The 115,343-nt window shown below is 36.3% G+C and carries 120 protein-coding genes and 1 riboswitch (1 of these 121 running past the window's edge); of the genes, 96 read left to right on the top strand and 24 right to left on the bottom strand.

Translation table 11 applies throughout. The annotated features are described in order from the left end of the window. The 5 genes from N178_RS13020 to N178_RS13000 all read left to right on the top strand — a co-directional run. Nucleotides 1–87 carry the 3' portion of a polysaccharide deacetylase family protein gene (locus tag N178_RS13020; protein ID WP_045292684.1) on the top strand. Its footprint begins 624 nt before the window's first position, so the window shows 87 of its 711 coding nt (coding positions 625–711); the start codon falls outside the window, past its left edge; it ends in the stop codon at nucleotides 85–87. A gap of 15 nt (nucleotides 88–102) precedes the next feature. Further along, nucleotides 103–696 carry a DedA family protein gene (locus tag N178_RS13015; RefSeq protein WP_045292683.1) on the top strand — a complete coding sequence of 198 codons (594 nt, stop codon included), beginning with the start codon at nucleotides 103–105 and terminating at the stop codon, nucleotides 694–696. Beyond that, nucleotides 693–1,826, top strand: a complete 1,134-nt coding sequence (locus tag N178_RS13010) for an MGDG synthase family glycosyltransferase (RefSeq protein ID WP_045292682.1) — start codon at nucleotides 693–695, stop codon at nucleotides 1,824–1,826. Before N178_RS13015 ends, N178_RS13010 begins: the two co-directional genes overlap by 4 nt. A 92-nt stretch (nucleotides 1,827–1,918) precedes the next feature. Next, complete coding sequence (nfsA, locus tag N178_RS13005; protein ID WP_045292681.1) at nucleotides 1,919–2,668, top strand: oxygen-insensitive NADPH nitroreductase; 750 nt, start codon at nucleotides 1,919–1,921, stop codon at nucleotides 2,666–2,668. A 315-nt stretch (nucleotides 2,669–2,983) separates the two neighbouring features. Further along, entirely contained in the window at nucleotides 2,984–4,021 is a 1,038-nt protein-coding gene (locus N178_RS13000; RefSeq protein WP_045292680.1) for a 3D domain-containing protein, read from the top strand. 80 nt (nucleotides 4,022–4,101) lie between these two features. Here N178_RS13000 and N178_RS12995 read toward each other — a convergent pair whose 3' ends face one another. Continuing rightward, on the bottom strand, nucleotides 4,102–5,244 hold the full coding sequence (locus tag N178_RS12995) for a C40 family peptidase (RefSeq protein WP_045292679.1): 1,143 nt from the start codon (nucleotides 5,242–5,244) through the stop codon (nucleotides 4,102–4,104). A gap of 194 nt (nucleotides 5,245–5,438) precedes the next feature. Here N178_RS12995 and N178_RS12990 point away from each other — a divergent pair, with 194 nt between their 5' ends. The 8 genes from N178_RS12990 (at nucleotide 5,439) to N178_RS12955 (ending at nucleotide 11,589) form a co-directional block, all read left to right on the top strand. Beyond that, the gene (locus N178_RS12990; RefSeq protein ID WP_045292678.1) at nucleotides 5,439–6,479 is read left to right on the top strand and encodes an anthranilate phosphoribosyltransferase; all 1,041 of its coding nucleotides are present in this window, start codon (nucleotides 5,439–5,441) and stop codon (nucleotides 6,477–6,479) included. 159 nt (nucleotides 6,480–6,638) lie between these two features. Next, nucleotides 6,639–6,941 carry an urease subunit gamma gene (locus N178_RS12985; RefSeq protein ID WP_045292677.1) on the top strand — a complete coding sequence of 101 codons (303 nt, stop codon included), beginning with the start codon at nucleotides 6,639–6,641 and terminating at the stop codon, nucleotides 6,939–6,941. Between the two features lie 14 nt (nucleotides 6,942–6,955). Continuing rightward, nucleotides 6,956–7,282, top strand: coding sequence for an urease subunit beta (locus N178_RS12980; RefSeq protein WP_045292676.1), 327 nt, complete (start codon nucleotides 6,956–6,958; stop codon nucleotides 7,280–7,282). Nucleotide 7,283: 1 nt separating this feature from the next. Next, nucleotides 7,284–8,993, top strand: coding sequence for an urease subunit alpha (gene ureC, locus N178_RS12975; RefSeq protein ID WP_045292674.1), 1,710 nt, complete (start codon nucleotides 7,284–7,286; stop codon nucleotides 8,991–8,993). Between the two features lie 10 nt (nucleotides 8,994–9,003). Next, nucleotides 9,004–9,450, top strand: a complete 447-nt coding sequence (gene ureE, locus N178_RS12970; protein WP_045292672.1) for an urease accessory protein UreE — start codon at nucleotides 9,004–9,006, stop codon at nucleotides 9,448–9,450. After that, entirely contained in the window at nucleotides 9,443–10,129 is a 687-nt protein-coding gene (locus tag N178_RS12965) for an urease accessory protein UreF (RefSeq protein WP_045292671.1), read from the top strand. Before ureE ends, N178_RS12965 begins: the two co-directional genes overlap by 8 nt. A 39-nt stretch (nucleotides 10,130–10,168) precedes the next feature. Further along, the gene (gene ureG / locus N178_RS12960; protein WP_045292669.1) at nucleotides 10,169–10,783 is read left to right on the top strand and encodes an urease accessory protein UreG; all 615 of its coding nucleotides are present in this window, start codon (nucleotides 10,169–10,171) and stop codon (nucleotides 10,781–10,783) included. Beyond that, the gene (locus N178_RS12955) at nucleotides 10,780–11,589 is read left to right on the top strand and encodes an urease accessory protein UreD (protein ID WP_045292667.1); all 810 of its coding nucleotides are present in this window, start codon (nucleotides 10,780–10,782) and stop codon (nucleotides 11,587–11,589) included. Before ureG ends, N178_RS12955 begins: the two co-directional genes overlap by 4 nt. 255 nt (nucleotides 11,590–11,844) lie before the next feature. Here N178_RS12955 and N178_RS12950 read toward each other — a convergent pair whose 3' ends face one another. Then, complete coding sequence (locus N178_RS12950) at nucleotides 11,845–12,483, bottom strand: HoxN/HupN/NixA family nickel/cobalt transporter (RefSeq protein ID WP_033579443.1); 639 nt, start codon at nucleotides 12,481–12,483, stop codon at nucleotides 11,845–11,847. Nucleotides 12,484–12,755: 272 nt separating this feature from the next. Here N178_RS12950 and N178_RS12945 point away from each other — a divergent pair, with 272 nt between their 5' ends. The 17 genes from N178_RS12945 to N178_RS12865 all read left to right on the top strand — a co-directional run bounded on the left by N178_RS12945 (nucleotide 12,756) and on the right by N178_RS12865 (nucleotide 29,831). Then, nucleotides 12,756–13,217 carry a hypothetical protein gene (locus N178_RS12945; RefSeq protein WP_045292665.1) on the top strand — a complete coding sequence of 154 codons (462 nt, stop codon included), beginning with the start codon at nucleotides 12,756–12,758 and terminating at the stop codon, nucleotides 13,215–13,217. A gap of 232 nt (nucleotides 13,218–13,449) precedes the next feature. Continuing rightward, a complete protein-coding gene (locus N178_RS12940) occupies nucleotides 13,450–14,217 on the top strand; it encodes a carotenoid biosynthesis protein (protein WP_045292663.1) in 768 nt (255 codons plus the stop codon). Beyond that, the gene (locus N178_RS12935) at nucleotides 14,214–14,927 is read left to right on the top strand and encodes a lysophospholipid acyltransferase family protein (protein WP_045292661.1); all 714 of its coding nucleotides are present in this window, start codon (nucleotides 14,214–14,216) and stop codon (nucleotides 14,925–14,927) included. The genes N178_RS12940 and N178_RS12935 overlap by 4 nt, the downstream gene beginning before the upstream one ends. After that, nucleotides 14,924–16,030: a glycosyltransferase family 2 protein gene (locus N178_RS12930; protein ID WP_045292659.1), complete on the top strand. Its 1,107-nt coding sequence runs from the start codon at nucleotides 14,924–14,926 to the stop codon at nucleotides 16,028–16,030. The genes N178_RS12935 and N178_RS12930 overlap by 4 nt, the downstream gene beginning before the upstream one ends. Then, complete coding sequence (locus N178_RS12925; RefSeq protein ID WP_045292657.1) at nucleotides 16,027–17,487, top strand: phytoene desaturase family protein; 1,461 nt, start codon at nucleotides 16,027–16,029, stop codon at nucleotides 17,485–17,487. The genes N178_RS12930 and N178_RS12925 overlap by 4 nt, the downstream gene beginning before the upstream one ends. A gap of 132 nt (nucleotides 17,488–17,619) precedes the next feature. After that, on the top strand, nucleotides 17,620–18,348 hold the full coding sequence (locus N178_RS12920) for a hypothetical protein (protein ID WP_045292655.1): 729 nt from the start codon (nucleotides 17,620–17,622) through the stop codon (nucleotides 18,346–18,348). 157 nt (nucleotides 18,349–18,505) lie between these two features. Next, nucleotides 18,506–19,249, top strand: coding sequence for a sugar phosphate isomerase/epimerase family protein (locus tag N178_RS12915; protein WP_045292653.1), 744 nt, complete (start codon nucleotides 18,506–18,508; stop codon nucleotides 19,247–19,249). Then, entirely contained in the window at nucleotides 19,246–20,205 is a 960-nt protein-coding gene (locus N178_RS12910) for a sugar kinase (protein ID WP_045292651.1), read from the top strand. The genes N178_RS12915 and N178_RS12910 overlap by 4 nt, the downstream gene beginning before the upstream one ends. Nucleotides 20,206–20,207: 2 nt before the next feature. Beyond that, complete coding sequence (locus N178_RS12905) at nucleotides 20,208–21,488, top strand: MFS transporter (RefSeq protein WP_045292650.1); 1,281 nt, start codon at nucleotides 20,208–20,210, stop codon at nucleotides 21,486–21,488. 26 nt (nucleotides 21,489–21,514) lie between these two features. Continuing rightward, on the top strand, nucleotides 21,515–22,159 hold the full coding sequence (locus tag N178_RS12900; RefSeq protein ID WP_045292648.1) for a bifunctional 4-hydroxy-2-oxoglutarate aldolase/2-dehydro-3-deoxy-phosphogluconate aldolase: 645 nt from the start codon (nucleotides 21,515–21,517) through the stop codon (nucleotides 22,157–22,159). A gap of 101 nt (nucleotides 22,160–22,260) precedes the next feature. Continuing rightward, entirely contained in the window at nucleotides 22,261–23,271 is a 1,011-nt protein-coding gene (locus N178_RS12895; RefSeq protein WP_034266759.1) for a LacI family DNA-binding transcriptional regulator, read from the top strand. A 102-nt stretch (nucleotides 23,272–23,373) separates the two neighbouring features. Beyond that, nucleotides 23,374–24,009: a 3-hexulose-6-phosphate synthase gene (hxlA, locus tag N178_RS12890; RefSeq protein ID WP_045292645.1), complete on the top strand. Its 636-nt coding sequence runs from the start codon at nucleotides 23,374–23,376 to the stop codon at nucleotides 24,007–24,009. Beyond that, complete coding sequence (hxlB, locus tag N178_RS12885; RefSeq protein WP_045292643.1) at nucleotides 24,009–24,557, top strand: 6-phospho-3-hexuloisomerase; 549 nt, start codon at nucleotides 24,009–24,011, stop codon at nucleotides 24,555–24,557. Before hxlA ends, hxlB begins: the two co-directional genes overlap by 1 nt. A gap of 318 nt (nucleotides 24,558–24,875) precedes the next feature. After that, the gene (locus N178_RS12880; protein ID WP_045292641.1) at nucleotides 24,876–25,847 is read left to right on the top strand and encodes a DHH family phosphoesterase; all 972 of its coding nucleotides are present in this window, start codon (nucleotides 24,876–24,878) and stop codon (nucleotides 25,845–25,847) included. 21 nt (nucleotides 25,848–25,868) lie between these two features. Further along, nucleotides 25,869–26,618 carry an SDR family oxidoreductase gene (locus N178_RS12875; RefSeq protein ID WP_045292639.1) on the top strand — a complete coding sequence of 250 codons (750 nt, stop codon included), beginning with the start codon at nucleotides 25,869–25,871 and terminating at the stop codon, nucleotides 26,616–26,618. A gap of 566 nt (nucleotides 26,619–27,184) precedes the next feature. Next, nucleotides 27,185–27,832 carry a nitroreductase family protein gene (locus N178_RS12870; RefSeq protein WP_045292637.1) on the top strand — a complete coding sequence of 216 codons (648 nt, stop codon included), beginning with the start codon at nucleotides 27,185–27,187 and terminating at the stop codon, nucleotides 27,830–27,832. A 427-nt stretch (nucleotides 27,833–28,259) separates the two neighbouring features. Further along, on the top strand, nucleotides 28,260–29,831 hold the full coding sequence (locus N178_RS12865) for an APC family permease (RefSeq protein ID WP_025751241.1): 1,572 nt from the start codon (nucleotides 28,260–28,262) through the stop codon (nucleotides 29,829–29,831). A gap of 60 nt (nucleotides 29,832–29,891) precedes the next feature. Here the strand turns inward: N178_RS12865 and N178_RS12860 are convergent, their stop codons facing one another. Further along, nucleotides 29,892–30,455, bottom strand: coding sequence for a YdcF family protein (locus N178_RS12860; RefSeq protein WP_045292635.1), 564 nt, complete (start codon nucleotides 30,453–30,455; stop codon nucleotides 29,892–29,894). Nucleotides 30,456–30,602: 147 nt separating this feature from the next. Then, a riboswitch (cobalamin riboswitch) is annotated at nucleotides 30,603–30,782 on the top strand. Between the two features lie 92 nt (nucleotides 30,783–30,874). Between N178_RS12860 and N178_RS12855 the strand changes: the two genes are divergently transcribed. The 3 genes from N178_RS12855 to N178_RS12845 all read left to right on the top strand — a co-directional run bounded on the left by N178_RS12855 (nucleotide 30,875) and on the right by N178_RS12845 (nucleotide 34,948). Next, entirely contained in the window at nucleotides 30,875–32,401 is a 1,527-nt protein-coding gene (locus N178_RS12855) for a cobyric acid synthase (RefSeq protein ID WP_045292633.1), read from the top strand. A gap of 208 nt (nucleotides 32,402–32,609) precedes the next feature. Beyond that, nucleotides 32,610–33,668, top strand: coding sequence for a FecCD family ABC transporter permease (locus N178_RS12850; RefSeq protein WP_045292632.1), 1,059 nt, complete (start codon nucleotides 32,610–32,612; stop codon nucleotides 33,666–33,668). Next, nucleotides 33,665–34,948: an ABC transporter ATP-binding protein gene (locus N178_RS12845; RefSeq protein WP_045292630.1), complete on the top strand. Its 1,284-nt coding sequence runs from the start codon at nucleotides 33,665–33,667 to the stop codon at nucleotides 34,946–34,948. The genes N178_RS12850 and N178_RS12845 overlap by 4 nt, the downstream gene beginning before the upstream one ends. A gap of 17 nt (nucleotides 34,949–34,965) precedes the next feature. Here the strand turns inward: N178_RS12845 and N178_RS12840 are convergent, their stop codons facing one another. The 7 genes from N178_RS12840 to N178_RS12810 form a co-directional block, all read right to left on the bottom strand. Further along, nucleotides 34,966–35,649 (bottom strand): hypothetical protein, encoded by a 684-nt coding sequence (locus N178_RS12840; protein ID WP_237758466.1) that lies wholly within the window; start codon nucleotides 35,647–35,649, stop codon nucleotides 34,966–34,968. A 181-nt stretch (nucleotides 35,650–35,830) separates the two neighbouring features. Continuing rightward, nucleotides 35,831–36,256: an Hsp20/alpha crystallin family protein gene (locus N178_RS12835; protein ID WP_045292628.1), complete on the bottom strand. Its 426-nt coding sequence runs from the start codon at nucleotides 36,254–36,256 to the stop codon at nucleotides 35,831–35,833. Between the two features lie 89 nt (nucleotides 36,257–36,345). Further along, nucleotides 36,346–36,849, bottom strand: a complete 504-nt coding sequence (locus N178_RS12830; protein WP_028412845.1) for an Hsp20/alpha crystallin family protein — start codon at nucleotides 36,847–36,849, stop codon at nucleotides 36,346–36,348. Between the two features lie 51 nt (nucleotides 36,850–36,900). Beyond that, nucleotides 36,901–37,143, bottom strand: a complete 243-nt coding sequence (locus N178_RS12825) for a spore germination protein (protein WP_013057626.1) — start codon at nucleotides 37,141–37,143, stop codon at nucleotides 36,901–36,903. 103 nt (nucleotides 37,144–37,246) lie between these two features. Then, nucleotides 37,247–37,489, bottom strand: coding sequence for a spore germination protein (locus N178_RS12820; protein WP_013057625.1), 243 nt, complete (start codon nucleotides 37,487–37,489; stop codon nucleotides 37,247–37,249). A 143-nt stretch (nucleotides 37,490–37,632) separates the two neighbouring features. Next, nucleotides 37,633–38,412 (bottom strand): STAS domain-containing protein, encoded by a 780-nt coding sequence (locus N178_RS12815; RefSeq protein ID WP_045292626.1) that lies wholly within the window; start codon nucleotides 38,410–38,412, stop codon nucleotides 37,633–37,635. 182 nt (nucleotides 38,413–38,594) lie between these two features. Then, nucleotides 38,595–39,800: a TcaA 3rd/4th domain-containing protein gene (locus N178_RS12810; protein ID WP_045292624.1), complete on the bottom strand. Its 1,206-nt coding sequence runs from the start codon at nucleotides 39,798–39,800 to the stop codon at nucleotides 38,595–38,597. Between the two features lie 198 nt (nucleotides 39,801–39,998). Between N178_RS12810 and N178_RS12805 the strand changes: the two genes are divergently transcribed. From N178_RS12805 to N178_RS12795, 3 genes are all read left to right on the top strand, one after another. Beyond that, on the top strand, nucleotides 39,999–41,144 hold the full coding sequence (locus N178_RS12805; RefSeq protein WP_045292622.1) for an acyl-CoA dehydrogenase family protein: 1,146 nt from the start codon (nucleotides 39,999–40,001) through the stop codon (nucleotides 41,142–41,144). A gap of 103 nt (nucleotides 41,145–41,247) precedes the next feature. Continuing rightward, the gene (locus N178_RS12800) at nucleotides 41,248–41,757 is read left to right on the top strand and encodes a GrpB family protein (RefSeq protein WP_045292620.1); all 510 of its coding nucleotides are present in this window, start codon (nucleotides 41,248–41,250) and stop codon (nucleotides 41,755–41,757) included. A gap of 60 nt (nucleotides 41,758–41,817) precedes the next feature. Next, entirely contained in the window at nucleotides 41,818–42,750 is a 933-nt protein-coding gene (locus N178_RS12795; RefSeq protein WP_045292618.1) for an alpha/beta hydrolase, read from the top strand. 298 nt (nucleotides 42,751–43,048) lie between these two features. On the opposite strand, the gene N178_RS25980 is transcribed toward N178_RS12795, so the two are convergent. Continuing rightward, nucleotides 43,049–43,201: a YflJ family protein gene (locus N178_RS25980; RefSeq protein ID WP_080890183.1), complete on the bottom strand. Its 153-nt coding sequence runs from the start codon at nucleotides 43,199–43,201 to the stop codon at nucleotides 43,049–43,051. Between the two features lie 150 nt (nucleotides 43,202–43,351). On the opposite strand from N178_RS25980, the gene N178_RS12790 reads away from it, so the two are divergent. The 8 genes from N178_RS12790 to N178_RS12755 all read left to right on the top strand — a co-directional run bounded on the left by N178_RS12790 (nucleotide 43,352) and on the right by N178_RS12755 (nucleotide 53,544). After that, entirely contained in the window at nucleotides 43,352–44,215 is an 864-nt protein-coding gene (locus tag N178_RS12790) for an alpha/beta fold hydrolase (RefSeq protein ID WP_045292617.1), read from the top strand. Between the two features lie 432 nt (nucleotides 44,216–44,647). After that, entirely contained in the window at nucleotides 44,648–45,991 is a 1,344-nt protein-coding gene (locus N178_RS12785) for a hypothetical protein (protein WP_045292614.1), read from the top strand. Between the two features lie 106 nt (nucleotides 45,992–46,097). Next, the gene (locus tag N178_RS12780) at nucleotides 46,098–47,060 is read left to right on the top strand and encodes a class F sortase (RefSeq protein WP_045292612.1); all 963 of its coding nucleotides are present in this window, start codon (nucleotides 46,098–46,100) and stop codon (nucleotides 47,058–47,060) included. 232 nt (nucleotides 47,061–47,292) lie between these two features. After that, nucleotides 47,293–48,831, top strand: coding sequence for an AbgT family transporter (locus tag N178_RS12775; protein ID WP_193377157.1), 1,539 nt, complete (start codon nucleotides 47,293–47,295; stop codon nucleotides 48,829–48,831). 264 nt (nucleotides 48,832–49,095) lie between these two features. After that, nucleotides 49,096–50,322, top strand: a complete 1,227-nt coding sequence (locus tag N178_RS12770) for an ammonium transporter (RefSeq protein WP_045292609.1) — start codon at nucleotides 49,096–49,098, stop codon at nucleotides 50,320–50,322. 14 nt (nucleotides 50,323–50,336) lie between these two features. Continuing rightward, complete coding sequence (locus N178_RS12765) at nucleotides 50,337–50,699, top strand: P-II family nitrogen regulator (protein ID WP_013057611.1); 363 nt, start codon at nucleotides 50,337–50,339, stop codon at nucleotides 50,697–50,699. 850 nt (nucleotides 50,700–51,549) lie between these two features. Beyond that, nucleotides 51,550–52,230, top strand: coding sequence for a hypothetical protein (locus tag N178_RS12760; protein WP_237758465.1), 681 nt, complete (start codon nucleotides 51,550–51,552; stop codon nucleotides 52,228–52,230). A 216-nt stretch (nucleotides 52,231–52,446) separates the two neighbouring features. Continuing rightward, nucleotides 52,447–53,544 carry an acyltransferase gene (locus N178_RS12755; RefSeq protein WP_045292605.1) on the top strand — a complete coding sequence of 366 codons (1,098 nt, stop codon included), beginning with the start codon at nucleotides 52,447–52,449 and terminating at the stop codon, nucleotides 53,542–53,544. A 133-nt stretch (nucleotides 53,545–53,677) separates the two neighbouring features. Here N178_RS12755 and N178_RS12750 read toward each other — a convergent pair whose 3' ends face one another. Further along, nucleotides 53,678–53,965: a hypothetical protein gene (locus N178_RS12750; RefSeq protein WP_028412858.1), complete on the bottom strand. Its 288-nt coding sequence runs from the start codon at nucleotides 53,963–53,965 to the stop codon at nucleotides 53,678–53,680. Between the two features lie 221 nt (nucleotides 53,966–54,186). Here N178_RS12750 and N178_RS12745 point away from each other — a divergent pair, with 221 nt between their 5' ends. From N178_RS12745 to N178_RS12735, 3 genes are all read left to right on the top strand, one after another. After that, the gene (locus N178_RS12745) at nucleotides 54,187–54,675 is read left to right on the top strand and encodes a GyrI-like domain-containing protein (RefSeq protein WP_028412859.1); all 489 of its coding nucleotides are present in this window, start codon (nucleotides 54,187–54,189) and stop codon (nucleotides 54,673–54,675) included. 94 nt (nucleotides 54,676–54,769) lie between these two features. Continuing rightward, a complete protein-coding gene (locus N178_RS12740) occupies nucleotides 54,770–55,060 on the top strand; it encodes a hypothetical protein (protein WP_045292601.1) in 291 nt (96 codons plus the stop codon). 324 nt (nucleotides 55,061–55,384) lie between these two features. Further along, nucleotides 55,385–55,843: a hypothetical protein gene (locus N178_RS12735; protein WP_045292600.1), complete on the top strand. Its 459-nt coding sequence runs from the start codon at nucleotides 55,385–55,387 to the stop codon at nucleotides 55,841–55,843. Nucleotides 55,844–55,884: 41 nt separating this feature from the next. On the opposite strand, the gene N178_RS12730 is transcribed toward N178_RS12735, so the two are convergent. Beyond that, nucleotides 55,885–57,105: a DUF418 domain-containing protein gene (locus N178_RS12730; RefSeq protein WP_045292598.1), complete on the bottom strand. Its 1,221-nt coding sequence runs from the start codon at nucleotides 57,103–57,105 to the stop codon at nucleotides 55,885–55,887. Between the two features lie 165 nt (nucleotides 57,106–57,270). Here N178_RS12730 and N178_RS12725 point away from each other — a divergent pair, with 165 nt between their 5' ends. From N178_RS12725 to odhB, 6 genes are all read left to right on the top strand, one after another. Continuing rightward, nucleotides 57,271–58,167 (top strand): NAD-dependent epimerase/dehydratase family protein, encoded by an 897-nt coding sequence (locus N178_RS12725; protein WP_045292596.1) that lies wholly within the window; start codon nucleotides 57,271–57,273, stop codon nucleotides 58,165–58,167. A 121-nt stretch (nucleotides 58,168–58,288) separates the two neighbouring features. Then, nucleotides 58,289–58,735 carry an OsmC family protein gene (locus N178_RS12720; RefSeq protein WP_045292594.1) on the top strand — a complete coding sequence of 149 codons (447 nt, stop codon included), beginning with the start codon at nucleotides 58,289–58,291 and terminating at the stop codon, nucleotides 58,733–58,735. Between the two features lie 139 nt (nucleotides 58,736–58,874). Beyond that, nucleotides 58,875–60,419: an MDR family MFS transporter gene (locus tag N178_RS12715; RefSeq protein ID WP_045292592.1), complete on the top strand. Its 1,545-nt coding sequence runs from the start codon at nucleotides 58,875–58,877 to the stop codon at nucleotides 60,417–60,419. Nucleotides 60,420–60,485: 66 nt separating this feature from the next. Continuing rightward, nucleotides 60,486–61,073, top strand: coding sequence for a PadR family transcriptional regulator (locus tag N178_RS12710; protein ID WP_045292590.1), 588 nt, complete (start codon nucleotides 60,486–60,488; stop codon nucleotides 61,071–61,073). 363 nt (nucleotides 61,074–61,436) lie between these two features. Continuing rightward, nucleotides 61,437–64,298, top strand: coding sequence for a 2-oxoglutarate dehydrogenase E1 component (gene sucA / locus N178_RS12705; RefSeq protein ID WP_025751267.1), 2,862 nt, complete (start codon nucleotides 61,437–61,439; stop codon nucleotides 64,296–64,298). Nucleotides 64,299–64,314: 16 nt separating this feature from the next. After that, a complete protein-coding gene (gene odhB / locus N178_RS12700; RefSeq protein WP_014459542.1) occupies nucleotides 64,315–65,610 on the top strand; it encodes a 2-oxoglutarate dehydrogenase complex dihydrolipoyllysine-residue succinyltransferase in 1,296 nt (431 codons plus the stop codon). Nucleotides 65,611–65,651: 41 nt separating this feature from the next. On the opposite strand, the gene N178_RS12695 is transcribed toward odhB, so the two are convergent. Then, on the bottom strand, nucleotides 65,652–66,260 hold the full coding sequence (locus tag N178_RS12695) for a TetR/AcrR family transcriptional regulator (protein WP_045292587.1): 609 nt from the start codon (nucleotides 66,258–66,260) through the stop codon (nucleotides 65,652–65,654). A 197-nt stretch (nucleotides 66,261–66,457) separates the two neighbouring features. Between N178_RS12695 and N178_RS12690 the strand changes: the two genes are divergently transcribed. The 7 genes from N178_RS12690 (at nucleotide 66,458) to N178_RS12660 (ending at nucleotide 74,271) form a co-directional block, all read left to right on the top strand. After that, a complete protein-coding gene (locus N178_RS12690; RefSeq protein WP_045292586.1) occupies nucleotides 66,458–67,633 on the top strand; it encodes a YhgE/Pip domain-containing protein in 1,176 nt (391 codons plus the stop codon). 32 nt (nucleotides 67,634–67,665) lie between these two features. Continuing rightward, nucleotides 67,666–69,183 carry an FAD-dependent monooxygenase gene (locus N178_RS12685; protein ID WP_045292584.1) on the top strand — a complete coding sequence of 506 codons (1,518 nt, stop codon included), beginning with the start codon at nucleotides 67,666–67,668 and terminating at the stop codon, nucleotides 69,181–69,183. A 132-nt stretch (nucleotides 69,184–69,315) separates the two neighbouring features. Next, entirely contained in the window at nucleotides 69,316–70,008 is a 693-nt protein-coding gene (locus N178_RS12680) for a response regulator transcription factor (protein ID WP_045292703.1), read from the top strand. Next, entirely contained in the window at nucleotides 70,005–71,474 is a 1,470-nt protein-coding gene (locus tag N178_RS12675; RefSeq protein ID WP_045292582.1) for a sensor histidine kinase, read from the top strand. Before N178_RS12680 ends, N178_RS12675 begins: the two co-directional genes overlap by 4 nt. Nucleotides 71,475–71,499: 25 nt before the next feature. Further along, the gene (locus N178_RS12670; RefSeq protein WP_045292581.1) at nucleotides 71,500–72,567 is read left to right on the top strand and encodes a TolB family protein; all 1,068 of its coding nucleotides are present in this window, start codon (nucleotides 71,500–71,502) and stop codon (nucleotides 72,565–72,567) included. A gap of 155 nt (nucleotides 72,568–72,722) precedes the next feature. After that, a complete protein-coding gene (locus N178_RS12665) occupies nucleotides 72,723–73,484 on the top strand; it encodes a M15 family metallopeptidase (RefSeq protein WP_045292579.1) in 762 nt (253 codons plus the stop codon). 115 nt (nucleotides 73,485–73,599) lie between these two features. Beyond that, a complete protein-coding gene (locus N178_RS12660) occupies nucleotides 73,600–74,271 on the top strand; it encodes a DUF421 domain-containing protein (protein WP_045292577.1) in 672 nt (223 codons plus the stop codon). A 28-nt stretch (nucleotides 74,272–74,299) separates the two neighbouring features. On the opposite strand, the gene N178_RS12655 is transcribed toward N178_RS12660, so the two are convergent. Next, on the bottom strand, nucleotides 74,300–75,034 hold the full coding sequence (locus N178_RS12655; protein WP_052942398.1) for a polysaccharide deacetylase family protein: 735 nt from the start codon (nucleotides 75,032–75,034) through the stop codon (nucleotides 74,300–74,302). An 83-nt stretch (nucleotides 75,035–75,117) separates the two neighbouring features. Next, nucleotides 75,118–76,395, bottom strand: coding sequence for a polyamine aminopropyltransferase (locus N178_RS12650; protein ID WP_045292575.1), 1,278 nt, complete (start codon nucleotides 76,393–76,395; stop codon nucleotides 75,118–75,120). Between the two features lie 250 nt (nucleotides 76,396–76,645). Here N178_RS12650 and N178_RS27565 point away from each other — a divergent pair, with 250 nt between their 5' ends. Next, nucleotides 76,646–76,825, top strand: coding sequence for a hypothetical protein (locus tag N178_RS27565; RefSeq protein ID WP_080890185.1), 180 nt, complete (start codon nucleotides 76,646–76,648; stop codon nucleotides 76,823–76,825). An 18-nt stretch (nucleotides 76,826–76,843) separates the two neighbouring features. Here the strand turns inward: N178_RS27565 and corA are convergent, their stop codons facing one another. After that, nucleotides 76,844–77,806, bottom strand: coding sequence for a magnesium/cobalt transporter CorA (corA, locus tag N178_RS12645; protein ID WP_045292573.1), 963 nt, complete (start codon nucleotides 77,804–77,806; stop codon nucleotides 76,844–76,846). A 131-nt stretch (nucleotides 77,807–77,937) separates the two neighbouring features. Here corA and N178_RS12640 point away from each other — a divergent pair, with 131 nt between their 5' ends. The 16 genes from N178_RS12640 (at nucleotide 77,938) to N178_RS12560 (ending at nucleotide 92,376) form a co-directional block, all read left to right on the top strand. Further along, nucleotides 77,938–78,813 (top strand): STAS domain-containing protein, encoded by an 876-nt coding sequence (locus tag N178_RS12640; protein ID WP_080890182.1) that lies wholly within the window; start codon nucleotides 77,938–77,940, stop codon nucleotides 78,811–78,813. Between the two features lie 219 nt (nucleotides 78,814–79,032). Continuing rightward, entirely contained in the window at nucleotides 79,033–80,103 is a 1,071-nt protein-coding gene (gene ssuD / locus N178_RS12635) for an FMNH2-dependent alkanesulfonate monooxygenase (RefSeq protein WP_045292568.1), read from the top strand. A 121-nt stretch (nucleotides 80,104–80,224) separates the two neighbouring features. After that, nucleotides 80,225–80,998 carry an alpha/beta hydrolase gene (locus N178_RS12630; protein ID WP_045292566.1) on the top strand — a complete coding sequence of 258 codons (774 nt, stop codon included), beginning with the start codon at nucleotides 80,225–80,227 and terminating at the stop codon, nucleotides 80,996–80,998. Nucleotides 80,999–81,077: 79 nt separating this feature from the next. Further along, nucleotides 81,078–81,278, top strand: coding sequence for a DUF6501 family protein (locus tag N178_RS12625; protein ID WP_013057578.1), 201 nt, complete (start codon nucleotides 81,078–81,080; stop codon nucleotides 81,276–81,278). Between the two features lie 278 nt (nucleotides 81,279–81,556). Beyond that, nucleotides 81,557–81,796, top strand: coding sequence for a YiaA/YiaB family inner membrane protein (locus tag N178_RS12620; RefSeq protein WP_013057577.1), 240 nt, complete (start codon nucleotides 81,557–81,559; stop codon nucleotides 81,794–81,796). 140 nt (nucleotides 81,797–81,936) lie between these two features. After that, complete coding sequence (locus N178_RS12615) at nucleotides 81,937–82,962, top strand: tyrosine-type recombinase/integrase (RefSeq protein ID WP_045292564.1); 1,026 nt, start codon at nucleotides 81,937–81,939, stop codon at nucleotides 82,960–82,962. A 159-nt stretch (nucleotides 82,963–83,121) separates the two neighbouring features. Continuing rightward, nucleotides 83,122–83,910: a hypothetical protein gene (locus tag N178_RS12610; protein WP_045292562.1), complete on the top strand. Its 789-nt coding sequence runs from the start codon at nucleotides 83,122–83,124 to the stop codon at nucleotides 83,908–83,910. Nucleotides 83,911–83,989: 79 nt separating this feature from the next. After that, the gene (locus N178_RS12605; RefSeq protein ID WP_045292560.1) at nucleotides 83,990–84,541 is read left to right on the top strand and encodes a hypothetical protein; all 552 of its coding nucleotides are present in this window, start codon (nucleotides 83,990–83,992) and stop codon (nucleotides 84,539–84,541) included. Between the two features lie 34 nt (nucleotides 84,542–84,575). After that, complete coding sequence (locus tag N178_RS12600; protein ID WP_045292558.1) at nucleotides 84,576–85,268, top strand: DUF6681 family protein; 693 nt, start codon at nucleotides 84,576–84,578, stop codon at nucleotides 85,266–85,268. A 269-nt stretch (nucleotides 85,269–85,537) separates the two neighbouring features. Then, nucleotides 85,538–85,846, top strand: a complete 309-nt coding sequence (locus tag N178_RS12595) for a hypothetical protein (RefSeq protein ID WP_045292557.1) — start codon at nucleotides 85,538–85,540, stop codon at nucleotides 85,844–85,846. Between the two features lie 180 nt (nucleotides 85,847–86,026). After that, nucleotides 86,027–86,521: a hypothetical protein gene (locus N178_RS12590; RefSeq protein WP_052942397.1), complete on the top strand. Its 495-nt coding sequence runs from the start codon at nucleotides 86,027–86,029 to the stop codon at nucleotides 86,519–86,521. 224 nt (nucleotides 86,522–86,745) lie between these two features. After that, nucleotides 86,746–87,624 (top strand): excalibur calcium-binding domain-containing protein, encoded by an 879-nt coding sequence (locus N178_RS25515; protein ID WP_160297358.1) that lies wholly within the window; start codon nucleotides 86,746–86,748, stop codon nucleotides 87,622–87,624. A 956-nt stretch (nucleotides 87,625–88,580) separates the two neighbouring features. Further along, nucleotides 88,581–88,949: a hypothetical protein gene (locus tag N178_RS12580; RefSeq protein ID WP_045292554.1), complete on the top strand. Its 369-nt coding sequence runs from the start codon at nucleotides 88,581–88,583 to the stop codon at nucleotides 88,947–88,949. Nucleotides 88,950–89,112: 163 nt separating this feature from the next. Further along, nucleotides 89,113–90,261: a hypothetical protein gene (locus N178_RS12575; protein WP_152640848.1), complete on the top strand. Its 1,149-nt coding sequence runs from the start codon at nucleotides 89,113–89,115 to the stop codon at nucleotides 90,259–90,261. A gap of 287 nt (nucleotides 90,262–90,548) precedes the next feature. After that, nucleotides 90,549–90,800 carry a hypothetical protein gene (locus N178_RS12565; protein WP_045292547.1) on the top strand — a complete coding sequence of 84 codons (252 nt, stop codon included), beginning with the start codon at nucleotides 90,549–90,551 and terminating at the stop codon, nucleotides 90,798–90,800. A gap of 790 nt (nucleotides 90,801–91,590) precedes the next feature. Further along, a complete protein-coding gene (locus N178_RS12560; RefSeq protein WP_045292545.1) occupies nucleotides 91,591–92,376 on the top strand; it encodes an ETEC_3214 domain-containing protein in 786 nt (261 codons plus the stop codon). Nucleotides 92,377–93,252: 876 nt separating this feature from the next. Here the strand turns inward: N178_RS12560 and N178_RS12550 are convergent. Both N178_RS12550 and N178_RS25505 read right to left on the bottom strand, forming a co-directional pair. After that, nucleotides 93,253–93,774, bottom strand: coding sequence for a hypothetical protein (locus tag N178_RS12550; protein ID WP_045292543.1), 522 nt, complete (start codon nucleotides 93,772–93,774; stop codon nucleotides 93,253–93,255). Between the two features lie 94 nt (nucleotides 93,775–93,868). Beyond that, nucleotides 93,869–94,774, bottom strand: coding sequence for a hypothetical protein (locus N178_RS25505; protein WP_052942394.1), 906 nt, complete (start codon nucleotides 94,772–94,774; stop codon nucleotides 93,869–93,871). Between the two features lie 492 nt (nucleotides 94,775–95,266). Here N178_RS25505 and N178_RS12540 point away from each other — a divergent pair, with 492 nt between their 5' ends. The 11 genes from N178_RS12540 (at nucleotide 95,267) to N178_RS12485 (ending at nucleotide 106,378) form a co-directional block, all read left to right on the top strand. Further along, the gene (locus tag N178_RS12540; RefSeq protein ID WP_045292540.1) at nucleotides 95,267–96,247 is read left to right on the top strand and encodes an HNH endonuclease; all 981 of its coding nucleotides are present in this window, start codon (nucleotides 95,267–95,269) and stop codon (nucleotides 96,245–96,247) included. A 304-nt stretch (nucleotides 96,248–96,551) separates the two neighbouring features. Then, a complete protein-coding gene (locus N178_RS12535) occupies nucleotides 96,552–96,746 on the top strand; it encodes a hypothetical protein (RefSeq protein WP_045292538.1) in 195 nt (64 codons plus the stop codon). A gap of 245 nt (nucleotides 96,747–96,991) precedes the next feature. Beyond that, the gene (locus N178_RS12530) at nucleotides 96,992–97,585 is read left to right on the top strand and encodes a hypothetical protein (protein ID WP_045292536.1); all 594 of its coding nucleotides are present in this window, start codon (nucleotides 96,992–96,994) and stop codon (nucleotides 97,583–97,585) included. A 473-nt stretch (nucleotides 97,586–98,058) separates the two neighbouring features. Continuing rightward, entirely contained in the window at nucleotides 98,059–98,508 is a 450-nt protein-coding gene (locus N178_RS12525; RefSeq protein WP_045292534.1) for a PH domain-containing protein, read from the top strand. Between the two features lie 530 nt (nucleotides 98,509–99,038). Further along, entirely contained in the window at nucleotides 99,039–99,614 is a 576-nt protein-coding gene (locus tag N178_RS12520; RefSeq protein ID WP_045292532.1) for a recombinase family protein, read from the top strand. 468 nt (nucleotides 99,615–100,082) lie between these two features. After that, nucleotides 100,083–101,291, top strand: coding sequence for an EVE domain-containing protein (locus N178_RS25500; RefSeq protein ID WP_052942393.1), 1,209 nt, complete (start codon nucleotides 100,083–100,085; stop codon nucleotides 101,289–101,291). Nucleotides 101,292–101,509: 218 nt separating this feature from the next. Next, the gene (locus N178_RS12505) at nucleotides 101,510–101,833 is read left to right on the top strand and encodes a nucleoside triphosphate pyrophosphohydrolase (protein WP_045292530.1); all 324 of its coding nucleotides are present in this window, start codon (nucleotides 101,510–101,512) and stop codon (nucleotides 101,831–101,833) included. A gap of 21 nt (nucleotides 101,834–101,854) precedes the next feature. Continuing rightward, nucleotides 101,855–102,907, top strand: a complete 1,053-nt coding sequence (locus N178_RS12500; protein WP_045292529.1) for an HNH endonuclease domain-containing protein — start codon at nucleotides 101,855–101,857, stop codon at nucleotides 102,905–102,907. Nucleotides 102,908–103,472: 565 nt separating this feature from the next. Then, a complete protein-coding gene (locus N178_RS12495; RefSeq protein ID WP_045292527.1) occupies nucleotides 103,473–105,239 on the top strand; it encodes an AIPR family protein in 1,767 nt (588 codons plus the stop codon). Nucleotides 105,240–105,614: 375 nt separating this feature from the next. Further along, entirely contained in the window at nucleotides 105,615–105,941 is a 327-nt protein-coding gene (locus N178_RS12490; protein ID WP_045292525.1) for a hypothetical protein, read from the top strand. 50 nt (nucleotides 105,942–105,991) lie between these two features. Continuing rightward, complete coding sequence (locus N178_RS12485; RefSeq protein ID WP_045292523.1) at nucleotides 105,992–106,378, top strand: phage holin family protein; 387 nt, start codon at nucleotides 105,992–105,994, stop codon at nucleotides 106,376–106,378. Between the two features lie 155 nt (nucleotides 106,379–106,533). Here N178_RS12485 and N178_RS25495 read toward each other — a convergent pair whose 3' ends face one another. Next, nucleotides 106,534–107,946 carry a GIY-YIG nuclease family protein gene (locus N178_RS25495; protein WP_052942391.1) on the bottom strand — a complete coding sequence of 471 codons (1,413 nt, stop codon included), beginning with the start codon at nucleotides 107,944–107,946 and terminating at the stop codon, nucleotides 106,534–106,536. 173 nt (nucleotides 107,947–108,119) lie between these two features. On the opposite strand from N178_RS25495, the gene N178_RS12475 reads away from it, so the two are divergent. From N178_RS12475 to N178_RS12460, 4 genes are all read left to right on the top strand, one after another. After that, a complete protein-coding gene (locus N178_RS12475; protein ID WP_045292521.1) occupies nucleotides 108,120–108,992 on the top strand; it encodes a hypothetical protein in 873 nt (290 codons plus the stop codon). 77 nt (nucleotides 108,993–109,069) lie between these two features. After that, complete coding sequence (locus N178_RS12470; protein WP_045292519.1) at nucleotides 109,070–109,417, top strand: DUF2513 domain-containing protein; 348 nt, start codon at nucleotides 109,070–109,072, stop codon at nucleotides 109,415–109,417. A gap of 492 nt (nucleotides 109,418–109,909) precedes the next feature. After that, nucleotides 109,910–110,431 carry a hypothetical protein gene (locus N178_RS12465; protein ID WP_045292518.1) on the top strand — a complete coding sequence of 174 codons (522 nt, stop codon included), beginning with the start codon at nucleotides 109,910–109,912 and terminating at the stop codon, nucleotides 110,429–110,431. Between the two features lie 109 nt (nucleotides 110,432–110,540). Then, nucleotides 110,541–110,759 carry a spore germination protein gene (locus N178_RS12460; protein ID WP_013083687.1) on the top strand — a complete coding sequence of 73 codons (219 nt, stop codon included), beginning with the start codon at nucleotides 110,541–110,543 and terminating at the stop codon, nucleotides 110,757–110,759. Between the two features lie 49 nt (nucleotides 110,760–110,808). On the opposite strand, the gene N178_RS26740 is transcribed toward N178_RS12460, so the two are convergent. Continuing rightward, nucleotides 110,809–110,946, bottom strand: a complete 138-nt coding sequence (locus N178_RS26740; protein WP_157862162.1) for a hypothetical protein — start codon at nucleotides 110,944–110,946, stop codon at nucleotides 110,809–110,811. A 210-nt stretch (nucleotides 110,947–111,156) separates the two neighbouring features. Between N178_RS26740 and N178_RS12455 the strand changes: the two genes are divergently transcribed. Beyond that, on the top strand, nucleotides 111,157–111,498 hold the full coding sequence (locus N178_RS12455) for a DUF1033 family protein (RefSeq protein ID WP_013057574.1): 342 nt from the start codon (nucleotides 111,157–111,159) through the stop codon (nucleotides 111,496–111,498). A 57-nt stretch (nucleotides 111,499–111,555) separates the two neighbouring features. Here N178_RS12455 and N178_RS12450 read toward each other — a convergent pair whose 3' ends face one another. Together N178_RS12450 and N178_RS28095 are read right to left on the bottom strand one after the other, a co-directional pair. After that, on the bottom strand, nucleotides 111,556–112,359 hold the full coding sequence (locus N178_RS12450; protein ID WP_052942390.1) for a lipid II flippase Amj family protein: 804 nt from the start codon (nucleotides 112,357–112,359) through the stop codon (nucleotides 111,556–111,558). Between the two features lie 56 nt (nucleotides 112,360–112,415). Then, entirely contained in the window at nucleotides 112,416–112,604 is a 189-nt protein-coding gene (locus N178_RS28095; protein ID WP_475264816.1) for a YuzK family famiily protein, read from the bottom strand. 264 nt (nucleotides 112,605–112,868) lie between these two features. Between N178_RS28095 and N178_RS12445 the strand changes: the two genes are divergently transcribed. From N178_RS12445 to N178_RS12435, 3 genes are all read left to right on the top strand, one after another. Then, nucleotides 112,869–113,516: a VC0807 family protein gene (locus tag N178_RS12445; protein WP_045292516.1), complete on the top strand. Its 648-nt coding sequence runs from the start codon at nucleotides 112,869–112,871 to the stop codon at nucleotides 113,514–113,516. A gap of 134 nt (nucleotides 113,517–113,650) precedes the next feature. Beyond that, complete coding sequence (locus tag N178_RS12440; protein WP_237758463.1) at nucleotides 113,651–113,923, top strand: hypothetical protein; 273 nt, start codon at nucleotides 113,651–113,653, stop codon at nucleotides 113,921–113,923. Between the two features lie 84 nt (nucleotides 113,924–114,007). Continuing rightward, complete coding sequence (locus N178_RS12435; protein WP_045292514.1) at nucleotides 114,008–114,271, top strand: autorepressor SdpR family transcription factor; 264 nt, start codon at nucleotides 114,008–114,010, stop codon at nucleotides 114,269–114,271. A 562-nt stretch (nucleotides 114,272–114,833) separates the two neighbouring features. Here N178_RS12435 and N178_RS12430 read toward each other — a convergent pair. Further along, nucleotides 114,834–115,343: helix-turn-helix domain-containing protein (locus N178_RS12430; protein ID WP_237758462.1), on the bottom strand; the 510-nt coding region annotated here is incomplete at its 5' end.

The raw sequence follows: 115,343 nt of genomic DNA, 5'->3' as shown, positions 1-115,343 counted from the left end.
ATTGCGGCGTTAGAAGAATTTTTACCTTACTTAAAACAGCAAGGGTATGAAAGTATAACCATGCAGCAATTGATGAATCAATCGTAAATAGAGGAGCGAGCAGTGGACTTAACAATTATTTCTCAGTATATACATTCCTATGGTTATATTGTTATTTTACTTGTACTTTTTTGTGGGATTGTTGGAATTCCAGCGCCTGAAGAATCATTTTTAATATTATTAGGCATGTTTATTGCCAAACATCAGCTGAACTTATACGAATCATCTCTTTTTGCTTTTTTAGGGGTTATAACTGGAATGCTTACTGCTTACGGGCTAGGAAGGTATGCGGGAACCCCATTTTTTGATAAGTACGGAAAATACGTAGGGTTAACCAAAGAGAAAATTGAAGCGGCAAGCGGCAGCTACCATAAATATGGGATATGGACCATTTTATTTGGTTTATATATTCCAGGCTTGCGTCAAATTAGCCCATATATGGCGGGAATAAGCCGCTATCCGTTTTTGCTTTATTTACTGTTATCGGTGGTAGGCAGTCTAGTATGGGTCCTTTCTTTTCTCATTCTAGGTTACTATGTAGGAGACCGGATTCATATTTCGTATATTATCATGGGCGCTGTAGCTTTTTTTGTCATTTATTTACTTATAAAAAGAAAAAGAAACCGAAAACGTGTTGAGAGGAGGGATGGTCAATGAGGAAGGTTTTATTCTTGCCGCTTTTTCAAATGCCATCTGGTCATCACCAAGTAGCAGACGCCGTTATGGATGCCGTCATGGAACGTTTTTCGCACGTTATTTGTCAAAAAATTGATTGTTTAAGCTACTGGAGCAAACCGCTTGAACAAATGATTTCATCGATATACATGAAATGGATTTCTGTTTTTCCAAAGCAGTTTGAAAAATTTTATTACGGTCATGTATACAAAAAAAACGACCATACGATGGATGATTTTGTCGTGAAAAAGTGGCCGATTATCGAATATCATATGAAGAAATTAATTGATGCAGAGCAGCCGGACGTCATTGTTTGCACACACAGCTTTCCTTCCTGTGTATTAAGCGGCTTAAAAGAAAAAGGAATCATTGATCTTCCTATTATAAATGTATACACCGATTTCTTAGTAAGCGACGTATGGGGTAAAAATGGAATCGAGCTTCACTGCGTCCCTGATCAGGATACGAAAGCATTTCTACAAAACGTTCACGGTGTAAAAGAGTCTTCTATTTATGTAACGGGCATTCCCGTTCATAAAGCGTTTTTAAAAAGACGGATTGACCATCTCATGCCACAGAAGCATATCCTGATTGCCGGAGGAAATTCCGGCCTTGGGAATGTACGCAAAATGCTTCAGCAGCTGCCGCAAAACTGTACGTATATGTATTATGTGCTGTGTGGAAAAAACAAAAAGTTGTATCAAGAACTAGTGAAACTAAACCACCCGAAAGTTAAAGCTGTTCCGTATGTAAAATCAAGAGAGAAAATGAATGATCTATATGAGGGAGCAGATGCCATTGTCACAAAAGCAGGGGGCGTGACAATTAGCGAAGCCCTTCATAAGAGACTACCCATTTTTATTCATTCATCTCTTCCTGGCCAAGAGCAAATTAACATTGAATATTTAAAAGAAAAAGAGCTGCTGATACCGCTTAATGATGGTGAAGCCTTTGAACAGCAGCTTAAAAACATTTTAGAAAATGATGTAAAGCGAAATCGTTTGATAAAACGAATGGACGAATATGTAGACAGCTTAGAAGTAAAAGTAGACCGCGTGCTTGCAGATCATTTTAAGCTGTATCGATATGAGACAAGTCAAAATCAATTTTAAGCAGAACATTGGTTATTTCTTTTTACATTCGATAAACTAACTGTAGAGATAACATCTGTAGAAGGTTAAATGAAGTAAAAGGAGATTATAATATGAACTCAGTTATTGAAACGATTTTAAATCATCGTTCTATTCGCAAATATGAAGACAAACCATTGTCGGAAGAGCAAATTCAAACGATTGTAGAAAGTGCACAGGCAGCTTCCACATCAAGCTATATTCAAGCGTACTCCATTATTGGAGTAAAAGATAAAGAAACGAAGCAAAAGCTTGCTCAATTAGCAGGAAATCAGCCTTATGTAGAAACAAATGGACACTTCTTTGTATTTTGCGCTGACTTTCATCGCCATGATGTCATTGCGGAAATGGAGAAAAAAGATTTATCGACGGCGCTCGAAAGCACAGAGCAATTTATGGTAGCTATTATTGACGTTGCCCTTGCTGCGCAAAATGCAACGCTTGCCGCTGAATCAATGGGACTTGGAGCTTGCTACATCGGCGGTTTGCGTAATGAATTAGAAGAAGTAAGCAAATTGTTAAAACTGCCTCATCATGTAATCCCGTTATTTGGTCTAACCGTTGGACATCCAGCGGGTATTACGGATAAAAAGCCGCGCTTACCATTCAAACATGTGTATCATGAAGAAACATATGAGCCGAACGATGAGCAGACGAAACAAGAATTAACGACGTATAACGAAGAAATTTCTGCTTACTACAACGAACGAACAAATGGCAAACGCCAAGACACATGGACTGGTCAAATGGCTGACATGCTTTCAAATCCTAAACGTATGTATATGAAAGAGTTTGTAGAAAAGCAAGGATTTAATAAGAAATAAAAAAGGAATAAAAACACTTGCCCATGTGGTGAGTGTTTTTTTGTTATGGAAAAGCTTAATTCACCCGTTAAATAGTCAATAAAAAAAGATGAGAACAGCCAGCAATGATAAAAAAATTGGGCTATTTTAGGAAAAGGAACAATAAAAAGCAGTAAAAAGTAGAAACGTTTCATCATATACCCAAATTATCAGAAATATTACGATTAAACGTTCTGTTTTGTTAAGTTTTGTAATAAAAGTAGCATGGCTCTGTAACGGCTGTGAAATGTGAGGATGATATCATTCAATCATTGAGTAAATAAGGAGGTATTCGTAATGAAAAAATTTATATTTACTCTAGGAACAACAGCAATCCTTTCAGCGGGATTTGTAGGTGCAGCTTCTGCTTCTACAAGCGGAACGTACCACGTAGAAAAAGGTGATACGTTATGGAAAGTCGCTCAAAAGCACAGCGTGAGCGTAGACGAGCTAAAAGATGCAAATAACTTAACATCTAATATTATTTATCCAAATCAAGAATTAAACGTAGCTACTATAAAAGAAATGACACACAAAGTTCAGCAAGGAAACACATTATGGTCCATCAGTCAGCAATATGGCGTGACGGTAGATCAAATTAAAGAATGGAACGGACTGACGTCAGATTTAATTTATCCTGGCGAACAATTAAAAATTCAGTCTCCAAACGGGCAAGCTCAGCAATCGAGCCCTTCAGTAGCTCAGGCTGCGCCAGAAGCTCAGCAAGCTCAAGCGCCGGCTGAACAAACTCAAACAGAGCAGCAGCAAGCTCAAGCTGAACAAGCTCAAACAGAGCAGCAGCAAGCTCAAGCTGAACAGGCTCAAAAAGAGCAGCAGCAAGCTCAAGCTGAACAGGCTCAAAAAGAGCAGCAGCAAGCTCAAGCTGAACAAGCTCAAAAAGAGCAGCAGCAAGCTCAAGCTGAACAGGCTCAAAAAGAGCAGCAGCAAGCTCAGGCTGAACAGGCTCAAAAAGAGCAGCAGCAAGCTCAAGCTGAACAAGCTCAAAAACAACAACAACCTGCTGAATCGTCACAACAAGCCAGCGGCAAGTCAATGACAGTTGAAGCGACTGCCTATACGGCTAATTGTGCTGGATGTAGCGGTACAACTGCTACAGGAGTGGATTTAAAAGCAAATCCAAATCAAAAAGTAATCGCTGTTGACCCTAGCGTTATTCCATTAGGTTCGAAAGTTTATGTAGAAGGCTATGGTGAAGCTGTAGCTGCCGATACGGGTGGAGCAATTAAAGGTAATCGAATTGATGTATTCGTTCCTTCTGAAGGTGATGCTCAACAGTTCGGAAGAAAATCTGTTAAAATCACGGTTATGAACTAAGAAGTTTTTTATAAAATTGCTAGTTTAGTATAGAAATACATAGCTAGTAAAGCAAAAGAGGTGCCTTATGGCACCTCTTTTTACTTTATAATACGCTTTGCTCCCGCATAGCTGTTTTTCCAGTACGCTGTTGAAAGTGATTGCGTTTTAACGCCTTTGCTGCTGACATAAATGAATTCTTGTTTATCTAGGTAAATTCCTACAACTGAAACGGATTTGCCGTTTTTAAAGAAAACTAAATCTCCAGCCTGCAGGCTGTTTTGCTTTACGTCCGTGCCGCTTTTATACTGATCTGCTACTGTACGAGGGATAGAAATATTTGAACCCGCGTTTTTATATACATACTGTGTGTACCCTGATACATCAAAACCTTTTGGTGTCGTGCCTCCATATTTATATGGCTTTCCAATCAGTGTTTTGGCATACGATACAATTTGCTGCTGTTTTGCACTAACAGAAGTTTGAGGCGCTGGAGAAGGAGACGGTGCGCTTGCACTTTTCACTTTCAGCACTTGTCCGATTTTTAGCGCATCTGTTTTTAAATTGTTTAATTTTTTTAATTCAGCTACCGTCATGCCGTACTTTTTAGCGACTGCTGTCAGCGTGTCTCCTTTTTTCACCGTGTAGGTGCCATTGCTATCAGCCGGTGTAGATGGAGCTGTTGGTGAAGGTTGAATATCTTCATCAAGCAAATAACTCATATTTGCGTTAAACGCTACTTTTCGCTTTGTTTTATAGCTCTTCGCTTTTTGCTGAAATTGCGTATTGTATGCGTTGATTTCTTTTTCAAAATTTGCAGAGATCTTATTAAATTCCGCGTCACTTACATCTCCATACGCATAGTCTTCAAGATCCACAATGTAATTGTAAAGAGCAATTAAGCTGTCATATAAATACCCTTGAAGCTGATCAGCTTCTGAATTAAGGTGATTCATCGCGTAATTTTTATCAGTCTTTGTTAGAAACTGGTCAATTTGATCCGCAAGCTGATCATATGCCGCTAACGCTTTTTCGTCATCTTTTATTCCTTCAATTTCTTTTAGCTTTTTTTCCACTGTTTTATAAAATGGTGCGTAATAATCTGCTAGCGAATTAACGTCTTTTTGATAAATGCTGACAGAAGAAGCAGCATAAGCAGAGTGACTAAAAACAGGCGTTGTCACTGATGCTCCTACTAAAACCGATGCTGCTATAAATGGTACAAGTAGCTTCTCTTTTTTCATTTGTAAAGTCCCCCAAATATCCAAATAATAGTATAGCAGATAGATTATACTATATTAGGTTATAAAAGAACTAGTACTTTTCCTTTAATTTCATATTTTTTAGCAGTTTGCGTACCTGATAGAAGATAATCTAAGGAACAAAGAAAATATGTGATACAATGTACAAATATTCAGTTAAAAAGGAAGTGTACGATATGCAGCAATTTATCAAAGAAATAGCGCGGGGAAAAAGAGGATCAACTGACTTAACGTATGAACAAGCAAAAGAAGCGGCTCGCTTAATTGCTTCTGGGCAAGCTACGGATGCTCAGATCGCTGCTTTTTTTATCGCCGAACGCATTAAAACTGAAAATGCAGATGAACTGTTAGGGTTCGTTCATGCTTTTCGTGAAAAAACAAAAGAAATACCGCTGTCTCAGCCGTTAAAAGATAAATCAATTGATTTTGCAAGTCCCTATGCAGGGAGAAATTCATTTTTTGCGACCATTCCTGTATCGATTTTATTAGCGGAAAGAGGTGTGCCTGCTTTTTTACACTGTACAGAAGCTCTTCCTCCAAAGTTTGGAACAACGATTGAAGACGTACTTCATTCGTTACAGATTCCTCAAGCTCAAACGATTGAAAACATCGGTCATGTGTTTGAAACGTTAAAAATTGGTTTTGTCAATGCCGAAACAATCTCTTATCCTCTTAGTCGCATCAAACAAATTCGTCATGAAATTGGTGTCAGGACGCTAATTAATACGGTTGAAAAATTATTAAATTTATCGAATGCTTCTTCTTTAATGATGGGTGCTTTTCATCGCACGGCCATTAACAAAATTGTGCCCATTTTTGCTTCGCTTCCTTTCAAACACGTATACGTGGTGCAAGGGATAGAAGGATCTGAAGATGTACCTGTACATAGAAGCAGCTTTGTTTTTACTATCTCAGAAGGAGAGATGGAGTCGTTTATTGTCAATCCAAAAGAGTACGGACTGTTCGTGGAAGAAGAGCATTTTGAAAAGAAGATAAGTGTTGAAAAACAAGCGGAATATGTAACGCGCATTCTAGAAGGTGAAGCTTCTTCCGAACTGACTTACGTCTATAATCAAGTAGTGCTAAATGCCGGCTTGCGCTATTATCTATTTGGCTATGAAGGATCTATTGAAAAAGGAATAGACTATGCAAAACATCAGCTAGCTGAAGGTCTAGGATGGAAACACCTGCAGAAATGGAAAAAACAAGAGATTTGAGAAGTATAAAAGATGAGCAAAAAAGCTCATCTTTTTTTATCGGAAGAGATAAATTCTTTGTATTTTATCAGAAAATTTATTATAATTAGTTATATTTATGTTAGAAAATATAACATTTGATGTGAACTAGAAAATAGATTAGGAGAAAGGAAGCTTCCATTGAAACTTACGCCGCGAGAACAAGAAAAATTAATGATTGTCGTAGCTGCCGACTTGGCAAGACGCCGTCAAACAAGAGGATTAAAGCTTAATTATCCTGAAGCAGTAGCTATTATTACATATGAAATTATGGAAGGAGCCCGTGATGGCAAGACGGTAGCACAGCTAATGCGAGAAGGCACCAAGATTTTAAAACGAGAAGATGTAATGGAAGGTGTTCCGGAAATGATTCATGATATTCAAGTGGAAGCGACCTTTCCAGACGGAACCAAGCTCGTCACTGTTCATGATCCAATTCGTTAAGAGGAGGGAAAGATATGATTCCAGGGGAATACGTCTTAAAAAAAGAACCGATCACATGTAATAACAGAAAAAAATCGATTAGCGTGACTGTAATCAATAGAGGAGACCGCCCTGTTCAAGTAGGGTCCCACTTTCATTTTTTTGAAGTGAATGCGGCACTCGAATTCCCCCGCGAAGCTGCGCTTGGCTATCATTTAAATATTCCGGCTGGTACAGCCGTTCGCTTCGAGCCGGGTGATGCAAAAGAAGTAGAGCTGGTTGCTTTCTCCGGAACAAAAGAAATTTATGGCCTGAACAATAAAACAAACAAATCGCTTTCTGATAGAAAGGAAGATGTATAAGATGAGTTTTCAAATGTCGCGACGTCAGTATGCAGATATGTTTGGACCAACGGTTGGAGATGCTGTTCGTTTAGCAGACACAGAGCTATTTATTGAAATTGAAAAAGATTTCACAACCTACGGAGATGAAGTAAAGTTTGGCGGAGGAAAAGTGATTCGTGACGGAATGGGACAGCATCCTCTTGCAACGCGAAGTGAAGCAGCGGACTTAGTGTTGACAAATGCTATTATCGTTGATTATAGAGGCATATATAAAGCAGATATTGGAATAAAAGATGGACTCATTCAAACTATTGGAAAAGCGGGTAATCCCCTGTTGATGGATGAAGTAGACATCGTCATTGGTGCGAGTACGGAAGTAATTGCAGCTGAAGGGAAAATTGTAACCGCCGGCGGTATTGATGCGCATATTCATTTCATTTGTCCGCAGCAAATTGAAACCGCTCTTGCCTCTGGCGTGACCACAATGATCGGAGGAGGAACCGGACCCGCTACAGGAACAAAAGCTACTACTTGTACACCCGGGGCGTGGCATATTGAACGAATGCTTGAAGCTGCCGAAGCATTTCCAATGAATATTGGCTTTTTAGGAAAAGGAAATGCAAGTGCCAAAGAGCCTTTAATCGAACAAATTGAAGCAGGAGCGATTGGACTAAAGCTTCATGAAGACTGGGGAACCACGGCATCTGCCATCGACACAAGCCTGCAGGTAGCAGATGAGTACGATGTTCAAATTGCGATTCACACAGATACTTTAAATGAAGGCGGTTTTGTTGAAGATACGATTGCAGCAATTGGTGATCGCGTCATTCATACCTATCATACTGAAGGGGCTGGAGGCGGACATGCACCTGATATTATGGAAATGGCAAGCTTTCCAAACGTACTTCCATCATCAACTAATCCAACAAGACCCTATACGGTCAACACGCTTGAAGAACATTTAGATATGCTCATGGTCTGTCATCATCTTGATCCCGCTGTACCAGAAGACATCGCTTTTGCTGATTCCCGTATTCGCAAAGAAACGATTGCAGCTGAAGATATTTTACATGATTTAGGGGTATTCAGTATGATTTCTTCAGATTCTCAAGCAATGGGACGTGTAGGAGAAGTGATTACACGAACGTGGCAAACAGCTGATAAGATGAAAAAGCAGCGAGGAAAACTTGATGGTGACAGCGAAGTAGGCGATAACGCACGTGTCAAACGCTATGTAGCTAAATATACGATTAATCCAGCTATCGCTCATGGAATTTCCGAATACGTAGGATCGGTAGAAACAGGGAAAATAGCTGACTTAGTCCTATGGGAGCCAGCGTTTTTTGGAATAAAGCCTGACTTGATTGTAAAAGGTGGTTTAATTGCTCACAGCTTAATGGGAGACCCTAACGCTTCAATTCCAACCCCGCAGCCGGTTTTATACCGTCCGATGTTTGCTTCTTATGGAAAAGCAAGAGCTAAAACTTCTTTTACGTTTGTGTCAAAAGCAGCGTACGAGAACAAAGTGGGCGAGAAACTTGGGTTACAAAAGCTGCTTAAACCGGTTAAAAATATTCGTCAATTAAAAAAAACAGATATGAAGTTAAATGGGGAAATGCCTAAAATTGAAGTTGATCCCCAAACGTACGAAGTAAAAGTAGATGGACAAATGATTACATGTGAAGCAGCAGAAGTTGTGCCTATGGCGCAGCGATACTTTTTATTTTGAGGTGAAAAAAATGGTAATCGAAAAAATTATCGGAAATATAGCAACATTAGAAAAACGGGCTCCGCATATAGAAAAGGTATATATCGAAAGTGACCGCTTAGTAAAACGCGTTCAGCGCGTTGTAACAGATCACGGTAAGGAACTAGGAATTCGCCTGAAAGAAAATCGCGAGCTCACTGATGGCGACGTGCTGTTTATGGATGAAAGCAATATGATTGTTGTTCAGGTGGTAGCAGACGATATTTTAACCATTCAGCCGATTGATATTCAGCAAATGGGAGAAATTGCTCATCAGCTTGGCAACCGACATTTGCCAGCACAGTTTGAAGGTGGAGACATGCTCGTACAGTACGATTATTTAGTCGAAGAATTGCTTCAGCAACTCGATATTCCCTATAAGCGCGAAAAAAGAAAAGTAAAACAAGCTTTTAAGCATATCGGACATAGTCATGACTAATTCATTGCTTTCGCTGATTCAGCTATGTGATTCAAATTTCCCATCGGGTGCATTTTCGCATTCGTTTGGTTTTGAAACGTATATTCAGCGAAATCAAATTTACAACACAGAGACCTTTCAAGAAGCGCTTCGTACATACCTTGATGTTCAGCTGACGTATACGGACGGCTTAGCATGCAGGCTGGCTTATGAGTATGCTGCTCATGACCAGTTTAACGAAATTATGAGAATTGATCATGAACTATACGCTCTTGCTTTGTCAAAAGAAACAAGAGAAGGGACAAGACGGGTGGGCCAGCGCATGTTAAAGCTTTGCTTAGAGTTATTTCAAGGCTCTTATTTAGAAAAATATATGAGTGAAGTAAAAGCAAAGAAGGCGTACGGACATCCTGCTGTTGTATTTGCATTAGCCAGCCTGCAGTTAAACATTACGAAAGAAGAAGCAATTTTAAGTCACTTATACGCTAGCATCTCTTCTTTAATTCAGAATGCAGTCCGCGGCATACCAATCGGCCAAACGGATGGGCAAAAAACGCTCGTTCTTTTTCAGCCGCTGCTGCAGCACGCGCTTCAGCATATTTTGCAAGCAGATCAAGAGGAATTTGGTGCCGTGACACCGGGGTTAGAAATTGCTCAAATGCAGCATGAACAATTGCATGTCCGATTGTTCATGTCATAAAAAAGGGGGGAAGGCCTTCTAACGATGAAGGCGTAAAAAATGAATGCAATTAAAATTGGAATTGGTGGACCTGTTGGTGCAGGGAAAACAATGTTAGTAGAACGATTAACGCGTGCACTAGAAGGACAGCTCAGTATGGCAGTCGTTACAAACGATATTTATACAAAAGAAGATGCACAGTTTCTAGTAAAAAACAGTATTTTACCGGAAAATCGTATCGTAGGAGTAGAAACAGGAGGATGTCCTCATACGGCTATTCGAGAAGATGCGTCTATGAACTTTGCTGCGATCGATGAGTTAGTGGAACGTCACCCCGATGTTGAACTTATTTTTGTAGAAAGCGGAGGAGATAATTTAGCCGCAACGTTTAGCCCAGAGCTCGTTGATTTTTCGATTTATATCATTGACGTAGCACAAGGGGAAAAAATCCCGCGTAAAGGCGGTCAAGGAATGATTAAATCTGATTTATTCATTATCAACAAAACAGATTTAGCCCCGTATGTAGGAGCCAGTTTAGAAGTAATGAAAAAAGATACAATTCAAGCGAGAGGGCACAAGCCTTTTGTTTTCACCAATTTAAAAGAAGATAAAGGGCTCGACCAAGTGATAGAATGGATTAAAAAAGAGGCCTTTTTAATCGGCCTTGAATCATGAGCTACACGGGTTATTTAGAGCTTCGAGCAGAAAGAAACAGTAAGCGAACCGTTATTAAAGATACGTACCATTACGGTGCTTTCAAAGTTGCCAGACCTATTTACATGACTCCTGAATCACCTTTTGTTTATATGCTTCACGTAGGCGGAGGATACGTGAGCGGAGACAAATATAAAACGATGATAACGGTAGAGAAAAATGCTCAGCTGACGGCTACTACTCAATCTGCGACAAAGGTGTACAAAACACCGAACGAAGCTGTTTTACAAGAAACTTATATAACCCTTGAAGAACAATCCATCATGGAATATATACCAGACCCGCTTATTTTGTATGAAAATGCTGCATTTGTCCAAGAAATAACGGTTCATATGGCAGAAAACGCTGCTTTATTTATGTGCGACAGCATCACCCCGGGGTGGTCGCCGGATGGGCAGCTGTTTCAATATACCTCTATGCGTTCCAAGCTTAAACTGTATGTAAACAAGCAGCTGAAGGTATACGATCACTTATACTTGAATCCAGAAAACCATTTGCGCGGCATGATGAAAATGGAAGGGTATACTCATTTTGGATCGATTATCATTGTTCATCCAAACGCCGACGACGCATTTATAGCGAAAGTACATCAGCTGTGCGAAGAGGCAGTCTGTAAAGCAGGAGCTTCCGCACTTCCGATTTCCGGATGTGCTATTCGAATACTAGCTGCTAGTACACAAAAAGTTGAAGAGATAATCGCCAAAGTATACGGGTTGTTCCGGCAGGAGTTATTAAAAGCTGAAGTATCACTTTTGCGTAAGTATTAAAGTGCCTGTACAAAAGTATAGTAGTTGAAGAAAAATCCGAACGAGCTGGACTCTTGATAGAGAATCAAATTCGTTCGGATTTTTTTATTAGTAGGGTGAACGTAGGTTTCCTGTATGTAGTTCCTTCTAGCCGTTGATTAGAGGACAAAGCGGCGTTTTGCACAGAAATCAACAGCTGTGGAACAAGCAGTCCAGATCATTTATCCTACTTATTCGTCTTTAGATTGAATTGTTTTCATTATGTTTCATTCTCTGTTAAAACCACAGACTAAATAATCCGTCGCTTACACCTAAATTATACATATAATAAAGGCCAAATATAATGCTGACAGCGCCTGTTACCTGCATTAAGCAGCGATTTAACGTCACTTGCTTTTTAGTTGTAACGAATGGAATCCCAATAACCGTTGTAAATAACAGCATGCCAAGACAAGTGCCGATTCCAAAAATGATAATATATAGAGCACCTTGCCATACGTGAGTAACGGTGCTCATCGTTACTACAACCATCGCTGCGCTTCCGGCCAGTCCATGAACAAAGCCAATGCCTAATGACTTTAAGTAAGACGTTTTTTCGTGATGCGTATGCACTTGTTTTTTGTAAGACAGAAACGATGTAAAACCGAGGTAAACGAGCATAATGCCCACTAAAAATTCAAGCGACATGCTCATGCGTTCAGAAATACTGCTTTTTAACACTATTAAAATCATGCCAAAAATAAACAGCGTAAGCGTATGACCAATCCCCCAGTATACTCCTGCAAGCGAAGAGCGCCACAGCTTTTTACTTTTTGAAGCAATGGTTGATACAGCGATAATATGATCTGGTTCTAGAGCATGCTTGATTCCTAAAAAAAACCCTAGTATTAAAATTGAAAAAAAACTTGTTTCCATGTCAGCTTTCTCATCCTTTCGTACGTATAAAACTAGTATATCGCACGCTTTTGTTTTAATAAACAGAAAATTCTAAACAAAGATATCTGATCGAATAGCTAAACCATTTATCAATTTACAATAAGTTACAAATATTAAAGAAGATGTAGTATAAAAATTTTACATTTACAAAAACTATAAGTAAATTATTGTGAGGTTGATAACTATGGACAAAATTTCTACTGATATCATGCTGTGGAGTTCTTTTATAAGTCAAAATGTTAGGATAGAACGTGACTAGACTAGAAGCTCTTTTATGGAGCATTGCGTTGCCGGGCTTTGGACAATTACTAAACAAAAAACATATAAAAGGAATTTTGTTTATTGTACTTGAATTTCTCATTAATATGGGCGCAAATTTTAATGAAGGCATTCGCTTAAGCTTTTTAGGGGAAACAAGACAATCCCTAGAGGTAATGAACATGCAGTGGTTAATGTTTTATCCATGTTTATATTTTTTTGCAATTTGGGATGCTGTTAAAGAAGCAGAAAATGGCGCATCGAGATTTACATTTATTCCTTTTGTCTCCTGTGCTTATTTTGTTACAGTAGGCATTATGTATTCCTCAGTGACAACCATCAACGGTGTTTTTATAGGCCCAATTTGGCTCCCTATGCTGTCTGTTGTACCGGGACTGGTTATTGGACTCATTGCCAAAAAGCTATTAGAAGTGTATATACATAAGAAAAAATAAACGTCATTTCAATCTATTCATCCGTAGATTTTAATGGACGTTTATTTTATTTTTGTTTATAAATAAGTAATAAAGTCTCTTATTTAGGGAACGTACTAACAGTGGCTATTTTTACATAATCTTAAGAGAGTACGTTTTACTCGTAGAAAAGAGCACATTGAAAATGGAGAGAATGTGTACAAGCTTATATAATAGCAACTTAATAAAAAGAAGTTGGAGAGAAGGTGAATCGATGATTACAAATGGTATTTATCGTTTTTTTCTTGTTTGGTACGTATGCGGAGTCGTTTTGCTTTCCTTTGATTTGCTGCCTTCATGGTTAGAATGGGCAAATGCTGTTTTTTTACACTTGAGCAGTCTTCTTGCTCTTATTTATCTAGCTAAGGCCTATGGAGTAAAGCGGGCACTGGTCGTTGCGGTATTTGTGACAGGCGCATCTATTTATGTCGAAAGTCTAGGTGTTAAATATGGATTTTTATTTGGATCCTACGATTATGAAAAAGATTTTGGCGCCAAAATCTTGGGCGTTCCTCTGACCATTGGATCGGCTTGGTTTATGGTCGTAATCACAAGCAGAATATTAGCTCTCGGAATTATGAAGCGTATGGAGCTGCCGTTTATTGTCCATGGAATTGCCTATGCGGTCATTAGTTCGCTATTTGCTGTTATTATGGATTTGGCTATTGATCCCGTTGCCTATGTTGTTAAGCAATATTGGGTGTGGGAAGGGGACAGCTTTTATTATAATATTCCTTTATCCAATTTCTCCGGCTGGTTTTTACTGTCTTTCTTCATTCAGCTGGTCGTATATTTCTTTTTAGCTAAGGTTCCTAAAGAAGAAGAGCCGGTATGGGAAAGAAGAATGGTGTTTTTGTATAGTGCAGTCGTCATGATGTTTGTAATTGTAGCGTTAGTAAATGGCCTGTGGCTTGTGGTATGGCTGACGATGCTTCCTTTTCTTATTCTTTATATTGTGTATAAAAAGGAGACTCGCTTATGATTTATCCGAAGAAAAACTCAATATTTGAGCGCTTTTTTCAACTGTTTGTCACATATCAGCTCAAAAAACAGTTTTATCGTATTCATTTACATATAGAAGAGCTCCCAAAAGATAAAAAAATGTTATTAATTGCTAATCATTCCAGCTGGTGGGACGGTTTAGTGACATTTTATTTAAATAACGCGGTATTAAAAACAGATCTATACGCTATGATGTCTGAACAAGGAATGAAGGATTTTTCTTTTTTTCAACGAATCGGGGCTTTTTCAGTAAATGCAGCGTCTCCGAAGCATATAGTGGAATCGTTAAGGTTTGCCAGCAAGCTGTTAGAAGAGAAAAAAACAGTGCTTATTTTTCCTCAAGGTAAAGAAGAGCATCTTGAGAAAAGGCCGTTAGCTTTTTCTGAAGGGCCTGCTTTTCTTCTAAAAAAGCAACCCGACGTTGAAGTTATTCCCATTACATATTATTATACGTTTTGCCATGATCAGCGACCGGAGCTTTTTATCTGGGTAGGGCAAGCTGTTTTTTACGACTCAGCCAATGTAAGAGAAGATATAACCAAAACGCTAGCCGGTACAGTCACTGCTCAGCTCGACCATCAAAAACAAAAAATCATTCAAAAAAACGACGAGGAATTTACGACTTTATTAAAAGGCCGAAAGACGCTTAGCGAGTGGTTAACGTGGTGGAAAGCGAAGGTGAAAGAATGATTTACTATATGCTTTTATTTATTTTTATGCTGCTTCTAACCATTGTAAATATTCAAGCAATGCCTAAATTAAAAAGATACGAGCCGGATTCTAAAACCCCTCAGCCTCTCATTTCTATTTTGATTCCAATGCGAAACGAAGAACGAAATGTAAAGCGAATCATTTCTTCTATTAAAGGATTAACGTATAGCAATCTAGAATGTGTCATACTAGACGATCAGTCCACAGATGAAACACGAACAGAGCTGTTGAAAGAAATTCACGGCGATCCGAGGTTTACCATCATAGAAGGAAAAGCGCTGAGAGAGGGTTGGGTCGGAAAAGTTCATGCCTGTCACCAGCTGTCGCAAGCTGCAAATGGAGACTATTTATTATTTGTAGATGCCGATGTACAGCTCAAAGAACGCACGCTAGAACATACTTTAGCCACAGCACAAGCGACAAAAGCCGCTCTTTTAACAGGTTTCCCACGTTTTCCCGTAAAAACGTGGTTAGAAGCATTGGTTGTTCCTCTGCAGCATGTTGTTGTTTTTAGTTATTTACCGGTTGTCGTAGCGAACCGTAACAAGATGAGCAAAGCTTCAGCAGCTCACGGTGCTTTTATGTTTATAAAAAAAGAAGCTTATGAGATCGCAGGAGGACATGAAGCTGTTAAATCTTCACTAGTAGAAGATGTGCATCTAGCCCAGCTTTTTAAGCAAAAGAAACAGCGCGTTATTTTGGCCAATATTACGTCTCACGTTAGCTGTCATATGTATGAAACAACTGAAGAAGTATGGAATGGGTTTGCTAAAAATATCTTTGTGGGTCTAGGCCGATCCGCTAAAGCAGTTTGGGTACTGAGCATTTTTTTTACCTGTTACTATGTGCTGCCGCTTCCTTTTTTTATAGCCGGAATATTCACAGGCAACATGCTTTGGATTCTTCCTTTTTGCATTATGCTTTTTCAGCGGTTTTTAATTGACCGGTCAGCTCAGCAAAAAGGGCTTTTGTTTCTTACTATGCCGGCGTCGGCAATTGTGCTGATGCTGCTGATGAACCATTCTATGAAGCGTGAACGAAAAAAGCAGGGATATGAATGGAAAGGAAGGCATTATCAATGAAAAAAGTACTAATTGTCGGGGCAGGATTAGGCGGATTAGCTGCAGGAGTTCTTCTTCAAACAAAAGGGTTCGATGTCACAATCGTGGAAAAAAACGAGCACGTAGGAGGAAAAATGATGCCTGTGCAGCTAGGAGAATATTCTTTTGATTTCGGGCCTAATACCATTACAATGCCAGAAGTTTTTCAGTGGTTATTTGAGCAAGCGGGCGAACGTGCAGAAGACTATATGCCTCTTGTCAAACTAACGCATCATACAAATAATTTTTTTACCGATGGCTCACAATTTTCCATGTCTATCGATGAACGAAAAATGATTCAGCAGCTTGAACGTCTCGATCCCTTTGCTGCGGAGCAATACCCGGCCTATTTAAAAGAAGTAAAAAGAATATACGACATTGCAAAAAGTCAATTTTTCTACCGGACATTTTCATCGTGGAAAGATTACACAAACCCTTCTCTATTAAAAGCATTGCTGCAAGTAAGGCCGTTTGAAACAGTAGATACGTTTCATCAGCGTTTTTTTCGAAACGAAAACATTCGAAATGCATTTAATCGATATGCAACCTATATCGGATCTTCACCTTATACATCGCCCGCTACGTTTTCACTGATTGGACACTTAGAAATGAATGATGGGGTGTACTATGTAAAAGGAGGAAATACTAGAATTGCAAAAGGGCTGGGGCATGTGTTCCAAAAAGCCGGAGGAAAGCTGTATACAAACTGCAGCGTTACTGAAATAGTAGTAAAAAATAAGCGAGCTGTCGGAGTGGAAGTAAATGGAGAAGAAAAGATAGACGCGGATATCGTTATTGTAAACGGAGACTTGCTAAAAGCCTATCCGGCACTCGTAAAAGAGCAGGATAGACCTCATTTTAAAAACAAAAAAGCAGCTGAATTTGAGCCTTCCATATCAGCCTATGTAATTATGGCAGCAGTTAAGAAGCGCTTTTCTCAGCTGATTCATCATCAAGTGTACTTTTCTCAGAATTACAAGCAGGAATTCTATGAGCTATTTCAGCAAAAAACGCTTCCAACTGACCCTACAATTTACGTTTGTAATTCTTCATATACCGATAACAAGGTAGCTCCGGGTGACAATTTATTTATTTTAGTAAATGCCCCTGCTGTAAAAGAAGAGAATCAAGAAGAAATGAAAGCTTACAGAGAAGTTGTCTATCGCAAGCTTTCTCAGTTTGGTTTAGATATTGAGCCCTCGCTTGTACATGAACGAATTGTTACTCCATATCAAATTGAACAAACGTTTGGGGCATTTAAAGGCGCTTTGTATGGAGTAAGTTCAAACCGGAAAATGGATAGTTTTCTTCGCCCAAGCAACGTCTCAAAAGATGTTAAAAACTTATATTTTGTAGGAGGAACGACTCATCCAGGCGGAGGGTCTCCTATGGTCACAATTAGCGGCATCAATGTAGCTACGCTTATTTCCTCTTCCTAATTGATAAATCAGGATTGTCAAAAAGTTTAGTTTTTTGGTACTATAAGAAAGGACAGAGGCTGTTAACCACCTGTTCTTGCGGATGGAAAAACATGTTACATAACGAAGTTGAAAAGGTGATTACATAACTATATGATTGTATTTACGTGTCTTATTATTATCATAAGCATTATTCGTCCGTACTTGGAGAGCGTGACTGTTAAGCGAATTGCTTCAGAAGGCAAAAAAATTCGCTACTACAAAGAACAGTTCTTTTTTTATGTGCTAATTTTACTATTTTATATTGCGGTGATGGTATACCATGCGGTTCCAGTTTCTATGTTAGGGTTGCAGGGAGTATATCTAGATACGATTCACCGGACGGCTCCGTATCCAGCGTGGATTGAATATTTGCTGCTTTTAATCTTTGCAGGCTTTATTATTCTTTCCATTATGCTTCAATGGATGAAAGATCATGGAGAAACGGTTTTTGTGGAACAGGAGATGCCCACGTCAATTGAGGCAACCGTTCCTAAAACAGAAAGAGAGCAAAAGTGGTGGCTTGCATACAGCGGTATTTCCAGCTTCGTAGAAAGCACCGTCTATTTTCCTAGCTTTTATTTATATAGTCACTATGTATTAGCCATTCAAAATACATGGGTGTTGGCTATTTTAATTGGTATTGGTTATTTCCTATCACAGCTAGCTTTTCAGCGTGACCGTTTGAGTGTCCAGACGCTGTTAGTTGGTATCGGGCTAGGCGCTTTATTTATCATGACAAAGTCAGTTGTAATCATGGTCTTGTACTATGGTTTTAGTTTCTTAATCTATGATATTTATCAACAAGATCGCAATTTAGTAAAAAGCACAGAGGATCATTAAGAAACAACACGGCATAACGCTGTGTTGTTTCTTTTTTTTATAATTTATAAAAAAAACTTGAAAAGCGCTTTCAATAGTTTTATAATTTAGATAAATCGATTTACTAAACCGGTTTAGTAAGTGGTTAGCTAGTATAATAAGAAAGGTAGGTCGATTTATGAATCATATCATTATTCCTTTAAATGCATTTGAAACGACAAGCTCTCAGCACACCATGATTGGGAGAATATATGAACAGCAAGTACATGGAGTGGAAATTCGAAGAGAGTTAATGAAAAAAGTAGATCAAGAGATTGAGCTTATTGCCGAAGAATTAAAAAGATATCCGCTTTTTACAGTATATTCGGCTCCAATCGAACTGTGGAAAGAAAAGGGAGAGTTAAACAAACAAGAATTAAAATCTATTCTTGAAGAAGCCGTATCACTTGGCGCTCAGTGGGTAAAAGTTTCTCTTGGTTTTTATCAGCCACAATCACCTATAGGAGAATTGCAGGAGCTATTGCAGGCATTTCCAGCTTTACATCTATTTGTGGAAAACGATCAAACTAGTTATGGAGGCAACATAGCATCTCTGCACGCATTTTTTGATAACGCTTACGAAATTCCTGTTTCCATGACGTTTGATATTGGTAACTGGCTTTATGTACAGGAACGACCTGAGGAAGCAATCAAAAAGCTAAGGTCATTTGTAGGCTATATTCATATTAAACACGTAATAAAAAATAGCGGAAAGCTAGTAACAACCTCTATATCAAACGGTTCAAATGAAATGTGGAAAGATATTTTGAAAGGGTTTTCTCATTCGATTTTTAAAGCTTTAGAGTTTCCAATCGATGAACCGGAACAAATCCCCCGCTTCATTTCATTGGTGCAAGCAGCAGAACAGGAGGAAGTGCAATGAATTCATTAGACGTTATTACCTTCGGAGAAGCAATGGCGATGTTCATGGCAGAACAACCAGGACCGCTGTATGAGATTAAGCATTATACAAAAGAGCTAGCCGGAGCAGAAACAAATGTAGCAATTGGTCTCGCTCGTCTCGGTCTGCGCGCAGGGTGGGTGAGCAAAGTCGGCAACGATCCTTTCGGTACGTTTATTATGAAACGGCTACAAGAGGAGTCGGTCAACACCGATTGTGTACTAGTAGATAGCGAATATTCAACAGGCTTTCAAATTAAATCAAAAGTGGAAGTGGGAGATCCGGAAGTTTGTTACTTCCGAAAAAATTCAGCAGCCAGTCACTTGCACCCAAGCGATTTTAATCGAAACTATTTTTTATCGGCAAAACATATGCATATGACAGGAATACCGCTTGCTGTGTCAGCAAGCATGCGTGAATTTTCTCTACACGCGCTTACCTCGATGAAAGCAGCTGGCAGAACGGTTTCCTTTGACCCGAACCTGCGACCGACTCTTTGGACATCGAAGGAAGAAATGATTTTTACAATCAACGAAGCTGCTAAACAAGCAAACTACGTTCTGCCAGGCATTGAAGAAGGGAAAATTTTAACCGGATACAAAAATCCAGAAGATATCGCTTCTTACTATTTAGATGCAGGCGTAGAGCTTGTCGTTATTAAACTAGGTGAACAAGGAGCCTTCTTTAAGACAGCAAGAGAGCAAGGAATGGTTGAAGGAATAAAAGTGAATCAAATAGTGGATACAGTCGGTGCAGGAGACGGCTTTGCAGTAGGGCTGTTAAGCGGACTTCTTCAAAATGATTCTCTTACTCAATCTGTCATGAGAGCAAATGCTATTGGATCATTAGCTGTACAAAGCCCTGGAGATAATGACGGATATCCAACTGAACAGCAGTTGCAAAAATATATGGAATCCCAAAAACAAGGAGTGAAGTGATAATGAAACAGCAGCTAGCAAAAAAAAGATGGCTTCGGTTAATTCCTATCGTATTTATTACGTATAGCCTTGCATATTTAGACCGTGCAAACTATGGGTTTGGAGCAGCGGCAGGGCTGGCAGAAGATCTTCATATTACGCCAGGTATTTCGTCTTTATTAGGATCGCTCTTTTTCTTAGGTTATTTCTTTTTCCAAATTCCAGGCGCTCACTATGCTGAAAATAAAAGTGCCAAAAAGCTGATTTTTTGGTCTCTGATTTTATGGGGAGCACTCGCTACAGCTACGGGTATGGTAAGCCACGTCGGGTTTTTGTTTGTTATTCGATTTGCTTTAGGGGTAGTTGAAAGTGCCGTTATGCCTGCTATGCTAGTGTTTTTAAGCCACTGGTTTACAAAAGCAGAACGTTCTAGAGCCAACACGTTTTTAATTTTAGGAAACCCGGCAACCGTTCTTTGGATGTCGATTGTTTCTGGATATTTGCTAGAATCGTTTGGCTGGAGATGGATGTTTATTTTAGAAGGTTTTCCAGCTGTTATTTGGGCGTTTTTATGGTGGAAACTGGTAAACGACGAACCAAAAGACGCAGGCTGGCTGTCGAAAAAAGAAAAAGCAGATTTACACGATGCGCTGCAAAAAGAACAAGAAGGAATCAAACCTGTTAAAGGCTATAAAGAAGCTTTCAAAAATCGCACCGTTATTTTATTGAGCATTCAATATGCTTTATGGAGTATTGGCGTCTACGGATTTGTTATGTGGCTGCCGTCTATTATTAAAGCAGCGCCTAACATGAGTATAGTAAAGACCGGCTGGTTAGCATCCGTTCCTTACGTATTAGCAGTCGTACTAATGTTAACGGTTTCATATTTATCAGATAAGTTTTTAAAACGAAGCGTGTTTGTATGGCCGTTCTTATTAGTAGGAGCGCTTGCTTTTTACGGATCTTATTTAGTTGGCACAAGCAACTTCTGGCTTTCTTTTACCTTACTTGTTATCGCCGGGGGAACGATGTATGCTCCGTACGGACCGTTCTTTGCGATTATTCCTGAAATTTTACCGCGTAATGTTGCTGGAGGAGCGATGGCTTTAATCAATAGCATGGGCGCACTTGGTTCATTTGCCGGTTCTTATATTGTAGGATTTTTAAATGGATCAACAGGAGGATTTGGCGCTTCATATATCTTTATGGCTGGATCATTATTCCTTGCGGCAGTTTTAACCATTGTCGCAACGAAAAAGCCAAGAGAAGTTCAAAGTGTAAAGCCAGTTGAAACAACGGCTTAATGTAACGATAGAAAAGGAGAATTAAGATGCATATTGAGAAAATTACAAGTAGCGGTATTGTAGCGGTCATTCGAGGAGCAAGCGCTGAGCGAATTATTCCGCTTGCCTACGCGTTAAAAGAAGGCGGAGTAACAAACCTAGAAATCACAATGGAAAACCCTGCTGCTGTAGAGGTTATTAAAGAATTGAAAAATGAATTTGCCGACTCGATGTTTATTGGAGCAGGAACTGTTCTAGACGAAGAAACAGCGCGAATTGCCATTATGGCAGGAGCATCATTTATTTTTTCTCCTACGGTGAACGAGCGAACAATTAAAACGGCTAAAAGATACGGAGTCATTAGCGTTCCGGGTGCTTTTACACCTACTGAAATACTAACAGCGTATGAATGCGGCGCGGATATAATTAAAGTCTTCCCGGCAAGCGTGGTAGGTCCCGCTTATTTTAAAAATATAGCAGGACCGCTTCCTCACATTCCATTAATGCCAACGGGCGGCGTTACGGCTGAAAATGCGGGCGCTTATATTAAAGCTGGAGCAGCTGCTATTGGGGCAGGAAGCACATTAGTGGATGGAAAGCAGCTTCCAACTCCTGAATACTTACTTCAAGTAACAAGGGAAGCGAAACGTTTTACTCATGAAATTCAAGAAGCTAGGCTTGCGTACGCTTAATAAATAAAGCCTTCTGCTATCAAGAAGGCTTTTCCTTTTTCGTTTTTTTCGTTTACACTAGGAGTAGCATAATTTTAGGGATTGAATGAAAAGGACGGATTATGATGCAAAAAGTTACTATGCTTGATGTCGCAAAAGCAGCAAATGTCTCCAAAAGCACCGTATCACAATACATTAACAAGCGGTATGAATATATGGGCGAAGAAACACGAAAGAAAATTAAAGAAGCGATTGATACACTGGGCTATCAGCCCAACTATCTAGCACGGAGCTTAAAACAAAAGCGAACGTCGATGATCGGGATTATTGTCGCAAATATTATGCACAGATTTTCTACTGAAGTCATTCGTGCCATTGAAGACTATTGCCATTCGCAAGATATACATGCCATCATTTGCAACGCAGATGATGACCCTGATAAAGAAAAGAAATATATTAATATGTTAAAAGCAAAGCAAGTAGATGGCCTTATTTTATTTCCAACGGGTGCCAATACTTCTCTTTATGAGCAGATGATCAAAGAAGAATATCCGGTTGTTATTATGGATCGTAAAATTCATGATGTAAAAGGAAAAATTCCATCCGTAGTGGCGAACAACCAAGAAGCCACAAAACAGGCTATTTTGCATCTGCTCGAGCTTGGACACAAGCATATAGCGATTATTACAGAACCATTAACTATTACACCCCGGATTGAACGTGTAGAAGGGTACAAAGAAGCGTTAACATCAGCCAATATGCCTGTAAATGAATTCATGATTATTAACTGCAAAAAAGCGGACATGCAAAAAGCGCTGGAGAAGCTATTTGCAGCCGATAATCCGCCGACAGCGCTGCTGGCTGGAAACGATTTAGTGTTCATTGAAGTGCAGAAATTTATTAAACAACACGGATTTAATATCCCAAATGATTTATCTTTAATTGTTTATGATAATATTCCTTACGCAGATGTAGCAACGCCTGCCGTTACCACGATTTCGCAGCCTGCTTTTGACATGGGAACAAAAGCAGCAGATTTACTTATTAAACAAATTTTGAAAGAAAAGATAGCTTATGAAGAGTACCAGTATGAGTGTGAATTAATTATTCGAGAAACAACTTTGTCGCATTAAGCTAGAAAGAGCGCCTATGGCGCGCTCTTTTTAGCTCATCAAAATATTAGTTTTTTTTGCGCTGTTACTAAACCGGTTTAGTAGAAAGTGAGGAGAAGAAATATGAAGATACAATTAGCATTAGATCGCGTCACAATTGAAGAAGCTATTATACTTGCCAAGCTGACAGAACCCTATGTTGATTGGATTGAAGTAGGTACATCTCTTATAAAAGAGTATGGAATTGAAAGCATTTATAAAATCAAACAGGCATTTCCGCACAAGATGATTGTAGCAGATATCAAAACGATTGATAACGCAGAGTATGAGTTTACCATGTGCTATCAAGCAGGAGCAGATATAGCAACAGTAATGGGCGTATCACCTTTACCCACGATAGAGACGTGTGCAAATGTAAGCGAAAAATGGAATAAAAAAATGATGATTGATTTATTAAACACGTCAAGCAGCTCGCAAAAGCAAGTAAGTATTTATAGAAACGCTATTTTCTGCCATCATATCAGCAAAGATGAGCAAGAAAAAGAAGGAAAATCGCTGAGTCAAATAAATTTGCGGCAGTATTTTCATTCAGATGCGCAAATAGCAGTAGCAGGAGGAATTAATCCAGCCTCAGCAGCGTCATTACTTCAAATGAAGGCGGACGTTGCGATTATTGGATCAGCGATTACAAAAAGTGCAGATGTGGCAAAGGCATCTGCTGAATTTCAAGACTTATTTATGAGCAGGGGGAACGTATAATGACAAAAACACAAACGATTTTACATGAAATTACGACCGTAATGAATCACATAAAAGAGCCGCAAATAGAAGAAGTAGCGTTTTCACTTTACCAAGCGAAACGAATTTTTGTTATAGGCGAAGGTCGCTCTGGGTTAATGGGCAAATCATTTGCGATGAGACTGATGCATTTAGGTGCGACAGTATACGTTGTAGGAGAGACCATTACTCCTTCGATTGCAGCGGGTGACGTATTGGTGGCTGTATCTGGTTCAGGAAAAACACAGCAAGTGGTGAGCGTAGCTAAAAAAGCCAAAGAAGTAGGATGTTCAGTTATCGGCATTTCAGCTAGTACAGAATCACCATTAACTGCTCATACTGATGAGCTGCTGCACATTCCCGCTGCAACCAAATACCGAAGCGAAAATGAAGCAGCTTCTATTCAGCCGCTTGGTTCATTGTTTGATCAATGTGCTCACGTTGTGTTTGATACAATTTGCTTGGAATACGGGAATTTGAATCACACGGATCATGAACAGGCGTTTAAGCAGCACAGCAATTTAGAGTAAGTTAAGTGGAAAGAGGCTAGAACAAAAGTAGGTTATTTAAAAGAAAATCCGAACGATGAATCGAGATTCTTGATAAAGAATCACATTCGTTCGGATTTTTTCATTGGTATTGGTGAGCGTAGGTTTCATGTGTGTAGTTGCTTCTAGCTGTTGATTGAATCGATGTAGTTATGTCCCACTCTCTTTTGATACAGGTAAGTCTAAGTCTGAACGTTGACTTCACTTCAAAGTAAATAACAGCATTTTTATGCTGAAATTGCTATAATATACAAGCCGGTACATATACTAAGGCGACTGAAAATAAAGGAGTTTTGATTAATGACAAAAATAAAATTAATTTCACATAACGATTTAGACGGGGTAAGTCCAGCACTATTAGGGCGGTTAGCGTTTGGCGACGACAACTTTGATTACAGCACGGTAAGTATTGGCCGCATCAATGACACAGTGACGCATTTTATTGAAGAAGAAAACGATGGAGACACAGCTTTATACATAACAGATATTAGCGTAAATGAGGAAGTAGCTGAAAAATTAAATGAACTGGTAAAAAAAGGCCAGCAAATCACTCTTATTGACCATCATATCTCTGCTCTTCCACTAGCTGAGAAATACGATTGGGTTCATGTTATTGCAGAAGACGAAAACGGTAAAAAGACGGCAGCTACATCTCTTTTCTACGACTACTTAGTGCGCAACAACATGCTCCAAAAAACGGCGTTGCTTGATGAGTACGTAGAACTTGTGCGCTTATTTGATACGTGGGACTGGTTCCATGAAAATAACTTGAAAGCAAAGCGCCTTAATCACCTATATTATCTAATCCCGCATGAAGAATTTAAAGAAACCATTCTAGAAACGCTTCGTGAATCGTACCATACTGAAAATCAAGAATTTACGTTTACGGACAAACACGAAATTTTACTAGAAGCAGAAGAAAAAAAGATTGAAAAATACATTTATGATAAACAAAAACAAATCATAAAAGAAAGGGTTGAAATTGATAACACAGCGTACAACGCAGGGATTGTATTCGCAGATACATATCAGTCTGAGCTAGGAAATGCACTGTGTCTAGAAAACGAAGATATCCACTTTTCTGTTATGGTGGACATGGGACGCCAAAAGCTTGGGTTCCGTGCAGTAAAAGACGAAATCAACTTAGCAGAAATTGTTGGGCACCTTGGAGGAGGAGGTCACCCAAAAGCTTCTGGATGCAAGTTAACGGCTGAAACGTTTGCTCTTTTCGTCACGGATCACTTGTTTAAAGACGAAGAAAAAAGTGAATAAAGCGTATAAGGAGGAGATGATATGTCGTTTAAAGATTTAGTTGTTGTTGTTACCGGAGCTGCGAATGGAATAGGAAAAGATGTATCCCGCGCATACGCGAAACAAGGAGCAAAAGTGGTATTGGCAGATGTGGACGAAATCGAAGGCGAGCGTCATGCAGAGGCTCTTCAAAGACAAGGCGGAGAAGCCATTTTTGTAAAAACAGACGTCCGAAAAGAAAGCGACATTTTACATCTCGTTGAAAAAACGGTCAGTACGTACGGAACGATACATATTTTAATTAATAATGCAGGCGTTTCCCGCTGGAAATCACCGTATGATCTAACCATTGATGAATGGGATGACATTATCAATACGAACCTGCGCAGCGTGTTTCTATGTTCTCGCGAAGCAGCTAAGGTGATGAGAAAAAACGAAAGCGGAGGCTCCATTGTAAACTTAGCTTCTACGAGAGCTACAATGTCTGAACCTCACACCGAAGCCTATGCGGCTACAAAAGGCGGCATCGTTGCTTTAACTCATGCACTTGCCATTTCGCTTGGTGATGACAACATCACGGTAAATGCTATTTCTCCAGGATGGATTGAGACATCTGACTACGATGGCCTTCGTGAAATCGATCATACGCAGCATCCTTCTAATCGAGTTGGAACGCCGGCGGATATCTCAAGAGCGTGTATGTACTTAACAAACGCTGAAAATGATTTTGTGACAGGAGCTAACCTCGTAGTAGACGGGGGAATGACGCGAAAGATGATTTATGAACATTAAGTATCTATAAAAAAGGCTGAGATAAAAATATTTTAGACGAAGTGAAAAAATGAACCCTTGATCAAAATTTTTGATTAGCGGTTCGTTTTTTTATTACAGTGAACGTAGGTTTCACCTGTTTCGTTCCTTCTAGCAGTTGATTGAAGGGCACGACGAAGACTCCTGCGGAAAAAGCGGAACAGATGAGACCCCACAGGAACGCAAGTGACGAGGAGGCTCAGCGGCCGCCCGCGGAAAGCGAAGCCGTGCACGGAAATCAACTGCGGTATCAAAAGCGGTTCAGCTCATATATCCCATTTGTTCATTTTAGATTGGATTCATTTCGTTATGTCTCAACCTCTTTTGATGATCAACAAAAAAATAATAATTTTTCTGTTGACAGATAATAATAATCATTGTAAAGTAAGTTACATAAAGTAATTAAATTTCAATTAATATTTTTTTAGTTTAATATCTCGAATTAAAGATATAAGAATTCATTATATCTTGTTTATCTCCTTTTATCAGAGGGAAGGGTATAAACATGCAATTTAAGCTTAAAAAACAAACAATTAGGAGTGTGGAAAATGGGTTTTTTAGATAAATTATTTGATAAATCAAGTGATCAACAACAGGTTGGAAAAGATTTTTATGAAGCAATTAAAAACCGACGTTCTATTTATGCAATCGATAAAAATGTAAAAGTATCAGAAGAAAAGATTGAAGAAGTTATTAACTTTGCGGTGAAACATACCCCTTCATCATTTAATTCTCAAAGCGCACGCGTAGTTGTTTTGTTTGGCGAACAGCATGATAAAGTATGGGATATTACGAGAGAAACGCTTCGTAAAATTGTCCCAGCTGAAAATTTTGCAGATACGGATCAAAAAATGAACTTATTCGGAAACGGCTATGGAACAGTTCTTTTCTTTGAAGATCAAGAAGTAATTGAAGGGTTGCAAAAGCAGTTCGCATCTTACAGCGAAAATTTCCCCGTTTGGTCTAACCAATCATCAGGTATGCTGCAGCATGTGATTTGGACAGCGCTTGAGCTCGAAGGCTTAGGAGCAACATTACAACATTACAATCCATTGATTGATGATGAAGTAAAAGCAGCTTGGCATATTCCAAGCTCATGGAAATTAATTGCCCAAATGCCATTTGGTAATCCCGTGGCACCTGCGGGTGAAAAAGAATTTCAACCGCTAAGTGAACGTGTAAAAGTATTTAAATAAGCAAAAAAAGAGTTATGGACAAAATTATTTTAGCTGAAGCAAAATCCGAACGATGAATCGTTCGGATTTTTTTATTGGTATGGCAAGCGTAGGGGTTGCGTATGTAGCCGCTTCTAGCGGTCGATTTCGTTATGTCCCAGACTTTTTTTTTTACAATAAATAGTTTGAATATTCTTTTATGTTTAACCTAAGAAAAATGCGGTTAAATAAGGGAAGTAGTCCTCAAATCTTCTGTGGAATTTATGCGTTATACATAAACAATTCAATGATGTTTTGTAAAAAAATAAAGTTTTTAACTTGGTTTTTCAAAGAATATTTGTTAACATATCCACTTGTGAGGTCTTAGTAAGAGGAGGATGATGTAAAGAATCCCATATCGGACGCAAGGGCGTAGATGTGTGGAGTGGAAATTTTAAAGGAGGATATTATGTCTGATCAAGGAAATCAAGGAAAGTTTAAAAAATCAATATCGTTACTTGACCTAACGTTAATTGGGATGGGGGCTATTTTTGGTTCCGCCTGGTTATTTGCGGTTAGTAACGTAGCGTCAAAGGCTGGTCCAGCCGGAAGTTTTTCGTGGCTGATTGGCGGAGTCATTATTTTACTTATCGGTTTAGTGTATGCTGAACTTGGAGCGGCGCTGCCGCGTACCGGTGGAATTATCCGTTATCCGGTTTACTCACACGGTCATTTAGTGGGTTACTTAATTTCATTCATTACCATTATTGCTTACACTAGTTTGATTGCCATCGAGGTAACGGCTGTACGTCAGTATGTTGCTTTTTGGCTTCCTGGTCTAACTAAACATGGTTCTGAATCGCCTACTACAGTCGGCTGGTTATTTCAGTTCGCGTTATTAACGCTATTTTTTATCATTAACTACGTAAGTGTAAAAGCATTTGCTAAGTCAAATGTCATTATATCTGTGTTCAAATATGCGGTTCCTCTTACAATTATCGTCGTGTTAGCTTATCACTTTAAATCAGCTAACTTTACAACTGGCGATTTTACTCCGTTTGGTTTTAATGGTATTCAAGCAGCCATTTCAACAGGTGGCGTTATGTTTGCTTACCTAGGACTTCACCCTATTGTTTCTGTAGCCAGTGAAGTTAAAAACCCGCAGCGTAATATTCCAATCGCGCTTATTATCTGTATTGTACTTTCAGCGATTATTTACACAGCACTGCAAGTATTGTTCATTGGTAACATCCCGGCTGATATGCTATCAGGAGGATGGGGAACAATTCAAGAGCAATTCTCTTTACCATTTAAAGATATTGCACTTATTTTAGGCCTTGGCTGGTTAGTAACGCTTGTTATTTTTGATGCTATTTTATCACCAGGCGGTAACGGGAACATCTTCATGAATACAACTTCTCGTTTAGTTTATGCTTGGTCTCGTAATGGAACGCTATTTAAACGTTTCTCAAAAGTAGATAAGAAAACAGGAATTCCACGTGCGTCACTATGGCTATCATTTGGAATGTCCGTATTCTGGACACTGCCATTTCCTTCTTGGGAAGCGCTAGTAAACGTATGTTCAGTGGCACTTATTCTGTCTTATGCGATTGCGCCAATTTCAGCTGCTGCATTCAGAGTAAATGCAAAAGACCTTAAAAAGCCTTTTAAATTAAAAGGTATGAGCGTTATTGCTCCTGTTTCATTTATCTTCTGTTCATACATCGTATATTGGTCAGGATGGACGACCATTTCTTGGCTTTTAGGATCACAGCTTCTAATGGTTGTTATCTACGTAGCATTTAAGAAATACGTACCAACTGACGTTGTAAAATTTGCACAGCAGCTTAAATCTGCTTGGTGGCTAGTTGCTTATTATATTATTATGCTTGTTATCTCTTACCTAGGTTCATTTGGTGGAGGACAAGGTGTGCTAAGCAACCCGCTTGACTTAATTTTAATTGCTCTTGTTTCACTCGGTATTTTCTACTGGGCGAAATACACAGGTTTACCAAAAGCAGTTATCGATACAGATGATTAATAAAAAAACACGGCATGAATTCATGCCGTGTTTTTCGTTTGTATAGGGGGTGTACTCTATTTACTTATCAAACAGCCACGTTTTTAATATAGCAGCATACTCACGAAAGTAGGCTTGAAGTTTAATTGAATTTGGTGTCTTTGCACCTAAAGGATAAACGTCAAAACCTTGACGTTTAGCAATAATAGAGGCGCGAAATAAATGAAAATCACTGCTAACAAGGACGACTTTTTTGTGTTGAATATCAACTTTCTTTTTAGTAAAAGTGAAATTCTCAAAAGTAGAAGTTGACTGATCCTCTTTTATAATACGATTCTTTTTAATTCCTTCTTTTCGTAGAAAACGATAGGCTGCTTCTGCTTCAGAAATTTCTTCATCGGATCCTTTTCCACCCGTTACGATAACTTTTGTTTGTTTATGAGTCTTTAAATAAGATAAAGCCGTTTTTGCTCGTTCTTTTAAACTAGGAGACATTTGATCTCCGTCTACTTTCGAACCTAAAATGAGCACATAATCTGCTTTTTGCGGAACAGGCTGATGAGCGGTTTGATACATACAAAAAGACATGATTACAGCATAAAGAACAAGCAAACTAATAAAGATATAAATGATTTTTTTCTTCAACTACGAGCACCTTCCTAGCTATTTCATAAGATGTTTGGAAAATAATTGTTATTATAGCATACGAGATCCAAATAAGTATAAACACAGTGATATATAATAATAGAAGAAAATCGTTATTGTGAATGGTTATAAAATTCGTTACAATAAAGAATAAATGATTTTAAAAGTGCCTCTAAGGAGGATAATAGGGAAATCGGTGTAAATCCGGTGCAGCCCCCGCTACTGTAAATGTGGATGAACCTGCAAAGACCCACTAGTCAAACTAGGAAGGATGCAGAAGTAAAATGAAGCATAAGCCAGGAGACCTGCTTTTAAAAACCCCTTATTTTTCGGTGGGAGAAATAAGTCAAGACAATGTGTTAATGAGCGCATGACCAAACCTTGACTTTTACAGTTAAGGTTTTTTTATGTGATAGGGAGTGGAAAAAGTGAAAAAAGGAAAACCTCTTATGATTCAAGGAACGCACTCAGACGCTGGAAAAAGTATGATTGCTACAGCGTTTTGCCGTATTTTTAAAGAAGACGGCTATCAAACTGCACCGTTTAAATCGCAAAATATGGCGCTTAATTCATACATTACAATGGATGGAAAAGAAATTGGCAGAGCGCAAGGAATTCAAGCAGAGGCGGCCGGAGTAGAAGCAACAACCAATATGAACCCTATTTTAATTAAACCAACTCGTGATCATGAATCTCAAATTGTCGTTCATGGAAAGCCGCTTCGTAATATGTTTGCTTTTCAGTATCGGCAAGAATTTTTTAATGAAGGTTTGAACGTGATCACGGAAGCTTATAAAGAGCTTGCCAATCATTATGATCGAATTGTGATTGAAGGCGCTGGAAGTCCTGCTGAAGTGAATTTGAACGATCGGGAACTGGTAAATATGCGCGTAGCAAAGATAGCCCAAGCCCCTGTTGTGTTAGTAGGAGACATTGATAAAGGAGGGGTCTTTGCGAGTCTAGTGGGTACTCTTCAATTGCTTCCAGATGAACATAAGCCTAGAGTGATTGGGGTGTTAATCAATAAATTCCGAGGAGACTTAGAGCTTTTAAAACCGGGGTTGAAGTGGTTTGAAGAATACACGGGAGTTCCGGTACTAGGAGTGATTCCTTATATGCACGACGTGGAAATTGACGCTGAAGATTCGCTATCACTCAGAAATTACTCAACGCTTGTGAACCCGTTAAAAGAAATCGATATTGCGGTTATCTCGTATCCTCGCATCTCAAATTTTACAGACATCGATCCTTTAAGCTTAGAAGAAGACTGTCACGTGAGGCTTGTAACCAAGCCGTCACAATTAGGTACGCCTGATTTAATTGTTTTACCAGGAAGCAAAAATACGATTGAAGATGCGCAGTTTTTACAAGAAAGCGGCCTGGCTCTAGCCATTAATCAAGTCTTGAATACAACGAACGTTCACGTCATTGGCATCTGCGGAGGATATCAAATGCTAGGGGAGACAATTACAGACCCTGATGCAGTAGAATCTCGGATTGAATCCATTAAAGGGCTGGGCTTGCTTCCAGTGGAAACCGTTATGACAACCAGCAAAAAAACAGAAAGAGTTTCTGGATATGTTCAGCTAGAAAGTGAAAGAGTTTCGATTGAAGGCTATGAAATTCATATGGGAAAGACGGTTTCTAAGAGCACCACGGAAGCTTTTGCAGTGGTAGAGCATGAAAAAGAAGGAACGGTTAAAGACAACGTTATTGGCACGTATGTTCATGATGTGTTTCATAACGATGCTTTGCGCAGAGCTTTACTTAATCAAATTCGTAAACATAAAAAATTGTCGCCTATTACGGATACATTCAACAGCCGCCTGCAAAAAGAGGAGTCTTTTTCAAAAGCAGCAGCATATGTGAGAGAAGCTGTAGATATGGAAAAGCTGTATCATTTAATAGACAGCTATAAAAGTCCTGAGCAAGCACAAAAAGTATAGCTTGTAGAGGCTTTCGCTTGTTTTTTTACCGAGAACTTTAGTACGCTATTCTACGTTGCCTAGTTCAACAGTCTAGCACTCGTAACAAATAAAAGATGATTGTTTCCAATACTATGTAGGGTGGAAACATGGTTTATGCACAGGAAAATGAATGGTTAATGTAATGTAAAAAAACATCACGCCTCGTTTCCTAGAGGAGCTGAAAGTATTGATTTTTAAACGTATTTTTTTAAACAAAGCATCTATTTTATACATAGTCAGTTTATTTATTGTATGTACTTCGGTGATTATGGGCGTATTTATTGGTACAGTTTCGTTAACCGTAGGAGATACAATCAAAATTATTATTGGCCACCTTACCGGACTATCCTTATATCACGGTCCGGAAAACATGGATTTAATCATTTGGCAAATTCGTTTTCCAAGAGTACTGGTGGCATTTTTAGTAGGAGCTTCGCTTTCAATAGCTGGGGCTGCCTTTCAAGGGCTATTAAGAAACTCTCTTGCCGATCCTTACACGATCGGAGTTTCCTCAGGTGCAACCCTTGGCTCTGTCATGGCAATTTATTTTCATTGGAGTATTTTTGGTTTGTCTATCTTCACGCTGCCTGTAGTTGGCATCGTATCTGGTTTTATTACTCTTCTTTTAGTTTTTGGTATTACGAAACTCGCAAGCGGCAATTTGGCCAATGAAACCATCATCTTAGCGGGGATTATTTTATCATCCTTTATGAGCGCGCTCATTTCATTAGTTATAGCTCTTTCTCCTGAAGAAGATGTAAGGCAGGTTTTATATTGGCTAATGGGAAGTGTATCAATGAGAGGATGGTCTCATATTCAAATTTTAGGCCCGTTCTTTTTAGTCGGTACGATTATGCTGCTGTTACATGTCAAAGAGCTGAACGGCTTAGCATTTGGCGATCAATCCGCTCAGTTTATGGGAATAGACGTAAAGAAGAAAAAAAGAATGGTTTTAATAGGTGCATCCGTATTAACAGGGGCTGCGGTATCAGTATCTGGGGCAATTGGATTTGTTGGCTTAGTTATTCCACACGTAGTACGTCTCGTAGCAGGAGCTAATCATAAGCATGTACTGCCGCTTTCTATTTTAATCGGAGGAAGTTATTTGGTTTTAGCCGATTTATTGGCACGAACGATATTAGAACCTCGCGAACTGCCGATTGGAGTCGTAACCGCCTTAATTGGTTCGCCGATTTTTACCCTGCTCCTTGTAAAAGAACGTATGCGGAAAAGAGGAATATCATGATTGAACTATATAATGTGACGGGAGGATACGATAAACAGCAGCCGACCGTTCGCGACATCACGTTCACCGTAGACAAAGGTTCTTTTGTCGCTTTACTAGGACCAAATGGAAGCGGGAAAACAACGCTTATTCGCTTAATTATGAATGTATTAACCATTCAATCAGGAGAAGTGAAGGTAGAAGGAAAGTCAGTGAAGGCTTATTCACCAAAACAACTGGCGCAAAAAGTTGCAGTCATGACGCAAGAAAATCAAATTGGGCTAGAATTTACGGTTCAAGAAATTGTTTCACTTGGACGTTACCCTTATCAGGCAAAAGGATTGTTTAGCACTGTATCAGCACAGGATGAAGAAGTGGTGGAAAGCGTGATGAAATTAACAAATGTTTGGCACTATAGAAATCATACTTTTCAATCACTAAGCGGTGGAGAAAAACAGCGGGTTTTACTGGCTAAAGCACTAGCGCAAGAACCTGACTACTTACTTCTTGATGAACCAACTAATCACTTAGATGTAAAACATACAATGGAACTGCTTCAGCTGTTAAAAACGTTACAGCAGGAAATGAGCTTAACGGTCCTGGCCATTTTGCATGATCTCAACATCGCCTCGCTGTTTGCAGATAATGCCGTGTTACTGAAAGATGGAAGAGTAGAAGAAACGGGGATGGATGCCATTTTTCAGGATGCAGCTACGTTAAAAAGAGTATATGGCGTTGATTTGCATGTATTTCACCATCCCGCTGTGAACAAGCGACAAATTGCTTTTGTGCCGCCGTATCAATATCCAGAGACGGAATTCCATGAGTTGTATCAGTTACAAAAGGAACCGGGCAACCTATGTTTATCCTTTGTTCGTCCTTTGAGAACTCTTTCACTGGGTTCAAATGAAACAGGCCTACACTGGTGTCAAGAAATTGTTCAACAGCAAAGCAGTGCTAACGCGGCGTGGAAATCTGCGTCTTTATCCAGTCATGAAGTTCGCTTAAAAGACGATAAAGGTTACTCGTGGCTGGCTGTGCTGACACATGGACAAAAAGAAAATGAAGTAAATATTGTTCTATTAACAAATGCGCCGCTTTCGGACGCGAACTTACTTCATGCTGCGATGAAGGTAATTGAATACCGGGCTTTCTTAGGAAAAACAGGACGTATTGCTGTAGCATCATCTCATCATAAAGAAGAAAATCAAGAAGAAGTTTCAGAGTTCTTAATGGAACGCCTACAGAAAGAATTACAACTATTTATGGAAACAAAAATGACCGACAATTGCTTTAAATAAGCAGTAGCGGTCATTTTTTATTCTTCGGAGTGATCATCAGACTTTTCTGTTTCACCTCCTGAACTCATCGTTGTCTCAGTTGTATGTTCATCAATCTTTTTTTCTTTCAGCTTAACAGAAAACAAGTCTTTGACTTCTTCATCTACTTGATCAGAGTCAGCGCTGTAAGTGGTGCCGATGTTTAAGTGGCCGGTCAGATCTTTAATGCCTAGCTGGCCGAAATTATTACTAAGATCAATTTTGTCTAACAGTACTTTTTCGACCATGATTTTTTCAACAACAATGGACTGCTTTGGCTGAGTTACTCCATCAATCTTTTTGTCAAGAGTTTTCACCATCTCATATAAGGCTGTATTGGACGATTCTTCCTTTAACGCAGAGAGCTGATTTTGAATAGCTTCGAAATTAGGAGCTGACTGCATAGCCGAGAGCAAATGAGCTGTTTGCTCGTGCAGTTGAGACAGTGATTGAATAAGGTGAGCTGATTCATGTAATTGCTGATGAAGCTCTTCTATTTTAGGGATGGCGTCGGTTAAACGCGTCACTTGATCAATAATTCCCTGCAGGTTCAGCGCTGAATCTGACGAAAGAGCAGGTTTTGTGACTTCAGCTTCAGCAGAGGTCTTAGGCTCCGTTTGGCTAGGCAACTTCTTTGGCTGCTGAGAAGGGTTCTTTGGATTAGACTGTTTTTTAGTTTTCATCTTTTTGGGTAATTCTTTCCGCTTTTGATTAGAACTTTGGTCTATGGGACTTACTTTTTTTTGGTTGGAAGGGAAGACGGATTTATTTTGCGGACTGTTTCAATTTTAGGCGATTGTTTAAACCACTTAGAAAACATGAAATTCCCTGCCTTTCATGCTACATATAGTTCTGCACAATGAATTACAAATCAAATTTCACATGCAAAAGACCATCTTTAAATGATGCGTGACACGGCGCTTCCTCAACAGCAGGTGGAAGGATAATTGATCGTTGAAACGTTCCTTCACGTCTTTCTTTGTGAAGAACATTTGCATCCTTCATCGTTAAAAGAGATGAACCGGATATGTGTAAAGTATTTTCGTGCATGGTCAATTCGACATCTGTTCGTTTAGCACCGGGTATTTCAATCACAACTAACAGTTGATTTGCCCATTCGTATACATCAATTAAAGGATAATCTCGATACTCATTTACAATTTGAGGAGAGGCATCTGCTTCCGTATCATTCTTTTCTTCAGGATCATCATCAAAAATCTTTTCCCAAAATTTTGTATGGTTTTCTTCTTGTAACGTTTCTGCCCACTTTTTAAACTTTCCATGATTCATATTTGTCACCTTCTTAAAAAAAATAAAACAAGGCCTTTTACCGCTTTCTATTTTATATGTATGCATGAAAACAGAAAAAAACGTCCACTTTAATCTAAATCGTGGACGTCTATTTGAGACATAGGAATATTAACATGCTTAGGCATCCGGATTTCCAACACCCCGGAACGATATACGGCGCGTGTACCTTTTTTGCGAACCGAACAAGGAAGCTGAATTTCTTCTTTGAAGGATTCTTCCCCATCTATTCCTTCAATCGTGCACACGTATGGAGTATGATAGACTTTAATGCTTGATACAATATCGCGGTTAGGGATTTTCAACTGAACAATACATTCGTCTAATGTATTGATGACGTTTGAATCAAATCTTCTTAGCTGTTGTCCATGACCTTCATTTCCCACATCCTGCTGTTCTTTCATCATGTCTTGGGCTTGCTTAAAGAATTCATTTCCTTGCATAAAATCCGGAAAAGAATGGGACATCGTAGAAGAAATCATTTGCTGAATATATTTATTCATGTCTTTAGATGCCATTCCTTTTGGAATATTTTCCATCATTCCTTTAAAAGGAGACTTTCCAAATGGAAACATATTTACACACCTCCTTGTAATGTGACAAGTAAAATGACAAAATTGTTAAAGCTAAATTTGATTTCCAATTGGAGCTGAAGGGTTTGCAATTTGATCTTGATCACTTACATCAGGATCTAACACGCCCGTATTCATTTGAGAGCAAGTAGGAGAGAAGTTACCTAAAGAAAAATTTGCGCCGTTAAACTTTGAGTTCGCCGTGTGACTGTTTTGAATGGTGGAACCAAAATCAATATTTGCGTTTTGCGTGACACCATTCGTTACGATATTAAAAACGTTAATTTGAAGAGGCATAAAGAGACTCCTTACTGTTTTTATTCATTCCGCTCTAACTATCGCTTTAAGAGAGAATGTATTCACCGTTCGTCGTCATGCTGTTGACAAGCATTGCCCTATATCACTGCTGATAACCATTGACATGATCAACGTTCGCAATATCTGTTTGGTCATTTGTATCAGGATCGATATAAATGTTTCGCATTTTCGAGGAAGCAGGTGAGACATCGCCATAAGAAGAGTTCGTACCAGTGGATTTCGAATGAGCCGTGTGACTGTTATGGAGTGCTTCGCCAATGTTGACAGAACCGTTGCTTGAGATACTGTTGATCTTTAAATTATAAATATTAATAACACTTGGCATACGCTCTCACCCTTTTCTATGGTTGATTAATGTATCCTATGATGATAAGTGCCTAAACGTTCACAATTCCTCATAACTAAAATCGCCTTTTCCGATTGAAGGAAAAAGCGATTGAGAGAGGATTACTTAATGATATGATGGGCTTATGAAATAGGTGCAATACGACAATTCTTTTTTTCTAAAATGTAAGAGATGCTTTGTTGGACAGTGGAAAACGTCCGCCAATTAAACTGAGAGTCTACAAGCGACAGAGCCATTTTTGAAGACAGACCAACAATAAGGCAAGTGGTACCAATCAACCGCAAGGCATCATGAAGAGTATTAATATAATAACCGTGTTCTTCATCTAACGAATGAAGGGAAGACAAATCAATAAGCAAATAGCGCGCCTGTTCTTTTACAACTGCCTCTAACACCGTTTCAGTCAGCTTCTTTCCACGTTCTATATTCATCTTACCGGTAATCGGCACAGCTAAAACCTCGTCCCATATCTTTAATAAAGGGGTAGATAAGTCCTCAATTAACCGTTCTTTTTCAAGCTCTGCTTCTGCTTGATCAGTAAAGTCTAATAACATAAGCAAGTAGCCATAACGCTCACCGTCTTTTGTATCAATGGGGTGAATCACGGCTTCCGCTACGTATTGAGTTCCAATCGTTATACGCGTTCGGTAAGTGGTATGAAGAGAGGTGAGTAATTTTTTTGCTTCTTCAGAATTGGAATGAAAGAAATCCATATGCTTTCCAATTAACTCCTCAACATGATATAAATGGTAGATTGGGAGTACTGCTTGGAGTGTTTCAATTGCTCTTGCATTCATCCACTGCACACGATGGTCTTTATCCGCAATGATCATGGTTTCTTGAATATTTTCTAAAATCAAATGTCCATTAAGCTTTTGTGGAAGTCGTCCAATTCCATTCATTGTCCATCTCTCCTTATGCGTGTATTAAGTTTATGTACATCTATTTTATATTTTACAGTGAAAAGAATGAAAAGGGCTATAAGAAATTTATTAACGTGTACAGAAATCATGGTAAGTTAAAAACGTAGGAGTAAGCACTTGCTTCAATCAAAAAACTCCCCTGTGTAAAAGGGGAGTTCACTTTATTCATATGATTTGATAAAATCAACGTTATATTTTTCAACGCTTGATAAGTAGGAGTCTCTAAATGATGAATCAGGCGTATACCACGACTTTCCATAAAAATAGGCTTGAAGATCTTTCGATTTAAATACATACCCATGCCGCGCATAGATTTCATTCCGAGCTAGCCTTAGTTCCCCCGAGCTCAAGCTGCTAATATCACCATAACTTAATTTGTAAGAATCCGAACCAGGAAGAATAAAAGAACTTGAGGTAGCATAAGAGCGCGGGCCAGGCACGATCACTTCCCGTTCTTTTATGACGGTTTTTTCTTTTTCAGCAGGCGGTGTTTGTATATTCAACGTAATGCTTTCTTCACTTTGAATAGTGTAGGGACTGCTTTTGAACGTGGTGCCGTCTTTTTGCACTTCTGCATGAACAGTGACGCTTCCATCCGTAGCAACAGGACCAATTTGTGATGAGCTATTCACCTGCAGTCCCGTGCTTTTTCCGTTTATAAATAAAATAGCGTCATCTCTATTCGATGAGATTGTAACGTAAGCGCCTTTAAATACAAGAGATATATTTTCTTCTTTTTGCCGATGAAAATTTACAGTAGTTTGATCTGTAAGTTTTCCATAAGAGCTTTCATAAAAAGCAGTAAGCGAATAATTTCCAATCATGAAAGGACCTATTTTTTGCGTTTGATTTTTGGATATCGATTGTTTTGTGTCGTTAACTGTAATCGTTGCATCTTCTGGCGTAGTGAGGGAGATGTAATAAGGTGAAGGAACGACCGCATACTGTTTTTTGAAGAATAATGAATGTTTCTGTTCTTTTATTGTAAAATAGATACTCGTTTTATTTTTTAAGTCATTTTCAACGTCTCGTAAAATAGAACCATCGGAAGTTGCATCCAACAGTGCTTGAATAGATGTGTCACTGATAACTATATTAGACTGTGAAGAGTCTAATAACTCTCTTAACACAGCTGTATCTTTCGATTCTAATGCCTCAACAAAGCGGTCAGCCGTTTTTTCTTCTGAGCTAGCGAACAGATTATACCATACAAAAGTTAAAATGAGTATAAGCACAATACCCCCGCCAATATACCAGCCCTTTTTATGCTTAGCTGCAGCCGGCGACACCGTGAAAGAAAAGCCGCAGTTATTGCAAAATGATTGGTCTTTGCTTGCACTGGCCCCGCATTTTGGACATTGATTCATTCACACCATCCCTTTCTTTTTATTCCATTAAATGTATGGAACGCATAGGTAAAAAAGACCATTAAATTGGAAAAATAGTAAATCGAACGAGAAAGATAAACACACCAAACATGCACAGTAAGAGTGAGATGTGCTATGATAAAAACTATATATTAATCCGATAGGGACACTCTGTCATATAAAAAGGAGATGAAGCAAATGAGTGTTTCATTTGTAAATAAAAACCAAAAGGATACGTATGAAAAACTGCTGCCTCTAGTCGAAAAATTTAAGAAACGAGCTTTTAAAATAGATGAAGAAGGTACGTTTCCGTTTGAAAATATTCAAGAGTTACAAGAAGCGGGCTACACACGTCTTTCTCTCGAAAGCAAATATGGCGGAGATGAATTACGCCTTTATGATTTTTTATTATTTCAAGAATTAATTGCTCAAGGAGACGCTTCTACGGCTCTTAGTATTGGATGGCATATGGGAATTACAATGGATTTACGTGAAAAACAGCCTTGGAATCAGCAAATGCTCGATTTTATTTTTAAAGAAATAGAAAAAGGTGCACTTATTAACACCGCTGCTACTGAACCGAAGACAGGAAGTCCTACTCGAGGAGGAAAACCTGAAACGACAGCCGTAAAAACAAAAAAAGGCTGGCAAATCAATGGTCGAAAAACATTTACTACAATGTCTCCAGTCTTAAATTACTTTTTGGTAAAAGCCAGCATCGAAGGAGAAGAAGAGATCGGCTTATTTTTAATTCCTCGTGAAACAAGCGGACTTTCAATAGAAGAAACATGGGATATGATTGCAATGCGCGGGACAGGAAGTCACGACCTTGTGCTAGAAAATGTCTATATTGAACACGATTTTCTTGTTGAACGCCTAGGTGGCTTTAAAAAGAATGAGCCAAGCGGCTGGCTGCTTCATATACCAGCTTGCTACATGGGTACAGCCATCGCAGCAAGAGATTATGCTGTTGCATTTGCTAAAGAATATTCTCCTAATAGTATTGAAGGAACGATTAGCGAATTGCCAAATGTGCAGCGTTTAGTCGGAGAGATGGAACTTGAACTTATGCAGGCGCGTCACTTTATGTACAGCGTGGCAAGCAAATGGGATGAGACCAACGACCGAGCAGCATTAGCGGGAGAGCTAGCAGCTGTCAAACACGTGGTGACTAATAGTGCTTGTACTGTCGTTGACAAAGCAATGCGCATAGTCGGGGCACGAAGCTTACAGCGCAGAAATCCCCTACAGAGGTATTATAGAGATGTGCGTGCCGGCCTTCATAACCCTCCAATGGATGATATGACGATTATTAACTTAGCGAAGCAGGCCTTTACTAGATAAAAGCGCTTCATACGTCTTAATAACATGTTAAATGATGAAAAACTGCTGATTATAGGCTATTCTATAATCAGCAGTTTTTTCGTTGCAAGAGGAGGAATTGAAGATGAAGTCTGTAAGAGAAATTCAGCTGACACCCTATAATATCGCGTGGGAAAAGGAATTTACAAAAGAAGCTTCCACCTTAACAACTATAATGCCAGCTCAAGTTTTAAAGATTCATCATATCGGAAGCACTGCTGTTCCCGGTTTAAGTGCAAAACCGATTATTGATTTACTTATTGAAGTGAAAGATATAAAAAAAGTAGATACATATAATCAGAAGATGGAACAGCTTGGTTACGAAGCGAAAGGTGAAAACGGCATAAAAGGAAGACGATACTTCCAAAAAGGCGGAAATGAAAGAACGCATCATGTTCATATGTATGAAAAAGGCCACCCAGAAATTAATCGGCATATATGGTTTCGAGATTATCTGCGTACTCACCCTGATGCAGCAAAAGAATACGAAACGTTGAAAATAGAACTAGCGCATCGCTATCGCTTTGAACCAGAAAAATATGTGGAAAATAAAACGAATTTTATTCATAAAATAGATGGGCTAGCTTTAAAATGAAAAAAGGGAAACAGCAATAAGAATAGGAAAGATGATCTTAGATAAAAAGGAGGAACGAGCTTGACTCCAGTTCTAAATCGACAGACAAATACAGGAAAAAAGAAAAAAACAATATGGATCAGCCTGATATCCTTTGCTATTCTTTGTTTGGTACTTTGTACGGCAATTTCTCTTTATGTAGGCATAAGCCTGACAAAATTAGATAAAAATCCTGCTGTGAAAAATCCTGGTGATTACGGCATGCACTATAGCAATCAAGTGTTTTTAAGCAAAGACGGAATAACCCATTTAAAAGGATGGATGATTGAACCAAAAGAACAGCCAAAAGCGACCATTATTATGTCACATGGATACGGAAATAACCGTGAAGCACAAGGAGCTGGCTTTCTGCCGCTGAGTAAAGAATTTGTAAAAGCGGGATATCGAGTAGTCATGTTTGACTTTAGAGATTCAGGAGACTCAGAAGGAAATCAAACGACGATTGGTGTAAAAGAACAGCTCGATTTATTAGGCGTTATTCAGAAAATGAAAGAAACAACAAAAGAGCCAATTGTGCTCTACGGCATTTCAATGGGAGCAGCCACTTCTTTATTAGCGGCTTCTCAAGATAAAGACGTAAAAGCAGTGGTAGCTGATAGTCCTTTTAGTGATTTAACCTCTTATTTAAAAGAAAATCTATCTGTATGGTCTCATTTACCAAACTTTCCGTTTACACCGCTAACCATTGCTATTCTTCCTGTTATTGCAGATGCAAATCCTGCTGAAGCTAGTCCTATTAAAGCAGTCGAGCATATTTACCCTCGACCCATTTTATTTATACACAGCACAGGAGATACAAAAATTCCTTACACTGAAAGCGAAAAAATGGCTAAAACACACCCGGATGCTTTTCACTTCTGGAAAACTAAGAAAGCAGAACACGTTCAAAATTATCACGTATACAAAAAAGAATATGTAAAGCGCGTATTATCTTTTATTGAGCAATCGCTGTAAAAAAAAGAGGCTGGGACAAAAATAGTTTAGACGAAATGTAAAACGAACCATTGATCAAAACTTTTGATTAGTGGTTCGTTTTTTTGTTAGGACAAACGTAGATTTCATGTGTGTAAATCTTTCTAGCAGTTGATTAGAGGGCAAGACGAAGACTCCTGCGGGAAAAGCGGAACAGGTGAGACCCCGCAGAAAGCGAAGCCTTGCACGGAAATCAACTGCGGTGTCTCAAGCAGTTCAGCTCATATATCCCATTTGTTCATCTTTAGATGGGATTCATTTCGTTATGTCTCAACCTCTTTTAGCCGTTGATTTTACCTTGTTCTATAAGCTCAGCATATAAATTGCGAAGAATGTAGGTTTTATAACTTTCTAGCTTTCTTCCATCAATTTTAGAGATATTGACCGCTTTTAACTGCTGAATAAACCAGCCCTTTGAATAGATATGAGCCACTGTTAATCACTCCTTCAAAAAGATCCACTCTAAATAATTAACTATATTCATAAAAGGAACTAAAAAGAAGTGAACGAAGCAAATGAATTGACGTTCATTTTTTACAGCGTTATACTGCTCTACAGCTACTTATAAAGGAGGAAATGAACAATGAGTGAACAATATATAAACGTAAACGGCGTTAATTTGCACTACATAAGCAAGGGACAAGGAGAGCTTATGCTATTTCTTCATGGGTTTCCTGACTTTTCGCATATTTGGCGACACCAGATAGATGAATTTTCTAATGATTTTCACACAGTTGCTTTGGATTTAAGAGGATATAACTTATCTGAAAAGCCAAGCGGACTAGAATCATACGAGATTGATGTATTAGTAGAAGATATTCGCCAAGGGATTGAAAGCCTAGGATATAGCTCCTGCACGCTAGTTGTACACGACTGGGGAGCAGGAATCGGATGGACATTCGCTTATCGCTATCCTGAATATGTACAAAAATTAATTGCTTTTAACGGTCCGCACCCTTATACCTTTATGCGTGAGCTTCGAACAAATAAAAATCAGCAAAAAGCAAGTGAGTATATGAAATGGTTTCAAAAACAAGAAGCACAGGACTATATGGAACGAGACAACTTCTCAGGTTTGCGTAAGCTTGTGATCGACCCAGGTGTAAAAAAAGGATACCTAACAGCTAATGATGTTCAAGCATACATGAACTCTTGGGAAAATGGCTCTGTGCTGTCAATGCTAAGTTATTACCGCAATTTAAAGATTTTCACGAAAGAAGACCTTCAAAGAAAATCTTTGTTTCCGTTAGAAGAAGAAGTGTTAAACATCCCAGTACAAATTATTTGGGGAAATCAAGATCCTACTTTTATGCCTGAAAACTTAGATGGTATTGAAGAATATGTGCCAAACATATCTGTTCACCGATTAGCTGAAGCATCTCATGCCCCTCAGCATGAAAAGCCTCAAGAAGTAAACGACGTGATGTGGAATTTTTTAAATAAGTAAAAAGAAAAAGAAAGGTTTCCTCTAGAAACCTTTCTTTTTCTTTTGAATTTAAAATAATTTTGTAAAAAGTGATCCAACAGAATAAGGTGATCGTTAGGTAAGTAGAAAAGGAAGTACTTCTTGAAAAAAGGCGGTTAAAAACTTTTTTAAAAAGTGATCTAGCTGAACAAAACGTTCGTTAGATAAGTAGAAAGGGAAGGAATTCTTCACGAAAATGACATTAAAAATTTTTTCAAAAAGAGTGATCCAACGTCACTCAGCAATCGTTTAGTAGATAGAAAGAGAGTACTTCCTAAAAAGGATCATTAAATGTGAGGGAACATGAAGGTTTAATGTATATAATATTCAAAATGTTCAATCTATTTTGTGATTTAAGATGTAGTAAGAATGAAAAAAGTGGCGTACATCAACTAAAAATGAGGAGAGTGGAAAATGATGAAATTAAGTAAAAAATTATTAATCCCTGTACTAGGAGCTTCACTATTGATGCCGACTATTGCAAATGCAGAGGAAGCGAAACCAACGGCAGTAACAAAAGCTTCAGATCTACGAGCGAACTTAGACTACTTATTATCTGAACACTTTACGCTTGCAGTTGCCGCTATGACAACAGCCTATGACGGTTCTAAAGATGCTGACGCTGCGTTTAAAGCATTGGACCAAAATGCCGTTGACATGGAGCCTGCTATTGCGTCTGTCTATGGTGATAAAGGAGCAGCTGAATTTGAACGAATTTTTAGAGAACATAATAATTATACAGATGATTTTGTAAAAGCAACAAAAGAAAATGACAAAGAAGCTATGGCTGAAGTAGATAAAGAAGTAAATCAATTCGTGAATGAATTTGCTAAGTTTCTAAGCACTGCTACAGAAGGCAAACTACCTGAAGATGCAGCAAAAGAAGCGCTTCGCGTACATGAAGACCAAGTAAAAGAAACATTTGAAGATTATGTAGCAGGTGACTATGAAGCGGCCGCTAAAACATACCGTGAAGGATATCAGCAAATGTTTGCCATTAGTAAAGCGTTATCAAATGCAATCGTAACGCAAATGCCCGATAAATTCGACAATACCAAAGTAGATACACCAGCAGCAGATTTACGTTCTTCATTAAACAGCTTAGCAGCAGAACATTTTGCTTTAGCAACAATGGGAATGGAAAAAGGGTTTAACGGTTCAAAAGATTACGACTATGTTAGCTGGTTAGAAAATGCTAACACAGCAGATTTTAAAGCTGCAATAGGTTCAGTATATGGCGATGAAGGAGCTGCACAATTCGAAAAAATTTGGCAAGGAGATCACATCAATGCCCAAGCTGAATTAGTAAGTGCACAAGTAAAAGGCGATGAAGCAGGAGAAAAAGCTGCAAAAGACAAGCTCCATAAATTCGCGCAAGAATTTGGTACATTCTTAGGAACAGCAACAGATGGAAACCTTCCAACTGCAGACGCACAGGCAGCTATAAAAGCACATGAAGATACGGTTATTAAAACATTTGAGCAATATGCATCCGGTGACTACGCTGGAAGTTATGATACGTACCGTGAAGGGTATAAATTAATGTTTGGTGTCGGCCAAGCTTTAGGTGAAGCGATTGTAAAACAAAACCCCGATAAGTTTGCTGAAACAGCTATGCCAACAGATATGCCGAAAACAGGTATGGGCGGGGCATCTGAATCAACGATGAACCCACTAACAGTGATCTATATTGCACTAGGTTCGTTAGCTGTATTAACAGCTGGAGTTATTTTACGCAAGAAACCAGTAAGCGAATAATATTTTTTCTCCTTTTCCTTATGAATTACAAGTCAAGAGTCCTAAAAAAAGAAGAGAGGTTGTTCTCTCTTCTTTTTTATAAACAGCTGTGAAATGAGGTGACGATGTGAAAAAAGCGATTGTTCTCGCCTACTGTATATTAAGTTTAGTCCTGCTTGTTAGCGGCGGACTATATTTTAAAGAACAAATGGTAGAAGCAAAAGAAATGAAGCAACAGGATGCAGCTAAGCAAAAAGAAAAAGAAGCACAATCAAAGGATCTAAAAAGCCGCGTAACGCTTGAAGAAGAATTTGCTGTATTAAAAAAGCATAAAACAGAAGCCAAACAGTTGAATAAAGAATTCAAAGGAATTATTCCTGCAAAAGTTTCTATTCCAGCTATTCATGTAGAGGCTTCAATTGAACAAGTAGGGTTATTAGACAGCGGTGAAATGGCAGCGCCATCTACAGAAAATGGAGTTGCCTGGTTTGAACCAGGAGCTAAGCCTGGCGTAAAAGGAAATGCTGTATTAGCAGGACACGTAGACAGTAAAACCGGTCCTGCCGTCTTTTACAATCTAAAAAATTTAAAAACAGACGATGAAATTACCGTAAGAGATGCACAGGGGACCACGCTTACTTTTGTTGTTAAACGTACAAAAAGCTATCCGCGAGATAAAGCACCTTTAAACGAAATTTTTGGGTACAGCAACAAACGTAATTTAAATCTAATTACGTGTACAGGCACGTTTGACCGTGCAGAAGGAACCCATCAAGAGAGGTTAGTTGTCTATACAGAACTAAAAGCTGACCAAGCAAAAGAATTGGAACGTGAAGCAACTGCACCAAAACCTCCTACCCATGTAAAGATGAGCGGTAATTTGCTTACGTGGTACGCGGTACGAGAAGGCAATATTATCGGTTACCGAATTTATAAAAAGAACCCAGGCGGAACATTTGCCCATATTGGCAGCGTTTCGGAATTTGAGCGAAAAAGCTTTGCCGACTCCGACGCATCTCAGTCTCGTTATTATGTAACAGCTGTTAATGAGTCGGGAAAAGAGTCTGCTCCATCTAGTATAGCAAAATAACAAAAAGCTCTCTTTAAACGGAGAGCTTTTTGTTATTTTTTGATTGTCGATTAAAAAGATATCTTCTGGCTTTCTATTTATCTAAATGCTATTAGTTTTAATAGATAAATAAAAATTCCTTAAAAATAATACTTGAATAATATAAATATTCAGATTATTATGTACTAATAGTCTTTTTGGAAATTAAAAGAAAAAAAACCAAAAAGAAGCTAAAAGAAAAAGGAGAGAAAGCATGACACAACCTAATTTGCAAACAGAGCAAAAATCACATCCAACAACCTTTCTAGATAAACTATTAGGAAGAGTAGAAGCATTCGGAAACAAACTACCTGATCCCTTTATTTTGTTTGTATGCTTAGCGTTTATTATCGTAGTAGCATCCGTTGCTATTAATAGTATGGGAGTAACGGTGGTCCATCCCGGTACTAATAAGACTCTTCCAATTAAAAGTTTGTTGTCGCATGAAGGCATTCAGTATATCTTAACATCGATGCTGACCAATTTCACTGAATTTAAGCCCCTAGGACTTGTACTTGCTATGATGCTTGGAGTCGGACTTGCAGAAAAAGTAGGTCTACTTGAAGTAGCCATAAAGAAAACGATTTTAAACGCTCCAAAAGCTCTTATTACATACGCCATCATTTTTACAGGAATTATGGCCAACTTAGCGGCAGATGCTGCTTTTGTCATCGTGCCTCCGCTTGCCGCAATGATATTTTATACAGTAGGAAGGCACCCGCTTGCTGGATTAGCAGCAGGATTTGCTGGGGTGGGATCAGGCTTTACAGCGAATCTTATTATATCTGGAACCGATGGATTGTTATCAGGCATTTCTACTGAAGCTGCTAAAACAATTGACCCAAGCGCTGCTGTCAGTCCTGCAGCGAACTGGTACTTCATGGCGGCTTCTGTATTTGTTTTGACCATTATAGGAGCGATCGTCACCGAAAAGATTGTAGAACCTAGGCTGGGCAATTATAAAGGAAAAAAACGCAATGATTTTGGTGAAATTAGTGAGGCGGAAGCAAAAGGGTTAAAAAACAGTATCGTTGCTACATGTATTTATGTCGCTGTACTAGCTGTTTTCTTATTTTGGCCCAACTCTCCTCTACGAAATGAAGACGGTGGAATTGTTCCATCTCCTTTTTTAGATGGTATCATTCCGATCACGCTGCTGTTTTTTGTGGTAGTTGGCTCTGTTTACGGAATAACAGTAGGGAAAATCAAAAGCTCTAGAGATGTACCTGCTTATATGACTGAGTCGATGAAAGATATGGCTAGCTATATTGTCCTTATTTTTGCAGCTGCTCAATTTATCGCTTACTTTAATTGGACTAATATTGGAACGTGGATTGCAGTAGAAGGAGCGGATGCATTAAAAGCACTAAATCTAACTGGACTTCCAGTTGTGGTTGGTTTTGTATTTTTAACTGTTGTTCTAAGCCTTCTTATTTTCAGCGGCTCTGCTCAATGGGCACTAGAAGCACCTATTTTTATTCCATTGTTCATGCTGTTAGGGTACAACCCTGGATTTATTCAAGCAGCTTACCGAATAGCAGATTCGTCTACCAATGTAATCACTCCTTTAAATCCATACATGATTGTCATTTTAGCCTTTATGAAAGAATACGAGCCAAAAGCAGGGCTTGGAACCATCATTTCACTTATGCTTCCTTATACTTTAGCCTTCCTAGGAATTTGGATTATAATGTTGATTGTTTTTGCTGTATTCGGTATTCCTCTAGGACCAGGTGTATATATGTATTTGTAAAGAAAAATCCTCTTCTACTCCAAGAAGAGGATTTTTTATGTTAGAAATTCTAACACTTATAAATGATATTTTAGCTTATGTGTACATAGGAGAATAAATAACAAAAAGAAAAGAGGATAAAAACAAAAATTTTCTGAATAAATTTGCAAAAAGTAGTTGCTAAATACATATAAATCAAATATGATAGTAAACATAACAAAAGATGTTATATAATCTAACATTAAATTTAGGGGTTATTTATTCGTACTTAAGGGGGAAATCATCATGCAAATGGGCGATTCAGTATTTATGTTTTTTTCAGCATTATTGGTTTGGATTATGACACCAGCTATTTCATTGTTTTACGGAGGCATGGTTCGAAGTAAAAACATGTTAAGTACCGCGATGTATAGCGTAGGTTCCTTAGCTGTTATATCCGTTCTTTGGATAATAGCAGGCTATTCGTTAGCATTTTCGACCGGTGGCAATGCTTTTATTGGAAACTTGGACTGGGTGGGATTAAAAGGAGTTGGGTTCACTCCAAACGGGGACTACAGCGCAACGATCCCGCATAACATGTTTATGATGTTTCAGCTGACATTTGCTGTGTTAACAGTAGCTATTATCTCTGGTGCTTTTGCAGAGCGCATGAAGTTTTCAGCATTTATCTTATTTGCTATCCTATGGTCATTATTTGTATATGCACCCGTTGCACACTGGGTTTGGGGAGTTGGCGGATGGCTTCGTGAACTAGGAGCTATTGACTTTGCTGGCGGAAACGTCGTTCACATTTCATCAGGTGTAGCAGGATTAATTCTAGCTCTTGTTGTTGGAAAACGAAAAAATGCCGATGCTGCAGCACCTCACAATTTACCGCTAACTCTTTTAGGAGGAATGCTAATTTGGTTCGGGTGGTTTGGATTTAACGTTGGAAGTTCCTTAACTATTAACAGCGTTGCAATGACGGCTTTCATTAACACGAATACAGCGGCAGCAACAGGAATTATCGGCTGGCTTGTAGTAGAGTGGATTATTAATAAAAAGCCTACGCTGCTTGGAGCCGTTTCGGGAGCGATTGCTGGACTTGTAGCTATTACACCAGCTTGTGGATTCGTTACACCGTTTGCTTCTATTGTAATTGGTTTTATCGGCGGAGCAGTTTGTTTCTGGGGTATCTTCTCACTTAAAAAGAAAATCGGTTACGACGATGCGTTAGATGCATTTGGTCTCCACGGTATTGGGGGAACATGGGGAGGTATTGCAACAGGTTTATTTGCCACAACTTCTGTAAATGACGCCGGTGCGAATGGTTTATTCTACGGAGATCCAAGTCTACTATGGAAACAGCTGGTGGCTATCGTAGCAACGTATCTATTTGTGGGCATCGCTACCTTCATTATTGTTAAAGTGGTTGGATTAATCGTATCTCTGCGTGCGACACAAGAAGAAGAAACGCTTGGGCTTGATATTACGCTGCATGGCGAAAGAGCGTATCACGAATCGAATATGTAAAAGGGGTGGGCACAGTGAGTGATGTTTTAACAAAAATTGAAATTATTACACGCCCTTCAAAGTTTGAAGAGCTTAAGCAAGAACTAGCGAAAATTGGCGTCAGCGGTATTACGGTTACGGATGCATTAGGATGCGGATTGCAAAAAGGTATTACGGAACTTTACAGAGGCGTCAAAAAACAAGATAATATGCATGCCCGAATTAAAGTAGAAATTGTTGTATGCGAAGTTCCCGTATCCGACGTTGTTGATAAAGCAAGAAAAGTACTAAATACAGGCCAGCCTGGGGATGGGAAAATATTTATCTATGAATTAAAAAATGCGATTAAGATCCGAACAGGGGAAGAGGGATCACAGGCATTACGAAACAATAGTTAAACTCGGGGAGAAGCGAAAAACAAAGGGTCATAAAAAGGTGCATAATATGCACCTTTTTTAGGTTGAATAGTTACAAAGCATGTTTCCTTATGGTGACATGCTTTTTGGTTATATATACAGCCAAAGAGTATATTGTAGAAAATAACTATATTTTTATTTTTTCAGCTTCTCTTTGTATATGAGATTGAATCTATTATGAAAAATTGTGAGAAAAAAGGTGTACATAAACAGTAAGCTTTTTCATCGTTTCCAGAAATAACATTTTTCACAAAGATATTCGAGATTATTATGGAATTAAATAAAAGAAGCTTATTTAGCTTAAAAAAACAAACCGCATTGCGTTTTAACGCTGCGGTTTATTTTTGTTCACAACGGATGATTTGGATAAAGCAGGTAAGCATTGCTATTATCTGGTTTAGTTTCTTAATTAAGTAGGGAACGTTTAAAATAAGATTATTGAATAAGTGAGTAATTAGATAACCTCCTAGATGAAAGGGATGCTTCAATTTAAAGCTTTTTCATAAAAAACAAAAAAAGTTGAAACTTTTTTCATCAAAAAACGTTTATAAAGTAATAGAAAAAAATGGGTACGGTTATTTACACTCAAAAAGGAAGTGAGAGCGTGGCGACGCTGAAAACTAATTATTTGACTGACTTATGCTTAATCTATAGAGAAAGTCAATTTTATGTAATGCAAATACCTAGTTTCTACAAAAAAATGGCTAGCAAATACTTTCAGTTTCAGCCCCAAGAAAAAATAATTGCGTATTTACACAGCTCTTTTATAGCAGGCCTAGATAAAAGGGGAATTTGCTTTACAAATAAGGGGATTTACTGGAAAAGCAGAGGGATGAAAAAAGGACAAATGTTATGGGAAGAGTTTGCTAACATTCAATCCATTACCATTCGAAAAGAAGAAATGATCTGTTTTAATGACGTGGAGAAATTTCAAGTCAATCAAAACGATTACTCAGCTAGAAAGCTAGTATCTCTATTAAAAAAAATCAAGAAATTTATTCGCATTCATTCTCATGAATATATGTGTCAAGACTATATATATCCGTGTGTATCCTCAAAAGAATTAACTTCTATTTGTTCATCTTTTCAAATTCATCAAACACCTGACCCAAAAGATGTGTTGTCGGTAGAAGGACAACTATGTGAAGAAGTTGAAAAAGAGATGCGAAACAGGCTCTATTTACCTGCAAAAGAAAAAATTGTAGCTCATTTAAATACATATCCTCTTCAAAAAACCGAAGGGATTACCGTTTGTTCTAAAGGAATTTATTTCTCAAAATCTTTTAAAACAGTTTACTATCCTTGGCACTTATTTCGCCACGTGAGTATTTCGGTGGAAACTGAGGAATTAAAAATTGCTAAAAAACATTCGTTATCTCTCAACTCAGCTGCCGTATCAAGCGGGGAAGTAATGCTGTTTCTCAAACAAATTAAACAGCATGTGCAGGCGTTGCATGAAAAAGAAGTCGATATTAAACAAGATAATAAGTTTGCATGGAAAATGTTAATTTAAAAAACAGGTTACGCATAATCTGTTTTTTGTTTTATAGTTCTTTAGAATCATTTATTTGGAATATTGAAAGACATCATACAAGTAAACAAGACTAGAATATTGGAAGTTAAGAAATTTTTTCCATGACTATAAGGTTAATTTTACCAAAATATCTTTTCTGTTTGGATAATTATGCTAAAATAGAGCTCGAGTTTATTTTAAGGAGCTGACAACAAGATGGAACGTAATTATTCAATTGATTTTATTAAGTTTTTTGCTACAGTGTTTGTGGTTTGTATTCATGTTAATCCATCACATGACGATTTCTTTTTAGGGAACCAGGAAAATGTGCTAGATGTCATTGTTGACACATTTGCACGATTCGCGGTTCCTTTTTTCTTTATTGTATCAGGGTATTTGTTTATGAATAAAATTCAAAAACATCCAAAGCCTTCTGCATACTTAAAAAAATACACGTGGAATATTTCAAAGCTTTATGCATGTTGGTTCCTCTTTTATTTATTGTTTGGTGTAGTTCTGCGCTTATTTCAGAACCACGGAACGTTAGCAGAGCGCAAAGATGCAGTAGCTGATTATTTAACATCATCCATCACATTCAAAGATATCTTTTATTATGGAAGTGACACAAGCGGATTTCAGCTTTGGTACTTGATTGCATTAATTTGGGCTGTTGTCATCGTTTTCTTATTTCAACGATGGAAAAAGATCGGCTTATTAATGCTTATCAGCACCGTGTTATATGTAACTGGGTTATTTGGACAGTCTTATTCTTTATTTTTCCCACTTTCTTTTCAAACGAGAGATGCCTTGTTCTTTGGTTTATTCTATACAGTATTAGGAGCTATGTTTGCCCTTTATGGTAAGCAAATTCTGTCAGTATTAAACGCAAGGCCAATGATTTATTTAGCCAGCTTTTTTGTGTTTTCAGCGTTAGAGATCGTCGAGCGCTACTGGTTGGTCAATATCCAGCACAGCAAGCCCGGAGACTATTTTATTTCTACGATCTTTTTATCAGCATCATTGTTTTTATTCGTATTAAGCAGTCCAAGTCTTGGCAAAAACTCGTTTTTCTCAAAGGTTGGGAAAAATTCAGTTGGCATTTATGTAGTGCATATATGTATATTAAATGAGACCTATCGATTGCTTCGTTCCATAGATTCTTCTTTCTTTACAAATAGTATCGTCGCATATGTACTTATCGTCCCAGCAGTTTTTTGGTGCTCGTACTATTTATATAGAGGAATTCAATGGACGAAGGGAAAATTACATGCAAAGCCGCACAAACATTCGTTTACAAAGCTACAGCATAAATAAGAAAAGCACCGGAGCAAGGGACTGACCCCAAAGCTTCCGGTGTTTTTTTGATAAAAAATGAGTCATTTAAAACCTAATTGGCTTGAGCTTCGTCTAATGTATTGAAAAAGAGCTGGCTAACTCGCCAGCTCTTTTATGATGCAATAGCATACAAAAGCTGCTTTTGCATTTTAGGAGATAAAGGAATATTTTGATACAATTCGTAAATATGATGTTCGTTCCGGTGATAACAAATCCAATCCTTGTATGTTCCTTTTAAGAAGATGCGAAAAAACACGATTCGCTTATTCGTGCCGCCTGTTTTTAATTCAATTTTCAAATCATCTGTTTCTAATGTATACTGTACTGTAGAAGAGGAGAGAGCAAGTTTAGTTGTTTTTTTACTTGTTTTAATGAATTCGGCAAGTTCAATGATCTTCATTTTTTTACCTCACTCTATTGTAAATTAGGGGTATCTTATACGTATGATGTGTACAAAGAAAATAGAATCGTTTTTTTATAGTTTAGAAGAATGATCTTCCGCCCCTTCGTTAAGGGATTTGCATAAAAGGTTGACGTTTTCTTTGAATACAAATAAAATGCATATTAAGAAGTATTTCCCTCATTGTAACTACAGAAAAAGAAGAATTAAGGGGGCTCAATATGTTGACTGACTTAGTCGTAAGTCAAAAAGTAGTCAAGGTAAATGAATTCACTGTTGTAGGAGTGCCTATTCGAACAGATGAACCTGTGGAAGAAACGGGCACAGGTCTTATTCCTGAGCACTGGCAGACTTTTTATAAACAACAGTTAGCTAATAAAATCGCCAATAAAGTAAATGGTAATACATTTGCTCTTTATACAGAATTTGAATATAATCAAAAAATGGATTTTACATTTGCTCTCGGCTACGAAGTTTTACCCGGCGGCGAACTGAAAGAGGATATGAGAGAGTTCATCATCCCAGAAGGTGAATACATGGTGTTTACAACAGCTGTTGGGCCAGCTAGACAGGTAGTCGTAGAGGCTTGGGCTTATATTCGCGAATGGGCTAAAAAAAATCATCGTGCCTATAAAATAGATTTTGAATTATATGATGAACGCTGTATTGATCCTGAGTACAGTCAAGTTGATATTTATGTTTCGATTTAATAGCTAGTTTTGCTAAGTAGTTAAGATGCAGATAAGCGTTTTTTTGCTGCGTTCTTACTTTTGACGATAGGAATACAAAAGGGGTTTAGCGAGAGTGATCAGCAACGATTTATTACAAGCTTTAAAAGACGGATATAAACAGAGAATTAAATGGGTACTTATAAGTCAAATGGCACTGTTCATCACCGTAGCAGTCATACTTGTATCAAATTTTGTCACTAAATTTTCGTTTAACCAATTGAGCTTTATTTTTGTTTTGGTTAGTATAAGTTCGCTGTTATCAGGGATAGAGCACGCATTGTTAAAACGTGAGAAGTGGCAGTGGATTTTTGATTTTATTTTAGCTGCTTTTTTTATTGGTTTATCTATCTTTTTACACCGTTAAAGCGCCTGGTTCAGCGCTTTTTTATTTTGAGCACCTCAGCACACAATTTTAAGACCTTTCTAGTATAAACAAAACAAAAATAGGTATTTATGACGAAAACAGTCAGAAAATTTAGTAAAAAAGTCTTGTATCTTGTCTTTATTTCGATTATGATAGGTTTACACCCTTCGTATTCACTTCTTTTGATGTCAGTACCTCTATTTTTACACTACAGAAAAGAGGTGAAGCCATTTCTTCAGTTTTCCTGCTAGCCTGCATACTAACCCTTTTAGCTATTTTATTTAGTAGCAACTACCCTCAAAATTAAAGGAGAGATCCGCGCTTATGTCAAAAGCTCCTGTAAAAAACGATATTGAACTTCAACTATCTGAAACGCACTTTTTTCAACTGCTGGATTTAATTTATTTAGGTAACTGGATGGTCACAGCATGTTCTGGAGTGGAAGATGAGCATGCACAAGAATACACGAATGTAGAAAAACAACTGTTTTCACACGCAGAGCCGTTTGTGGAAAAGGGACCTTTTCAAACGCTAAACAGTGAGGTTATGTTCACAGAAGAACATGAAGATTCTCTTCAGGATATTATTGGAGAATACGATAACGAAGTATTTTGGGAAGCGCTAGCCTATCGTATGGCTAAACGAGATGTGATAGAGCAAATAGGCCCCATTAAAGAAATAAAAAATGAAGTTTTTATGCAAATTTTCCATCGAGAAATGGATTATATACGAGAGTTTGAGAAAAATGGAATTAAACGAATAACCATACCGCCTTTGCAGTAAAGGAGACAAATCGGCTTTCAAACTTGAAGGCCGATTTGCTGTTAAACTGAAGCTTTCCTGTTCCGTCTGAGTGGTGGGAAGGATCGGTACGTAAAGCTTCGCCATAACCATTCACACGGACCGTAGTAGAAATAATAAAGCCACCACTTATTGAAAAAAAGCTGGAGTGTATAGATGACGAGACATATAATCGTACTTTCCGTTAAGGTAAGACTTCCGTATAAACCAAATACTCGAACGATACACAGGCAAATTAAAGTTTGGCTAAGGTAAGTTGTTAATGCCATTGTTCCACTATACTTAAAAAGACCCAGCATTGAAGCGTAAGGAGAAAATTGCAGGAATAACAGTAAGGTGGTAAGATAAAAAAAACATAGAAAAATGCCGCTTAAGCTTGTAAAAAGGTGAATGGCCGCCTGCTGGTAGAGTTCGTATCTTAAAATCTCTATTTTTAGCATGGCCAGAATAATAGTTAAAGTGAAACCTGCTGCGCCTGTTATTAACTGAATTTTCTTAAAAAAAGAACGGTTTTGTTCGATATTATGTACTAATCCTTTTTTAGCAGTATATAAGCCAAATAACAACATAGAAAATACGGGAAAGATAGAAAACGGTAGATTTAATAGCATAGGCACCACTTCAACATTCAAACGATAAAACAGCCAAGATAAATAGTCTGCTTGCCTGTAGGTGGATAAATATTGGGTTAAGACATGTTCATGTAAAGCTTTATACTCCCACTGTGCCTCCTGCAAGGCGTGTGCTGGAATAAAAAACTGCATACAAGCCAAAAGATAAAAAAAGCATAGCAAGCCTATTGCCCACAGCAAAATCGTCTTAGCTTTTCGATTGTAAAAAAAGAATAATAAAAAACCGCCAATAGCATACACATGCAAAATGTCTCCATACCAGAAAAAGACAAGATGAAAAAAACCGATTAATAGCAAAGCAGCCATTCTTCTTGACCATAAAGCAGCGGCAAAGTACTGCTTTTCTTCAGCTCTATGCAAAAAAATGCCGCATCCAAGTCCAAACAAAAAAGAAAAAATGGTAAAAAACTTCCCTTGGACAAACAGCTGCAAGAATAAATCAATATAAGCATCTATTCCTTCATACTTATAAGAAACATTGTACAGCTGAAAAATAAATATCGGAGAAGTAAAAGCCGGTATATTCACTAAAAAAATGCCCAGCAAAGCAATGCCCCGAATAATATCAAGAACAACAAGACGTTCGTTAAGGGGAAGTGGAGAAGGATTCATCGCTGTCGCTCCTTTTAGTTAGATATGTACATCTTAACACGGCAGTGGCGAAAAAATAGGTGGGAGTACAAAAAAATAAGCGGAAAGATTCATAGCTTTATGGATGAAAAAGTTGGATAATAATGGTATGGTCACCCATATCAAATATGAAAGGTGGAGAAAAAGATGAAAACAGCACTTGTGTTAGGTGGAACTCGTTTTTTCGGAAAAAATTTAGTTCAGACATTGCTTTCTAAAGGAGTACAGGTTACGTTAGCAACGCGAGGTAAAACACCGGATGATTTCGGCAATCGAGTTGAGCGAATTTTTCTTGATCGTGTAGAAAAAGATTCTGTAATCGAAACAACAAGAGGAAGAAAATGGGATGTTATCTTCGATCAAATATGCTATTCTTCACACGGCGCAGCTGTTGCTGTTGAAGCTTTTCGTCATAGTACGAGTCACTATGTACTTACCTCGACTCTTTCAGTATACGGTTCTTTAGAAAAAACGTGTTATGAAGAAGATTTTGATCCATACAAGTATCCTATTTCATATACACGCCGTGAAAATATTTCCTATCAAGAAGGAAAACGCCAAGCCGAGGCCGTATTCTTTCAAAAAGCACCGTTTTCGGTAACAGCTGTCCGTTTTCCAATTGTTATGGGAAAAGATGATTATACGGACCGCTTGCGTTTTCACATAGAAAAAATTATGCATGGAGAAGAAATTGGTGTACCGGCTATTGAAGCAGAAATGAACTTCATTTCACAGGAAGAAGCAGGTGAATTTTTAGTTTGGTGTGCAGAACAGAAGCTAAAAGGGCCGATTAACGCTTGTTCAAATGGTACCATTTCACTCAAAAATTTATTTTCATATATTGAACAAGCAGCGGATAAAACAGCAAGAACAACCTCTCGTTTAACGGATGAAAATAGTTCTCCGTACGGAGTAGATCATTCTTGGACGATGAGCAATGAAAAAGCTAGCTTTTGGGGATATTCATTTACGAACCTGCAGGACTGGCTGCCTTCATTAATCAAAACTGTTGTTGAAAGTGAAAAGAAAGTACCTTTAAGTTAGAGAACAACAAAGACTGCACGTTTAGCAGTCTTTTTGCTGTTACAAGCAGAACATTTTTATTTTATGGGCAAAAAAGGTACGCTAAGTATACATCATTATATAGAAGAAAGAAGGATACACTATGGCAAAACATCACTTTCATTTGCAAGCAAATTGGCCAGGAGGCCGAAATGAAGTGGGAACAATTGAAGCAGGGCAATTAAAAACAAACATTTCTATTCCACCAGAAATGGACGGGCCAGGAGCCGGGACAAATCCAGATGAAATGCTGCTAGGAGCAGCAGCCACCTGCTACATTATCACGCTTGCAGCGATGCTAGAAAGAAGTGGAATCCATCAGGAGGCTTTAACAATGGAATCGAAAGCTATCGTGGACGTAACGAATGGTGTGTTTACGTACGAAAAAATCATTCATAAACCTCACGTGATCGTCACACCTGAATTTGCGGCCCAAGAAGAGAAAATCAATCGACTTATAAAAAAAGCAGAAACGTCCTGTATGATTTCAAGAGCCATTCAAGGAAATGTAGAGATCGAATTAGAACCTCAGCTCACAGTAAAAGCGTAATGGATCCATTACGCTTTTGTTATGTTTATTTCTAAAAAATAGCACATTTAAGATTGTAAAATACTCAAATTTGAATATAATAATTTAAGTAGCTATCATTTCTGTTCATCAAAAAGATGACGCGAAAGGAGGAACTGAAATGGTTTCATCAGAAAAACATATTCGTTTTATCGTAGCAGGATTGCTGCTCGGTATTTTTATGTCAGCCATGGATAATACCATCGTAGCGACGGCTATGGGGAAAATCATTTCTGATCTAGGCGGATTAGATAAGTTTGTTTGGGTTACGTCCGCTTATATGGTTGCCGTGATGGCAGGTATGCCGATATTTGGTAAACTATCTGATATGTACGGCCGTAAACGGTTTTTTATTTTTGGATTGACGGTATTTTTACTTGGATCTGCATTGTGTGGTCTAGCACAAAGCATCGTGCAGCTAAGTATTTACCGGGCGATTCAAGGAATTGGAGGAGGAGCGCTTCTTCCGATTGCTTTTACTATTGTATTTGATATTTTCCCTCCCGAAAAGCGCGGGAAAATGACGGGATTATTAGGTGCCGTTTTTGGCTCAGCAAGCGTATTTGGTCCACTTCTCGGTGCTTACATTACGGAATACATCAGCTGGCACTGGGTGTTTTATGTGAACGTCCCAATCGGACTTTTATCGTTATTTTTTATTGTGCGCTTTTATAAAGAGTCAACAAGTCATAAAAAGCAAAAAATTGACTGGACTGGTGCAGCCACTCTTGTCATTTCAGTAGTCAGTTTAATGTTTGCTCTTGAACTTGGAGGAAAAGAGTACGAATGGTCTTCTCCGCAAATTTTATCTCTTTTTGTTATCTTTGCAGTGGCACTGTCATTTTTCTTTTTTGTAGAAAAACGCGCGCAAGAGCCGATTATTTCGTTTTGGATGTTCAAACGCCGGTTATTTGCAACATCTCAAATTCTCGCTTTCTTATACGGAGCAACGTTTATTATTTTAACAGTATTTATTCCTATTTTCGTTCAAGCTGTCTACGGAGGTTCTGCTGCAAATGCGGGTTTAATTTTAACTCCGATGATGTTAGGCTCGGTAGCAGGAAGTGCTATCGGCGGGATTTTCCTTACAAAAACGAGCTTCCGAAACCTAATGATTATGTCCGTTTTTTCATTTGCAGTAGGAATGTTCTTGTTAGGAACAATGGAACCTGATACACCTCGTTGGATGCTCACGGTATTTATGATTTTGACTGGATTTGGCGTAGGATTTAGCTTTTCTCTTTTACCAACTTCGTCAACGCATAAGCTGGATCCACAGTTTAGAGGTTCTGCCAACTCAACGAACTCATTTGCGCGTTCTTTAGGAATGACGCTGGGAGTTACGATTTTTGGAACGATTCAAAGCAATACATTTACAAATGAGATGCAGCGCAATTTTCAAGGTATGGGAAATGGATCACAAGGAGCATTTTCTCAAATAGGAGATCCGAGTGCAGTTTTTCAATCAAGTGCCCGAAACAGCATTCCGCCTCAAATATTGGATAAGATTGTTGATGCTATGTCTACATCGATCACGTATGCATTTATGCTTGCTCTTATTCCAATTGCAGTAGCTATCATTACTGTCTTTTTAATGGGAAATGAACGAGTGGAAGTTCCCCCTAAAAAGCGGGTAGAAGCTAAGGAACCTGCAGCTCAAAAATAGAAAAAGCACGAAGATGTTCGTGCTTTTTTCACTAAATAAGATGCATGTCAAGAGGTGAAAGGTGTTATGAGTGTTAAATTAGTCATATTGGGTTTATTAATGGAAGGAAATAAGCACCCTTATGAAATTCAGCAAACCATTAATGAAAGACAAATGAAGCACTATATTAAACTTGCAAGCGGCTCTTTATATTATGCCTTTGATACGCTTGAAAAAGATCAGTTGGTGAAAGTAGTCGATGTGATTCGAGAGACGAACAGACCTGAAAAGACCGTTTATTCTATTACGGATGCAGGAAAAGAAGAATTCGAGCGTCTTTATTTTGAACAGCTATTAAAAAAAGAGCATATGCATAGACCTGTTTATGCTGCTCTTTCATTTACTTCTTACGTCGATCAAGAAAAAGTGGCTTCTGCTTTAGAAAAAAAGATTGAGGAAACGGCAGCTTATTTAGAAAAAATGCAAAATTTGTACCAAGTTAAAAAGGTGGATCATTCCATTGCAAATCTGTCGATCATTATGCGCACGATTATGCATTTGAAAGTAGAACTAACTTGGTTCACTCATTTACTCGAAGCGGCGAAAAGCAACAAGCTTACAGAAGTAGATGATGGTTATTTTGAAGACGTTGAAAAAATCGTAGATGAGTTTTAAAAAAGAAGCAAAACGCTGCTTCTTTTTTTTAATAGTCACAAAATATATTTCAAGCAATTTAATTTTGCCAAAAGCTAGGTCAATAACAATTAATTAACACCTGATTCGACCTTTAATCAGCTTTGCTTATAAAACGCTTTCAAAAAGTAGTAAGACTATTAAAAAAGTAAAAAAAATTAAAGAAATATAGCGATTTCATTTTGATTGACGAGTAAAAGAGTGGTAAAATATAAGCAGATATCAGATACACACGCAGTGAGATTTATCACTCGTTGTAAAGATGTCAGACGATAAGGTAATCGACATTCAAAATGGAAAGATTGTTGAGTACGACAATTATTATAACTCGTTGGGGGTTTTATCATGGGTAACGAAACGTCGAATAGAGGGGAGCCTTGGCAAGGATTTTTGGGTCCGAACTATGGCTATGTATTAGAACAGTATGAGTTATATGAAGAGCAGTCAGATCTAGTAGATCCAGAGTTAAAAGAATTATTTGATTATTGGGGTGCTCCTCCATTAAACGAAAGTGAGCAGGTTCAGCAAGCTGAATACGCACAGGCTGCACCTTCAGCTAACACATCTAAAATTGCATCGGCTATTAAGCTAGCGGAAAATATCCGTGCTTATGGTCATCTATACGCGTCAATTAAGCCTCTTGAAAGCGAGAAGAAAGATCCTGTCTTGCTTCACTTGGAAGATTACAATTTAACGCAAGAAGATTTGAAATCAATTCCGGTTGATATTTTATGTACGAACGCGCCATCACACGTCAAAAATGGTTTAGACGCAATTAACTATTTAACAGATGTCTACACAAAAACCATTGCGTTTGAATTCCATCACGTACATAACATGGAAGAGAATAAGTGGCTGACTGATATGGTCGAGTCAGGTGCTATTTTCCAACCTCTTTCAAATGAGAAAAGAACTTCTGTATTAAAGCGTTTAACAGAAGTAGAAGGCTTTGAACAATTTTTACACCGTACATTTGTCGGACAAAAACGCTTTTCTATTGAAGGCGTAGATATGTTAATTCCACTCGTAGATGAACTGATTGCCCGCTCAGTGGAAACAAGCCCAAAAACGGTTAATATCGGTATGGCTCACCGTGGACGCTTAAATGTATTGGCACACGTATTAGGGAAGCCGTATGAAATGATTTTTGCAGAATTCCAGCATGCACCTAACAAAGAATTAGTTCCTTCAGAAGGTTCAATCGGTATCAACTACGGTTGGACGGGAGACGTAAAATATCACCTGGGTGCCGACAAACAAATTAAAGCAGAGAACACAGTTCGAGCTCGTTTGACATTAGCTAGTAACCCTAGTCACTTGGAGTTTGTTAATCCGGTTGTGGAAGGGTTTACAAGAGCGGCTCAAGATGAGCGTGATGTGAATGGATACCCAAAACAAGATGTAAAAAAATCGTTCGCGATTTTAATTCACGGAGATGCTGCGTTCCCTGGTGAAGGTATTGTCCAAGAAACGCTGAACTTAAATCAATTGACTGGTTATCAAACAGGTGGAACAATCCACATCATTGCTAACAACATGATTGGATTTACAACAGAAAGCGTCGATTCTCGTTCAACGAAATATGCAAGTGACTTAGCAAAAGGGTTTGAAATTCCAATTGTTCACGTAAACGCGGATGATCCGGAAGCCTGTTTAGCTGCTGCTTATTTTGCTTATGAGTATCGCAGACGTTTTAACAAAGATTTCTTGATTGATTTAATTGGATACCGTCGATTTGGCCACAATGAAATGGATGAACCGTCTGTAACACAGCCGAAGATGTATGAAATTGTGACAAAACGTCCAACCGTTCGTGCTATGTATGCAAAGCAGCTCGAAGAACAAAACGTGATTCAAAGCGGTCAAGCAGATCAAATTAATGAAGAGTTACAAGCGAAGTTAAAAGCAGCTTATGAGAAAGTACCGCCAAAAGCTGAAAAGCAACATAGAATTATGGAAATGCCACAAGCAGTCTTCAAAGGAATTTCAGATATTGATACATCTGTTACAAAAGAAGAGCTGTTTGAAGTGAATCAAGAGCTAGTAAAATACCCTGAAGGATTTAACGTATTCCCAAAACTTGATCGCATCTTATCTAAACGTGCCAAAGCGTTTGAAGAGAATGAAAGTGTAGATTGGTCATTGGGTGAGGCATTTGCATTTGCTACGATTTTAAGAGACGGCACGCCAATTCGTATTACAGGCCAAGATTCTGAACGTGGTACGTTTGCACATAGACATCTTGTTCTTCATGATCATAAGACAGGGGATGTTTACTCACCACTACACGCAATGAAGAACGTAAGCGCTTCCTTTGATATTCGTAACAGTCCATTATCTGAAGGTTCAGTGCTTGGATTTGAATACGGCTATAATGTATTTGCTCCTGAAACGCTTGTTCTTTGGGAAGCACAGTTTGGTGATTTTGCCAATGCAGGTCAAGTTATTATTGACCAGTTTATTGCAGCAGGCCGTGCTAAGTGGGGACAAAAATCTGGAATGGTCTTATTGCTTCCACACGGCCATGAAGGTCAAGGACCAGAACACTCAAGCGCTCGTCTAGAACGTTATTTACAGCTAGCTGGAGAAAACAACTGGACAATCGCAAACGTAACAAGCGCTGCACAATATTTCCACTTACTTCGACGACAAGCTGCCATTTTACAGCGTGAAGAAGTAAGACCGCTAGTAGTTATGACGCCAAAAAGTTTGCTTCGTAATGCTTTTAGTGTGTCAAACCTTGAAGAGTTTACAAAAGGCTCTTTCCGCTTAGTAGTGGAACAGCCTGGATTAGGCAAAAAAGAAGATGCAGTTGAACGAATCGTTCTGTGCAGCGGAAAAATCAGCAGTGAATTAACGGAACGCTTAAACAAAGCTGAAGATGATAAAGATTGGCTACACGTCCTTCGTCTAGAACAAATTTATCCGTTCCCAAGACGCGTAATTGCTGAAATCTTTGCTCGCTATAAAAATTTAAAAGAGATTGTCTGGTTACAAGAAGAGCCGGAAAACATGGGCGCATGGAACTATGTAGAAGATCGACTGCGTGAAGTAGCACCAGAAGGAGCTACTGTTGACTACATCGGCCGTACAAGACGCTCAAGTCCAGCTGAGGGAGATCCAACAGTTCACAGACAAGAACAAGAACGTATTTTACAAGATGCATTAACTAAAAATGAAATTGCTAACGACGTTGTTACAAGATAAGGAAGGGGAATGAACCATGGGAGAGATTAAAGTACCGGAATTAGCAGAATCAATTTCTGAAGGAACAGTTGCACAGTGGCTAAAACAAGTAGGAGATTTCGTTGAAAAAGGCGATTATATCGTTGAACTTGAAACAGATAAAGTTAACGTTGAAATTACAGCTGAAGACTCTGGTGTGCTAACGGAACTTCTTGCTGGCGAAGGCGACACAGTGCAAGTTGGTGAAACAATTGCACGTCTTGAAGCGAAAGAAGGAGCTTCAGCACCAGCAGCACCAAAAGCTGAAGAAAAACCAGCAGAGGAAGCACCAAAACAAGAAGCTGCTCCAGCTCAGCAAAAAACAGTTGAAGAAGTAGCGCCAGCAGCTGAAGCGCCTCAACAAGGAAATCAAAAACAATGGCTGATTGCTTCTCCTGCAGCTCGCAAAGCAGCAAGAGAACGCGGAATCAAGCTAGATCAAGTACCAACTACTGATCCTCTTGGCCGTGTACGTAAACATGATATTGATTCGTATGCAGATCAAAAATCAAATGAGCAAAAACAGCAGGCACAAGCAAGTAAGCCAGCTAACCCGGTATCTCCGTCTCCAGCGGCAAGTGAAAATAGCGACAAACCTGTTGAACGCGAACGTATGTCACGTCGACGTCAAACAATTGCCAAACGTCTTGTTGAAGTTCAGCAAACAGCGGCTATGTTGACAACGTTTAACGAAGTAGACATGACGGCTGTTATGGCTCTTCGCAAAAGACGCAAAGACAAATTCTTTGAACAGCACGACGTAAGACTTGGCTTTATGTCATTCTTCACAAAAGCAGTAGTAGCAGCACTTAAAAAATACCCGTTATTAAATGCTGAAATTCAAGGCAACGAGTTATTAATTAAAAAATTCTACGATATTGGTATTGCTGTGTCAGCTCCAGACGGTCTTGTTGTTCCAGTTGTACGGGATGCTGACCGTAAAACATTCGCTGGTATCGAAGGATCTATCGTTGATTTAGCGAAAAAAGCGCGCGACAACAAATTAGCATTAAAAGATTTACAAGGTGGAACGTTCACAATTACAAACGGCGGCGTATTCGGTTCATTAATGTCTACACCAATTTTAAACGGGCCTCAAGTTGGTATTTTGGGAATGCACAAAGTTCAGCTTCGTCCGGTAGCAATTGATGAAGAGCGTATCGAAAATCGTCCGATGATGTACATTGCACTTTCTTACGATCACCGTATCGTTGATGGCAAAGAAGCTGTAAGCTTCCTCGCTACTGTTAAAGAACTATTAGAAGATCCAGAATCTTTATTACTAGAAGGTTAATAAAAAGAACCTGCTATTCTCTCGGAGAATAGCAGGTTCTTTTATGTTCGCTTAATGCCTGCGACATAAGCAGGACCCAAAAAAGTCATGCTAGCGAGTGTCAGAGCCATTTCTCGCGGTGACTGCTTCATATCTTGTTCTAGCCAGTGCTGAATGACTCCAAGATGCGCTGACGTTATATAAGACATTAAATGTTCAAGTGGAACAAGCGGAGGCATTTTATTATCAATGAGCTTTAATTTTTCCAGCATATTGGTTTTCATGACCTCTTTAATTTTAAGATGAAATCCAGGATTTCCTTTTGGACCAAGCATAACCTGCATAAAACGCGCATTCTCTTGGATATATTCAAAAAGTGCAATAATAAACGGTAAAGGCTGTTCTTTCAAATTAGCAGATACAATCTCATTTGGATTTGCTTTTTTGATAAATTCTTTTATCTCTTGAATGACTTCATTTTCGCTTTTTTCAAGCAAATCGTATTTGTCTTGGTAGTGTAAATAAAAGGTTCCACGATTAATATCCGCTTTTTTTGTTAGATCTCTGACTGTTACGCCTTCAAACCCTTTCTCTTCCATCAATTCTGTCAAAGCATCTCGGATAAATTTCTTCGTTCGAATAATTCTACGATCTGTTTTTGAATTCCCCACAGTTTTTAAACACCTACTTTTTTCTTTAATAATGAACAGTTATGTGTTTTGTGTTAAGTAAGCGACATTCCCACGATTATTGCATATTGAGAATGCAGGTAAATTTATTATAATTTACATAGTGATCACTAATCAACAGCATGTACATTATCTTTTCGTTAACGTGTATATCCTTAAAACAAAAAGGAGAGATCTATATGAAATTAGGGAATCAAAAGCTTATATATTTTTCACCAATTATAGTAGTAGCTGTTATTTTTATCTTTATTCTAACCTTAATTCCTTCGGCAAGCTCAGCACCTAAGAATTTGCCAATCGCATTCGTAAACGCCGACGAAGGAATGACAGTTCCAGCAAAGGGTAATGTAAATATAGGGAATCAAATAAAACAAAATATGAAGGATTCAAGCACTGAACAGTCTTCGGTTAAATGGATTTTTGTATCAACTACTAAAGAAGTTGAAAAAGGGTTAAATAATCAACAATACTACGGTGCGCTTATCATTCCAAAAGATTTCACCAAAAAGCAGGCGACTCTTCAGACGGCTCAGCCTGATGCACCTGCTATTAAATTGTTAGTGAATCAAGGAAAGAATACAGCCGCTTCAACAATCGCCAGTCAGGTGTTAAACGGAGCCGTTGATAAGATGAATGAAAATATGCGCTTGCAGCTAGTGAAAAGGTTTGAACAAAACGGAACGAAACTAAGTGCAAACCAAGCATTAGCACTCGCTGCACCGATTCAAAAGACAGTGATAAATGTAAATGAAACAGGACCTCATAGTGTTAACGGAAACGCCCCAGTGTCATTATTTCAGCCGTTGTGGATGGCAAGCATAGCAGGGGCAGCAGTTGTATTTCTCGCTATTCAAAAAATCACGTTTTCTTCTCGTAAAGAGAAACTCGGTAACCAAGCAGCATTAGTATTCATTGGAGCTGTACTTGCTTTAGCGGCAGGTTTTGGGCTAGCGTGGCTGGCTGAGATGGTTGGAATTGCTGTTCCTTCATTTTTAGATACCGCATTATTTTTAACTATTGCTTACTTCAGTTTTTTCACTTTGATATCAGCCGTACTTTCATGGCTAGGACTAAAGGGACTTCCGATTTTCGTTATTATTCTATTTTTTGGCGCACCTTTGCTTTCAATGGCTCCAGAAATTATGCCTGATTTTTATCGAGAGTGGATTTATCCATGGCTGCCAATGAGATTTATGGTAGATGGCGTAAGAGAACTATTTTTCTTTGGAGAACATCTGACATGGAATCCTTCTGTATCTGCTCTAGCTCTTATCTCTTTAACAAGTTTGTGTGCTCTGTTTGCTTCTGCTTTACCCGCATCTTCTGTGAAAAAAGAGAAGTCTCGCTCTATATAAAAGATACTGTAACTGAATGAAAAGGAGAGATAATGATGAATCCACAAATTCTAATCGTTGGTGCCGGCCCTACTGGCCTCGTTATGGCCTACAATTTAGCCAGACATAACATTCCTTTTCGAATTATTGATAAAAGCGACGGACCGGGGCAAGCCTCCCGGGCAATGGCTATTTTACCGCGAACACTTGAATTTTATCAGCAGTTCGGTTTTGCAGATGAAGTCATAGACAGCGGGATTAAGATGGAAGATGTATACGTCCGAGTGAAGAATAAAATAAAAGCAAAAGTTCATCTAGGATCTTTAGGAGAAGGATTAAGTCCTTTTCCTTTTGTTCTTACATTTCCACAGGACGACCACGAGCGGTTTCTGCTTGAAAAATTAAAAAATTTTGGGATCGAAGTAGAATGGAAGACGGAGTTACTATCTCTAGCTGAACACGGAGAAGGGGTAAAAACTTTATTAAAAGCCCAGCAAGAGGAAACCGCTTATTTTAAGTATATTTGTGGATGTGACGGAGCACACAGTACCGTTCGCAAGCAAATGAAGATAGAGTTTAAAGGAGAAAAATATAAACAGCATTTTTATGTGATGGATGTTCACGGCTCTGGTGAAGTGATGAAGGATCAAAAAATCAGTATTTCCTTTAGCAATGAAGAATTTTTGATTTGTATGCCTGTTAGAAGTAAAGGAACGTATCGAATGATCGGCATTATTCCTTCAGCTTTTAGAGATCAAAACGATGTAAAAGCTGAAAACATTCAGGCTTTTATTCAACGAATATTTGGTGTTCAGATTGAGGGTATAAATTGGTTCTCGACATATCATATCCATCATAGAGTAGCAAGTCGTTTCCGACAGGGACGCATTTTTCTAAGTGGAGATGCAGCCCATATTCATAGTCCTGCAGGCGGACAAGGAATGAACACAGGAATTGGAGATGCAATCAACCTTTCATGGAAATTAGCAGCTGTCCTTCAACACAAAGCGGCACTTTCCATATTAGATACATACGAAGAAGAAAGGCTGCCTTTTGCAGAGCTGCTTGTAAATACAACTGATCGCGCTTTTAAGCGAATGGTGGCACGAGATAAAACGAGTCAATTTTTTAGGAAGCATATCTTTCCGCCTGTACTATCCTTTTTATTTCGTTTCCCTTACCCCCGTCACAAAGCATTTACGATTTTATCTCAAATCCGCATTAAGTATCGAAATAGTGACCTAAGCAGCGGGCAAGGGACAAATGTGCAAAGTGGTGATCGATTACCCTATGTAGAAGGGAATTTTGAATCTTTACAGTCTTTAAACTGGCAAATACATGTCTATGGAACAGCAGCAGAGAAGTTAAAAAAAAGCATGCAAGAAAAAGACTTCTCCTTGCACGAGTTTTCTTGGAACCCTTACTTGAAGAAAGCAGGACTTCAAAAAGATGCTCTGTACGTTATTAGACCTGACGGATACATTGGTTTTATTAGCAGCGAGCAGCGTATAGATCTGCTTCATCAATATTTGCATACGCATAAAATCCTTCCTTTTACAAATGAATATTAAATCTAAAAAAAACGCCATCTTATGTGGTGTTTTTATTTTTGTTTACAATTTCGAAACAACTTGGAGATGTTTTTGGGAAAGCTGTTTGATAAGATAGACGAATAGAAATATCAAATGAAAGTACGTGATACATTGAATAAAAGGATTTTAGTAGTTGATGATGAAAAAAGTATTGCTACAGCGGTATCTTATGCTTTCAAGCGCGAAGGATACAGTGTAGACACCGCGTCCGACGGTGAAGAAGCGCTTGAAAAAGTAAAAAGCTTTCGACCTGACGTAATGATATTAGATGTGATGATGCCGAAATTAACCGGATATGAAGTATGCCGAAAACTCGAGAATCGAAGAGGAATGGGAATTATTTTGTTAACGGTTAAAAATGATATCGTCGATAAAGTTCTAGGCTTAGAGTTAGGCGCAGACGATTACATGACCAAGCCGTTTGATGTAAGAGAGCTTGTAGCTAGAGCTAAAGCACTTGTTCGGCGAATGGAAAAGAATGAAGCGCCTGAGGCTGCTGGAGAAATCACGGTAGGAAAAGTGAAGGTAAACTTAATTCAGCGCACGTTACACGTTGCCGATGATTTAGTCAAGCTTACACCAAAGGAATTTGATCTTATTGCTTTATTACTTGCCAACTTAGAAAGAGTGTACACGAGAGAAGATTTATTAGATCTTGTCTGGGGAATGGATTATGCAGGCGGTACACGTACGGTAGACATTCACATGCAGCGCCTTCGAAAAAAAGTAGGAGATGCAGAACCTTATTTGCTACAAACGGTATATGGCGTTGGATATAAAGCGACTGCAGGGATCAATGAATGAAAATTAGCCTGAAAGCTAAGATGGGATTTGTTCTTGCTTTTTTAATTATTTTAACAGTAACGGTCCTGAGCGTACTTGTGTTAAAAGGAATTGAAACAAATCAGCGCGATCAGCTAGAAAGTGAACTTATTCAAAAAAGCAAAGCAGCCGAACAAACAATTCGTCAAAGTTATTTAACGGGTGACCCCTCTTTGAACATAAATTCTTTTCTTCAGCAAAAAGGACAGCGCCTTGCATCTTCTATTGCATCACAAAGCGGAATGCAAACAGTTCTATATAATCAAAAAGGACAGGAAGCCGGAAGTTCTATTCCCATCGGCCAAAAATCTGTAGATGTCTCCGATACGCTTAGCTATGCGTTGGAAGGAAAAATAGCCTATCAAAACTCAGGTTCTTCTCTTATTTACTTTGCACCTGTATCAATCGACCATCAATTGATTGGAGCCGTTCGTTTTGACCATTCATTAAAAAATAATCAGCAGTTTATAGCTGACATTAGACACCTATTTCGTGCTTGGGGAACGATTGCAGCAGCATCAGCCTTTTTGATTGGCTATGCTTATTTTTACCGTATTGCTTCGCTTATTGCTAGCCTTCAAAAAACTTCACAGCAGATTCGAAAAGGCCGTTATTTAACCGATCTGCCGTTCACACGAGGCGATGAACTCGGGGAGCTCAGTCAAGGCTTGTTTTTTATGAGTACGTCGATTGAAAAAAATATCGATCAAATGAAGGAAGAAAAAAGAAAGCTTGAACTCGCTATTTCAAAGCTGCAGTCTCTTGAACAGCAGCAAAAGCAGTTTATCGGAAACATCAGCCACGAATTTAAAACGCCTTTAACATCAATCAAAGCCTATGTTGACTTACTTGATATGTATCGAGATGATCCTCAGCTTATGGAAGACGGCGTGCAAAATATTCGTAAAGAAACGGATCGTCTTCATGAAATGGTAGATAAAATCTTAAAACTCTCAGCACTTGAGAAATATGATTTTGAGCAGCGACCGGAGTCAGTTAAATTGAAGGGACTTCTCGAAGACATATGCGACCGCATGAAAGGGAAAGCGGCTAAATTTGATTTAATCCTTCATACAAATATAAACGAATCGGTTGTTTGGGCGGATCGCGAAAGCTTAATACACATTTTTATCAATTTAATCGATAATGCTATTAAATATAATGAACCAGGCGGAAAAGTGGAAGTAACGTCTTACACTTTAGAGAATTCTATCATTGTGGATGTAGCTAACACTGGAATAGGAATTCCACCTGAAGCGGAAGAGAAATTATTTCAACCATTTTTCACCGTAAATAAAGATCGGTCGCGTTTATCCGGAGGTACAGGCCTTGGCTTAGCATTAGCCAAAGATTTAACTGAAAAACAAAAAGGCGTTATCAAGCTGCATCATTCTGACCCTACATGGACGATTTTCAAAGTGTCGTTTCCTTTGAAAACAGAGAAATGAGTTAGCTAAAAGGAGTGAACCGTTATTGAAACGGTATAGATTAATGATATGTATAGCAAGCACTTTTCTTATTTTAACATCATGCGGACAAAAAGAAAGCCATAGAGAAACCGTTGAAAAACCCGACAAGAAAATTACTGTATTGGACCAAGTAGATAAAGATAGAAAAATAGAAGTGAAAGATGTTCAGGATATTAACGGAGTAAGGGCGTTTCAATTTTTAAATGAAAACACAATGATTGTTAGTAAAGAAAATAAACAATTTCGTTCACACGATTTCGGTCCCAAAGAGGTATATGCACAGAATCTAGCTACTTATAATCTAAAAAACAAGTCTACTTTTCTGTTGCATCCAAGCAATGAAATCCAACATGCGGCGAAGCTTTCTCCGAATGGTGATTATCTTTTTTATAAAGTAGCAAAAGGCGAAGATACATTTGGTTATATAATGAACCTTCAAACAAAAAAAACGGTTAAAATAAAGAATGTTCTTCTCTATCCATCAAGCGGAGAGTGGCTTAATAATTCAGAAGTAATGTTTATTACAATGGAAGGAAAGCTTTCTAAAGCAAATGTAAAAGGAGAAGCAGAACCTCTGTTGCACAGAGACGATCGAATCTTAGATGCGGTTAAAGGAATAGGTGGCATTTATTATATTGGCGTAAACAACCAGCTTTTTTTTCTTCATAACGAACAGACGGCCCTTGAAAAAATCCGAGATAATGTGATTTCTATTATCCCGTCTCCAAATGGAAAACAATTAGCGCTCGTTCAGCAAAAAGATGCCCAAACGAGAACGCTGTCTATCACAGATTTAAAAGGATCAGAAGCCTTTCAGCTTGCTCTGTCCACTCAAATTTTTGGCGTAAGCTGGTCTCCCGACGGTTCGAAATTAGCCTATAACTTTATTTCTGAAAAAGAGGGAGATAAAGGGATATTCATAGCAGATGGATTAACAGGAGATGTTACACACTTAAACGTAAATTTAGACTATGCCGCTGATCAGCTTGCCTGGAGTCAATCAGGAAATAAACTAGTTGCATCCAGCTTTACGCAAAATCAAGTTCATACATATATTATCTTTTTGAAATAGACTGCTTAGGCAGTCTTTTTTTACGTATACTAAACTTCTTTAAGAGTGTTTACAAGTTTGAAACAACTGAATAAAAGACAGAAACATTTATATTTTATCCTTTCTTTATAGGCTTTCGTAGCCCATCAAAAGCCGTTTGAAAGGAGTAAGACATCATGAAATACTTTTTATTTATTTGTTCTTTAGCTTTTACGCTGATGATAGCAGGGTGCGGAACAAGCAATTCTTCATCAAAGCCTGCCAGAGAATTCACAAAAAATGGACAGGCTCAAAAACTAGAAAGCTCATCAGCTTCTCCATCTTTAACGAAACCTAATGTAGACGAAACAGTGGTAATAGCCAATCCAGAATCGGTTACGGCTTTAGTTAATAAAAAGCATCAGCTTCCTGAATCTTATCAGCCTTCCGATTTAGTCTATGCCGACGTTCCGTTTATCTTCAACGAAAAAATAGAAAAACGAATGCTTAGAAAGCCTGCGGCACAAGCGCTTGAAGAACTTTTCCGAGATGCTGAAAAAGAGGGAATCAGCTTACTTGGTGTATCCGGTTATCGATCTCACGAGCGTCAAAAAGAGCTTTTTGCATTTTACGCAAAGCGAGACGGAGAAGAACAAGCACGCACCTATAGCGCCTATCCTGGAACAAGTGAACACGAAACGGGACTAGCAATCGATGTCACGGGAGGAAGTGGAATGTGTGCTGCCGCAGACTGCTTCGCTAATACATCAGAGGCTCATTGGCTTTCAAAAAATGCCTATCAATACGGATTCATTATTCGATACCCTGAAGGTGAAGAGCAGGTTACCGGCTATAAATACGAACCATGGCACCTTAGATATGTAGGGAAAAAAGCAGCCGCATCCATTTTTAATCAATATGCAACGTTAGAAACCTATGCAAATAAGAAAAAAGCTTAATCAAAAGTTCTATAACTGGAGAACGAAGGAAAGAAAAATGAAAAGTTAGGTTTATCACTCTCATATATGATACAAACTGATACTATAACATGCTTGCTATAGAGGAAGGGTATCGATGTATAAAGATATTGCGATTGAACTGATATGTGGATTTTTAGCGCTATTTATTATGCTGAAGCTTTTAGGTAAGACGCAGTTTGCTCAAATCACTCCGTTTGACTTTATTACAACGCTTGTCCTGGGAAATATTGTGGGGGATGCAGCTCTTGAAAAAGGAGTAGAATTAACTGAAATTCTTTATAGCGTTTTGATTTGGGGGCTTCTGATTTACGCAGTGACAAAGCTATCTCAAACCTTTACAGGATTTAGGGGAGTTCTTGAAGGCAAGCCTTCAATGATTATTTATAAAGGGAAAATCCTTTATAAAGAGCTTAAGAAAAACAACTTGGATTTGAATCAGCTTCAGCATCTAATGAGACAGCAAGGGTATTTTTCACTGTATGAAGCAGAATACGTCATTTTAGAAACGAATGGAGAGGTGAGCGTCGCTCCTAAACATGAATTCGGTCCTCCGACGAAAAATGATTTAAACATCCCGTATTCTCAAACTAATTTACCTATTGCTTTAATCATGGATGGAAAAGTAGTGTCTGGTAATTTGAAAGAAGCAAACGTAGATGAAAAGTGGTTAAAAAAACAGCTGGCAATCAAGAAAATAAAGGAATACAGCGAAGTTTTTTATGCTGAATGGCAGCAAGAGCGAGGACTAGAAATAACAAAATTCTAAAAACCCTTTCCTTTTAAGGAAAGGGTTTTTAGCTTTCTTTTAATAGCTTAGCAAAATCTTCAATCGTTGTAGAATACGTGACGTACAGACGGGGAATAAGATAGTTTTCATTTTTTTGTCCACTTTCAGTAAAAAATTTTGGAATCGTTGAAAGACCAAACGTATAATTCTTTTTTGTTTCTTCTACTACGCGGCTATTGACCTTTCCATAAGGGTAAGCAAGAGCAATAACGGGCTGGCTCGTAATGGCTTCAATTTTTCGTTTTGAATCAGCTAGCTCATAGGATAAATTTTTTGTCTTAGTTAAATCCGGATGAGTAGCGGTATGAGACTGAATAGAAAAAAATCCTGAATCAACAAGTTTTTTTAAATCCGCTGGCGACAAGCGGTTGGGGCGGCCAATAAAATCTGAAATCACAAAAAGTGTAGCCGCTGGATGAAACTGAGGGCTGGCTGCTCTTTGAAAAATAGGCAAGATAGTAAGATTATTTTTGTATCCATCGTCAAATGTAATAAATATAGGCTTTTTTACACGCTTCAGCTCCTGCCAATTTTCAAATGTGAGCGGCGTATATCCTTGCTTTTTAAGATAAAGAAGCTGTTTCTCAAAATTTTCAGGCGTCACATACAGTTCTTTTTCCCCGTGGCCTGTGTAGGAATCAATAGAGTGGTAAATCAGTATAGGTACTTTCACTTGGCTAAAAACGGGGGAAGGGAAAATAACAGTTAGCAATAAGATAACAAAAACCGAAATTTTTCTCATAACAATCCTTTCTAACGCGCAATGATGACGAGACTATCTTAGTATGTCAAAAGAAAAGGAATGTATAAGCCAAGCTTTCTTTTTTACAAGTATAAGCCTTCTTTTTTAAATATTTTATGCAGAACCAAGTGCTCAGCAGAGTTCACAACCGCAAACTGTTTTTTAGAAAGAGAATGAGTAGAAAAATGCATTAACTTAGTAAAGTCTGATGGCAGCGTAGGAGATAAAACATCAGTAGAGAGTATAGGTGCAGACAAAGGTTTTTTCGAGCCGATGTGAAAACCCCAATCTCCAAAAGAAGGAATAATAGTGTGGTAACTCAACGTATAAAGCTGCGAGGCTTTCATCGTCTCATTGATGCTCCAGAAAACGATAGGTGTGTCTCTAGGAGAATTTGACTGACATACGACCAAGCCTCTGCGCGATAGTGAACGTTGGAGAAGTGTATAAAATTCTTTTGTATAAAGTGCACTTATTTTTTTGTTAGTAGGATCAGGAAAGTCAATAATGATGATATCATAACACGCTGAATTCAAAGAGAGGTAGTCAACAGCATCTTGAATATGAACGGTAACACGAGAATCTTCAAATGAGCGTTGATTTAATTTCTTTAATTCTTCAACATTCATCGCAGCATTTACCACGTCAGCATCTATTTCCACAAGGTCTATTTCTTTCACTTCCTTATATTTAAGGACTTCTCGTAAAGCTAAACCATCTCCACCGCCTAGAATAAGAATGCGGCGAGGACTTAAGGAAGCGGCAAAGATAGGGTGTACAAGAGCTTCATGATACGCATGTTCATCTAATGAACTAAATTGCAGCTGTTCATCCAAATACATTCGAATATCAGATGCTTTAATCAGCTGAATATCTTGAATACTGTTTTTCTGATGAAACAAAATGTCATGCTGACCTGATAAGATCTGCTGTAGACTAACGTGATCTGAGTCATCTCCCCGATTGAAAAGACGAGTGCTTTCAGCATGCTGACGATTTTTTTGTGGAGTTTCGGCGTGTTGAATTCCGCGAGAAATCGAATACACAACAGCTTTTTTTGAAGCTAATTGTTTAAGCAGCGCATAACCAATTTCAATTATTTCTTTGTCTCCGCACGTATAAAAGTCTAATGAAGCGTAGTTTTCCTCCGGCCAAGTATGAATAGACAAGTGAGAGGTAGCTAATACGAGAATGCCTGTAATGCCTTGAGGCGTAAACTGGTGAAAATAACAGTGCAAAACTTCCATTTCTGCATCTAGTGCAGCTTCAATAAGAATTTGACTTAAAAGTGAGGGGTCATTTAATATCACTTCATCGCATTCGAACGCATCCATTAGCAAGTGTTCTCCTTTAATATCCACTACTTCAGCCTCCTTTCTGAGCATTATTTTCACTATCTTATGAAATTTTTTAGAAAAAGGAAACGCAAGTACGTTAGTTTATAAATATTTTCGGGAAATAACTAGGTATCTTCCTATAGAAAAGAAACTGGGAAAAACATATTTTCGTTGAAAGGAGATCCGAACAATCAATCGAGATTCTTAATGGGGGATTCAACTCGTTCGGATTTTTTCATTGTGATGGTGAACGTAGATTTACCGTATGTAATAGCTGTTAATTGGAGAGCAGGGCGAAGACTCCTGCGGGAAAAGCGGAACAGGTGAGACCCCTCAGGAGCGTAAGCAACGAGGATGCTCACCGGCCGCCCGCGGAAAGCGAATTCTTGCACGCAAATCAACAGCGGTATCTCAAGCGATTCATGCTATCTCATTTATCTTTAAGTGGGATTGATTTCGTTACTCAATCTTTCTACTCTTTATCAGCATTAAACCAGCCTTTTCGCTTGAACCATAAAATTAAACCAAGCGTTATCAGCCCCATGAAGCCAAGCACAAAGAAATAGCCATAGTGCCACTTTAGCTCAGGCATGTTTTCAAAATTCATTCCGTATACGCCAACGATAAAGGTAAGGGGAATAAAGATAGATGAAATAACGGTCAGCGTCATCATAATTGAATTCATCCGGTTTGAATTAAGAGAAAGATAATTATCGCGCATATCAGACGTCATTTCCCGATTTGATTCAATCATATCGGCTAATTTTAATAAGTGGTCATAGACATCTTTAAAATACCTTTTTTGTTCTGGATGAACATCTAGGCGTTCAGAATTTATAACGCGGTACAATAAATCGCGCATAGGCAAAATGGTTCTTCTGATTTTCAGTAAATCACTTCGAAGTTTGAATACATCTTCCATTAAAACAGAGATGGATTTTTTTGCATCTATGTTTTCTATATCATTCAGCTCATCTTCAATTTGATATACAGTGGGAAAATATTCATCTACCACTTTATCCATCACAGAATACGCAAGATAGCTTATCCCTTTTTCATGAATCGAAGGTGTATGAAGCAGCTTCTCCCATACTTTATCAATTGCAGCTGACGGGTGAAAATGAAAAGTAACTATATAATTATCGCCGATAAAAAGGTCAACTTCTTCAGCTTCTAACGTTTGACGATTTAATGAATGCAGGACAAAAAAACTGTATCCTTCATAATAATCGAGTTTTGGACGCTGCAGAAAATGAAAGCAATCTTCAATCGCTAACGGATGAAAGTGAAAGGAAGATTGAAGCAGCAGCGCTTCTTCTTCAGAAGGGCAGTTAAAGTCAATCCAATAGTACTGAATAGAGGGATCGTGAATCTGATCTAATTGTATATGTTTCACAAGTTTATCATCGTTCATAAGAGCTAACGTTCGTATCATTTGAAAACTCCTTTATGTTTTTATAGCTATTTTCAATGTAGCATAAAATCATAAACTACACCGTATTTTAAAAAAGAATTTTCTTTCTTGTCTTTTTATAAAACTAGTAAGGGTGAAAAAGTTGAATTATAATGATAGTAATAGCTCGTATGGAAAGGGGAATCGTTTTGAATAAAAATGAAGCACTTCGAACGTTTTTTTTAAAACATGCAGATCAACTGACGGAAGAATGGTATGAAAGCATTGAAGACAATGACCCAGAATCGGTTTATGCATCTACTCATCCGGAAGTCATTTCAGTATTAAAAGATCAAAATAATGAATTTCATTTATACATAGCCGATGTATTTATAAAAAGTGAAAAAGAATTTTTTGATTCATTTGAAACGTGGATTTTAAAGATTGCCGAAGACGGAGAGCATGTAAGAACACCTATACATTATATTATTCGCGAATTTTTCCGAGTTAGAAAACAGTATTTAACGTATTTAAATCAATTTGTAGAAGATTGCGAGCAAGATATTACGCAAGGCGAACTAGACGAATGGAACGAATTGATTGTACGCGTGTTTGATATCACCGTTTATAAATTTGTAGAAGAGCACCATCAGCATTCAAAGCGGTTGCTTGAGGCGCACAAAGAGCTGATTAATGAGCTGAGCTCGCCAGTTATTCCATTGAGCGATCATATTGCGATCCTTCCGCTTGTTGGGGATATCGACACAGCAAGAGCGCGCCGAATTTTAGAAAATACGTTAACTCGCTGCGCTGAACAGCAAGTGAATCACCTTTATATTGATATTTCAGGAGTAGTTATTGTTGATACGATGGTTGCTCATCAGATTTTCCAGCTGATTGATGCATTAAAATTAATAGGCGTAGAATCAACTATCTCTGGAGTACGCCCTGAAATCGCCATTACCGCTTCTCATTTAGGTTTATCGTTTGAAAATATATCAACAAAATCAACCCTTGCTAATGCGATGGCTTCACGTATGAGGAAATAAAGCAAACAAGAATTACTTTTAATTCTTGTTTTTTTATCTAAATTCATACTTGACATATAGGTTAAAGAGGTATTATGATTTTACTAATTTAATAAATAAAAAGAGTAGTATTACATACGCTAATATAAAAATGCAACTCTGTAATTAGCGAACAAGAATTGAACAAATAATATGAGAACGCTTTATATAGAATACGAGAATATTTAGGAGGAAATAGAAATGAACATCTTATGGTTTTTCCCTACAGCAGGCGACGGACATTATCTAGGCACAACCGAGGGAAGCAGAACAAGCGATATTCACTACTTAAAGCAAATCGCACATGGACTGGATTATCTAGGATATGACGGCGCTTTGCTTCCTACTGGTTCAAATTGTGAAGATTCATGGGTGATTGCATCGGCACTTGCTTCCGTTACGAATCGACTGAAGTTTTTAATTGCACTTCGCCCGGGTGTAATGTCTCCCACACTTTCAGCACGGATGGCTTCGACATTCGATCAGATGTCAAACGGCCGACTCATGTTAAATATTGTGACGGGAGGAGATCCGGTTGAGCAAGCGGCGTACGGTAACTATTTAACCCACGATAAACGCTACGAGTTAACAGATGAATTTTTAACGATTTGGCGAGATGTAATGGAAGGAAAAAAAGTGGACTATAAAGGAGAGCATCTTGATGTAACAGGCGCGTACATTCCATCGCCTACGGTCCAAAAACCATATCCTCCGCTGTACTTTGGCGGGTCTTCGCCAGCAGGAAAAGAAGTAGGCGCAAAGCATGCAGATGTATATTTGTTATGGGGAGAGCCTCCTGCAGTGATCAAGACGAAAATTGATGAGATGAAAGAAAAAGCTGCAAACGAAGGTCGGGACATTCGCTTTGGTATTCGCCTGCACGTTATTGTAAGAGAATCAGAAGACGAGGCGTGGGAATCTGCAGATAAATTAATTAAACATGTTAATGATGATACGATCAAAGCGTTTCAAGATAAGTTTGCGTCATTTGACTCCACTGCCCAAAAAACACAGTCAAGTTTGCACAGCGGTACAAAAGATCGAGGCGCACTAGAGATTGCTCCGAATCTATGGGCTGGAATTGGTTTAGCACGAGAAGGAGCTGGAACCGCTCTTGTTGGAAGTCCTGAAATTGTAGCGGATCGGTTAAAAGAGTACAAAGAGCTAGGAATTGATACGTTTATTTTATCAGGCTATCCGCATCTAGAAGAAGCATATACGTTTGCTGAGCTAGTATTTCCACATATTCAAAAAGAACGAAGCAAGAGATAATTCTTGCTTCGTTCTTTTTGAGTCGTAAAAAAATAAATAACCCAGTTGACTTATAGGAATTATAGGTGTATTATAAAGATAGTTCATTTAGTCAGAAAATTTTTGATAAAGGGTGAAGAAAATGGAACGTTATGACGTAATTCAAGGCGCAGAATCTTTTTATTATAAAGGCAACGACATTGGTATACTTGTTTCTCATGGATTTATGGGGACTCCTCAAAGTATGGAATATATCGGAAAAGAATTAGCTGAAAAAGGTTTTACTGTGTACGGTTTGCGACTAACGGGACATGGTACTCACTACTATGATATTGAACAAACAACGTATCAGGAATGGAAGCAAGACTTTTTAAATGGGTATCAGCGTTTGAAGCAAGAATGCCGTCATGTATTTATCTTAGGTCAGTCCATGGGAGGCACTCTTACCTTTCATACAGCGAGTCAAGGATTAGATCTTGACGGAGTTATTGCAATCAATCCGGCTATGACGTCCATTCCTTCAATGGAGCCTTATCGCTCTCGTCATACGCCTCGTTATTTAAAAGAAGATCATCCCGATATTAAAGATCCAAACGTACATGAAATTACGTACGACAAAGTACCAGTGCGCTCTATGCGTGAGCTGCTTTCTTTAATGGATGAAACAAAAGAACGCTTATCTTATGTAACGTGCCCGGCTTTAGTACTAACATCAACCGTGGATAACGTAGTACCGCCTGAGAATTCAGCTTATATCTTAAACCATATTCAATCAGCAGAAAAAAGACAGCACATGCTTCGAAACTCTTACCATGTTGCGTCGATGGATTTTGATAAAGATATGATTGTTGCACAAACGGCACAGTTTGTACAAGCAACAGTTGCCAAAAAAAAAGTGCATGAGCGAATTTTTTAATTTTTAAATTCGCTCCGTTTCTTTTTTACTTCAAGTAAGATAAAATGAATCTTGAATGAAAACAAAGGAGTGTACATACATGATTCATTTAGAATGGAACGATCGTCCAACGATTAAACAAGTAAAATGCATACATACAGATGCAAAAAAATTCGTGGTTGAAAATGTTTTAACAGCAGGAAAAACATATGATGTAAAAAACGAAACAGAAGAATTTTATTTTGTTGTTGATAACACTGGCCAAGTCGGCGGCTTTTATAAAGAATACTTTGAAGGCTAAACAAAAAATCATCGTCTCGGCGATGATTTTTTTATTGTAGTAATTAACTGAAGCTTTTCTTCATGAAAACGAATGAACATACTTTTAAAGAGAAATTCCATATATCCAATCATTTCGAAAAAAAGCTTTATGACAAAAATAGGATGTAAGACCTAAATTCTCCCGTTTCTTGTTCTGTTTAAAAGGGTAACTGACTATAAATACCCATGACAACAATTATTTTACAATGTAAAATGAAAGCGACGCTTAACAGAAAAAGGAAAAGGGGAGGTCATACGATGAAAAAGCGTAATACAGCAGCTTTTACATTTTTAGCATGGACAGCTTTTATTACAGCACTATTAGCTATGTTTATAGGAATTTATACCTTAGATGCATCACTACCGGTAAAAGGTTATTATGCTGTTGGAACATTATACTTAACGATGTCCGCTTTTGTGCTTCAAAAAACCATTCGTGATAACGAAGAAGATACGGCGCACGAACGCAAATACGACAAAGCAGAAGAAGAATTGTAGAGCTGAAAGGCTATATTATAAGGTTTTACTTTATTTTACTGTAAAAATAAACCTTTTTATTCTTCACTGATAAAAACATGACATAAAATTAATGATAGAAACAAGACAGCTTTCCGTATTAGTGGGGAGGCTGTCTTTTTTTGTCTGCAAATAAACGTAAATTAAGAAGAACAGGAACAAGAACTAGTTCAAACCAATTAACGATAGATGAAGGCTTAAAAATTGTCACTCAAGTCAAAACGTTAGAAGGTTTATCGGAAGGAACTATTCAGCTATATAGGATTGTGTTTAATGATTTAAAAGTCTTCTTTGGAAATGATAAATTGCTAAACGAAATTGACTTAAACGATGCTAGAAGCTTTTTTAGTTGGCAACTACATGAAAAAGTTCTACATGATAACAGTAACATTCGACAAATAAAAAATCAGGGTGTACAAGCTAGTAGCGCCAATACATACCTAATCAAATTACGGGCTGCCTTCAATTTACTGCTCAAAGAGGGGTTTTTAGAAACTAATGTCTTCGTAGAAATTAAGAATATTAAATTTCAGAAGAAAAAAATTAAGACATTATCGATTGAGGAAATTAAAAGGATACTAAATGCCTTTGACCAAACTTACTACAGTCAGTATCGATCATATGTACTTTTGTACACATTGTTTGATTCTATGGGGCGCATACAAGAAGTTTTACATCTTACGGAAAGCGACATTGATTTCGAGAGACGTGCTATTACATTTCAAAAAACTAAAAATAAGTGTTTTAGGATAGTACCTATTAGCAAGAAAACTTGTCAAATGTTACAGACTCTAATTATGGAAAATAAAGAGGCATTTGATACTGATCTTGTGTTTGTTACTAATCATGGGAAGCTACTTAAACCAGATACATTTCGTACGCATGTAAACAGAATTTTAAAAGAAAAAGGGATACATATTGATTTTCATCCACATTTATTAAGACACTCAGCATCCCAAATGTTTTTAGAGCAGTCAGGTAATATTAAAGTGCTTCAAGTCTTACTTGGGCATTCCGACTTATCAATTACATCACGAGTGTATGCTCATGTACTGGATAGTACTTTGATTGAACAACATAATCAGTATGCTCCTATAAAAAGATTGGAAGAACAGAAAGAGAAGGTTGTTAAACGTAAACAGAAGTAATAAAAAAGAGAGCAGCTGCTTCAACAGCCACTCTCCCATGCGCATAGTCAAATATACACAGACTCTACTACATTCAGTGTAAAATATCCGCTTGAAAAAATCAATAATTTTAAGCTTATTTGATTATGCCTCCTAATATACCACACGGGGGTATTTGTAATGAAATCGGGTAGCATCGAGCAATTTGTACACTTATCGAAATTTAACAATGTAAAGGAATTCAATAATCATATTGAACAATGGATGGTTGACTGTAAAAATTATTTCACAAAAAGTGAGTTGATTGGTTTGAAACGTCTTATTAGATATTCATGTAAATATGCTGGTATCTCAAATGCTAAAATTCAAACGTTAGTATCAGCTACACATAACGACGAAATTGGGATTTCTCGTTCAACTTTTGAGCGTATGCTACGTAAAGCAAAACAGCTTGGCATTCTCACTGTTCATAATACATTCTGTGGATCAAATCAACGTCATAATGTTTATGTATTCAACCATTATCAATCAACTAAACAAGTTGAATCTGAAGCTCCTACAAATGAAGTACCAGAGACGATTGACGTACTAAATCAAGAAACTAACAAAGTTAAAACTAACAATATATTAATAGATACGTATAAAGACAATGTAATTCCAAATGTCCCGATTGAATTTCAGGAGCTAGTAACGTGCTATTTTCATAATCCTAAGCAGGTTCTTGAATTATGGAAATGTGTTAGATGTTCAACAGAGCAGTACAACGAGTTTACTGAACAATACGTAGATTACGATCCAAATGTAAATAAGGCTGAATTAGCTATCAGTTCATTTAAGCAAATGATCGTTAATATTAAATTAGGATATAAGATTAAAAAGTCGATATTCAGTTATTTTTATGGGATTATTCAGCATAAACTTGATAATCAATTTAAGGATTGGAAATTGAATCCCTATGAGAAGAATTAATAATAATTAAATTGAAAAAATTACTAAAAATACAGTAAAATTTAAATACATTAGATAATTCAAACTTAAGGAGAAGCTTATGAGTACAAACTTTAGTGAGTTTAAATTAAAAGTGGACTGGAAGCCAACTCGATTTAGAGGACATAGTGTAAAGCGAAACATATCTCAATACTTATGGAACAAAAAGATTAGAAAGCAAACTCTGGCAGAGAGGGAACATAAGTGTAGAATATGCGGATATGAACCAGATGAAGCAAATTTAAGGCATTTAGAGATGCATGAAATTGAACATTACGATGAAAATAATTTAATTTGTACACTTGAGGGTATAGATTTGATTTGCAAAAGATGCCATGCCTTTCACCATTTAGGTTTTACGTTTAGTAGGACTACAAAGGAACAGTTTAATGAGCTAATTCAGCATTTTACCAAAGTGAATACTTGTACCGAAGAAGATTTTAGAAATCATTTTAAAGCTGTTAGAGATAAAAAGTTTCAAGGCATTCCCAGTTTAGCTGAAATGAAGAAGATAAGAGAAGACACAAGAGTAGTTAGATACAGGGTAACTGGAGACATCCCTTATAAAGATGAGGTTATATCACAGTTAAAGAAAAAGGATTTATATATATAAGTTTTATAAATAAATTGTTAGAGGTGAGGGTGACATGTTTGGCTTTCTAAAACGTAAAAAACAAGAGGAAGATTCTAATCAAGTAAAAGAAGTTGTAACAAAAGATAAACAATTAGTTGAAACTCAGCAGAAAGTATCAGCTACAATTGTGGAAGAACTGGTACAGGATAGTCAAAATTTAGATACAGATCAAGTAGTTATTCATGATTCTAAAAAAGAAGATGAAGCTGTAAAAAGATATACGTTCTCAGTCAAGGGAACTTTTGTAAAAGAAAGGCAAAAAGAAATCGTTAAACTAGTAAAAGAGTTGAAAAAGGCTGAATATTTTTATGAAGCTTATGATGGATTAAAGCCAAAGGAAATCAAAGAGGATTATTTTGAAGAACCTATCTATGAATATGGAGGATGTTCTTTACCTAAAGCAATGATAGAAGAGGAGAATAATAACCTTTATGATGAGTATGCAATAAAAGTTTTTATTAGTAATTTAAATGGGGATTTCATCCACATCGGTTACGTGCCAAAGGAACTATGTGAGGAAATTAGAGAAATGAAAGGACAATACGATCATTATGTAGCTGCATCTCTAGAAGGTGGTAAATACAAGATGGCAACTTACGATGAATATGGAGAAGAAAAAGTAAAAGTATTCAATGATAAAGAATATGGTATTGAGCTATGCGTAAGCTTTTGGGAAGAGCTACCTCAAATACTCAAGAATAAGTAAAAAAAGACTATAGATAAGGATAACTGTTCAAAATCTATTACACGGTAATCAAAAAATCATAGCTTATTAAAATAACACAACTAAACTCTAAGGTATAATTCCTAAAATTAGAAAAAAAGGGAAAGTGTAAAATTTCTATAGGTTTATCTCGAACAAGATAAAAAGTTGAATAAACTACTAAAAGTTTTAGAAGACTTTTAAGATCGTGATAATATCGCTATTGATAGCAATCAGGGTGATAAAAGCATACGTTGAAAGGTTTGATTTAAGTGAGCAAAGATATCGATTTGCAAATAGCTAAAAAAATAATGAAATGGAGAAATTTATCATCAGAAAGATTGGAAAGCTTCAATCCATCTATGAATAGAGAAGATGCTAACACTGTTTTGGGAAAAATTGATTCATGGATGATTGTTAAAGCAGGGGAAGGTTATGCTATGAGAATAGTAGATTTTCATAAGGGAAAGTATATTGAAGATCAATTTATAATTTGTGATACTTATGAAATGGCAGTCTGTATAGGGATACTTGAAGTTGCAGATAAGTATCCACATCTACTTAAAAAAAGGCTTATATAAACTAAAATTTATTCACAGTAGTATTTCGAAACTAATAGTAGAGACTAACTTAATTGTTGTTAGTCTTTTATATTTATTTAAGTCTTTCATGAAAAAAATGGATGTGTTAAAATAACACCAATAGACATATTAACACCATTTGTTATAACAACACACAATATAAGAGGAGAGTGTTTTTAAATGAGTGTAAATCGTACAGAGACACAACGATTCAATATGTATTTAAGTCAGCAATTAGTCGATGGTCTTGATAAATTAGGTGAGCAAATTAATGTGTCGAACAATGCCTTAATCAATGTAGCCATTAGTGATTACTTACTACAGAGAGAAGTTATTGAAAACCTAAGTGAAGAAAATGTTAAGCAACATAAAATCTTAAAAGAAACAGATTATTGTCAATTAGTTGAGCAAGGAAGGTTAGAAAAAGAAGATCATGTGAGTACCGTTGAACGTATCTTTGTTAAGGAAAAAGGAGAATATGAAATTAGGTTTGCTTATTATAAACCAAATAAGAAGAATAACGAACGTTTAGTATTGCGCCCTTTGGATTTGAACGAACATGATCTATATAAAGTGTTGATGGACGCTATTGACAAAGATGTATTTACTGATAATTTCCTAAATAAGTTAAAGACATATATTGAAGTAAGTCAGAAGAATAAGGCATTGAAATAATGTAAACATTTTGGTTGCTAAAAGAAATAACTACTCTTTTATTAGAGTAGTTATTTTTTTATTTCTAGTTATCAATCTTAAATACACGATTGAAAAAGATACTAAAAGTGCAGTAAAATTGTAATGGATGGAAATAAAGGGAGAGAAGTGAAGAAATGATAGCAGTTATTGGTTTACTTTCAGTTTTTATCTTTATAGTTTTTTTAATCTGGGGATTAATACAATTGGCAAGGAAAAAGAAAAGTAAGAAATATTTCCTTATTTCACTGGTAAGTTTTATTTTATTTGCAATTCTAGCAATAGTGGATGGCAGCGATGAAGAAGTACCGCAGGTAGCTAAAGAAGAAACTAAAGTTGAAAAGAAAGCAGCTCCAGCAACAAGTGCGAAAGTCGAAGAACCGACATTCCCATTTGAAGAAGCGGCAGGAATTGTTTATAAAATGGTTGATGTGAAAGAACCTGAAGACGGAATTAACAAATCTAAATTTATCAAAGATAATGTAATGAAAGGTTACCTTGTTACTAAGATGAAAAAGCATGTTTACATGTTTGCTGATGCGGATAAATCTGGTGAGTGGGTTCAAGTAACTTATGATGATACTGACAATGTAGTTAAGAAAGTGGAAATGACTCCTGACCTAGAGAAGAAAGTAGTTGCTAATGTAAACAAAGAAAAAGACACTGAGACGGCTAAAAAGCAAGAGGAACAAAAACAAGCTGAAGAACAGAAGAAACAGGAAGAAGCTAAGAAATTAGAAGAGCAAAAAGCTAAAGAGGAAGCTCAGGCTAAAGCAGCAGAAGAGAAACGTAAACAGGAAGAAGCAGCTCGTATTGCTGAAGAAAAACGTATAGCGGAACAAAAACAAAAGGAACAAGAAGCGTTACAAGCAAAACAACAGGCTGAAGCAGAACAAGCTAAGAGAGAAGCTGAAGAAAAAGCTCAAGCAGAAGCTCAGGCTCAGCAACAGCAACAAACTCAAACAGCTACATTTGCAAACTGTACAGAAGTTAGAGCAGCAGGAAGAGCGCCAATTAGACAAGGTGAGCCTGGGTTTCAAGCGAAGTTTGATCGAGACGGTGACGGAATCGGTTGTGATCAGTAATAGGGCATTAGCGTTAGCATAGAAGGCACTAACTTTTAACTAAAAGCACTTTTCTTCTTAGGAGAGTGCTTTTTATAATCCACTGAAAAAGAAAAACTAACGAATTAATTTAACAACTAAAAAGGGTTGATGATTGTAAATTTGGCCTCATTTACGGGAATTTGATAAGGACGCCTTTTAATACAATAATATTTCCTTCTAAAGTCTTGTAATAAAGAGAACAGTCATTAATATGAATACTTATTCTGCTTAGAAAGAAGGCTGAGAGAGGGGGGATATTTTCAACATTTTAACCTATGATTGTGAGGAAATGGGGAGGTAGTACCCTCATTCACACCGAACCCTCTAAAAAAACTCCGATACGATAAAGGTTATTAAATTAATTGAGAGTATATTTTTTTGATTTATATCTTTATTTAGAAGAAGAGAAACAGTGAGATGCTTTTTTGATTAAACTTATATCTAAAAGAGAAAATCTACAATTTCAAGCCAACGTAGCATTACACTAGTAAAAACCTTCTAAAAAGATAAATGAAGATGATTTCTATTTCTAAGGAGTTTATTTTATTATAAATAACTTACCTGTCAAAGAAAATAACGTATAGTTTTTAAATGAAATTAATCAAAATTATGATTTTTATTATGTAAAACTTCTGATATACGTCTTATCCCCCTATAAATCTTTCAATACTTTTGCTTGAAGAATATGCCAATTTGAACCAAAAAAAAACGAGTTTTTCCCGTAATTACTTACTTTTTTAAGAGAAGGTTGTCAATACTTTTGTTTAAAAAGACAGAAAATTAAAATAAAATAGAATATACTTCAGATCTTTTTACATAATAAGCATTAGGTTAAGAACAAAAATGTAGTAGAAGATATTCTTTAAATTTATCTTATGGTAAGAAGCATTGTGTTCATTAACTTAAAATTTGAACAAAGAAAGGGATATGCAACTATGGAAAATAATTATGTAAACAGAACAATCTATTTAAACAAAGATCTTGATGATTCTCTATGCGAAATCTCAGATAAGAAATTTGGAGGCGATATTGACTTTTTTATTACTAATGCGATTTCAAATTATGTTAAAGACTTTGGTATAAAAAATGAGGAACAGTCAATAACAATCTCAAAGTCAAAATACAGTGATTTATTACAAAAAGAAGAGTATTTAGAAAAGATTGAGAAGATTTGTGGTGGAAAGATCGAAAGTAGAGAGGAGAACTCAATAACGATAAAAATTGATGCTTTAAAAGAATTGCTTAGATATTTGCTCAAAGATGAAAAAATAAAGGAAAAATATACAATTAATTTGGAAAACTAAAAAAGAGGAAACAATTATGCTCAAGTAGTTTAGCTTTATGAACAGAAACTAACTAAAAGGCAACATTATTAGCTGTAATATATTTATATATTAATATTATAAGTGATTATGTTGCCTTATAAAGTACTATTTATAATGAAAGGGATTTAAAGTGAAAATAATTATGAAAAAAAAAGAAGCCGTGCAGTTGTTCGGATCAGAGAATTGTAAAGCTCATTTTGCACGATATGGAAAATTTAAAAACAAGAGCATTGAAGATGCGCTCATTACAACTCTTAAACAACATTATCGAACGGTTAATATAATTAAACAGGGTAGGTCATTTGTATATGAATTAGATTCTAAAAGAAAAGTCATTGCAGAACGACCAGACAAAAGGAGTAGTAATGGTGCTTGGAGTATTCCATATACACGAAATATGGATATGATGGTTGTAGCATCCCTAGATCAAGGCATCGAAACTGAAAACGCACAAACACTTAGTAGGTGGGCAGTTCAGTTTGGCTTAATTACAGGTGAAATGTATGGATTATTAAAATCTCAATACGATAAAGGCTTAAGAGAATTTTATATTAAAAAGCTACAAAGTGCTTCAATTATTAGTTTTGGTGAAGAAAGAATTCTAGATGATTTTACTGGTCTAACTAAAGAAATTAATGGTCAGTTAGCTGGGGCACTGGAGAGGATGAAGAAAACAAGAATTATAGAAATTGACTTAGTATACAAAGGGCATATTAAGGAGACGGATAAAACAGTTAATCTCTATGAAGACACAATCCAACAAATTCTAATTCTTAAAAGAAGACTAATGGAGGAATATCAAGTTAACAGTTTTTTTCTTCTAAATTATTGTAACGCAAAAAAGGTTAAAGATTACAATAAGAAATGGAAAACTGAACTTGAGAAGATAACTGATCACAGGGGTGAAAAGTTAGGGCTGGACTACTTCTATAAAACCTTTTTAATTACAATGAATCCAGATAAGAAAACAACTATTGACTATCTGGAAAAATACAATAAAAAGGTAATAAGGGAATTTAATCAGGATCAAGAGTTGTTTTTAGTTAAGAATGAAAACACTTTCCATAAGCTGCGTCATAACTATGTTATAGAAAAAGCTAAAAGGAAACAGCAAAGATTCTTAAGTGAAAATATCCTTACATTGGATGAGGAAATGGAAATGTTTTATAATGCTGAAGAATTATCCAGAGAAAGGTTTAAATTTGATAAACAATATTATGCTTTATACTTTGATAAAAATTATGTTAAACGAATCAAAAAATTACAAGAATATTATGCCAATAAACCTTAATAGAAGAAAATCTAATAAATATTTGAGTTGAGACGAATATGCATAGGGAAGTAAATATTGAAAGCTTACGTCAAGTTTTTGTTGTCCTTATGAATGACCAACCTGTGGAATACTACTTTGATTATCAAAATGGGGCAACATTGGGAAGGTTCATGGATGAAGGCTGGGGGCATTTCTATCAGCCACATCTAAGAAGGTGGGAATTTATTAATATGAAACACATAGTAAAGGTATATTATGGGAAATGAAAATGATCATGTAGAATATATCGATTGGAGAGGATTTCATTGGGAAAGCAAATGGTATTTGGGTTTATTAATATTGAAAATAAAAAAATTGTTGAATTAACACCTTTTAATAAAGAGCTAGAAGATATGCTAATGGAATTAATAGAATTTTATGGTGAGGATTTTGAGGGAGATTTTAGAGAAGTAAATGAACTAGATATGATTATCTTACTAATTATGGATAAACACAAAAAAATGAAGAATCAGCAGTTTTTAGATTCGATAATATCTGGTTTAGAGGGAGATTGTTAAAAATATAAAAAAATTCTTAATATTATTTGCCATAGGGTTACTTAGATTTTTTAGCAAGATTGAGTAAATCTTATAAATAACAAGCTAAATACAATATAGATATTTAATTATGCAGGCATACTGTCAAAATAGTAATTAAGCAAGAGTAGCAGACCATAGGCTACTCTTTTTTGCACTAGCTCTTTTTAGGAGAAGACTAGTTGCAGTAATAATAGTTCTAGATATTTATGGATAGAAATTTTATCTTCGGTATAACTAATTTATAAGAAATCACTAGGATACGTATTCTTATTAATGAATTCTGTTCTTAATTAGTAATGATTAACTTTAGATTCATTTCTTTTATGTATTTTATCTCAAATATAAACTGTGTAAAAGTTTTTAATTTTTTTGTATTTAATTATAAGCATAGGTCAAATGACAAATTTGTAGAGGCGTTAAAAGAGGTAAAAAGGCTAGAATATTTATATTGTAAATGGTATTCTTTTGTTTGAAGTTTCTAAAAGCTCATTTCTGAAGTTGCTTACAAAAACGAAGGAAGGAATGCGTTGGACGAAAAATGTGAGGGTTAAAAAGTATAGATAGTAAGTGGATAAATATTTAAAAATATAAATTCTACAGACGATGTTAAAGATTAACAATGTATAAAAGAGGCGAGTATACCATATATACTGACCCAATAATTCTAATTGTAAGGAACTATATATTGAAACCAATGGATATGCGTAAAAAGCATTGTCTGAGATTACATATTTGAAATGAGTATAATTATTTAGTTGGAGGATTAAGAATGAACTTAGTAGGAAGGATAGAGAAATTTAAAAAGAATAAAGGAGTGGTGCTTTTTGTATCTTTAGCAACAGCTATTGCTTTAATCAGCGGATTATTATCAAGTGGAAAAGAAATAAAGAATTTTTTGCTAGATACTTTTTTGAGGGAGACAGTGTTGTATGAAAAAATTGATAAATTAAATACTGGGGTGCAAATTTCTTATTTTAATAAATTACTTGATAAACCAGTAATAATTCGACCTTGGGGAGGAACACTTTTTCCTAAATACAAAGAGTACATATATGTGAACGATGACTTTTTTGTTAAATCAATAACAGACGAATCAAATACGGTACTGTATTATGGTGTTACTACAAGAAAACAAGGGTTTAACCCTAAGTTACCGTACGTCTTTGGGGAGGATCTAAAACTAGGTAAAACCCAAATAGGAGAGATTAAAGCTACTCCAGAAAACTTTGTAATAGATGCTTCTTCTAAATTTGAATACTACCACGAAAGTTATTATTTTGGAAATCCTGGTAAGTATAGAAGTTATTTAATTGGTGGCTATTCACCTTCTGATTACTCTGTTGATTTCAACGAAAATAAATATAGTATATTTCATATAATGTTGGAAACAAATGAAAAAATAAAAAATAAAGAAATACAAGTTATGAGAAAAACTTTAGTCCCAAATACATATGGAGTTATTTCTGAAAGTGCTACTTCAGAATTTACAGATAACATAATGCAAGCAGAGGAAATCAGTATTGATTTCTGGGACTCTGTAAAATTTTTCAATTAATTATCTGTTTATACTTTTATACGACATGACCAAATTGTACTTTTTGATTTCTTAGATGAAATCAGAGAATAGGATAGTCCTATTTTTAAATTAATTCAAATAGTTGGGTATAAAGAAAACTATTCAGTCCAAGGCTTCACGGTTCTTGATGAAGATAAGAGTAATGCCATATTAAGCTACTTTGATCTTGAAAGTGAAATTGAAATTGCTATTTAACCCGTTAGTGAGGTTGAATACAAGGAGATTATTAAAAATTTTGATTTAGAAGAATTAGATATTGTAAGAAAAACTAAGAGTAGAGCTGAACAGGTTTTTTTTAAGAAAAGCGCTCTTTGGAAACAAACCAATTGGTAAATGTGGAATTTGTGATAAGGAATATCCTATTTCATTTTGGTTGCTACTCATATTAAGAAAAGATCGTTCTGTTCATATGAAGAGAAACTGAATTATAAAAATATTGTGATGACTACTTACAAATTTAGGTGCGATGATTTATTTGAGAAAGGCTACATAGCTGTTATTAATGAGGTAATTACGATTAATGAAAAAATAACTACTGATCCTTTAAAAAATTATCTCGAGAGTATTTGAGGTATTTATTGTAAAAAATATGAATTATTATACAATTGATTATTTTGAATAGCATTTTCGCCATCATTCTGTATCAAAGGTTAAATAGCAACTAATACCTCGTTTAATTTAGTATTTACCAATCATGCTTAAATTCTAATGTTAACAATATCAGAGTAGAGATATACAATATTCTTAAAGTAAACTATGAACACCTTCTGTTCATAATTTTATGAATGAGTTTAGTGCAAAAAGAAGGGACTCCACTATAAAGTGTAGTCCCTTCTTTTTATGAATTTTCTAATATTAATTATGCCAACGGTCATAAATTTCTATAATGTTAGGATATGGAGATCCAGTATTAAATTTATTTGTAAAATGCTTGTTTTTCACTATCACATAGATAGCAGATTTATAATCCCTACTATATTCTTCTTCAGGTATAAGTCCATTTATAATAGATGCACATAGGCGATCCATAGAATTCAGATAATTTTCTATAGCTAAATTTAATGTTAGTTTAGCTTTATCAAGATCTGCTTGATTACCAGCAGCTGTTAGTTCATCAACCTTTGTTATCGCTTCAGACATTCTAATGTGATTTTCGGTAATTCTTTCCTCTAAAGTTAATACTGTATTTAATGTTGAAATCTTATTAGCTTTTAATGCCGCTTCCACGGATGCATTAGCAGCATTAACAGACTTATTAGCAGCATTAACAGACTCATTCATCTTTTTCAGTTGTATATAATAAACAACTGCTGCCACAATCGCTGCCATTACGCCAATAGATGATATAATTAAGCTGAACAATTCATATGTTTTCATTATTTTATCTCTCCTATGCAATTAATTTTATAAGTGTAAAATGCTTTGTAGACATAGTATTATTATAGTGATGTGTAAAGGACTGTGCTTATCTTCATTCCTCTGAAGGGTCAATGGTATTATGTAATTTTTTTTCTGCTTCTTTAATTTTTTCGAGAGCAGTAGATATGGCTTCAGAAATCTCCTCATTACTATAAGCCATTAGCGGAAGTTGTTTTATTATGAATTGCCCATAAACCGTTCGCCAAAAAGCAATTTTATTTTCTTTACTAAGATAACTTTCGTGTAAAAGATTTGATACAAAACTTATAATATTGTTAATAGCTTTTAAATCTTGTTTAGCGTTTAGTAATTGATCTACTAGATTAGTAATAATTGTTTTAAAAGGTAATGAATCATTTGCACTATCAGTTAGAAATACTGAAGTATTGTAAAGTTTCAAAGCATTATCATTAAAACTATATTTAATTTTAAGAAGGTCAATGTTATTTAAGATTTTAGTAATGTTATCAATACTCTCGTATTCTTTAACCATATTATTAATAGTATTTTTGGCAACATTACCAAATCCTTGAGGAATAAAATTGGGACTATACATAAAAAATTCATTAAATTGCTCACGAGTTATGTGTATAGGTGTTAAATCTTTAATAAAAAATAAGTATTCCCAAGTTTTTCCGTCTGAATCAGTTCCCCAAATATCTTTGGAAATAGTTGGATTTTTTTCTTTTGCAACGATTGTTGCGTAGTATTTAAAAATACCACGTGAATATATTAAAACTTTGTCCCCTTTTTTTATTCTATTCCAGCGTCCAATATTACCTTTTCCAGACTTTACCCCCCACATGTGGGTTGTATTCTCACAGCCGTTTGAATTTAGGTCTTTAATTGTAGAGGGCTGAAGTTGATCCATATACCGACTAACATCAACCTTATGTACTATAGTTTTATTATAGTGATCTAATGCTTCCTTACTACTAGCAGTAAAATAATATAACATATAAATATCACCAATCCTAGTTCTTTATACCTTCTTGGAAATTATAGCATGTTTTATGAGTATATATATACAATTTGAGATAGATTTCCATTAAAATAATAATTGTATAATTGATCATGTAAATCGACGGATGGATCGTGCGAAAGGTTGTTATAAAATAATTAAAATAATTTGGATGATGATTTTATATCAATATTTTGCAACTCCAGCTTCGGGCTTATGGATCATATTTTTATTGATCTTTCAAATTATTCCCGCTCTTCATTTTCTTCTTGGTATATTTTAAATTATTGATATTTCATATGCATGTATCAAGGATAAAGGGTGATTATTAATGAAATATGGTTATGCTTATATGTCCAGTGTTAGGTGAAAGTGACTTAGGGATTGATATAAAAGAGATTGTACTTAGAAAAGAATAAAATAAATTATCCTGTAGAAAAAGCCTATGAGGTAAAGACGCAATATAAGGATTTATAGGAGTGAAACTTGATGAGTAGAGTAATCCTTCAACCGACAGGAAACAAAGATGCCAGAAAAAATTATGTAGAAACAATCGCTAACCCTATCGAGATATCAAGAATAAAGCCTTTCGTAACAAGTGATGAATTTAACTATTTACATAAATTATACCCTAACGGATTTGTAACAATCTGGGGAGTTACTGCTGGAAAAAGTAATGTAAATATGAAAAAATGGAATAAAATACAAGCAGCTGATTTGGCTTTCTTTTCAGCTAATAAAACATTGTACTCGTATGGTTTTATAACATTTAAATTACATAATGAGCAATTAGCTCAAAACCTTTGGGGAAACAATTCCGAAGGACAAACATGGGAATATATCTATTTTTTAGACGAAGTTAGAGAACATGATATTCCTATTTCTAAATTAATTGAAATAGTTGGGTATAAAGAGAATTATTTAGTCCAAGGCTTTACAATTCTTGATGAAGATAAGAGTAATGCCTTGGTGAGCTACTTTGAGTTAGAAAGTGAAACAATAAATCAACATATAAGTGAAAATGATTACAAGAAGATTATTGAAAGTTTAGAATTATCATCATTAGATATTGAAGGAAAGACTAAGAGTAGAGCTGAGCAAAGTTTCTTAAGAAAATCACTCTTTGGAAATAAGAAAATTGCTAAATGTGGTATATGTGGAAAGGACTATCCAATTTCATTTTTAGTTGCAGCACATATTAAAAAAAGATCTCTTTGTTCGAAAGAAGAAAAGCTTGATGTTAGGAATATTGTTATGCCTATGTGTAAGTTTGGATGTGATGATTTATTTGAAAAAGGATATATCATTATAACTAATGGAATAGTGACAGTAAATGATAAAACAACCACTGAATCTTTAAGGTTATATCTAAAGGCGATTGAAGGGTTAAACTGTAAGTATTGGAATAGTGATACTGAAATATACTTTGAATGGCATGTTAATCACCATTCATTATCAAATGTAAGGTAGAATTTAATGTTAGGAAATTTAGAAAAAAGAGGGGATTGGGACACCATGACGGGTGTCTTTTTTATACAAAAGCGGAAGTGTGTTAAGAATAAGAATTCTCACGATTTTAACTTCTTTGACTTTCCATGAGTATTCCTATTTGATGTATAGTTCTATTCGTAATAATTCAGAGGTATTTTATTTTTAAGAAGAGGGTTGAATATAACAATTAAAAAGATTCATATTCAGATTAATAATTTTTAGACTTTCTTCAAAATAAAAGAAATGGATTTAGAATTATGAGGTAATAAGGAATGATTTATTGGTGATTTTCTGTGGAGGTGAAGACAAGGATGAAGAGAGAAAAGTTTTAGTAAGAGGAATAAAGGGCGTTTTAAAAGATGGACGTGAAAAAGCAATAACTATTACAAAAGAAAGAAAAGAAGTTATTATTGAGTCCGTTCCAGCATATATTTGCGCCCACTCTGGTTTAACAGAAGGCGCTATCACCTATATGTAGTAATTCGATATATCCTAAGTTCTTCTGCCAGAATTTTATTTAATAGTGCAAATGAAACATTATGTAAAAGATTTAAAAGGCAAGGGGCAGAGACAGTCTAGTACAATAGTGGATCTAGTTTATAGAGAAACTAGATCCATTATTGTAGCTTTTACTAATGAATTTCCCCAGATACTTAAATTATAAAATATGAAAGAAAAATAATAATTCTCTAAGTAACAAGCTAAGTGGAGGGGTATATCCATATGGACGAATTAATAAAAAACATAGTTTATTCTTCTATTATAAACTTATTTAAAAATCAACCAGATATTTTTGAAAATACAGATCAGACAAACTTTACTGAATGGAATCTCAGCTATCATTTGTCTAATGAAATTGCAAAGTATATTTTCTGGCTAAATGTTGATTTAGATGTCACAAAACGTAATTATCAAAATAGAAGACCAGATATTATTTTTCACAAGAGAAATACAAATGCACTGAATTTTTTAGTAGTAGAATTGAAGAAATCAAAAAATGATAATGCGAGCGATATAAACAAGATAATTGAGGATTGGATGAGGAAGCCATTAAATTATAGATATGGAGTATATATTAATATATGGGGGAAAGGTAAATATCGAGCAGTTGTTTTGAAAGGTGTACAGAGATATGAAGTAACCGAATCCTGTAATTATGTTAAGATGCCGAAAATAAACAATCATTTATTAATGCAATATCAAAAACTTACTAATGACATAAGTAGCAAAAAGAACAGTGAGAACACTTTAAACGAAATTATTAATTTAATTGATAACATTGTACTTAGAACTTACGAATCTAATTTAAGTATCTAAAGAAACGTCCTTTAGAATAAAACTAAAAACTAAACTGTATTGATGAAGAAACTTCGATTATTTCTATTATCATTTTCTATATTAAAACTATATTTTAATGTCATTCAAATATATTAGAAATGGGTAGAGTTTATTGTCATTAGATAGTACTTAGAGGGTTAATAAAATCTTGATTTTATTAAGAATGACGACCTCGCTTCCTCACCTGTAACTATGATTCTATCAAGAAGGTAAGTCGCAATCGTAAAATAACCTTCTTGTATTCATGTTAAATGTTTTAATAATAAGCAGCAACGCTTTATCTTGTCGTGCTAGCTAGTAGGTCAGTAATACAACAAATTATTAACAGTAACTGTAATGAGTGAATTTAAATATAAAATTTATTATTCTATGTGAAAATTCCTCCTGACACCCTAATGAAAAGGTAGTATACTATGTTCTGTACGAAAAGGAATTTGGGTGGAGGATAAAAGGTGAATAAGATAAAAATAGAAATTACAATTATAGGAGAATACTCTACATTTGATGATTTAGTCAGCGAGGCAGAGAAGCTACCTAAAACAAGCAGGGAACATTACAGAAAAATACTTAGTTTGCTTAAGAAAGAAGCAAAAGATGAGAAGTTTTATTTCCTTTCTACAGGAGCATTTAAAGGCACAACCTTCGGATACCTATTCTTTACAGATACAAAGGTTATCTTAATTGAAGTGAAGCCACCATTTGGTAAGTTAAAAATTCATGTATATGAGTACAAGAACTACGAAGAAGTGGACTACGACATGACCAAAGCTCTTGGCATCACTAACAATATGATTTATCTTAACAAATCAGGATTATTTGGGAGCAAAAAGGATAGAGTTACACATATCTCTTCACCTAACTTTGTGGAGATATATGAATTTGTGAAAATGCACGTTAAGTAATATTGTTTAACAAAGACAGTTATGCCCTAATGACGAGGGTTTTCCTTATTTAGATTCAGTACAATGGGCGTTATAATGAAACAGGTCACAAAAGTTAAAGCTTGAGGAGTATTTACTTCCTCAAGCTTTTCTCTAATTTCAGAGAACTTATATTTATTAGGCTTGAATGTAACTAGGTAGAACAACTTAATAGTATCGTCTTGTTGAATCTTGTTGGTTTTAAGTTTGAATTTCCCGCCACATAATGAACATTTAAAAGTAATATAACCCCCTATATTGCTTTGGTTAGAAACGATAAAGTGCTTTCTTACTCTCAGACCCTTTTTTACATTTTATTTAATTAAATAAATAGATTTAAGCATCTTTGTGTAGTGAATTCTAATTCTCCAGCCTTTACTAATAGCATATTAACGTTAGTAAATACATTTTATTTCATTTGATTACACCCTATTGATACATTATTGAGTTATTGATACACTTGAGTTAATAGCATCTCATATACATGTATCAAAAATAAGGGGTGATTAGTGATGAAATATGGTTATGCTCGAGTATCTAGTGTAGGTCAAAATTTAACTGCACAAATTAGACAATTAGAAGAAATAGGATGCGATTTAGTTTTTAAAGAAAAAGTATCTGGAAGGAAGAAAGAGGACAGAGAGCAATTTAATATTCTTCTTGGAAAGGTACAAAAAGGTGATACCATCGTGGTTACAAAGTTAGACAGATTTGCCAGAAGTACAAAAGACGCTTTAAGTACAATTGAGTACTTAAATAACAAGGGTGTTTCTCTTGTTGTTTTGAATATGGGTGGGGATAAGGTTGATACAGCAACAGCTATTGGCAAGTTGATGATCACTGTCCTATCTGGTATTGCAGAGTTTGAAGCGGACATGATTAAGGAAAGACAATTAGAAGGTATTGAAGAAGCCAAAAAAAGAGGTGTATATAAAGGTAGACCTGCGAAGTATACAGAGAAACATAGAGGGTTGCAACATGCAATTGAGTTATTTCATAACAGGGACACTAATAAGTTGACTGTTAAAGAAATTGAGGAAATAACCAAGATAAGTAGGGCTACTCTATACAGGGCAGTTAAGAAATAGGCAAATTGTATTGAGTAATTACGCTTCTTTGCAAAAGGATAAATACGGAAAATTTAATAGGATTAGATTGTAAAAAACACAAAATTAAAAGAAGAGTGGTAAATAAATTTACTGTTCTTTTTTGTACTTTCTAATTTCCATAGTTAATATGATATTTTTTCCTAGTTCATTATTGGAATATGTTTTTTCTAAAGAGTGTGTTGATAAAATGTACAAAATTAAAAGACTATCATCCATATAAGACTAGGCAAATATATCTGTAATTTCGTTTTTTTAATTAATCAATATATTGAGCAGAGAAATCACCACAATTAATATATGTTATCTGCAAAATATACACTCTAAAGATAAAACAATATAATTGAGTCATATGACTGGATTCAAATAACTTTGAATAATGAGAAAGAGTAAAATAAAATATAGTGCGAATGAATTAAATCGATACAATAGAGCATAGGAGAGAAATTAATGAATACTTGGATATTTCAAGGGAATCCGACACGATTTAACGTAGATGGATACATATTAGAAAATAAAACGATATGGTGGTCAATTAGGCAAGATCATCTAGCTGAACATATTCAATTAGGTGATGAGGTATTTATTTGGCGATCAGATGGGGATAACAAAGGAAGTGGTGGGATTATATCAAGAACAGAAGTTATCACATTGCCACAAGACTATACAAATGATAACGAATCCGCAGCCTACTGGTATGAAGATGTTAGTGATAAATCATATTTAGCAATTAAACTTAGAGTACTAGAAGTTGATGTAGAAGTGGGAATAAATCGAATTGAGTTAACTGAACATCCTAAGTTAAAAGATTTAATGATACTCCGTTTAAGACAAAATACTAATTACCTTGTTGATGAAAAACATAAGACTTGTTTAAAGCATCTATGGTATAGCAGATATGCTGGTAATGCTGAAGACATAACTACAAGATTTTCGCTTAATGAAAATGATTATGTCTTACCATCTTTAGATTCTAATGGTCGGGTTAGAGAATATAACTTTTATTCAGATGAACTTAAAGGACAAGTTATATATGAACACTTAATCAATAACAAAACACATCGTTGGATGGATATTAATGTACTTGGACGTGAGGGAAATACTAATGGTCGAGATTCAGCAAACATCCTTTATTACTTGGGTCTAAGAGCGGCTTATAGAGGTATTTTTGCAGGAAAGACGTTAGATTTAGTGATAGAGATACTTAAGCGTAAAGGGGAAGAGTATGCAGACATTGTACGTTTATTAAAAGTGCAAGCAAAATCAATTCACTTGTACAAGAGTGTGAGATCTGACATTGAGGCTCAAGAGTTAGAAGAAGGGAATGGTATTGAAGGAAGAGAGAAATCGTATCACGTAAATAAATATGAACGTGATCCTAAAAATAGAAAAAAGGCAATTGATATACATGGATTGAATTGTTACGTTTGTGGATTCAATTTTGAGGAAGTATATGGAGAACGTGGAAGAGACTTTATAGAAATTCATCATATTAAACCATTGAGTTCACTTAAAGAAGCGGTTGCAATTAATCCAAAAACAGATTTAGTTCCCTTATGTGCAAACTGTCATCGAATGATACATAGAAGAAAAAATGAAGTATTGACTGTTGAACAACTTAAAGTCCTAACAAAAAAGCTTTATACTGAGCTGCGTTGAAAATAAGATTAATTAATCTATAAAGGGCATCTTTTATTAGAGTAATGATAAACTTTGTCGGATGGCCACTGAGAGCGTTCGGCAGCGTTTTATAAATTATGTGTAAGCTTGATAAACAATCCATCGGTTTGCCCAAGCTTGTTTTAAACAGAAGCTACTGTCTCAAGTTTTTATCGTGATACAATTACTTTAAAAAATTAATACAAAGGAGAGTAAACATGCCTACCTATAACAAATTAGTAAGAGATAATATTTTAGAAATCATCAAAGCTGAGGGTTTAAACTACAACGCAAAAATACTCACATCTGATGAGCTACTAGTAGAAGTAAAAGCAAAAATGATTGAGGAAGCAAATGAGTTTATGGAAGCTGTTGAAAAAAAGGAAGCTGTTGAGGAACTTGCAGATATTTTAGAGTTAATTCATGCTTCATTGGGAGCTTATGGGGTTGCTTTTGAAGAACTCGAAGCGATTCGCAAGGAGAAAAAAGAAAAGAGAGGTGGTTTTGATAAAGCCATTTACCTTATTGAGGTAGAAGACTAATAATTACTAAGGGGTAATATTATGAATAAGTTTCTTGAGAATGACCAATCATTAGAATCTAAATTTCGATCGGTTTACTTGTTTGGAAAAAATGTAGCCACATATAAGTTTGCTTTTGCAAAGACATTACTAGAATTAGGAAAAAGTGATAAGAGTTTTTTAAGCCTCGAGGAGTTGTCACCAATATTTGCTAAGTATATGTTAGAGCATATAGGAAATGGTAAAAGGCAAATTACTAGTGCATCATCTAAGTTTATCAATGCATTGGAATTGTACAATGAACGGAAAATTGAGTGGGAACAGTTGTTACAAGTTACTGAAAAAGTAGGCTTCAATAATGTAATAGATGCTTTTCATAACATTCCTAACGGGGAACTTAATACATTGTTCTATGAAAAGTCTGTTCAGGGGAAAACGTTAGGTATCACATTAACTGATAGTATCTATATCTTGAATAAAAGTGAACAACGGGTGAATTTATTTAACGAGATCGAAGGTAGATGGAACTTAGTAGAAAGTGCTTGGACGGAAAGAAACCCAAAGTTAGAAGTTAGATTTGACGAGGAGTTTGAGCAGTTCTTCTTTTTGAAGTCTATTACACCAGAGAGATATTTACATTCTCATGAACGTGTAAATTTAACTTCTGTAAGAAAGCCATTGAATGGGTATCAAAAAGGAAAATGTTTTTATTGTTATAAAAGTATTTCTATTGAGAGTAGTCAATCAAATACCTGCGATGTAGATCATTTTATACCGCTTTCTGTGCAATATTTGTCAACGGGGGATATGGATTTAAATGGTGTATGGAATCTTGTATTAACTTGTCAAGAATGTAATAGGGGAGAATACAATGGTAAATTTGCTAGAGTACCGCATAAATCTTTATTAGAGAGATTATACAAAAGAAATGAATATCTAATTGAAAGTAATCATCCTCTTAAAGAAACAATCATTATGAAAACAGGAAAGAATAGTAAATTAAGAGCGGGATTTTTAAATGCAACTTTTAATTATGCTTCTTCTATTAAAGGTTCTGGATGGATGCCTGAACAATATTACGATACTGGATTTTAGGATGGGTGGATATATTAGTTTATAATTATTATAAATGTAAATAATCTAAACCTCTAATAATTGAGTGGAAAGTCTGCTATTTATAAAATGATAAATGAGATAGTTTTTCCAACCTTAATTACGCCTTCTTCTTAGAAAATTAATTATTTGTTGAAAAATAATATTAGCGGAGTATTTGTGAGATTTGTAGGACTAGTACATAGTAAACGTAAATAGAAGTCAGGAATTTCTCCGCCAATCAATAATTTAATAAAATATTGATTTTATTACCTACTAAATTTAAAAGATAACTAAGTAATAAGTATATGTTTTTAGTTAAATTTTAAAGCATTTTTGTAACAAATATGGCAATACAGCCTTATTTAATTCAAATATTTATTGCTTTAAGAAAGCTTTGAATGATATATTTATTAGGAATATATTACTAATTTTCAGATAGGGTGAATTAATCAATTTTTACTATATGAAAAATTGAAATATATTTTAAATGTTGGAAGTAGAAAACTGGATCTTTCCAGTTATACTGCGGTTTAATTTTAATAGAAATATATTATGGAGGGGTTTTATGTCAAAAGTTTTATTACTGGAAGCGATTCTTGACGATTTTGCAGATCAGTTAGATATGACTAACAGCAGTGAAAGGGATAGTGTATTTGAGCTATTTGTTGCTGAGCAAATACTTAAGGATAAAGACCTAGATAGCGAAGAATTGGAGAACGGTATAATTAGTGGTGGTTTTGATAATGGTATTGACGGCATGTATATTTTTGCTAATGACGAGCTAATACAATCAATTGATCAAGTCTCAGATTTTAAGAAAATAAAGACCATAGAAGTTCATTTTCATCAATATAAAAATAATGAAAGAATTAGTGAAGATGTAGTACATAAATTTAATACTACAACTTCCAGTATCTTAAATCTTAGTCAAGAACTAAGTCCAACTAGTTGGAATAGTGATTTGATCGAACAAGTTGAATTATTAAGAATATTAACTATAGGTAGTGCAGCTGTGCATCCAGAATACAAATTTATTTTTAGACATATTTCTAAAGGTAATAGAGATAATATATACAATGAAGAAAGACCCAATAACTCCTACCTTGATAAAGTAACAACGTTAAAAAATACAGTAGAACAGTCTGATTATAGTAACGTATTGTTCGACTTCGACTATATAGGCGTTAATGAATTAATTAGCCTAAATAGAAGCGAGAAGCAGTTTTCTATAGCTTTAAAGCTAAATGAAAATCCAATTGCATTAGATTTTAGTGACGATGGAAAACGAGGATATATAGCTTCAGTAAATATTAAAGACTACTTTAAATTTATCACTGAGGGATCTGGGGAATTAAGAAAGTATTTATTTGATTCCAATATTAGAGATTATCAAAACAACACCGAGGTAAATACTCAAATATCAGATACAATCAAGAAGGACAAGGATTTAGACTTTTGGTGGTTAAATAATGGAGTAACAATTATCGCAGATAAAGGCTCTTTAACAGGTAAAACTCTACATCTAGATAATGTTCAAATTGTAAACGGTTTACAAACTTCTCACTCAATTTATCATTCGTTTAAAAAAGAAGTCGAAGAGGAGAATAGATCTTTACTTTTAAAAATTATTATTACTGATGATAAGGTAACAGCTGATAAAATTATTAAATCGACAAACTCTCAGAATAAAGTGCCTACTTCTTTATTAAGAGCCACAGATCAGATTCAAAGAGATATAGAAGAGTATTTTTTAACAAGAGATTATTTTTATGATAGAAGGAAAAATTATTATAAAAACTTAAAAAAACCAACAAAGAAAATTATTTCAATTAATTTTCTAGCTCAGTGTCTTACTAGTTTACTTATAGCAGAGAAGAATCCTTCAAAAGCTCGTTCTAATCCAACTGTACTAACTAAAAAAGATGAAGATTATGCCAAACTTTTCCCAGCACACAGACATTTAGATACATATTTACATTCTATATTAGCTGTTAAGAAAGTAGAGAGCCACTTGAAACAATTGTTAAATGGCGACCAATTAGCTGAACAAATTAGGAAGTATTTCTTGTTTCACGTGTCGAGGGTTAGTATGAGTGTGTTACTTCAACAGCCAAACTATGGCGAAGAACAATTTAGAAATATAAATTTAGATTTAGTCAACGAGGAGCTTGTTGCTAAAAGCGTGGAGTGGCTAAAGGTTATAATTAGTGACTATTTAGAAGAGACTGATTACAATGACGTAGTTAATATTTCTAAACAGACAGAATTCAGTCAATATATTACACTTAAACTCAAGGAGCTTATAGCTCAGGAAAGGCAAGCAACTGTATAAATATTCTTATAGATTTATTCCAAAAGGTCTAATCATTTTGATTGGACCTTTTTTATTTGATGTTAGGACCATTTTCTCTTTAATCCTCAACATAATCTTTTATGTATCATATGGTTTATAAAGTTTCACCAAAGATGAATAATTTCCAAAAAAGATTAATTGTACTTGAATAAAAGAAAGTTATATTCGTTTGTTTCATTTAACTACAGCTATCGACAGCTATTGGAAGCTTAAAGAGTATATCAGTAATGTCGGCGAGGTAGATACATTAAATAGCATGAGATCGTTTGAAGATGCCATCAAATTAGTTTAATAACGACAATTTTTGAATTTCATGGGATAATTGGATTATTCCATGAAAAGGTGATGATGTGAATGATAGTTTCTTCTGCCGTTAGTGTTCAAAAACTCAATGAAAATAAAGAGTGGACAGAGTTGTTTCCTGTTCCGTATACAAGAAAGGATCTTTGTCCATTTATTATTTTAAATTCTGAAGAAGCAGGTATATTAAGACCTTTGGAAGGTCAGACAATTAGACTTCAGCAACTAGAAATAAATGAAGCTGAAAATCCTGTAGCATATCATTGTTGGGAAATTAGGAAATGGACAGTGTCAGATACTGATTTCATAATTGCATCACCACCAGAGAGACACGTTAAGTATTACACAATAGAAATTAAAGATGAAATTGAGACACCTTGATGGGTGTCTTTTTTAATTTATGTAGAAGGTGAAAAAATGTTCAAAATCCCATAGTATTAAGTGCTTTCGGCACTCCCCTAGCGTTCTTATTTGGCGCATACACTCCTCTAATGGCAGTATTATTCGTTATGGTCTGTCTAGATATATTTACAGGCTTTGCTAAAGCTATATACTTTCAAAAATTGAAAAGCCGTACTATGAGCCATGGAATGATACGTAAGGCATGCTTGGCTATTGTCGTAATCTTATGTCATATGATTGATTTAGCTTTATTTAACGATATTCCAGTAGCTAAAACTGGCTGTATCCTGTTTTATATTGGAGTGGAAGGATTATCGATCCTTGAGAATCTGGGCGAGATGAAAGTTCCATTGCCAAAATTCATTCATGAAAATCTAGAAGTCCTTAAGCAAAAAGGTGAACATACAGATTCTTAAAATATAAACTCATCCTCTCCTTAATTGGAGAGGAACTTTTTGCTTATACAAGAAAAAAGAGACGCTTGTGTAAGCATCTCTTAGTCTGATACAATTTAATAGGTCATAACATTAATTTAGTTTCAACAACTTGTAAAGATGCCGTCATTACTTCATCAAACCTTGTCCGAGGAATGAAGTTCTGGCGGTATTTTTACGTGTGACCATCTTTTCCCTGTATTAATATCTGTTATTGTTGCCCTAGACACTCCATACATTTCTGCAATCTGCTTATGAAGATAATTGCCTTCTTGCAGTAATATTTTTATCTCGATAACTTTCTTTTCATTCAGCTTAGTTGATATACTTCTGTGTTCAATAACCCTAAGCTCTGGTGGCACTTCTACATGCGACCATCTTACACCACGTTTAATTTGTGATATGCTTGACTCGGTCACTCCAAACATGTCTCCAATTTCTTGGTGGCTATAGATTCCAAGCTTAAGCATTCTCTTTATCTCAATAACCTTTTCTTCATTAAGCTTAAGTGGCGTACCCTTCTTACCAGTTGAGCGAAGTCTTTGCATTGTCTCTGGATCTAATTCATTTTTTAGATACTCTGTTACAGTACCTCTATGTAGTCCTAACATTTCAGCTATCTCTTTGTTTAAGTGTCCTTGATATTTAAGCTCAAATACTTTTTTAATTAGCTCTTGCTTTTTTTGATTATGGGCAGAAGAAGTGATTCTATTATAAGTGGTTTTGCTTATTCCAAACATCTTTATTATCTCTGCTTTTTGAGTTCCCTTCATAAACTCTTCTCTAACAAGATCATGGAGATTTAATCGTTCTGCTTCTTTCTTTTCCAACTCCTTTTTTAATACATTCGAAACTATCTTTGAGTCACACTGAAGCATTTTGGCTATGTTAATTACTCTATGTCCTTTTTCCCATAGTTCAAAAATTTTCTTCTCCCTTTTTTCACGCTCCATATCACGCTTACTCATTAGCTCGTCATTTAACTCTGGAAGCACCCATTCCCAATTGGTACACCTTGCAATCTTATTTATTGTTGTGATATCAACCTTGAATATTGTAACTAATTCCTGTGGAACTATGTTTAGTATTAGAGCCATTTTAATCTCTCTCACATCATTAATTGTTAATTTATCACTTGATCCTCTATTTACTAGTCTCATAAATTCAACCATCTCTGGTGACTGCTTCCTTCCAAACATTGGATTACCTGCACCTGTGATTGCCTCTATTCTTTCTTTAGAATATGTTTTCCCTGCATTTCCACCACTCTCTAGATTAAATCCCTTATCTCTAGCCATTGAACCAAATTCTTTGATCCAATATACCTCTCTATCGTTCAGATCGCATTGCAGACACTCTTCAATAAGTTCAAATTCAACGTTTTCTATCCCATATTTATTAACATGGTTCTGAAGATATTTATTTTCATGCTTGTTCTGTCTTAGCAATCTTTTATGCGTTCTCAATCTACCCTTAACATCGTTGCTTTGACCAACATAAACTCTTCCTGTAATTTTACATCTAATTTCATAAATTCCTATTATTATCATTTCTCTTGCTCTCCTCTTGATAAAATGTTGATTTCATTAAGTATTATATATCATAATTTCCTCATCTTAACTGGAAGAGGTTTTTTGATGAAACTTTTTGACTATGAAAAGTAATAAAGTTACATTTAGTGTTTCTTTTATAGTATATTAGATTTTAAAAAGGGGTTTTATGGTTGAGAAAGAAAATATTATACATATTCCCAATGGTTATGATCAGTAGTAGTTTACTAATTTCATGTAGCAATAGCACTGGTACTGAGCAAGTTGGCTCTACGAAAGAAGAACAAAAAGATAAAGTAATTTCACTACAAAAAGAAATTAATCAAGCTCAAAAATATATAAGCAATAAAGAATATTTTAAAGTTGAAGGTCTTAAAAGTCAGATATACGAAAAAGATGAAAAGATAGATTCTAAGGATGAACGGAAATTTGAAGAACTATATAGTATATCGAAGTTGTTGTCAGAAGATGAGATCTTCTCCAAAACATCTAACCTATCTAATCTTCCTACCGATTACGATGGAGAATTTTCGAAAGAAGTGAAGGAAAGTAGAGAACAACTGAACCAATCACTAATTAAGGATATTCAAAATAAAGACTTTGTAACAAATGATTATAATTATACAAAAGAATATCAACCTGAATATTACTTATCTTTATATGTGAGTGCGATGAGTAATTTTGAAGATGAAGATTACAAACATGCTTACAATAACATTGAAAAAATCCCAAATAATTATAATGGGCAATTTGCAGAAGAAATTAGTTTAGCAAGAAAGAAACTAAAAGATCGATATGAAATTGATAAAGAAGAAACAGAAAAGAGTAACGAAATACTGGCAGACGCTCAAAAACAATATAATCTTCAACATACAAAACCTCAAATAGGTATGACTCAAGAAGAGGTTATTAATAAAACTGGATGGGGTAAGCCTGACGATATTAACCGTACAACAACAAAATACGGCGTAGAAGAACAATGGATTTATAACATCTACGGTTATGTTTACTTTGAAGATGGGAAGGTTACTGCAATTCAAGAATGAAAGATATTGTTATAAAGTAACAATTATAGAACGTTAAAATTCCATTAGTACTTTAAATAGAAGGTGGAGGGACATAAATGGAAAGAGATATGGACTTAATTAGAGAAATTCTAATCTATGTAAAAGATGAAGCTGATGATCTACATGCATTTACAATTGAAGTGGACGGGTATGAGCAAAATTTAATTGAATATAACACTAGGTTACTGGGAAAAGAAGGTTATCTAGAAGGACGCTTTAATGGTGACAGATGTACAGTCCATGCTCTAACTTGGAAAGGTCATGACTTCTTGGACAATGCAATGAATAATAACGTTTGGAATAAAACTAAGCAGATTGTTAAGGAAAAAGGTGGATCAGTTTCATTTGCAATTTTAACGGATTTAGTTAAACAAGTGGCTTTAAGTCATTTTAATATTAAATAGCTTTTCAATAAGGGGAGAATCTGTGAAAAAGCTGTTAGTTGGTAGCGCTTTGTTGTCTTTCATTTTAACTATGTCAGCAATCAGATAGAAGAGTATCGTAAACCTAAAAGTCAGAATCAATAAGACATCTTTAATAGGTGTCTTATTTGTTTATTTAATTAATTTGTCGAACGTTTTTCTTCATAATTCTATTGATAAAAAGACTACATAAATGATAAGATTAGCTTAAATTAAATACGGAAAGTTGTTGTATCAATATTTGTCAGTGTTCATATTTGTCTGCTTTTGTGCTTCAAAAAACCATTCGTGATAACGAAGAAGATACGGCGCACGAACGCAAATACGACAAAGCAGAAGAAGAATTGTAGAGCTAAAAAAAGCATTTTTCTAGCTCTTTGAAAAACATCCCCATTTTTGGGAGATGTTTTTTTATATAAAAAAACAGGGAACTTGTCACTCCGTGTCGTATTAATAAAGAAGGAGGCGATTGAATTGACACAACTAATGATTAATAACGTAAATTTTCACGTTGATATGTTTGAAGAAAAAATGATTACTGATGCGAATACAGGTGAAGAGTTGAAAAGGCTAAACTTTTCTTTTTCGGTTGTAGGCAAAGCAGCTTATGATAAATATGATGCATTTTTTGAGGATCCGTATTTTGAAGTAACAAATATGGAGACAAAAGAAACGCTAACACTAAAAAACATTTCGCATAGCACATTTTATCAGTCACCTGAAATTACTGATCATACAAATATTGTTTTCAGGGTGAAGTTGCAGCAAGAACCTGTTAAAACAAAAGAACAAGCGAAAAATGAACAGCCAACAGAGAGCACGGTAAACGAAATGCTTTTATCTAGAATAAAATTTAAGGCTCTTGTCGAATTACTTGAAGAAAAAGGACTCCTCATGGAGAATGAATTGTATACAAAAATTGAAGAAGTAGCAGAACGAGATTTTGATATTCTGCGAGATGAATTAAGTCATTCTAAAAAAGAGGTAAAAGCGTAAAAATACCCCATTCTGCAGGGGGATTTTTTATTTATATCCATTAATTTATAACCCTTTTGATAAATCATTCATATATTACATCACGATGAAAATAAAAAGGGTGAGGATAATGCCGATTGTTATTAATCATGTAGTGATTCCAAACGTTACAGGAGGAGTCGTTACGTTTGGCGATACGTACTATGTTTCTCCGAAAAGTAACAGTAAAACTGCACAAGGTTCAGGGTCTTCAAATACAGGAATTTGTGTAAATACAAATTCGGGACTTTCTAATACAAATACGCTCGATCCGGATGGTTCTGATCAAAACGGCTTCGGAAACGGATAAGGAGAGAGACGTTTTACTCTTCTTTCTACACGCCTTTTCAGTATTCGTTTTATCCGTATTTTATGCCTTCGTTTGCACGTCCAATTGGATTTGTCGTTTCACCTGATGGAGCGATAGACAACTGGTGGGGCAAAAAACCATCTTGGTGGGGGAAAATCACGCCTTCAGCCGGCGTTTTCCCTCCCATTACCCAGTATTATACGGGCAGTTTAGTTCCTTATAGCTTAAGGAGCTATTATTAATATAAAAAAGAAGTTCAGATTAAGCTACCTTGTTGGCGTCTATTTCCTGAAAATAGGCGTTTTTTTCCGTTTTACTTGATTCAAAGTTATTTTTGCTGAATAATAAGGAAAAGAGAAATTTTAGAAGTAAGCTGTAAGTAAGGAGATGTTCTATCATGACAGATAAATGGAGAGTTCATAAAATAAAAAGTGATTGTGAACCTTGGCTGTTTTTAGAAGGCTGGGAAAAAGATATTATTGAAACCATTGAATTTGAAAAAAAAGAAGAAGCGCTTCGCTACTACGCGATGATGATTTATGAATTTCATCAAAAATACGCAAGCGTGCGAAGTGATGAACTAGCGCTCTTTAGCTTTTGGAACGAAGGCGAAAAGGAATTTTGCGAGGCCTGTGATGATGATCTTCAAATCTTCCACGGTGTTTTATTTGCTAAAAACGATGAAGTCTATTCATTAGAAGAAGATGAAGAAGGATTAAAAATGCTTCGTACTAAATAAAAACGTCCTGCGGGGCGTTTTTTTATGTATAAAAAGACTTCTTCGTTGAAGTCTTTTCTAAGGGATTAATTTGCAAATCCACGCAATATAAAGAGCAGCAGGTACTAAAAGAATCTGGGCACATACTGTCCCACACAAACGAGAGATGACTAGTGTGCCCACCATTTTGTTCATAGATTGCTTAGTAGATTCACCTTTCATTACCTTTTCAGTTAAAATGGCTACTTGCGGATCTACAAACACAGCAAGGGTAATCATGGCTAGTCCGTTAATAAGACCAGAAGACATCAGAATTGATTTAGAAAGAGTAGGCTCAAGCGTAGAAGCATAAAGTGTGGAAAGAACACCTACTGTATAAATGGTCGTAGCTATTAAATTCAAAAGAAGCAACCGCTTGGGCACTCCACCTATTCGCAGCTGAGACAGCATGATCCACCTCGGGCGCTTCACGTGTTTTTTTGCTTTCTCCAGCGTATGTATGGAAGTAATATTTTTCATCATTTGAGGTACAGACCCCGCTACTTCTAAGTGTGAAATCATTCGGGAGAAAATCGATACAAAGCTAGGAAGTAAAAGAGCACCTACAATTGTCCCAATGGAAGCTGCGAGCAAGATGGTTTGAAGCTGATGAAGTAGAACGGGCAAATCTTCTTTAGACTTGACCGCATCTCCTAATTTCCCGGTCAGCGGAGCTTGCACCATATTAGCTGTTCTTGACAAAATGACAATAATATTAAAAAGAGATAAAGCCACGACTAGTTTTCCAGTTTTCAAGCCCGCAAGTCTCACAGAGTAGGCTAGTGTTTCAATCATATGAATAATTCCTACAAACACACAAATAATAAGTAATTTTTCCATCATAATAAGCAAGTTCCTTTCTTTGATACACACGATTCCTTATTATGTATAAATTTGATTCATTTGTAAATAAAAAGCCGACTTGCTACCAAAAATAGCAAAGCGGTCTTTTTATTATCGATGCTGGTTAATATCACGCAGTATATCTTTGCTAGCCTGATAATCTTTTTCTCGTCTTTTTCCACCTGTAGACGTTTGTCTAGTTTACGGCTATATTCAGCATACCCCACGCCGTGAGAAAGCTGCATGGCCTTTTCCATTTCTGACGTGTACGTTAGGTGAAGTGCGATAATGAATCAATCCTTTCAGCATTTTTCACTTGTGGCACATGTATTGCTGCTCAAGTGTTTGGATGTTTATGATTCTTGAAGTCTTTCTAGAAATCGTTTTCCCTGTAGCTCTGGATCTAAACATCAAATGATTAAAATTTCATAACATTCCAGTTAAAAGCCTTTTTTTCTTGCGTAGTATCCCATATAATAGCAGGAACAACGTTTTTAAAGGAGTTATATATGAACAATACAAAACGAGTATGGTTTGATTTACTTTTTTATATCGCTATTCCTTACCTAATATGGAACCAAGGAAAAGACATTATTGGTGATTACTATGCCATTTTGCTTTCAACAGCACCAGCGTTTGTGTATACCATTTATACATTTATTAAAGATCGCCAGTTTAACGTAACAGGATTGTTTATTGTCATTACACTGCTGGCACGTACAATTATTGATTTAATCTCAGGGAACGCAGCAACGATGTTAAACAATCAAGTATACTTTATGATTGGACTGGCTGTAGTTGTCCTTTTTACCATTGTGGTAAAAAAGCCAATTGGTTTGTACTTTTTTGTAGATACGGCTTACTTAATGGGCTATAAGCGGGAAGATTCTTTAAAGCTCTTCCACCAGCCTGGTCTATTCAAAATGATGAACTGGCTTACGGTACTGTTCGCAGGTCGCTATGTATTTTTAGCGATTGTAAAATACGTATTGATTCAAAAGTACGGAGTAGAAGGGTATGGAAACATGATTGTATTCCGTCAGGCTGTTACGTGGGCATTCTCCATTTTAATTGCTGTCTACACGTATTTTATTTATAAAAAAATTCAAGATAAAACAGGGATTGATAATCCAATGAATCCAAATGTAAATGAATAGAAAAAGAAGCGTGCGTTTAGCTAACGTACGCTTTTCTGTTACAAAACAGTGAAAAGTGCTCAAAATACTAACATCTTATTTGAATTTAATAGTAAAATAACTCTATTAAGAAAAGGATGAAAGTAGGCCAAGAAATGAAACTATTATTAACATGTCAAAAGCAACCTTACCGAATTTTAGAAATGATTATGGTATTTTTCACCTTAATTTTTGTCTTACTGTCGTTTTCCGATTACCGTCAGCTTTTTTTTCTTGTGTTTACACTTGGAATTGTATTTGCTATTCGAGCGTTTGAAATGCAAGAAGGAGAGAAAAAGACTCAAGGTAACATCTGGCTGCTTATTGGTGTCATGATGATTTTGCTAGATATTGTTTTATTTGTTGTTTACGCGATTAACCGGCCTTAAACAAATTAAAAAATGTATAATATAAGAAATATCACCAAAAAGCTTTTTAAACTAAATACTGAATTACGATAGGAATGAGATCTAGTGAATGAATCTTTCAAAGCTTTAGCAGATCCAACACGAAGGAAAATTCTAGAACTTCTAAAGGAAAGTAATTTAACAGCCGGTGAAGTTTCCGATCATTTCAATATGACTAAACCTAGTATATCTAATCATTTGAAAATACTTAAGCAGGGTGAGTTGATTCAAGGCAAAAAACAGGGACAATTTATTATATATTCTTTAAATAATAATACATTTCAAAACTTAATTTCTTGGTTTACTACCTTCGAAAGGGGAGAAAAATAAATAACATCTTTATGTGCTAAGTTCAATTGTTTTCTTTAGAATTAGTATAAAAATTTTTGTTTTCTTAGTTTAGTATAAGATGCGTCGATAACACCTGTGCTAAATTAAAAGAAAAGTAGCTACAATTACTCTTGTACAGATGGATTTAAAAGAACACTCCATTAACCTCTACTATATTTCAACGAATCCAACCAAAAATACAAAGTCAGCCAGATATATTATTTAAAGTCTTAATACTTCAGATTCTACACCGTTTTATACCCTATGCCATCGTTTAGAGAATTGACAATAGAAATATTGTTGATAAGAAACACTGGCTTGTTGTAATGAGAATTTAATTGTGTATTGACTAACAGGGTAAAATAGCGCAAAAAAAGAAAAGACAAACTCCACCTATTGGTGAAGCTTGTCAAAAGTATAGTTCAGTTCAGTTTTCATTATAATTAGTGATTAAGTAGGATGCGTAAGCTTTGTACTATTCAGGCCAGACTAGAATCAAAGAATGATCTTAAAAGAGGCAGGATTTCTGATATCTTATTTTTAGGATGAAATATTATTTTATTTATGTTTCCGGAATAATGGTAACTCCAATTGTTCTTATTGGAGCACCTTTTTGAGTATTCTGGTTCGTTGTTTTATAATACTTTAGCATAAGATCATTTAATTCTTTTTGAAAACTACTGAAGCTTTCATCATCAAGTTTTAATTCTAACAGTGAAAAAGTTGAACCATCTTCTGAGCAACCTCGTTCTGCCAACTTATTAAGATAGTTTTGGTATTGAGTCACCAGGGATAATTGATAATAAGAATAATAGTTTAACTTCTCCTCATTAGAGGTTTTTTTCCATTCATCACCATTAAGTCTTGCCTCCTCTTCATTTAGGACGTAGTATTTTTCGGATACTGACCTTACTTTTTTTTCTTTTACAATGCGAATAACTCCTGCATCTAATAAAACTTGTATATGTCTATATAATGTTGCTTGAGGTACATCTTTAATAATTTTCAACATTTCAAGTGGTGTTAATCCATTTTCTCTATTTCTCATTAAGGCTTGGGAAATCTTGATTCT

It is taken from the genome of Priestia aryabhattai B8W22, from assembly GCF_000956595.1.
Taxonomy (GTDB): Bacteria; Bacillota; Bacilli; order Bacillales; family Bacillaceae_H; genus Priestia; species Priestia aryabhattai.
This window is presented reverse-complemented; position numbering and strand designations above follow the sequence as displayed.

Excerpts from the sequence above, each read along its gene's own strand:
- N178_RS13010 (WP_045292682.1), top strand. The coding sequence starts at position 693 with ATGAGGAAGGTTTTATTCTTGCCGCTTTTTCAAATGCCATCTGGTCAT.
- nfsA (WP_045292681.1), top strand. The coding sequence starts at position 1,919 with ATGAACTCAGTTATTGAAACGATTTTAAATCATCGTTCTATTCGCAAA.
- N178_RS13000 (WP_045292680.1), top strand. The coding sequence starts at position 2,984 with ATGAAAAAATTTATATTTACTCTAGGAACAACAGCAATCCTTTCAGCG.
- N178_RS12995 (WP_045292679.1), bottom strand. The coding sequence starts at position 5,244 with ATGAAAAAAGAGAAGCTACTTGTACCATTTATAGCAGCATCGGTTTTA.
- N178_RS12990 (WP_045292678.1), top strand. The coding sequence starts at position 5,439 with ATGCAGCAATTTATCAAAGAAATAGCGCGGGGAAAAAGAGGATCAACT.
- N178_RS12980 (WP_045292676.1), top strand. The coding sequence starts at position 6,956 with ATGATTCCAGGGGAATACGTCTTAAAAAAAGAACCGATCACATGTAAT.
- ureC (WP_045292674.1), top strand. The coding sequence starts at position 7,284 with ATGAGTTTTCAAATGTCGCGACGTCAGTATGCAGATATGTTTGGACCA.
- ureE (WP_045292672.1), top strand. The coding sequence starts at position 9,004 with ATGGTAATCGAAAAAATTATCGGAAATATAGCAACATTAGAAAAACGG.
- N178_RS12965 (WP_045292671.1), top strand. The coding sequence starts at position 9,443 with ATGACTAATTCATTGCTTTCGCTGATTCAGCTATGTGATTCAAATTTC.
- ureG (WP_045292669.1), top strand. The coding sequence starts at position 10,169 with ATGAATGCAATTAAAATTGGAATTGGTGGACCTGTTGGTGCAGGGAAA.
- N178_RS12955 (WP_045292667.1), top strand. The coding sequence starts at position 10,780 with ATGAGCTACACGGGTTATTTAGAGCTTCGAGCAGAAAGAAACAGTAAG.
- N178_RS12950 (WP_033579443.1), bottom strand. The coding sequence starts at position 12,483 with ATGGAAACAAGTTTTTTTTCAATTTTAATACTAGGGTTTTTTTTAGGA.
- N178_RS12940 (WP_045292663.1), top strand. The coding sequence starts at position 13,450 with ATGATTACAAATGGTATTTATCGTTTTTTTCTTGTTTGGTACGTATGC.
- N178_RS12935 (WP_045292661.1), top strand. The coding sequence starts at position 14,214 with ATGATTTATCCGAAGAAAAACTCAATATTTGAGCGCTTTTTTCAACTG.
- N178_RS12930 (WP_045292659.1), top strand. The coding sequence starts at position 14,924 with ATGATTTACTATATGCTTTTATTTATTTTTATGCTGCTTCTAACCATT.
- N178_RS12925 (WP_045292657.1), top strand. The coding sequence starts at position 16,027 with ATGAAAAAAGTACTAATTGTCGGGGCAGGATTAGGCGGATTAGCTGCA.
- N178_RS12920 (WP_045292655.1), top strand. The coding sequence starts at position 17,620 with ATGATTGTATTTACGTGTCTTATTATTATCATAAGCATTATTCGTCCG.
- N178_RS12915 (WP_045292653.1), top strand. The coding sequence starts at position 18,506 with ATGAATCATATCATTATTCCTTTAAATGCATTTGAAACGACAAGCTCT.
- N178_RS12910 (WP_045292651.1), top strand. The coding sequence starts at position 19,246 with ATGAATTCATTAGACGTTATTACCTTCGGAGAAGCAATGGCGATGTTC.
- N178_RS12905 (WP_045292650.1), top strand. The coding sequence starts at position 20,208 with ATGAAACAGCAGCTAGCAAAAAAAAGATGGCTTCGGTTAATTCCTATC.
- N178_RS12900 (WP_045292648.1), top strand. The coding sequence starts at position 21,515 with ATGCATATTGAGAAAATTACAAGTAGCGGTATTGTAGCGGTCATTCGA.
- N178_RS12895 (WP_034266759.1), top strand. The coding sequence starts at position 22,261 with ATGATGCAAAAAGTTACTATGCTTGATGTCGCAAAAGCAGCAAATGTC.
- hxlA (WP_045292645.1), top strand. The coding sequence starts at position 23,374 with ATGAAGATACAATTAGCATTAGATCGCGTCACAATTGAAGAAGCTATT.
- hxlB (WP_045292643.1), top strand. The coding sequence starts at position 24,009 with ATGACAAAAACACAAACGATTTTACATGAAATTACGACCGTAATGAAT.
- N178_RS12880 (WP_045292641.1), top strand. The coding sequence starts at position 24,876 with ATGACAAAAATAAAATTAATTTCACATAACGATTTAGACGGGGTAAGT.
- N178_RS12875 (WP_045292639.1), top strand. The coding sequence starts at position 25,869 with ATGTCGTTTAAAGATTTAGTTGTTGTTGTTACCGGAGCTGCGAATGGA.
- N178_RS12870 (WP_045292637.1), top strand. The coding sequence starts at position 27,185 with ATGGGTTTTTTAGATAAATTATTTGATAAATCAAGTGATCAACAACAG.
- N178_RS12865 (WP_025751241.1), top strand. The coding sequence starts at position 28,260 with ATGTCTGATCAAGGAAATCAAGGAAAGTTTAAAAAATCAATATCGTTA.
- N178_RS12845 (WP_045292630.1), top strand. The coding sequence starts at position 33,665 with ATGATTGAACTATATAATGTGACGGGAGGATACGATAAACAGCAGCCG.
- N178_RS12840 (WP_237758466.1), bottom strand. The coding sequence starts at position 35,649 with ATGAAAACTAAAAAACAGTCTAATCCAAAGAACCCTTCTCAGCAGCCA.
- N178_RS12835 (WP_045292628.1), bottom strand. The coding sequence starts at position 36,256 with ATGAATCATGGAAAGTTTAAAAAGTGGGCAGAAACGTTACAAGAAGAA.
- N178_RS12830 (WP_028412845.1), bottom strand. The coding sequence starts at position 36,849 with ATGTTTCCATTTGGAAAGTCTCCTTTTAAAGGAATGATGGAAAATATT.
- N178_RS12825 (WP_013057626.1), bottom strand. The coding sequence starts at position 37,143 with ATGCCTCTTCAAATTAACGTTTTTAATATCGTAACGAATGGTGTCACG.
- N178_RS12820 (WP_013057625.1), bottom strand. The coding sequence starts at position 37,489 with ATGCCAAGTGTTATTAATATTTATAATTTAAAGATCAACAGTATCTCA.
- N178_RS12815 (WP_045292626.1), bottom strand. The coding sequence starts at position 38,412 with ATGAATGGAATTGGACGACTTCCACAAAAGCTTAATGGACATTTGATT.
- N178_RS12810 (WP_045292624.1), bottom strand. The coding sequence starts at position 39,800 with ATGAATCAATGTCCAAAATGCGGGGCCAGTGCAAGCAAAGACCAATCA.
- N178_RS12805 (WP_045292622.1), top strand. The coding sequence starts at position 39,999 with ATGAGTGTTTCATTTGTAAATAAAAACCAAAAGGATACGTATGAAAAA.
- N178_RS12800 (WP_045292620.1), top strand. The coding sequence starts at position 41,248 with ATGAAGTCTGTAAGAGAAATTCAGCTGACACCCTATAATATCGCGTGG.
- N178_RS12790 (WP_045292617.1), top strand. The coding sequence starts at position 43,352 with ATGAGTGAACAATATATAAACGTAAACGGCGTTAATTTGCACTACATA.
- N178_RS12785 (WP_045292614.1), top strand. The coding sequence starts at position 44,648 with ATGATGAAATTAAGTAAAAAATTATTAATCCCTGTACTAGGAGCTTCA.
- N178_RS12775 (WP_193377157.1), top strand. The coding sequence starts at position 47,293 with ATGACACAACCTAATTTGCAAACAGAGCAAAAATCACATCCAACAACC.
- N178_RS12770 (WP_045292609.1), top strand. The coding sequence starts at position 49,096 with ATGCAAATGGGCGATTCAGTATTTATGTTTTTTTCAGCATTATTGGTT.
- N178_RS12760 (WP_237758465.1), top strand. The coding sequence starts at position 51,550 with ATGAAAAAAGGACAAATGTTATGGGAAGAGTTTGCTAACATTCAATCC.
- N178_RS12755 (WP_045292605.1), top strand. The coding sequence starts at position 52,447 with ATGGAACGTAATTATTCAATTGATTTTATTAAGTTTTTTGCTACAGTG.
- N178_RS12750 (WP_028412858.1), bottom strand. The coding sequence starts at position 53,965 with ATGAAGATCATTGAACTTGCCGAATTCATTAAAACAAGTAAAAAAACA.
- N178_RS12745 (WP_028412859.1), top strand. The coding sequence starts at position 54,187 with ATGTTGACTGACTTAGTCGTAAGTCAAAAAGTAGTCAAGGTAAATGAA.
- N178_RS12735 (WP_045292600.1), top strand. The coding sequence starts at position 55,385 with ATGTCAAAAGCTCCTGTAAAAAACGATATTGAACTTCAACTATCTGAA.
- N178_RS12730 (WP_045292598.1), bottom strand. The coding sequence starts at position 57,105 with ATGAATCCTTCTCCACTTCCCCTTAACGAACGTCTTGTTGTTCTTGAT.
- N178_RS12725 (WP_045292596.1), top strand. The coding sequence starts at position 57,271 with ATGAAAACAGCACTTGTGTTAGGTGGAACTCGTTTTTTCGGAAAAAAT.
- N178_RS12720 (WP_045292594.1), top strand. The coding sequence starts at position 58,289 with ATGGCAAAACATCACTTTCATTTGCAAGCAAATTGGCCAGGAGGCCGA.
- N178_RS12715 (WP_045292592.1), top strand. The coding sequence starts at position 58,875 with ATGGTTTCATCAGAAAAACATATTCGTTTTATCGTAGCAGGATTGCTG.
- N178_RS12710 (WP_045292590.1), top strand. The coding sequence starts at position 60,486 with ATGAGTGTTAAATTAGTCATATTGGGTTTATTAATGGAAGGAAATAAG.
- sucA (WP_025751267.1), top strand. The coding sequence starts at position 61,437 with ATGGGTAACGAAACGTCGAATAGAGGGGAGCCTTGGCAAGGATTTTTG.
- odhB (WP_014459542.1), top strand. The coding sequence starts at position 64,315 with ATGGGAGAGATTAAAGTACCGGAATTAGCAGAATCAATTTCTGAAGGA.
- N178_RS12690 (WP_045292586.1), top strand. The coding sequence starts at position 66,458 with ATGAAATTAGGGAATCAAAAGCTTATATATTTTTCACCAATTATAGTA.
- N178_RS12685 (WP_045292584.1), top strand. The coding sequence starts at position 67,666 with ATGATGAATCCACAAATTCTAATCGTTGGTGCCGGCCCTACTGGCCTC.
- N178_RS12675 (WP_045292582.1), top strand. The coding sequence starts at position 70,005 with ATGAAAATTAGCCTGAAAGCTAAGATGGGATTTGTTCTTGCTTTTTTA.
- N178_RS12665 (WP_045292579.1), top strand. The coding sequence starts at position 72,723 with ATGAAATACTTTTTATTTATTTGTTCTTTAGCTTTTACGCTGATGATA.
- N178_RS12660 (WP_045292577.1), top strand. The coding sequence starts at position 73,600 with ATGTATAAAGATATTGCGATTGAACTGATATGTGGATTTTTAGCGCTA.
- N178_RS12655 (WP_052942398.1), bottom strand. The coding sequence starts at position 75,034 with ATGAGAAAAATTTCGGTTTTTGTTATCTTATTGCTAACTGTTATTTTC.
- corA (WP_045292573.1), bottom strand. The coding sequence starts at position 77,806 with ATGATACGAACGTTAGCTCTTATGAACGATGATAAACTTGTGAAACAT.
- N178_RS12640 (WP_080890182.1), top strand. The coding sequence starts at position 77,938 with ATGATAGTAATAGCTCGTATGGAAAGGGGAATCGTTTTGAATAAAAAT.
- ssuD (WP_045292568.1), top strand. The coding sequence starts at position 79,033 with ATGAACATCTTATGGTTTTTCCCTACAGCAGGCGACGGACATTATCTA.
- N178_RS12630 (WP_045292566.1), top strand. The coding sequence starts at position 80,225 with ATGGAACGTTATGACGTAATTCAAGGCGCAGAATCTTTTTATTATAAA.
- N178_RS12625 (WP_013057578.1), top strand. The coding sequence starts at position 81,078 with ATGATTCATTTAGAATGGAACGATCGTCCAACGATTAAACAAGTAAAA.
- N178_RS12620 (WP_013057577.1), top strand. The coding sequence starts at position 81,557 with ATGAAAAAGCGTAATACAGCAGCTTTTACATTTTTAGCATGGACAGCT.
- N178_RS12610 (WP_045292562.1), top strand. The coding sequence starts at position 83,122 with ATGAAATCGGGTAGCATCGAGCAATTTGTACACTTATCGAAATTTAAC.
- N178_RS12605 (WP_045292560.1), top strand. The coding sequence starts at position 83,990 with ATGAGTACAAACTTTAGTGAGTTTAAATTAAAAGTGGACTGGAAGCCA.
- N178_RS12600 (WP_045292558.1), top strand. The coding sequence starts at position 84,576 with ATGTTTGGCTTTCTAAAACGTAAAAAACAAGAGGAAGATTCTAATCAA.
- N178_RS12590 (WP_052942397.1), top strand. The coding sequence starts at position 86,027 with ATGAGTGTAAATCGTACAGAGACACAACGATTCAATATGTATTTAAGT.
- N178_RS12580 (WP_045292554.1), top strand. The coding sequence starts at position 88,581 with ATGGAAAATAATTATGTAAACAGAACAATCTATTTAAACAAAGATCTT.
- N178_RS12575 (WP_152640848.1), top strand. The coding sequence starts at position 89,113 with ATGAAAAAAAAAGAAGCCGTGCAGTTGTTCGGATCAGAGAATTGTAAA.
- N178_RS12560 (WP_045292545.1), top strand. The coding sequence starts at position 91,591 with ATGAACTTAGTAGGAAGGATAGAGAAATTTAAAAAGAATAAAGGAGTG.
- N178_RS12550 (WP_045292543.1), bottom strand. The coding sequence starts at position 93,774 with ATGAAAACATATGAATTGTTCAGCTTAATTATATCATCTATTGGCGTA.
- N178_RS25505 (WP_052942394.1), bottom strand. The coding sequence starts at position 94,774 with ATGTTATATTATTTTACTGCTAGTAGTAAGGAAGCATTAGATCACTAT.
- N178_RS12540 (WP_045292540.1), top strand. The coding sequence starts at position 95,267 with ATGAGTAGAGTAATCCTTCAACCGACAGGAAACAAAGATGCCAGAAAA.
- N178_RS12530 (WP_045292536.1), top strand. The coding sequence starts at position 96,992 with ATGGACGAATTAATAAAAAACATAGTTTATTCTTCTATTATAAACTTA.
- N178_RS12520 (WP_045292532.1), top strand. The coding sequence starts at position 99,039 with ATGAAATATGGTTATGCTCGAGTATCTAGTGTAGGTCAAAATTTAACT.
- N178_RS25500 (WP_052942393.1), top strand. The coding sequence starts at position 100,083 with ATGAATACTTGGATATTTCAAGGGAATCCGACACGATTTAACGTAGAT.
- N178_RS12505 (WP_045292530.1), top strand. The coding sequence starts at position 101,510 with ATGCCTACCTATAACAAATTAGTAAGAGATAATATTTTAGAAATCATC.
- N178_RS12500 (WP_045292529.1), top strand. The coding sequence starts at position 101,855 with ATGAATAAGTTTCTTGAGAATGACCAATCATTAGAATCTAAATTTCGA.
- N178_RS12495 (WP_045292527.1), top strand. The coding sequence starts at position 103,473 with ATGTCAAAAGTTTTATTACTGGAAGCGATTCTTGACGATTTTGCAGAT.
- N178_RS12490 (WP_045292525.1), top strand. The coding sequence starts at position 105,615 with ATGATAGTTTCTTCTGCCGTTAGTGTTCAAAAACTCAATGAAAATAAA.
- N178_RS25495 (WP_052942391.1), bottom strand. The coding sequence starts at position 107,946 with ATGATAATAATAGGAATTTATGAAATTAGATGTAAAATTACAGGAAGA.
- N178_RS12470 (WP_045292519.1), top strand. The coding sequence starts at position 109,070 with ATGGAAAGAGATATGGACTTAATTAGAGAAATTCTAATCTATGTAAAA.
- N178_RS12460 (WP_013083687.1), top strand. The coding sequence starts at position 110,541 with ATGCCGATTGTTATTAATCATGTAGTGATTCCAAACGTTACAGGAGGA.
- N178_RS26740 (WP_157862162.1), bottom strand. The coding sequence starts at position 110,946 with ATGGGAGGGAAAACGCCGGCTGAAGGCGTGATTTTCCCCCACCAAGAT.
- N178_RS12455 (WP_013057574.1), top strand. The coding sequence starts at position 111,157 with ATGACAGATAAATGGAGAGTTCATAAAATAAAAAGTGATTGTGAACCT.
- N178_RS12450 (WP_052942390.1), bottom strand. The coding sequence starts at position 112,359 with ATGATGGAAAAATTACTTATTATTTGTGTGTTTGTAGGAATTATTCAT.
- N178_RS28095 (WP_475264816.1), bottom strand. The coding sequence starts at position 112,604 with ATGCAGCTTTCTCACGGCGTGGGGTATGCTGAATATAGCCGTAAACTA.
- N178_RS12445 (WP_045292516.1), top strand. The coding sequence starts at position 112,869 with ATGAACAATACAAAACGAGTATGGTTTGATTTACTTTTTTATATCGCT.
- N178_RS12440 (WP_237758463.1), top strand. The coding sequence starts at position 113,651 with ATGAAACTATTATTAACATGTCAAAAGCAACCTTACCGAATTTTAGAA.